This is a genomic window from Taklimakanibacter deserti (assembly GCA_003574785.1).
Window position 1 is genome coordinate 340,243 of record QORU01000001.1, and the last position, 110,275, is coordinate 450,517.

117 protein-coding genes, 1 tRNA gene and 3 pseudogenes (2 of these 121 running past the window's edge) are annotated in these 110,275 nt (G+C 61.9%); 61 read left to right on the top strand and 60 right to left on the bottom strand.

The annotated features are described in order from the left end of the window. Window positions 1–1,158 carry the 3' portion of a DUF455 family protein gene (locus DS839_RS01555; RefSeq protein WP_119268513.1) on the top strand. The gene continues 201 nt to the left of window position 1, outside the view, so 1,158 of the gene's 1,359 nt are visible here — the last part of the coding sequence; its start codon lies off the left edge, out of view; it ends in the stop codon at window positions 1,156–1,158. Window positions 1,159–1,299: 141 nt separating this feature from the next. Here the strand turns inward: DS839_RS01555 and DS839_RS01560 are convergent, their stop codons facing one another. Then, the gene (locus DS839_RS01560; protein WP_119268514.1) at window positions 1,300–1,773 is read right to left on the bottom strand and encodes an Lrp/AsnC family transcriptional regulator; all 474 of its coding nucleotides are present in this window, start codon (window positions 1,771–1,773) and stop codon (window positions 1,300–1,302) included. A gap of 107 nt (window positions 1,774–1,880) precedes the next feature. Between DS839_RS01560 and DS839_RS01565 the strand changes: the two genes are divergently transcribed. Then, window positions 1,881–3,050, top strand: a complete 1,170-nt coding sequence (locus tag DS839_RS01565; protein WP_119268515.1) for an MFS transporter — start codon at window positions 1,881–1,883, stop codon at window positions 3,048–3,050. A 65-nt stretch (window positions 3,051–3,115) separates the two neighbouring features. Here DS839_RS01565 and cyoD read toward each other — a convergent pair whose 3' ends face one another. Genes cyoD through DS839_RS01585 form a run of 4 tightly spaced genes read right to left on the bottom strand, consistent with a single transcriptional unit; the run spans window position 3,116 to window position 6,875 of the window. Continuing rightward, entirely contained in the window at window positions 3,116–3,505 is a 390-nt protein-coding gene (gene cyoD / locus DS839_RS01570; protein WP_119268516.1) for a cytochrome o ubiquinol oxidase subunit IV, read from the bottom strand. Beyond that, window positions 3,502–4,098 (bottom strand): cytochrome (ubi)quinol oxidase subunit III, encoded by a 597-nt coding sequence (locus DS839_RS01575; protein WP_119268517.1) that lies wholly within the window; start codon window positions 4,096–4,098, stop codon window positions 3,502–3,504. Before DS839_RS01575 ends, cyoD begins: the two co-directional genes overlap by 4 nt. Next, window positions 4,095–6,056 carry a cytochrome o ubiquinol oxidase subunit I gene (gene cyoB / locus DS839_RS01580; protein WP_119268518.1) on the bottom strand — a complete coding sequence of 654 codons (1,962 nt, stop codon included), beginning with the start codon at window positions 6,054–6,056 and terminating at the stop codon, window positions 4,095–4,097. Before cyoB ends, DS839_RS01575 begins: the two co-directional genes overlap by 4 nt. 24 nt (window positions 6,057–6,080) lie before the next feature. Further along, a complete protein-coding gene (locus tag DS839_RS01585; RefSeq protein WP_119268519.1) occupies window positions 6,081–6,875 on the bottom strand; it encodes a cytochrome ubiquinol oxidase subunit II in 795 nt (264 codons plus the stop codon). Between the two features lie 624 nt (window positions 6,876–7,499). Between DS839_RS01585 and DS839_RS01590 the strand changes: the two genes are divergently transcribed. Next, window positions 7,500–7,904 (top strand): hypothetical protein, encoded by a 405-nt coding sequence (locus DS839_RS01590; protein ID WP_119268838.1) that lies wholly within the window; start codon window positions 7,500–7,502, stop codon window positions 7,902–7,904. On the opposite strand, the pseudogene DS839_RS01595 reads toward DS839_RS01590, so the two are convergent. Together DS839_RS01595 and DS839_RS36225 are read right to left on the bottom strand one after the other, a co-directional pair. Next, a pseudogene (locus DS839_RS01595) lies at window positions 7,898–8,142 on the bottom strand (VOC family protein). The gene DS839_RS01590 and the pseudogene DS839_RS01595 overlap by 7 nt on opposite strands. Before the next feature lie 15 nt (window positions 8,143–8,157). Next, on the bottom strand, window positions 8,158–8,655 hold the full coding sequence (locus tag DS839_RS36225) for a hypothetical protein (protein WP_162918221.1): 498 nt from the start codon (window positions 8,653–8,655) through the stop codon (window positions 8,158–8,160). Between the two features lie 418 nt (window positions 8,656–9,073). On the opposite strand from DS839_RS36225, the gene DS839_RS36230 reads away from it, so the two are divergent. Further along, complete coding sequence (locus DS839_RS36230; RefSeq protein WP_162918222.1) at window positions 9,074–9,334, top strand: hypothetical protein; 261 nt, start codon at window positions 9,074–9,076, stop codon at window positions 9,332–9,334. 8 nt (window positions 9,335–9,342) lie between these two features. Here the strand turns inward: DS839_RS36230 and DS839_RS36235 are convergent, their stop codons facing one another. The 8 genes from DS839_RS36235 to DS839_RS01640 all read right to left on the bottom strand — a co-directional run bounded on the left by DS839_RS36235 (window position 9,343) and on the right by DS839_RS01640 (window position 17,860). Further along, entirely contained in the window at window positions 9,343–9,537 is a 195-nt protein-coding gene (locus tag DS839_RS36235; RefSeq protein ID WP_162918223.1) for a hypothetical protein, read from the bottom strand. A gap of 159 nt (window positions 9,538–9,696) precedes the next feature. After that, window positions 9,697–10,587: a metallophosphoesterase gene (locus tag DS839_RS01610; protein WP_119268521.1), complete on the bottom strand. Its 891-nt coding sequence runs from the start codon at window positions 10,585–10,587 to the stop codon at window positions 9,697–9,699. An 11-nt stretch (window positions 10,588–10,598) separates the two neighbouring features. Further along, window positions 10,599–11,381, bottom strand: coding sequence for a carnitinyl-CoA dehydratase (locus DS839_RS01615; protein ID WP_119268522.1), 783 nt, complete (start codon window positions 11,379–11,381; stop codon window positions 10,599–10,601). A gap of 3 nt (window positions 11,382–11,384) precedes the next feature. Beyond that, the gene (locus DS839_RS01620) at window positions 11,385–13,436 is read right to left on the bottom strand and encodes an acetate--CoA ligase family protein (RefSeq protein ID WP_119268523.1); all 2,052 of its coding nucleotides are present in this window, start codon (window positions 13,434–13,436) and stop codon (window positions 11,385–11,387) included. Between the two features lie 12 nt (window positions 13,437–13,448). Further along, window positions 13,449–14,612 carry an acyl-CoA dehydrogenase family protein gene (locus tag DS839_RS01625; protein ID WP_119268524.1) on the bottom strand — a complete coding sequence of 388 codons (1,164 nt, stop codon included), beginning with the start codon at window positions 14,610–14,612 and terminating at the stop codon, window positions 13,449–13,451. A gap of 2 nt (window positions 14,613–14,614) precedes the next feature. Then, window positions 14,615–15,385: an SDR family oxidoreductase gene (locus DS839_RS01630; protein ID WP_368911041.1), complete on the bottom strand. Its 771-nt coding sequence runs from the start codon at window positions 15,383–15,385 to the stop codon at window positions 14,615–14,617. 20 nt (window positions 15,386–15,405) lie between these two features. Next, window positions 15,406–16,950 carry a 3-hydroxyacyl-CoA dehydrogenase NAD-binding domain-containing protein gene (locus DS839_RS01635; RefSeq protein WP_119268525.1) on the bottom strand — a complete coding sequence of 515 codons (1,545 nt, stop codon included), beginning with the start codon at window positions 16,948–16,950 and terminating at the stop codon, window positions 15,406–15,408. 19 nt (window positions 16,951–16,969) lie between these two features. Continuing rightward, a complete protein-coding gene (locus DS839_RS01640) occupies window positions 16,970–17,860 on the bottom strand; it encodes a beta-keto acid cleavage family enzyme (protein ID WP_119268526.1) in 891 nt (296 codons plus the stop codon). Window positions 17,861–17,958: 98 nt separating this feature from the next. On the opposite strand from DS839_RS01640, the gene DS839_RS01645 reads away from it, so the two are divergent. Then, the gene (locus DS839_RS01645) at window positions 17,959–18,900 is read left to right on the top strand and encodes a GlxA family transcriptional regulator (RefSeq protein ID WP_119268527.1); all 942 of its coding nucleotides are present in this window, start codon (window positions 17,959–17,961) and stop codon (window positions 18,898–18,900) included. Window positions 18,901–18,937: 37 nt separating this feature from the next. Here the strand turns inward: DS839_RS01645 and DS839_RS01650 are convergent, their stop codons facing one another. The 3 genes from DS839_RS01650 to DS839_RS01660 all read right to left on the bottom strand — a co-directional run bounded on the left by DS839_RS01650 (window position 18,938) and on the right by DS839_RS01660 (window position 20,470). Then, window positions 18,938–19,546 (bottom strand): DUF2585 domain-containing protein, encoded by a 609-nt coding sequence (locus DS839_RS01650; RefSeq protein WP_438816484.1) that lies wholly within the window; start codon window positions 19,544–19,546, stop codon window positions 18,938–18,940. Between the two features lie 91 nt (window positions 19,547–19,637). Continuing rightward, on the bottom strand, window positions 19,638–19,889 hold the full coding sequence (locus DS839_RS01655; protein WP_119268529.1) for a hypothetical protein: 252 nt from the start codon (window positions 19,887–19,889) through the stop codon (window positions 19,638–19,640). A gap of 143 nt (window positions 19,890–20,032) precedes the next feature. Further along, the gene (locus DS839_RS01660) at window positions 20,033–20,470 is read right to left on the bottom strand and encodes a DUF4864 domain-containing protein (RefSeq protein ID WP_119268530.1); all 438 of its coding nucleotides are present in this window, start codon (window positions 20,468–20,470) and stop codon (window positions 20,033–20,035) included. A gap of 224 nt (window positions 20,471–20,694) precedes the next feature. On the opposite strand from DS839_RS01660, the gene DS839_RS01665 reads away from it, so the two are divergent. The 17 genes from DS839_RS01665 (at window position 20,695) to DS839_RS01745 (ending at window position 39,302) form a co-directional block, all read left to right on the top strand. Further along, window positions 20,695–21,159 carry a (2Fe-2S)-binding protein gene (locus DS839_RS01665; protein WP_119268531.1) on the top strand — a complete coding sequence of 155 codons (465 nt, stop codon included), beginning with the start codon at window positions 20,695–20,697 and terminating at the stop codon, window positions 21,157–21,159. A gap of 26 nt (window positions 21,160–21,185) precedes the next feature. Further along, complete coding sequence (locus tag DS839_RS01670; protein WP_119268532.1) at window positions 21,186–23,549, top strand: xanthine dehydrogenase family protein molybdopterin-binding subunit; 2,364 nt, start codon at window positions 21,186–21,188, stop codon at window positions 23,547–23,549. Between the two features lie 12 nt (window positions 23,550–23,561). Continuing rightward, entirely contained in the window at window positions 23,562–24,356 is a 795-nt protein-coding gene (locus DS839_RS01675; protein WP_119268533.1) for an FAD binding domain-containing protein, read from the top strand. Window positions 24,357–24,477: 121 nt separating this feature from the next. Next, entirely contained in the window at window positions 24,478–25,272 is a 795-nt protein-coding gene (locus tag DS839_RS01680) for a hypothetical protein (protein ID WP_119268534.1), read from the top strand. An 18-nt stretch (window positions 25,273–25,290) separates the two neighbouring features. Continuing rightward, window positions 25,291–26,229 (top strand): AAA family ATPase, encoded by a 939-nt coding sequence (locus DS839_RS01685; RefSeq protein WP_119268535.1) that lies wholly within the window; start codon window positions 25,291–25,293, stop codon window positions 26,227–26,229. Continuing rightward, window positions 26,229–27,467 (top strand): vWA domain-containing protein, encoded by a 1,239-nt coding sequence (locus DS839_RS01690; RefSeq protein WP_119268536.1) that lies wholly within the window; start codon window positions 26,229–26,231, stop codon window positions 27,465–27,467. Before DS839_RS01685 ends, DS839_RS01690 begins: the two co-directional genes overlap by 1 nt. Window positions 27,468–27,477: 10 nt before the next feature. Further along, the gene (locus DS839_RS01695; RefSeq protein WP_119268537.1) at window positions 27,478–27,804 is read left to right on the top strand and encodes an XdhC family protein; all 327 of its coding nucleotides are present in this window, start codon (window positions 27,478–27,480) and stop codon (window positions 27,802–27,804) included. After that, window positions 27,801–28,481, top strand: a complete 681-nt coding sequence (locus DS839_RS01700) for an XdhC family protein (RefSeq protein WP_119268538.1) — start codon at window positions 27,801–27,803, stop codon at window positions 28,479–28,481. Before DS839_RS01695 ends, DS839_RS01700 begins: the two co-directional genes overlap by 4 nt. Before the next feature lies 1 nt (window position 28,482). Then, a complete protein-coding gene (locus tag DS839_RS01705; RefSeq protein ID WP_119268539.1) occupies window positions 28,483–30,096 on the top strand; it encodes an NTP transferase domain-containing protein in 1,614 nt (537 codons plus the stop codon). Between the two features lie 16 nt (window positions 30,097–30,112). Next, on the top strand, window positions 30,113–31,291 hold the full coding sequence (locus tag DS839_RS01710) for a M24 family metallopeptidase (protein ID WP_119268540.1): 1,179 nt from the start codon (window positions 30,113–30,115) through the stop codon (window positions 31,289–31,291). Continuing rightward, a complete protein-coding gene (locus DS839_RS01715; protein ID WP_368911044.1) occupies window positions 31,278–32,477 on the top strand; it encodes a M20 metallopeptidase family protein in 1,200 nt (399 codons plus the stop codon). Before DS839_RS01710 ends, DS839_RS01715 begins: the two co-directional genes overlap by 14 nt. A gap of 146 nt (window positions 32,478–32,623) precedes the next feature. After that, window positions 32,624–34,204: an ABC transporter substrate-binding protein gene (locus DS839_RS01720; protein ID WP_119268541.1), complete on the top strand. Its 1,581-nt coding sequence runs from the start codon at window positions 32,624–32,626 to the stop codon at window positions 34,202–34,204. Window positions 34,205–34,206: 2 nt separating this feature from the next. Continuing rightward, the gene (locus DS839_RS01725; protein WP_119268542.1) at window positions 34,207–35,142 is read left to right on the top strand and encodes an ABC transporter permease; all 936 of its coding nucleotides are present in this window, start codon (window positions 34,207–34,209) and stop codon (window positions 35,140–35,142) included. Between the two features lie 2 nt (window positions 35,143–35,144). After that, window positions 35,145–36,035: an ABC transporter permease gene (locus DS839_RS01730; protein WP_119268543.1), complete on the top strand. Its 891-nt coding sequence runs from the start codon at window positions 35,145–35,147 to the stop codon at window positions 36,033–36,035. After that, entirely contained in the window at window positions 36,032–37,039 is a 1,008-nt protein-coding gene (locus DS839_RS01735) for an ABC transporter ATP-binding protein (RefSeq protein ID WP_119268544.1), read from the top strand. The genes DS839_RS01730 and DS839_RS01735 overlap by 4 nt, the downstream gene beginning before the upstream one ends. Continuing rightward, entirely contained in the window at window positions 37,029–38,045 is a 1,017-nt protein-coding gene (locus DS839_RS01740; RefSeq protein WP_119268545.1) for an ABC transporter ATP-binding protein, read from the top strand. The genes DS839_RS01735 and DS839_RS01740 overlap by 11 nt, the downstream gene beginning before the upstream one ends. A gap of 33 nt (window positions 38,046–38,078) precedes the next feature. Then, a complete protein-coding gene (locus tag DS839_RS01745) occupies window positions 38,079–39,302 on the top strand; it encodes an aminotransferase class V-fold PLP-dependent enzyme (protein ID WP_162918224.1) in 1,224 nt (407 codons plus the stop codon). On the opposite strand, the gene DS839_RS01750 is transcribed toward DS839_RS01745, so the two are convergent. Together DS839_RS01750 and hutC are read right to left on the bottom strand one after the other, a co-directional pair. Then, window positions 39,299–40,435, bottom strand: coding sequence for a M24 family metallopeptidase (locus DS839_RS01750; protein WP_119268547.1), 1,137 nt, complete (start codon window positions 40,433–40,435; stop codon window positions 39,299–39,301). The genes DS839_RS01745 and DS839_RS01750 overlap by 4 nt on opposite strands. Further along, window positions 40,432–41,199 carry a histidine utilization transcriptional repressor HutC gene (hutC, locus tag DS839_RS01755; RefSeq protein ID WP_119268548.1) on the bottom strand — a complete coding sequence of 256 codons (768 nt, stop codon included), beginning with the start codon at window positions 41,197–41,199 and terminating at the stop codon, window positions 40,432–40,434. Before hutC ends, DS839_RS01750 begins: the two co-directional genes overlap by 4 nt. Window positions 41,200–41,350: 151 nt before the next feature. Here hutC and DS839_RS01760 point away from each other — a divergent pair, with 151 nt between their 5' ends. Then, a complete protein-coding gene (locus DS839_RS01760; RefSeq protein ID WP_119268549.1) occupies window positions 41,351–41,812 on the top strand; it encodes a nuclear transport factor 2 family protein in 462 nt (153 codons plus the stop codon). Between the two features lie 7 nt (window positions 41,813–41,819). Next, window positions 41,820–42,419, top strand: a complete 600-nt coding sequence (locus tag DS839_RS01765) for a TetR/AcrR family transcriptional regulator (RefSeq protein ID WP_119268550.1) — start codon at window positions 41,820–41,822, stop codon at window positions 42,417–42,419. Here DS839_RS01765 and DS839_RS01770 read toward each other — a convergent pair. After that, the gene (locus tag DS839_RS01770) at window positions 42,393–42,854 is read right to left on the bottom strand and encodes a MarR family winged helix-turn-helix transcriptional regulator (RefSeq protein WP_119268551.1); all 462 of its coding nucleotides are present in this window, start codon (window positions 42,852–42,854) and stop codon (window positions 42,393–42,395) included. The genes DS839_RS01765 and DS839_RS01770 overlap by 27 nt on opposite strands. A 60-nt stretch (window positions 42,855–42,914) precedes the next feature. Here DS839_RS01770 and DS839_RS01775 point away from each other — a divergent pair, with 60 nt between their 5' ends. Then, a complete protein-coding gene (locus DS839_RS01775) occupies window positions 42,915–43,394 on the top strand; it encodes a cupin domain-containing protein (RefSeq protein WP_119268552.1) in 480 nt (159 codons plus the stop codon). A gap of 118 nt (window positions 43,395–43,512) precedes the next feature. On the opposite strand, the gene DS839_RS01780 is transcribed toward DS839_RS01775, so the two are convergent. From DS839_RS01780 to DS839_RS01815, 8 genes are read right to left on the bottom strand one after another with little or no spacing between them, the layout of a single operon-like run. Further along, entirely contained in the window at window positions 43,513–43,923 is a 411-nt protein-coding gene (locus DS839_RS01780; protein WP_119268553.1) for a RidA family protein, read from the bottom strand. 27 nt (window positions 43,924–43,950) lie between these two features. After that, complete coding sequence (locus tag DS839_RS01785; RefSeq protein ID WP_119268554.1) at window positions 43,951–44,694, bottom strand: MBL fold metallo-hydrolase; 744 nt, start codon at window positions 44,692–44,694, stop codon at window positions 43,951–43,953. Between the two features lie 33 nt (window positions 44,695–44,727). After that, the gene (locus DS839_RS01790) at window positions 44,728–46,155 is read right to left on the bottom strand and encodes an NAD-dependent succinate-semialdehyde dehydrogenase (RefSeq protein ID WP_119268555.1); all 1,428 of its coding nucleotides are present in this window, start codon (window positions 46,153–46,155) and stop codon (window positions 44,728–44,730) included. 41 nt (window positions 46,156–46,196) lie between these two features. Continuing rightward, the gene (locus DS839_RS01795) at window positions 46,197–47,831 is read right to left on the bottom strand and encodes a GMC family oxidoreductase (RefSeq protein ID WP_119268556.1); all 1,635 of its coding nucleotides are present in this window, start codon (window positions 47,829–47,831) and stop codon (window positions 46,197–46,199) included. Window positions 47,832–47,882: 51 nt separating this feature from the next. Then, complete coding sequence (locus tag DS839_RS01800; protein WP_162918225.1) at window positions 47,883–49,010, bottom strand: ABC transporter ATP-binding protein; 1,128 nt, start codon at window positions 49,008–49,010, stop codon at window positions 47,883–47,885. Window positions 49,011–49,021: 11 nt separating this feature from the next. After that, window positions 49,022–49,849: an ABC transporter permease gene (locus DS839_RS01805; RefSeq protein WP_162918226.1), complete on the bottom strand. Its 828-nt coding sequence runs from the start codon at window positions 49,847–49,849 to the stop codon at window positions 49,022–49,024. After that, window positions 49,846–50,700, bottom strand: a complete 855-nt coding sequence (locus tag DS839_RS01810) for an ABC transporter permease (protein ID WP_162918227.1) — start codon at window positions 50,698–50,700, stop codon at window positions 49,846–49,848. The genes DS839_RS01805 and DS839_RS01810 overlap by 4 nt, the downstream gene beginning before the upstream one ends. 31 nt (window positions 50,701–50,731) lie before the next feature. Beyond that, the gene (locus tag DS839_RS01815) at window positions 50,732–51,775 is read right to left on the bottom strand and encodes an ABC transporter substrate-binding protein (RefSeq protein ID WP_119268560.1); all 1,044 of its coding nucleotides are present in this window, start codon (window positions 51,773–51,775) and stop codon (window positions 50,732–50,734) included. A 470-nt stretch (window positions 51,776–52,245) separates the two neighbouring features. Between DS839_RS01815 and DS839_RS01820 the strand changes: the two genes are divergently transcribed. The 5 genes from DS839_RS01820 (at window position 52,246) to DS839_RS01840 (ending at window position 57,274) form a co-directional block, all read left to right on the top strand. After that, a complete protein-coding gene (locus tag DS839_RS01820; RefSeq protein WP_119268561.1) occupies window positions 52,246–52,995 on the top strand; it encodes a FadR/GntR family transcriptional regulator in 750 nt (249 codons plus the stop codon). An 87-nt stretch (window positions 52,996–53,082) separates the two neighbouring features. Next, complete coding sequence (locus DS839_RS01825; protein ID WP_119268562.1) at window positions 53,083–54,324, top strand: pyridoxal-phosphate dependent enzyme; 1,242 nt, start codon at window positions 53,083–53,085, stop codon at window positions 54,322–54,324. A gap of 38 nt (window positions 54,325–54,362) precedes the next feature. After that, the gene (locus tag DS839_RS01830) at window positions 54,363–55,565 is read left to right on the top strand and encodes a M24 family metallopeptidase (protein ID WP_119268563.1); all 1,203 of its coding nucleotides are present in this window, start codon (window positions 54,363–54,365) and stop codon (window positions 55,563–55,565) included. After that, entirely contained in the window at window positions 55,558–56,844 is a 1,287-nt protein-coding gene (locus DS839_RS01835; RefSeq protein WP_162918228.1) for a M20 family metallo-hydrolase, read from the top strand. The genes DS839_RS01830 and DS839_RS01835 overlap by 8 nt, the downstream gene beginning before the upstream one ends. Window positions 56,845–56,878: 34 nt before the next feature. Further along, window positions 56,879–57,274 (top strand): RidA family protein, encoded by a 396-nt coding sequence (locus DS839_RS01840; protein WP_119268565.1) that lies wholly within the window; start codon window positions 56,879–56,881, stop codon window positions 57,272–57,274. 39 nt (window positions 57,275–57,313) lie between these two features. Here DS839_RS01840 and radC read toward each other — a convergent pair whose 3' ends face one another. Both radC and map read right to left on the bottom strand, forming a co-directional pair. Continuing rightward, window positions 57,314–58,012 (bottom strand): RadC family protein, encoded by a 699-nt coding sequence (gene radC / locus DS839_RS01845; RefSeq protein ID WP_119268841.1) that lies wholly within the window; start codon window positions 58,010–58,012, stop codon window positions 57,314–57,316. 190 nt (window positions 58,013–58,202) lie between these two features. After that, window positions 58,203–59,030, bottom strand: a complete 828-nt coding sequence (map, locus tag DS839_RS01850) for a type I methionyl aminopeptidase (protein WP_119268566.1) — start codon at window positions 59,028–59,030, stop codon at window positions 58,203–58,205. 106 nt (window positions 59,031–59,136) lie between these two features. Between map and DS839_RS36845 the strand changes: the two are divergent. After that, window positions 59,137–59,457 (top strand): annotated as a pseudogene (locus tag DS839_RS36845) (ArsR/SmtB family transcription factor); the annotation flags it as partial. A 72-nt stretch (window positions 59,458–59,529) separates the two neighbouring features. After that, a pseudogene (locus DS839_RS36850) lies at window positions 59,530–59,940 on the top strand (SRPBCC domain-containing protein); the annotation flags it as partial. Between the two features lie 3 nt (window positions 59,941–59,943). Here the strand turns inward: DS839_RS36850 and DS839_RS01860 are convergent. The 5 genes from DS839_RS01860 to DS839_RS01880 are packed head-to-tail and all read right to left on the bottom strand — an operon-like array spanning window position 59,944 to window position 65,085. Further along, window positions 59,944–61,452 carry a sugar ABC transporter ATP-binding protein gene (locus tag DS839_RS01860; protein WP_119268568.1) on the bottom strand — a complete coding sequence of 503 codons (1,509 nt, stop codon included), beginning with the start codon at window positions 61,450–61,452 and terminating at the stop codon, window positions 59,944–59,946. After that, window positions 61,449–62,510: a substrate-binding domain-containing protein gene (locus DS839_RS01865; RefSeq protein ID WP_119268569.1), complete on the bottom strand. Its 1,062-nt coding sequence runs from the start codon at window positions 62,508–62,510 to the stop codon at window positions 61,449–61,451. The genes DS839_RS01860 and DS839_RS01865 overlap by 4 nt, the downstream gene beginning before the upstream one ends. A gap of 30 nt (window positions 62,511–62,540) precedes the next feature. Continuing rightward, the gene (locus DS839_RS01870) at window positions 62,541–63,509 is read right to left on the bottom strand and encodes an ABC transporter permease (RefSeq protein ID WP_119268570.1); all 969 of its coding nucleotides are present in this window, start codon (window positions 63,507–63,509) and stop codon (window positions 62,541–62,543) included. Then, window positions 63,506–64,441, bottom strand: a complete 936-nt coding sequence (locus DS839_RS01875; protein ID WP_162918229.1) for an ABC transporter permease — start codon at window positions 64,439–64,441, stop codon at window positions 63,506–63,508. The genes DS839_RS01870 and DS839_RS01875 overlap by 4 nt, the downstream gene beginning before the upstream one ends. A gap of 2 nt (window positions 64,442–64,443) precedes the next feature. Then, window positions 64,444–65,085 (bottom strand): cysteine hydrolase family protein, encoded by a 642-nt coding sequence (locus DS839_RS01880; protein ID WP_162918230.1) that lies wholly within the window; start codon window positions 65,083–65,085, stop codon window positions 64,444–64,446. A 139-nt stretch (window positions 65,086–65,224) separates the two neighbouring features. Here DS839_RS01880 and DS839_RS01885 point away from each other — a divergent pair, with 139 nt between their 5' ends. The 5 genes from DS839_RS01885 to DS839_RS01905 all read left to right on the top strand — a co-directional run bounded on the left by DS839_RS01885 (window position 65,225) and on the right by DS839_RS01905 (window position 69,678). Then, a complete protein-coding gene (locus tag DS839_RS01885; RefSeq protein ID WP_368911046.1) occupies window positions 65,225–65,866 on the top strand; it encodes a TetR/AcrR family transcriptional regulator in 642 nt (213 codons plus the stop codon). Between the two features lie 88 nt (window positions 65,867–65,954). Next, window positions 65,955–67,004 (top strand): NAD-dependent epimerase/dehydratase family protein, encoded by a 1,050-nt coding sequence (locus DS839_RS01890; protein WP_119268574.1) that lies wholly within the window; start codon window positions 65,955–65,957, stop codon window positions 67,002–67,004. Beyond that, window positions 66,991–67,815 (top strand): GNAT family N-acetyltransferase, encoded by an 825-nt coding sequence (locus DS839_RS01895; RefSeq protein WP_119268575.1) that lies wholly within the window; start codon window positions 66,991–66,993, stop codon window positions 67,813–67,815. Before DS839_RS01890 ends, DS839_RS01895 begins: the two co-directional genes overlap by 14 nt. A gap of 11 nt (window positions 67,816–67,826) precedes the next feature. Further along, window positions 67,827–68,873, top strand: a complete 1,047-nt coding sequence (locus tag DS839_RS01900) for a dihydrodipicolinate synthase family protein (RefSeq protein ID WP_119268576.1) — start codon at window positions 67,827–67,829, stop codon at window positions 68,871–68,873. A gap of 43 nt (window positions 68,874–68,916) precedes the next feature. After that, complete coding sequence (locus DS839_RS01905; protein WP_119268577.1) at window positions 68,917–69,678, top strand: competence/damage-inducible protein A; 762 nt, start codon at window positions 68,917–68,919, stop codon at window positions 69,676–69,678. Here DS839_RS01905 and DS839_RS01910 read toward each other — a convergent pair. Then, window positions 69,644–70,708: a glycosyltransferase family 4 protein gene (locus DS839_RS01910; RefSeq protein WP_119268578.1), complete on the bottom strand. Its 1,065-nt coding sequence runs from the start codon at window positions 70,706–70,708 to the stop codon at window positions 69,644–69,646. The genes DS839_RS01905 and DS839_RS01910 overlap by 35 nt on opposite strands. Beyond that, a complete protein-coding gene (locus tag DS839_RS01915) occupies window positions 70,665–71,486 on the bottom strand; it encodes a UDP-2,3-diacylglucosamine diphosphatase (RefSeq protein WP_119268579.1) in 822 nt (273 codons plus the stop codon). The genes DS839_RS01910 and DS839_RS01915 overlap by 44 nt, the downstream gene beginning before the upstream one ends. Window positions 71,487–71,627: 141 nt before the next feature. On the opposite strand from DS839_RS01915, the gene gpt reads away from it, so the two are divergent. Then, a complete protein-coding gene (gpt, locus tag DS839_RS01920) occupies window positions 71,628–72,125 on the top strand; it encodes a xanthine phosphoribosyltransferase (protein ID WP_119268580.1) in 498 nt (165 codons plus the stop codon). 9 nt (window positions 72,126–72,134) lie between these two features. Here gpt and DS839_RS01925 read toward each other — a convergent pair whose 3' ends face one another. From DS839_RS01925 to DS839_RS01940, 4 genes are all read right to left on the bottom strand, one after another. Then, the gene (locus tag DS839_RS01925) at window positions 72,135–72,815 is read right to left on the bottom strand and encodes an ROK family protein (RefSeq protein WP_119268581.1); all 681 of its coding nucleotides are present in this window, start codon (window positions 72,813–72,815) and stop codon (window positions 72,135–72,137) included. Further along, window positions 72,805–74,202, bottom strand: a complete 1,398-nt coding sequence (gene zwf, locus DS839_RS01930) for a glucose-6-phosphate dehydrogenase (protein WP_119268582.1) — start codon at window positions 74,200–74,202, stop codon at window positions 72,805–72,807. The genes DS839_RS01925 and zwf overlap by 11 nt, the downstream gene beginning before the upstream one ends. Window positions 74,203–74,221: 19 nt before the next feature. Then, the gene (locus DS839_RS01935) at window positions 74,222–76,630 is read right to left on the bottom strand and encodes a glucan 1,4-alpha-glucosidase (protein ID WP_119268583.1); all 2,409 of its coding nucleotides are present in this window, start codon (window positions 76,628–76,630) and stop codon (window positions 74,222–74,224) included. A 281-nt stretch (window positions 76,631–76,911) separates the two neighbouring features. Next, a complete protein-coding gene (locus tag DS839_RS01940; RefSeq protein ID WP_119268584.1) occupies window positions 76,912–77,433 on the bottom strand; it encodes a hypothetical protein in 522 nt (173 codons plus the stop codon). A gap of 309 nt (window positions 77,434–77,742) precedes the next feature. On the opposite strand from DS839_RS01940, the gene DS839_RS01945 reads away from it, so the two are divergent. From DS839_RS01945 to DS839_RS01970, 5 genes are all read left to right on the top strand, one after another. After that, window positions 77,743–78,441: a hypothetical protein gene (locus DS839_RS01945; protein WP_162918231.1), complete on the top strand. Its 699-nt coding sequence runs from the start codon at window positions 77,743–77,745 to the stop codon at window positions 78,439–78,441. 13 nt (window positions 78,442–78,454) lie between these two features. Further along, the gene (locus DS839_RS01950) at window positions 78,455–78,646 is read left to right on the top strand and encodes a hypothetical protein (protein ID WP_119268586.1); all 192 of its coding nucleotides are present in this window, start codon (window positions 78,455–78,457) and stop codon (window positions 78,644–78,646) included. A 9-nt stretch (window positions 78,647–78,655) separates the two neighbouring features. Continuing rightward, window positions 78,656–79,366 (top strand): TIGR02391 family protein, encoded by a 711-nt coding sequence (locus DS839_RS01955; protein ID WP_119268587.1) that lies wholly within the window; start codon window positions 78,656–78,658, stop codon window positions 79,364–79,366. A gap of 76 nt (window positions 79,367–79,442) precedes the next feature. Next, window positions 79,443–80,339 (top strand): hypothetical protein, encoded by an 897-nt coding sequence (locus DS839_RS01960; RefSeq protein ID WP_119268588.1) that lies wholly within the window; start codon window positions 79,443–79,445, stop codon window positions 80,337–80,339. Between the two features lie 829 nt (window positions 80,340–81,168). Next, window positions 81,169–81,441, top strand: coding sequence for a site-specific integrase (locus DS839_RS01970; RefSeq protein ID WP_119268590.1), 273 nt, complete (start codon window positions 81,169–81,171; stop codon window positions 81,439–81,441). Between the two features lie 70 nt (window positions 81,442–81,511). Here the strand turns inward: DS839_RS01970 and DS839_RS01975 are convergent. Both DS839_RS01975 and DS839_RS01980 read right to left on the bottom strand, forming a co-directional pair. Then, window positions 81,512–81,597, bottom strand: a tRNA-Leu gene (locus tag DS839_RS01975). 57 nt (window positions 81,598–81,654) lie between these two features. Then, window positions 81,655–83,091 (bottom strand): MATE family efflux transporter, encoded by a 1,437-nt coding sequence (locus DS839_RS01980; RefSeq protein ID WP_119268591.1) that lies wholly within the window; start codon window positions 83,089–83,091, stop codon window positions 81,655–81,657. A 152-nt stretch (window positions 83,092–83,243) separates the two neighbouring features. Here DS839_RS01980 and DS839_RS01985 point away from each other — a divergent pair, with 152 nt between their 5' ends. Together DS839_RS01985 and DS839_RS36240 are read left to right on the top strand one after the other, a co-directional pair. Then, on the top strand, window positions 83,244–84,554 hold the full coding sequence (locus tag DS839_RS01985; protein ID WP_119268842.1) for an aspartate aminotransferase family protein: 1,311 nt from the start codon (window positions 83,244–83,246) through the stop codon (window positions 84,552–84,554). After that, complete coding sequence (locus DS839_RS36240) at window positions 84,551–85,024, top strand: HIT family protein (RefSeq protein WP_162918232.1); 474 nt, start codon at window positions 84,551–84,553, stop codon at window positions 85,022–85,024. The genes DS839_RS01985 and DS839_RS36240 overlap by 4 nt, the downstream gene beginning before the upstream one ends. A 215-nt stretch (window positions 85,025–85,239) precedes the next feature. Here the strand turns inward: DS839_RS36240 and DS839_RS01995 are convergent, their stop codons facing one another. Together DS839_RS01995 and DS839_RS02000 are read right to left on the bottom strand one after the other, a co-directional pair. Next, window positions 85,240–85,923 carry a 2OG-Fe(II) oxygenase gene (locus tag DS839_RS01995; protein ID WP_438816490.1) on the bottom strand — a complete coding sequence of 228 codons (684 nt, stop codon included), beginning with the start codon at window positions 85,921–85,923 and terminating at the stop codon, window positions 85,240–85,242. 38 nt (window positions 85,924–85,961) lie between these two features. After that, window positions 85,962–86,531 carry a methylated-DNA--[protein]-cysteine S-methyltransferase gene (locus DS839_RS02000; RefSeq protein WP_119268594.1) on the bottom strand — a complete coding sequence of 190 codons (570 nt, stop codon included), beginning with the start codon at window positions 86,529–86,531 and terminating at the stop codon, window positions 85,962–85,964. Window positions 86,532–86,821: 290 nt separating this feature from the next. On the opposite strand from DS839_RS02000, the gene DS839_RS02005 reads away from it, so the two are divergent. The 3 genes from DS839_RS02005 to DS839_RS02015 all read left to right on the top strand — a co-directional run bounded on the left by DS839_RS02005 (window position 86,822) and on the right by DS839_RS02015 (window position 89,069). After that, entirely contained in the window at window positions 86,822–88,222 is a 1,401-nt protein-coding gene (locus DS839_RS02005; RefSeq protein ID WP_119268595.1) for an aminotransferase, read from the top strand. Between the two features lie 182 nt (window positions 88,223–88,404). Next, entirely contained in the window at window positions 88,405–88,653 is a 249-nt protein-coding gene (locus DS839_RS02010) for a FitA-like ribbon-helix-helix domain-containing protein (protein WP_119268596.1), read from the top strand. Further along, window positions 88,650–89,069 (top strand): type II toxin-antitoxin system VapC family toxin, encoded by a 420-nt coding sequence (locus DS839_RS02015; protein ID WP_119268597.1) that lies wholly within the window; start codon window positions 88,650–88,652, stop codon window positions 89,067–89,069. Before DS839_RS02010 ends, DS839_RS02015 begins: the two co-directional genes overlap by 4 nt. A 43-nt stretch (window positions 89,070–89,112) precedes the next feature. Here DS839_RS02015 and DS839_RS02020 read toward each other — a convergent pair whose 3' ends face one another. Genes DS839_RS02020 through DS839_RS02030 form a run of 3 tightly spaced genes read right to left on the bottom strand, consistent with a single transcriptional unit; the run spans window position 89,113 to window position 91,339 of the window. Next, window positions 89,113–89,649 carry a GNAT family N-acetyltransferase gene (locus DS839_RS02020; RefSeq protein WP_119268598.1) on the bottom strand — a complete coding sequence of 179 codons (537 nt, stop codon included), beginning with the start codon at window positions 89,647–89,649 and terminating at the stop codon, window positions 89,113–89,115. Continuing rightward, a complete protein-coding gene (locus tag DS839_RS02025; protein ID WP_119268599.1) occupies window positions 89,646–90,863 on the bottom strand; it encodes a winged helix-turn-helix domain-containing protein in 1,218 nt (405 codons plus the stop codon). The genes DS839_RS02020 and DS839_RS02025 overlap by 4 nt, the downstream gene beginning before the upstream one ends. Continuing rightward, window positions 90,860–91,339 carry a GNAT family N-acetyltransferase gene (locus DS839_RS02030; protein ID WP_119268600.1) on the bottom strand — a complete coding sequence of 160 codons (480 nt, stop codon included), beginning with the start codon at window positions 91,337–91,339 and terminating at the stop codon, window positions 90,860–90,862. Before DS839_RS02030 ends, DS839_RS02025 begins: the two co-directional genes overlap by 4 nt. 78 nt (window positions 91,340–91,417) lie before the next feature. On the opposite strand from DS839_RS02030, the gene DS839_RS36245 reads away from it, so the two are divergent. Then, entirely contained in the window at window positions 91,418–91,570 is a 153-nt protein-coding gene (locus DS839_RS36245) for a hypothetical protein (RefSeq protein ID WP_162918233.1), read from the top strand. An 8-nt stretch (window positions 91,571–91,578) separates the two neighbouring features. On the opposite strand, the gene DS839_RS02035 is transcribed toward DS839_RS36245, so the two are convergent. Then, entirely contained in the window at window positions 91,579–91,824 is a 246-nt protein-coding gene (locus tag DS839_RS02035) for a zinc-finger domain-containing protein (protein ID WP_119268601.1), read from the bottom strand. Between the two features lie 75 nt (window positions 91,825–91,899). Here DS839_RS02035 and DS839_RS02040 point away from each other — a divergent pair, with 75 nt between their 5' ends. Further along, complete coding sequence (locus tag DS839_RS02040; protein WP_119268602.1) at window positions 91,900–92,652, top strand: alpha/beta fold hydrolase; 753 nt, start codon at window positions 91,900–91,902, stop codon at window positions 92,650–92,652. A gap of 22 nt (window positions 92,653–92,674) precedes the next feature. Here DS839_RS02040 and DS839_RS02045 read toward each other — a convergent pair whose 3' ends face one another. Further along, window positions 92,675–93,469 carry an enoyl-CoA hydratase gene (locus DS839_RS02045; protein WP_119268603.1) on the bottom strand — a complete coding sequence of 265 codons (795 nt, stop codon included), beginning with the start codon at window positions 93,467–93,469 and terminating at the stop codon, window positions 92,675–92,677. Between the two features lie 114 nt (window positions 93,470–93,583). On the opposite strand from DS839_RS02045, the gene cysE reads away from it, so the two are divergent. The 3 genes from cysE (at window position 93,584) to DS839_RS02060 (ending at window position 95,257) form a co-directional block, all read left to right on the top strand. Then, window positions 93,584–94,414, top strand: coding sequence for a serine O-acetyltransferase (gene cysE / locus DS839_RS02050; protein ID WP_119268604.1), 831 nt, complete (start codon window positions 93,584–93,586; stop codon window positions 94,412–94,414). A 67-nt stretch (window positions 94,415–94,481) separates the two neighbouring features. Continuing rightward, on the top strand, window positions 94,482–94,691 hold the full coding sequence (locus DS839_RS02055; RefSeq protein WP_119268605.1) for a DUF3126 family protein: 210 nt from the start codon (window positions 94,482–94,484) through the stop codon (window positions 94,689–94,691). Between the two features lie 29 nt (window positions 94,692–94,720). Further along, window positions 94,721–95,257, top strand: coding sequence for a gamma carbonic anhydrase family protein (locus DS839_RS02060; RefSeq protein ID WP_119268606.1), 537 nt, complete (start codon window positions 94,721–94,723; stop codon window positions 95,255–95,257). Between the two features lie 151 nt (window positions 95,258–95,408). On the opposite strand, the gene DS839_RS02065 is transcribed toward DS839_RS02060, so the two are convergent. The 3 genes from DS839_RS02065 to DS839_RS02075 form a co-directional block, all read right to left on the bottom strand. After that, a complete protein-coding gene (locus tag DS839_RS02065) occupies window positions 95,409–96,053 on the bottom strand; it encodes a transglutaminase-like cysteine peptidase (protein WP_119268607.1) in 645 nt (214 codons plus the stop codon). A 189-nt stretch (window positions 96,054–96,242) separates the two neighbouring features. Then, window positions 96,243–96,842, bottom strand: a complete 600-nt coding sequence (locus DS839_RS02070; RefSeq protein ID WP_162918234.1) for a PilZ domain-containing protein — start codon at window positions 96,840–96,842, stop codon at window positions 96,243–96,245. Window positions 96,843–96,963: 121 nt separating this feature from the next. Beyond that, window positions 96,964–97,578 carry a PAS domain-containing protein gene (locus DS839_RS02075; protein ID WP_119268843.1) on the bottom strand — a complete coding sequence of 205 codons (615 nt, stop codon included), beginning with the start codon at window positions 97,576–97,578 and terminating at the stop codon, window positions 96,964–96,966. A 133-nt stretch (window positions 97,579–97,711) separates the two neighbouring features. Here DS839_RS02075 and DS839_RS02080 point away from each other — a divergent pair, with 133 nt between their 5' ends. Together DS839_RS02080 and DS839_RS02085 are read left to right on the top strand one after the other, a co-directional pair. Continuing rightward, the gene (locus DS839_RS02080; RefSeq protein WP_162918235.1) at window positions 97,712–98,359 is read left to right on the top strand and encodes a rhomboid family intramembrane serine protease; all 648 of its coding nucleotides are present in this window, start codon (window positions 97,712–97,714) and stop codon (window positions 98,357–98,359) included. 40 nt (window positions 98,360–98,399) lie between these two features. Further along, entirely contained in the window at window positions 98,400–98,834 is a 435-nt protein-coding gene (locus tag DS839_RS02085) for a CBS domain-containing protein (protein ID WP_368911053.1), read from the top strand. 47 nt (window positions 98,835–98,881) lie between these two features. Here DS839_RS02085 and DS839_RS02090 read toward each other — a convergent pair whose 3' ends face one another. Genes DS839_RS02090 through folE form a run of 3 tightly spaced genes read right to left on the bottom strand, consistent with a single transcriptional unit; the run spans window position 98,882 to window position 100,771 of the window. After that, window positions 98,882–99,712, bottom strand: coding sequence for a patatin-like phospholipase family protein (locus tag DS839_RS02090; protein ID WP_368911055.1), 831 nt, complete (start codon window positions 99,710–99,712; stop codon window positions 98,882–98,884). Between the two features lie 50 nt (window positions 99,713–99,762). Continuing rightward, window positions 99,763–100,140, bottom strand: coding sequence for a phosphoribosyl-AMP cyclohydrolase (gene hisI / locus DS839_RS02095; protein ID WP_119268612.1), 378 nt, complete (start codon window positions 100,138–100,140; stop codon window positions 99,763–99,765). A gap of 1 nt (window position 100,141) precedes the next feature. Further along, on the bottom strand, window positions 100,142–100,771 hold the full coding sequence (folE, locus tag DS839_RS02100) for a GTP cyclohydrolase I FolE (RefSeq protein WP_119268613.1): 630 nt from the start codon (window positions 100,769–100,771) through the stop codon (window positions 100,142–100,144). 171 nt (window positions 100,772–100,942) lie between these two features. Between folE and DS839_RS02105 the strand changes: the two genes are divergently transcribed. Both DS839_RS02105 and DS839_RS02110 read left to right on the top strand, forming a co-directional pair. Then, the gene (locus DS839_RS02105) at window positions 100,943–101,392 is read left to right on the top strand and encodes an iron-sulfur cluster assembly scaffold protein (protein ID WP_119268614.1); all 450 of its coding nucleotides are present in this window, start codon (window positions 100,943–100,945) and stop codon (window positions 101,390–101,392) included. Window positions 101,393–101,574: 182 nt separating this feature from the next. Beyond that, on the top strand, window positions 101,575–102,300 hold the full coding sequence (locus DS839_RS02110) for an outer membrane protein (RefSeq protein ID WP_162918236.1): 726 nt from the start codon (window positions 101,575–101,577) through the stop codon (window positions 102,298–102,300). Window positions 102,301–102,312: 12 nt separating this feature from the next. On the opposite strand, the gene betC is transcribed toward DS839_RS02110, so the two are convergent. Next, window positions 102,313–103,860 carry a choline-sulfatase gene (gene betC / locus DS839_RS02115; RefSeq protein ID WP_119268616.1) on the bottom strand — a complete coding sequence of 516 codons (1,548 nt, stop codon included), beginning with the start codon at window positions 103,858–103,860 and terminating at the stop codon, window positions 102,313–102,315. A gap of 54 nt (window positions 103,861–103,914) precedes the next feature. Between betC and yidD the strand changes: the two genes are divergently transcribed. Next, window positions 103,915–104,229: a membrane protein insertion efficiency factor YidD gene (gene yidD / locus DS839_RS02120; protein ID WP_119268617.1), complete on the top strand. Its 315-nt coding sequence runs from the start codon at window positions 103,915–103,917 to the stop codon at window positions 104,227–104,229. 98 nt (window positions 104,230–104,327) lie between these two features. On the opposite strand, the gene DS839_RS02125 is transcribed toward yidD, so the two are convergent. Continuing rightward, window positions 104,328–105,038 (bottom strand): outer membrane protein, encoded by a 711-nt coding sequence (locus tag DS839_RS02125; protein ID WP_119268618.1) that lies wholly within the window; start codon window positions 105,036–105,038, stop codon window positions 104,328–104,330. A 197-nt stretch (window positions 105,039–105,235) separates the two neighbouring features. Between DS839_RS02125 and thrS the strand changes: the two genes are divergently transcribed. After that, entirely contained in the window at window positions 105,236–107,203 is a 1,968-nt protein-coding gene (gene thrS, locus DS839_RS02130) for a threonine--tRNA ligase (RefSeq protein WP_119268619.1), read from the top strand. Between the two features lie 66 nt (window positions 107,204–107,269). On the opposite strand, the gene DS839_RS02135 is transcribed toward thrS, so the two are convergent. After that, complete coding sequence (locus DS839_RS02135; protein ID WP_119268620.1) at window positions 107,270–108,196, bottom strand: LysR family transcriptional regulator; 927 nt, start codon at window positions 108,194–108,196, stop codon at window positions 107,270–107,272. 179 nt (window positions 108,197–108,375) lie between these two features. Between DS839_RS02135 and DS839_RS02140 the strand changes: the two genes are divergently transcribed. Continuing rightward, on the top strand, window positions 108,376–109,266 hold the full coding sequence (locus DS839_RS02140) for a DMT family transporter (protein ID WP_119268621.1): 891 nt from the start codon (window positions 108,376–108,378) through the stop codon (window positions 109,264–109,266). A 65-nt stretch (window positions 109,267–109,331) separates the two neighbouring features. Further along, window positions 109,332–110,275 carry the 5' portion of a linear amide C-N hydrolase gene (locus DS839_RS02145; protein ID WP_162918237.1) on the top strand. The gene runs 91 nt beyond the window's last position, so 944 of the gene's 1,035 nt are visible here — the first part of the coding sequence; the start codon lies at window positions 109,332–109,334; its stop codon lies beyond the right edge, outside the window.

The following is a 110,275-nucleotide window of genomic DNA, read 5'->3' on the forward strand; positions in this document are numbered from 1 at the left end:
GAACGTCTCGTCGAGTTGCGCGTCGCCGAGGCACGATTGCCGGATTTCCGCCGGCGCACCGCGCCGGCGCTCAAGCTGCTCGAGAGAGTGACCGATCCCGACCAGTTCCTGGCCGGTCTGTTCCGGGTGGTGAAGCCGGCCCTCATCGCCGACTATCGCCGTCATCTCGAAGCCTGCCCGCCTTTTGTCGATGATCCTTCGAAGCGCTTCCTGAGCCGGGCGCTTGCCGAAGAGGAAGAGCATGTCGGGTCAGGACTGGCGCTCCTCGCCAAGCGCGGCGTGGGCTGGCCCGATTCAGGCGGCATCGAGAGCCAGGTCAGGGCGGGCCTGTGGCGGCTCGAGGACAAGGAGGGCGGCTTCGCGGCGGGTGATTTCGTCGGGCGCACCCCCATCGCCCAGTCGCGGCCCGTCTGGCCGGCCGAGGTCGAGCACCTCGCGGCGGCGGCGCCCATGCCGCATTATCCCGGCACTTTCGCGGGCGACATGCAGCGCGTCGCCCATGATCTCGTCTTCTCGGAGCTCGAAGCGGAGGAGATCTTCGCGCGCTATGTCTATGAATATCCGCAATGTCCTTGGCAGTTTCACCGCGAATCGGCGCGCATCTGCTGGGACGAGGCGCGCCATGTCGAGCTTTTGCTCGACGTACTCGATCGCTATGGCGGCCATGTCGGGCAATTCCCGGCCAAGGCGCCGGGCTTCGAGGAATTCATGAGCCTCTCTTCCCCGGTCGAGCGCATGATCATGGTGAGCGTCATCGCCGAAGGCGAAGTCTCGACCGACACCCAGACGCAGCATCGCGAAGCCTTCCGGCAAATGGGCGATGATCTCTCAGCCATCCTCAAGGATTATGAAATGGCGGACGAGGTGAGCCATGGCCGGTTCGGCGAGCGCTGGGCGAGGCGCCTCGCCCAGCAAATGGGCGCCGACTATGACACGGCCTATGCCCGGGCGAGGGATGCGCTCAATGCCTTCAAGGCGTGCCACCCCGAGGCTGAAGGCTCATCGGAGATCGCCCTGGTGCGGCTTGGCGCCGATGAAGGAGGCTCGAAGCGGCTGGTCAATGCCACGGCGAAAAGGCTGCTCGGCTATTCGGAAGCGGACATTCTGAGGCTGGTCAGCGAAAGCGGCGGGTCGCTCATCGAGGATGAAGCCGTCTGAGCTGGAAAAGCAACGCGGTCCAATCGCCCCCCGATCGGACCGCGCCTCCTGTCGCCACTTTGTACCAACCTTGGTACGGCAGAGGCGTCAAAAGAGTTTCAATCCCGACACGGAAAATCAGGGGATTGCCGAAAGGCCCCGTTAAGATTTGCTCGCAACCTTCGGTTCGGCGAACAGCTCGGTGCGCGGGCCGCGTTCCAGATAGGTGTTGAGCGCGATATAGGAGCGCGTATTGCGGACGCCCGGGATGTCGTAGATCCGCTTCAGGAGCTGCTCCAAAGCCAGCGTGCCCTCGCAGCGCACCTTGAGGAGGATGCAGGTGTCGCCGGCAACGGAATGCAGTTCCTCGATCCGGGGATCATCGGTAATCGCCAGCATTTCCGGGGTCTTGCCCCAGCCGTCGGTCGCGACATGGACGAAGGCGAGGAGGGGGCAGCCGATCGCCTCGCCGTCGATCTCGATGGTGGTGCGGCGGATGGCGCCCTGCGCCTTGAGCTTTTTCACCCGCTCATAGACGGAAGGGGCGGACAGGCCGAGCTTCTGCCCCAGGTCGCGGAAGGCGATGGTGGCATCGTCGGCCAGAATAGCTAACAGCTTTCGGTCGGTGGCATCCATGGAGGTCGTCCTGTTAATGCGGTTCGGTAGTGAAAAATAGGCGATTTCCGAGGTCAGCATAACATGATACGGGTGGATGTATAAATCCCTTATCGGTGTTAGGTGTCATGACAGCGATCCCCAGCGATCAGTCTTTCCAGGGCCATCTCCTGCTTCTGATGTCGGGGATCGCCGCGGTCGGCATCCAGGCGCTGATGCTCTCGCCCTTGATGCCCGATATTGCGCGGGCGCTCGCGGCGGGGCCGGTGGAGGTCGGCATCGCCTCCGGCGCCTATGGCGTAGGCGTGGCGCTCTCGGCCCTTCTGGCAGCGCCGAGGCTCGGCCAATGGCCGAAGCGGCGGGCGATCCAGATCGCCTTCGCCGTGATGGCGGCGGGCCTCATGCTCTGCGCCTCGGCCTTCGACTGGCGGCTTCTGGTCTTCGGTCAGTTCGTCACCGGCCTCGCCGCCGGCGTCATCATTCCCGGCACCTACGCACTGACCGCCGACCTGACGCCGGACCATATGCGCTCGCGCGCCATCGGGCGTGTGATCACCGGCTGGTCGGTGGCGATGGTGGCCGGCATTCCCTTCGCCGCTTTGATCGCCGATCTCCTGAGCTGGCGCGGCACCTTCATCATCGTCGCAGCACTTGCCGCCGTGATGATCTTCGGCATCGGCCTCTTGCCGCGCACTGAAGCCTCGGCGGCGTCGCGCCCGGTGCCCTACGCCCAAGCGCTCGCGGTCAAGGGCATACCCTTGGTGCTCTTCGCCACCTTCGTGAACATGATCGCCTTCTACCAGACCTATACATTCATCGGCGATCATGTGCGCCATGTGCATGACGCCGGCGCCTGGCTCGGCGGCCTCTTCGCCTGTTCCTATGGCATAGGCTTCGGGCTGGCGGTCTTCTTCGACGGCTGGATCGATCGCGTCGGGCCGTCGCGCCTGATGGCGGCCTCGCTCTTCGTCCTCGGCATCAATTACATCCTCTTGCCATTGGCGACATTCAACATCGCCACCGCGATCGCCTATCCGGTGGTCTGGGGCCTCATCCAGCATGTCGGCATGAACACGCTCGTCTCCTATATCGGGGCTGCCCCGCAGGCCGAGCGCTCGACCGCCATGGGGCTCTTCTCCTTCGTCACCTATGTGGCCGTGGGACTGGGCGGCGCCGCCTATGGCAGCGTCTATGCGGCGCATGGCATTTTCGCCAATACCATCGCCGCCACCCTGACCTTGTGGATAGGTGCTGCGGTGGTGTTCCTGCTGATGCCGAAGGTTAAGGCTGCTGCTTAGGGCTTTATCTTTTGTTGCGCATGATCTTTTCGGAAAACCGGTATCCACTTTTCCGGATCATGCGGCTAGCGCTGCATCTGCATGAGCTTGTCCATCGGCACCATGTTGTGGTCGAGATTGGCCATGATCCACAGCGAACCGCCCACCACCAGGAGCACGATCAAAATACCGAAAGCGAGCGCCATCACGTTGTTGGTGTTGTCGGGCCCGGTCGTAATGTGAAGGAAGAAGACCACATGCACGCCCATTTGCGCGATGGCGAGCACGATGATGGCGACGGGAATGCTGGGCAGCCAGAATATGTCGGTGCTGATCACGAAAAACGACGTGGCGGTGAGCAATATGGCAAGGCCTAGGCCCACGCCATAGCCGAGCAGGCGCTGACCGACGCTGCCTTCTTCCTCACCAGGCGGATATTCAGCCGCGCCGTGCGGCTCCTCGATCTCATGGCTCATAGGGCGACCCCCAGAAGATAGACGATGGAGAAAATGGCGACCCAGATGATGTCGAGCGCATGCCAGAACAGCGCAAAGCACAGATTGCGGCGCTGGATGTCGGGGCGGAAGCCCTTGGCCTGAACCTGCGCCATCATCGTCAGCAGCCAGAGAATACCGGCGAAGACGTGAACGCCATGGCATCCGACGAGCGCGTAGAAGGATGACAGGAAGGCGCTCCGCGTCGGGCCCGCGCCGCGCTCGATCATTCCGGCAAATTCCCTGATCTCCAAGGCCAGAAAGGCGAGGCCAAGGACACAAGTGACCGCCATCGCGATCTGGAACCAAAAGCGGCTGCGCTCGCCGGCCGCGATGCTGGCGAGGCCGCAGGTGAAACTCGAGGCGAGCAGAAAAGCGGTCTCAAACGCGACATTCGTCAGGTCGAAAAGTTCGGCGCCCCTGGGGCCGTCCGCCGTCCTGGTCGCCAGCACCGCATGGGCCGCGAACAGGCAGGAGAAGATGACCATGTCGCTCAGGATGAAGAGCCAGAAGCCGAAGCCGGTCCTGATCCGCTTCTGATAGAGCTCGTCATGCGCCAGGGTTGCGGCGGTCATCGGGCGGCTCCCACGGCGCGCGCCACCTCATCCGCCGGGATCACATATCCTTCGTGATCGCGCCAGGCGAAGACGACGAAGGTCGCGAATGCGCCAATGAGGCCGACTATCGCCATCCACCAGATATGCCAGATCATGGCAAAGCCTATGATGGTGGCGAAGAAGGCGCAAACGAAGCCCGTCGGCGAATTGAGCGGCATCTCGATGGGTTCATAGCGCACACCGCCCTTCGCCGCTCCTTCTTCACGTGCCTGTGCCTTCTGGGTCCAAAAGGCATCCGCCCCGGTCACCTGGGGCGGGACCGCAAAGTTGAAGGCAGGCGGCGGCGATGGTGTCGCCCATTCGAGCGACCGGCCGTCCCAGGGATCACCGCTCGTGTCGCGCAATTTCTCCCGCTGACGGATGCTGACGACCAGTTGCGCGATCTGCAGGATGATCCCGATCAGGATGAGACCCGCGCCCACTGCCGCGATCATCAGCCAAGGCCGCCATTCCGCTACTTCATAGTGCTGCATCCGCCGCGTCGCGCCGAGGAGGCCCGCCGCATAGAGCGGCATGAATGCGACATAGAAGCCGACGATCCAGTACCAGAAGGCTGCCTTGCCCAGCCCGTCGTGAAGCTTGAAGCCGAAGGCTTTCGGAAACCAGTACATGTAGCCGGCAAAGGCGCCGAACAGCACGCCGCCGATGATCACATTGTGGAAGTGGGCGACAAGGAAGAGGCTGTTATGCAGCACGAAGTCGACCGGCGGCACGGCCAGCAAAACGCCCGTCATGCCGCCGATGATGAAGGTCACCATGAAGCCGAGGGACCATAGGAGTGGTGCAGTAAACTGGATGCGGCCGCCATACATGGTGAACAGCCAGTTGAATATCTTCACGCCCGTCGGCACGGCGATGATCATGGTGGCGATGCCGAAGATGGCGTTCACATCGGCGCCGGCGCCCATGGTGAAGAAGTGATGCAGCCACACCATGAAAGACAGAAGGCAGATCGACATGGTCGCCGCGACCATGGACCGATAGCCGAACAGGGGCTTGCGCGAAAAAGTGGAGATGACTTCCGAGTAAACGCCGAAGGCCGGAAGGACGAGGATATAGACTTCCGGATGTCCCCACGCCCAGATGAGGTTCATGAACATCATCATGTTGCCGCCGGCATCGTTGGTGAAGAAATGAAAGCCGAGATAGCGGTCGAGGATCAGCATGGCCAGCGTGGCGGTCAGGATCGGGAAGGCGGCAATGATCAGAAGATTGGTGGCAAGCGTCGTCCAGCAGAACATCGGCATCCGCAAGTAAGTCATGCCGCTGGCGCGCATCTTGAGGACGGTGGTGACGAGATTGATGCCGGAGAGGACCGTGCCGACCCCCGAGATCTGCAAGCCCCATAGATAATAGTCGACGCCGACATCGGGCGAGTAGGGGAGCTCCGACAAGGGCGGGTAAGGCAGCCATCCGGTGCGGGCGAATTCGCCGATGACCAGCGACAGGTTGATCAACAGCGCACCGGTCGCGGTGAGCCAGAAGCCGACGGAGTTCAGAGTGGGAAAGGCCACGTCGCGCACGCCGAGCTGCAACGGCACGACAAAATTCATCAGCCCGATCATGAACGGCATCGCGACGAAAAAGATCATGATCGTGCCGTGGGCCGAAAACACCTGATTGAAGTGCTCAGGCGGCAGAAATCCCGGGGCATTGTAGGCGAGCGCCTGCTGCAGGCGCATCATGATCGCATCGCTGAAGCCGCGCAGCAGCATGACCATGGCGAGCAGGATGTACATTATGCCGATCCGCTTGTGGTCGACGCTGGTGATCCACTCGTGCCATAGATAAGGAAAATGGCCGCGGATGACGACCCAGGCGAGAACCGCCAATATGGCCAAGGCCACGATCGCGGACGCGATCATCGGCAGCGGCTGATCGAGCGGGATAGCGGCCCAGGAGAGCTTACCGAACATCGTGGGTTTCCTTGTGCGCTCGCATCAATAGATGGCTTTCCATCCCGGAGCCGGCGGCAGCTTCTGCGTGGCGATCGCATGAAAGATAGTCGGGTCGCCGAGCCGGTAGGTGATCCGAGAGCTGTCCATCGTCGGCACTGTCATGGCCTTGTATGCGTCGGCATTCAGGACAAGCGGGCTGTTGGCGGCCCTTGCCGCCCATGTCGAGAAATCGTCCGGCGAGACCACATCGACATCGAAGACCATGTTGGGAAAGCCGTCGCCGCTGAAATGTGCCGACAGGCCTTGATAATGGCCGGTCTTGTCGGCGCGCAGGTGAAGCTGCGTGGTCATGCCGTTCATCGTATAGATCATGCTGCCGAGCTGCGGGATGAAGAAGGCGTTCAGCACGCTCGACGATGTCAGCTCGAAGCGCAGCGGCGCTCCTTCCGGGATCGTCAGCGTATTGATGGTGGCCACACGCTGGTCCGGATAGATGAATAGCCATCGCCAGTCGAGCGAGACGACCTGGATGGTCAGCTCTTCGCCGGTGCCGGCGACGGGCTTGCGCGGATCGAGGTCGTGCGCGCCGATCCAGGTGACGCCGCCAAGGAGAAAGATCGTCAGCGCTGGGATGGACCACACCACCATCTCGATCCTGCCGGAATATTCCCAGTCGGGGAGATAGCGGGCGCGGCTGTTGGATTGGCGGAACCAGAAAGCAAAGGCGAAGATGGCGATGATCGTCGGCACGACGATGGCCAGCATGATTCCCAGGGAATTCAAAAGAATGATCTTTTGCGCGGCGCCAACGGGCCCTTGCGGGTCAAGGACATTCATCGCCAAACCAAGCTCCCCCTGACTGGGATCGGTCAATACGTCGCCGTCGAGTCGTATCAGAATGACATTGCGGGGCCAATGGGTATCGGAAATGGAAGGTCATGTCTCCTGATGCCAGGACATGACAAAGGGCACCGGCCGAATCCATCACCCAGCAGTCGTGTTCATGCAGATGCCGAAAGTTAATGCCGGGGTTTGATTCGGCCTGACACATGGAGTTCATAGCAACCATCAGGCTTCAATCTCACGCCGACGGGCGTTCCCCAGTTTGCGCAGGATAGTCGCAAGCGGCATACCGTTGATCGATCCAGCGCAAGTGGGACGGCCTTGGTCGTGACAAGCGATGATGTAAATCCCGTTCTTTTTGGGCTCTTCATAGGCACACAAGAGATTCATCACGCAGGGGCCGATTGGCTTCATAAGAACCGTGCGCTTTGGTTCGTCTGCCAGGCTTGACCACGTGCCAAGCACAAGTCCGAATGCCAATGCTGCACCGCAGAGAGCCCATTTCATTGTAGCCAGATTGGCAATCTCGAGCTGAATGGTTTCTGAAGGCGTTCACGTTCATCCGGCATTCAGGCCGGATCGACTATGCAAGCGCCCATCACTGTGGAGGGTTTCGGCATGCTGATCTCTCGTTTCATTCAGGCGGCCTTCCTGACAACCGCGCTCGCGCTCCCGGCTTCCGCGGCGAAGCAGGTCGAATTCGTCCTGCCGTCCGGCAATATCGGCTGCATCTACACGCCGCAAGGCGGTACACCGGTCTATCAGCCGGTCGATGGCGGGCCTGAATTGTCCTGCGACCGGGTCGAGCCCAAATATGTGCGCATCGTGCTCGGGCCCAAGGGCAATGCCAAACTATACAAGAATGTCGGCGATGCCTCCTGCTGCTCGGCCGGGCCCGTGCTCACCTATGGCAAGTTCTGGAAAGCCGGACCGTTCAAATGCAAGGCGACGACGTCGGGCCTCGATTGCCGGCGCGGCAGTCACGGCTTCTTCATGAGCCGGGCGCGCCTCGAGGCCTATTGAAACTGAGACGCATAGACGGCAAGCCTCGCCGCTAAAGTGCCGGTGTGCAATTCGAACAGATGATAGTCCGGGTCGTGGAAATAGAGCGAGCGGCCTTCGATGCGAGAGCGCGACTCCCTTAGAATTGCTTCGCTCCGCTGCGATAGACTTCCTTGCCGCCGAGCACAGTCTCGAACATGCGGCCAGTCCAGGTGAGATCGCGCACGATCAGAGTGATGTGGCTCAATCCCTCGATCATATAGTTGCCTTGAGGTCAATTTGGGTGTTGGATGATGCCATGGCGCGAGGACTTCTTGTTCAAGCTCCAGCGCCACCTATCCGGGGGGCCATCCGAGCGATTTTCGCAATGAACCAGCGGAGAGACTTTTTTGCGCAATGTTTCACGGCTGCGGCGCAGTCGTCCTGACCTTCGGAGGATGCGCTCCCACTTCTGCGCTGAAGCTCGGATTTGTCGAAAATAACGGCAATTCGCGGATGCAACAGAGGAGAACGTGACATGCCAGGACCCGACTTTCCATATGCGGCAGACTACCCATTCGGGACTGATGGGAAACCCGGCCACGACAACGGCCATGACGGAAAACCAGGTGATAACAACAACCCCGCCGGCGGCAATGGCGGAAATGCTCGTCCGGGCAGCAACGGAAATGGCGGCTGGGGCGGCGATGGTGCCATAGGTGGCACGGCGGGCAACGGCGGCAATGGTGCGGGCACGGGCAAAGGCGGCCAGGGCGGAAATGGCGGAAATCAACGGGGCCAGCCTCCTGGGCTCGTTCAGGGTCCTTACCCAGGTGGAAATGGCGGCAAAGGAGGCGAGAAAGGCGGCGACGGTGGCGACGGCGGCAAGGGTGGTGATGGAGACAATGGCCAGAACGGCGGTAATGGCGGCCCAGGCGGCACGGGTGATCCGAATTCAGTAGTCAACAACAAAGCGGGAAAGGGCGGTCGAGGAGGCAATGGAGGCGAAGGCGGCAAGACTCTCAAAGCGCCAAAGATCGTGGCACCTGACGGTGGCGGACCACGCGGTACTGGAGCCGCTGGTCAGTTCACTCCAGGCGGAACGGGTGGCAAGGGCGGTACCGGCGGGAACGGGGGTCCAGGGGCCAGCATCGCCAACCCGACTCCGAACAAGGAGGGCGTAGACGGCGGAGACGGCGGAGCCGGCGGCAATGGCGGCAAAGGCGGCGATGCCGTCAATGGTGCCACTCCGGGCAATGGCGGCAATGCTGGGAACGGCTGGGTCGGCGCTTCAGGTGGACCGGGCGGTATCGGCAATCAAGGCGTCAAAGGAAAGAAAGGCGGCGACGGCGGAAAGGGCGGCAAAGGCGGAGATGCCGGACCACCTGGCGGAGCAGGCGCGGCACCAGGCAACGCCGGCAATGGCGGCAATGGCGGGCCAGGCAATATTGGTGGACAAGGTGGGCCGGTAAATGCGGGCCTAGATGGCAAAAAGGGCGGGGACGGCGGAATAGGCGGCGAGGGTGGTGCAGCGGGAACTCCACTGCCCGGTGGCGGCCTCGGGACAAATGGCAATGGCGGTCAGGGTGGGCAGGGCGGCCCAGGCGGTCAGGGCGGCAAAGGAGATCCGAACAAAGCCGGCAAAAAGGGCGGGGATGGCGGAACTGGCGGCCAAGGTGGCAAGCCCGGTGGACCACCGCCTGCGCAGCGCCCGAATGGCGGACCGGGTGGCCAACCGGGGCAAGGAGGTCCTCCCGGTGCGGGCGGGCCAGGCAACGGCCCCGCCGGCTCCCCCGGTAGCGGTGGCGCAATCGGGCCGGCGTTTTAGACTAGATCACGCGCCGAGCTCGATCAGGTCGATCTCGGGCGGCACACCGAAGCGGACGGGCAGGATGCTGCAGCCAAGCCCGCCCGAGACGATCAGGTGCCGGTCGTCCTCGACGACGTGACCATAAGCGAAGCGGTTGCCATAGGCGGACGGCACGACGGGCGAATAGCCGAAGAGGCGCACCTGGCCGCCATGGGTATGGCCGGCGAGCGTCAAGGCGACACGAGACGGCACCTTCGTGAAGGCGTCGGGCTCATGGATCATCAGAATGACCGGCGCATCGTCCGTCACCCTGGCGAGCGTCGCATCGAGGTCATCGATGCCGGCGAAGCGGCCGCGGCCTTCGATGAACGCGAGCTGGTCGGCAAGCCCCAGGAGCCAGAAATGCTTGTCCTGGTGCACCAGCCTGACCCCGTCATTCTCATAGACGGGAAAGCCGGCGGCCTCGAGCGCGGTGCGATAGAGGCAGGGACCGGCGCGGCGCTTCTGTGCCTGCCGGTCGTCCCACCAGTCGTGATTGCCGAGAATGGCGTGAGCGCCGAGCGGCGCTTTCAGGCGGGCGAGCACCGAAGCTGTGTCCTTAATCGTGACCTTGCGCGTCACCCATCGATGGCCGGCTGCATAGTCGCCGAGCAGCAGGACAAGATCAGGATTGAGCGCATTCGCGGTCTCGACGACGCGCTCGACATGCCTGAGGCTCATATAGGGTTCGCCGACATGGATGTCGGCAAGAGCGGCGATGCGTAGTTTGAAATCGGTGGGCCAGCCAGGCGGGGTCAAGGCATAGCGTTGCACGCGCAAGAGGAAGCCCGGCTCGATGCCGAAGGCATAGCCCGTCACCGCCGCCCCCGACAGGGCAAGGCCGCCCAGCCATTTGAAGAACTTCCGGCGATTCATCTTGTGTCGGGTTACCGCCCCTTCCAGACCGGCTTGCGCTTCTCGGCGAAGGCGCGCGCACCTTCCTTCTGGTCTTCGCTCGAATAGAGCTTGTCGACGGTCGCAAGCTTGCGCTTGGTGACGAGGTCGAAAGCCTGCTGGATCGGAAGATGCGACGTCTCGCGCACCACCTCCTTGATGGCGGCGAAGACAAGCGGCGGGCCCTCGGCCAGCATCGCCGCCACCTCGCGGGCGCGGATCATCAGGTTGGGCTGGGTCACGATCTCGTTCACGATGCCCCATTGCCTGGCTTCGTGGGCATCCATGCGCCGTCCGGTGAAGAGCAAGTCCATGGCGACATGATAGGGAATGCGGCGCGGCAATTTTATGGTCGCCGCGTCGGCGACCGTGCCAGAGTTAATTTCCGGTAATGCGAAGGTGGCGTGATCGGCGGCGATGATGATATCGGCCGCGATCATGATCTCGAAGCCGCCGCCAAAGGCGATGCCGTTGACCGCGGCGATCACCGGCTTGTTGAGGCCGGGCAATTCCTGCAGACCGCCGAAGCCGCCAGGGCCATAATCCGCATCCGGAGCTTCGCCTTCGGCGGCGGCCTTCAGGTCCCAGCCCGGGCAGAAGAACTTCTCGCCGGCGCCGGTGAGGATGGCGACACGCAGATCGGGATCGTCACGGAATTTGGCAAAGGTCTCACCCATGATGCGGCTTGTCGGAGCGTCGATGGCATTGGCCTTGGGCCGGTTGATGGTGACTTCGAGGACCTTGCCACGGCGTTCGACAATGATGGGTGAGCTCATGAACTATTCCTTGCGCATGCGGATGAGAGCATCGACCGCCACGGCGCCTTGACCCGGAGGCAGAACGATGAGGGGATTGACGTCGAGCTCCTCTATAAGGCCGCGATGCGCCTCGGCAAAGGCCGCAATCGCCTCGACCGCCTTGACGACTCCCTCCTGATCGCCGGACTTGCCGCGGAAGCCTTCGACAAGCTTCCACACTTTCAATGATTTGAGCGCGCGCTCGATCTCAGGCCGCGATGTCGGCAGGATCAAGGTTGCCGAATCTTTGAGCAGTTCGGTCAGGATGCCGCCGGCGCCGAGCACGAGGCCCAGCCCGAATTGCGGATCGGCTTTGAGGCCGATGATGAGCTCGGCGATACCGCCCGTCACCATGCGCTCGACGATGACATGATCGGCGAGATGCGCCATGTGCCGGGCGGCGGCCGCGACCTCATCTTTAGTCTTGAGATTGAGCGCGACACCGCCGGCTTCGGTCTTATGCGCGATGGCAGCGGATGACACTTTGAGCGTCACCGGAAAACCAAGGCTCTCGGCGGTTTTTACCGCCTCGCCATGACGGCAGACAATGCCCTCCGGCACGGAAAGGCCATGCGATTTGAGAAGCTGCTTGGCATCATGCTCGGAGAGCGTATGAAGATCGCCGCCGCGCGCTTCCGTCGCGGGCAGGACCGGAGCCTTGTCGCGCCGCGTCCAGTTCCGGCCGATGAAAGCCGCCGCCTCAAAAGCGGTGAGGGCGTCATCGAGACCCATCATCGGGGCGACGCCTGAGCCAGCCAGCTCATCGGCGAGATCGAGCGGCATGCATTCGGGCAGGCTTGCCACCATTGCCGTCCTGGCTTTGGTCGCGCGCGCCGCATTGGCGAGCGACTTCGCGGTGACGAGCCAGGTATCGGGCTTCATCAGTGGGCTGGTCGGAATGTCGAGAATGAGCATCGCCACGTCGAAGCCGCCGGACAGGACGGCGGAAAAAGTGGCGGTGAGCTTGTCCTCCTGGTTCCAGATGAAGGTGTGGTAATCGAGTGGATTGTCGATCGACACATATTCATTGAGGGTCGCTGCGACCTTGGGCTTGGTGCAGCGGTCGAATTCCGGAAAGCGCACGTCTTTCTCGATCGCCATGTCGGCGATGAGCGCCGCCTCGCCGCCCGAGCAGCTCATCGAAACCACGCGGTTGTCTTTGAGCGGGCCGCCATGGTGGAGGAATTTGAGCGTCTCGACAAAAGCCGTCACCGAGGTCATGCGCGCTATGCCATGGCGCTCGAAGAGGGCGTCATAGAGCGTATCGGCGCCGGCCAGCGACGACGTATGGCTCATCGTGACCTTGGCGCCCTGTTCGGACCGCCCGGTCTTGAGCGCGATCACCGGCTTGCGGTTCGTACGCGCGATCTCGGCCGCCTTGGCGAAGGCGGGAATGTCCTTGAGGCCCTCGATATGAAGACCGATTGCGGTGATGCGCTCATCCTCGGAGAGCGCCTCCAGCATCTGGGCGATATCGACATCGGCCTGGTTGCCGATGGCGAAGACGGCGGCGACCGGCAGAGCGCGGCGCGTCATGGTAAAATTGCAGGCGATATTGCCGGACTGGGTGATGATGGCGACGCCGCGCTCCAGGGGTTCGAGGCCGTGCTCGTCGGGCCACAAAGCGGCATGCGCCATGGCATTGACGAAGCCGTAGCAATTGGGACCCATCAGCGGCATTGAGCGTCCGGCCTCGAGAAGCTGGCGTTGCAGGTCCTTGCCGACGTCACCGGTCTCGGAAAAACCAGACGCATAGATGACCGCACCGCCGCAACCGATCTTGTTCAGGTGGCGGACGATGTCGATGGTGAGCTCGCGCTTCACGGCGACGAAAGCGGCATCGGGACTGCCGTCGATCTCTTCGACGGACTTGATGCAGGCGATACCGCCCAGCTTTTCGCGCTTGGGGTGGACGGCCCAGATCTTGCCGGTGAAGCCCAAAGCGAGGGTGCGTTCGATGGCGACCTCGCATTCATGGCCGCCGATGAAGGCGATGGATGTGGGCGAGAGGAAACGGGTGAGGGGCGTGGTCATGGTTTCTCAATTTTATCCGCCGAGCGGCCTGAGCAATGACCGCGAGATGATGTGGCGCTGGATCTCGCTGGTGCCCTCCCAGATGCGCTCGATGCGGGAGTCGCGCCATATGCGCTCCAAGGGCAATTCCTCCATGACGCCCATGCCGCCATGGATCTGGATCGCCTCATCGGCGACCATGGCCAGCATCTCGGTCGCCTTGAGTTTGGCCATGGCCATGTCCATGTCCTCGACCGTGCCCTGGTCGTATTTCCAGGCGGCTTCGAGGGTGAGGAGCCAGGCGGCCTTGAATTCGAGCGCCATGTCGGCGAGCTTGAAGGAAACGCCCTGGAACTTGCCGATCTGCTGACCGAACTGCACCCGGTCGACTGCCCATTGCTTGGCATGATCGAGGGCGCGCTCGGCCCGGCCGATGCAGGTGGCGGCGACCTGGAGGCGCGTGGCGCCGAGCCAGGAATTGGCGACCTCGAAGCCCTTGTGCACCTCGCCCAGGACCGCCGATTTCGGCACGCGGCAGTCGGTGAATTCGAGGATGCAGTTGTTGTAGCCGCGATGCGAGACATTGCGATAGCCGTCGCGCACGACGAAGCCCGGATGCCCCTTGTCGACGAGGAAGGCGGTGATGAGCTTCTTCTTGCCGCGCTGTGTCTCTTCCTCGCCCGAGGCGGCGAAGAGGATGACGAAATCGGCGACATCGGCATGGCTGATGAAATGCTTCACCCCATTGATGATGAAGTCATCGCCCTTCTGGACGGCGGAGCACTTCATGCCGCGCACGTCGGAACCGGCACCAGGCTCCGTCATGGCGAGACAGTCGGCTTTCTCGCCGCGCACCGAGGGAAAGAGATATTTCTCGCGCTGCTCGCCTTCGCAGGCCATCAGGATGTTGGAGGGCCTGGCCACGCAGTTCCAATGCAGCGCATAATTGGCGCGGCCAAGCTCGCGCTCATACATGACCCAGGTCTGGGTATCGAGGCCGGCGCCGCCTGCTTCCGCCGGCATGTTGGCGGCATAGAGTCCGGCTTCGATCGCCTTGGCCTTGAGCTCTTCGTAAAGGTCCTTGCGCAACTCGCCGGTGCGCTCGACCTCGGCTTCATGCGGGAAGAGCTCGTTCTCGACGAAATCGCGCGTCGTCTTGACGATCATGCGCTGCTCTTCGGTAAGGGCGAAATCCATGGCTAGCTTCCTATGTGAAATGTCTCGGAATGGCCGTCGACCGAGATCGCCTGGCCGGTCACCATCTTGGCGGCGGGCGAGGCGAGGAAGAGGCACATATCGGCGATCTCTTCCGGCTTGACGAAGCGCTTGATCGACTGAGCCTGGACGTACTCCTTGTAGACGAGTTCGGGTGACACGCCGCGGCTCTCGGCTTCTGCCTTCATCACCCGATCCATGCGCGGGCCCTCGACGGCGCCCGGGCAAATGGCATTGGCGCGCACATCATAGGGGCCGAGCTCGACGGCGAGCGACTTGGTGAAGCCGATCACCGCCCATTTGGCGGCGGCATAGGGCGTGCGCAGGCCATAGCCGAAAAGGCCGGCGGTCGATGAGATATTGATGATGGACCCCGAGCGCTGGTCCTTCATGATGGGGGCTGCGCGCCTCGCGCACAGGAACTGCGCATCGAGGCAGACGCTCAAGCATTCGCGCCAGTCGTCGAGCTTGAGCTCCTCGACATAGCCGGTCGGCCCCTTGGTGCCGGCATTGTTGACGAGCACGTCGAGACCATCGAGATCGTCCATGGCATCGTCGAACCACTGGTCGATCGCTTCCTCATCCGTCACATCGAGATGGGTGGCGGCGATCTGCGGATATTTCTCGGTTGCCTCGCCGAGCGCCCGCTCATCGACATCGCAAATATGCACCTTGGCGCCCGAGTCGGCGAAGGCCTTGGCGATGACCCAGCCTATGCCTGAGCCACCCGCCGTGATCATGACACGCTGAAGCATTTTGTCCTCCCGGTTGGATATCAGCGCTTCTTCTTTCTCGCTGGTTTCTTCCTTGCGGCCGCCTTCTTGGCGACGGGCTTCTTCTTGTTGTCCTTCTTGGGCACGCCCATCACCCGGCCGAGCTCGGCAGGGGCTTTGAGCTTCTTGTGCGCGGCCCAGACGGCGAACACGGCTTCGAAGATGTCCGCGCGCATGGGAACGACCTTGCCCGCCTTCTGGTCGACATGGAGCTGCATGATCTCGTTGGTGGCGACGAGCTCTTGGGTCTTGCCATGCAGCATGCGGTGGAAGAGATGCACGCGCTTCTCATCGGCACCGACAAGCTGCGTCTCGATGGTGAAGGGTTCGCCCGCCTTCATCTCGCGATAGTAGTTGAGATGGGTCTCGGCGGTGAAGAAGGTGAGGCCCGTGGCGCGATAGGCATCGTCATCGCCGATATAGCGCAAGAAGGCATCGAGGCCGTCGCCGAAAGCCACGAGATAATGAGCATCTTGCATGTGATTGTTGTAGTCGACCCAGGACGTCATGACCGTGCCGTGATGCAGGGCGAGGGGGCCTTCGATCTTGGCGCCCTTCTTCCATCGCTTGAGCGCCTTGAGCCGGCGTTCTTCCTCGCGCGCCAGCACTAGCCCTGCGCCGACTTTGTGCTGCTTGAAGAGATGCATCATGTCGACCAGCACGTCGTTGCGCTTGGCCTCGATCTCGGCGACCGTCAGGCCGCCGGCCTGGGCCTCGCAGCCTTCGACCAAGCGCGTCTCCAATGCGTCGTTCCATTTGGGATAGCGCAGATCCGTCCAGGGCAATTCGAGGCTCGGATCGAACTGCTTGATGAAGGCGCGCATGCCACCGGGGCCGCCCGCCGCGTGATAGGTGAGGAAGGAGCCCATGAAGGCCCAGCGCATGCCGGCCGAATAGACGATCGAGTCGTCGATGTCGGCGGTCGTGCCGATGTCCTTGTCGAGGACATGCAGCGCCTCGCGCCACAGAGCCTCCTGCAGGCGGTCGCAAATATAGCCGTCGATCTCCTTCTTGAGACGCAGCACATGCATGCCTACGCCCTCGAAATATTTGCCGGCGCGGTCCATCGCCTCGGGCGATGTCTTCTCGCCGGGGACGGTCTCGACCAAAGGCAGCAAATAGACCGGATTGAAGGGGTGGGCGATGATCACCCGTTCGGGGTGAGCGCATTCCGATTGCAGCCGGGTCGGCAGGAAGCCCGAGGAGGAGGACGCGATGATGACATCGGGCCGGGCAAAGGAGTCGATCTCCCGGAACAGCCTGATCTTCAATTCCTCGCGTTCGGGCGCCGCCTCATGGATGAAGTCAGCTTTCGATGCCATCTCCTTGAGATCGGTGGTGAAACTGAGCTTGCCCTTCTTCACCTTGGGGGTGTTGAGGAGGCGGATCATCGAGGGCCAGGCGATATCGATGGCGGCCCTGAGCTTGGCTTCGGCGGCGGGCGCCACGTCATAGGCGATGACGTCATAGCCCCGGATGAGCAGACGCGCGGCCCAGCCCGCGCCAATGAGGCCCGTTCCCGCAATGCCGACGGTCTTGATGGACATGGATGTTCTCCCGGACCGTCTAGCGCTTTTTGAGCTTCAGGATGTCGCGAGCCTCATCGGGACTTGCGACCTTGGAGCCGAGAACCTCGATGATCTTGACGGCGCGCTCGGTGAGCGTGCCGTTCGAGGCATAGACGCCCTTCTCGAGATAGAGATTGTCCTCGAGGCCGACGCGAACATGGCCGCCCAAGAGGATCGCCTGGGCCACCATCGGGAACTGGTTGCGGCCGATGCCGAAGGCGGCCCAGACGGCGTTCTTCGGCAATTCGCCGACCTGATAGGCCATGGTCTGGGTGTTGACCGGCGCGCCCCAGGGAATGCCGAGGCAGAGCTGGAAGAGCGGCGGATCTTCGATCAGGCCTTCGGCGACGAGCTGCTTGGCGAACCACAGATTGCCGGAATCGAAGATCTCCATCTCGGGCTTGACGCCATAGGACTGGATGAGCTTCGCCTGCTCGCGCAACTGCGTCGGCGTCTGCACGACGATGGTGTTGCCGTCGCCGAAATTGAGCGTGCCGCAATCGAGCGTGCAGATCTCGGGGCGCAGTTCCTTCACATGGAGAAGGCGTTCAACCGGACCGACGAGATCGGTATTGGCCTCGTTGAACTGGCGCGGCGTCTCGCCCGAGCCGATCTCGACATCGCCGCCCATGCCGGCGGTCAGATTGATGATCACCGTCTTGTTCTTGGCGCGGATGCGCTCGACCACCTCGGCATAGAGCTCGACATTGCGGGCGCCCTTGCCGGTCTTCGGATTGCGCACATGGCAATGGACGACGGCAGCGCCGGCGTCGGCCGCCTCCAGCGCCGCATTGGCGATCTGCTCCGGGGTGACCGGAATGGCCGGATGCTTGCCGACCGTGTCGCCCGCACCGGTCACGGCGCATGTGATGATGACTTTCGGATTCATTCTGTCTGTCCTCCCAGGAAATGTCGGGCGGCAGACTAGGATCGGATTCTCGAAGGTATTTGACTTTTTTCGCCATCTGATTGAGAATTATCGCCAATATGCCCCGCGACATCGCCTTCCTGCTCATCCCGCGCTTTTCCATGATCGCGCTGTTCTCGGCGCTCGAGCCCTTGCGGGTCGCCAACCGCTTTGCCGGCGAGGCCTTTTCCTGGCGCTTCGTGTCGATGGATGGCGAAGCGGTCGCGGCCTCGAACGGCATACCGGTCTCGGTCACCGCCGGCATCGATGCCATCGGGCGGCCCGATGTCGCGATCGCCTGCGCTTCCTATGACCAGGAAGCCGGCATGACGCGCGCCGTCTTCAACGAACTGCGCCGGCTCGCCCGCAACGGCACGCTTCTGGGCGGTGTCGATACCGGCGCCTTCCTGCTCGCGGGCGCAGGGGTGCTCGACGGCCATCGCGCCACCGCCCATTGGGAGACCTTGCCGGCCTTCCGCGAGAGCTATCCCGAGATCGACGTGGCCGAGGCGACCTATGTCATCGACCGCGGTCGCATGACCGCCTCGGGCGGCGCTGCCCCCCTCGACATGATGCTCGACTGGCTGGGCGCCATCGAAAGCGAGAAGCTGGCGCAGAAAGTGGCGGACACGCTCGTCCATACCCGCCATCTCAATCACCCGGGCGAGGCCCGCGTGCCGGCGGGCTCGCGCTACGCCATCGACGATCCGCGTCTCGTCAAGGCCATCAGGCTGATGGAGGAGCATGTGGAAGACAGGCTGACGCTCGAGGACGTGGCGCGGACGGTCGAGATTTCCGGCCGGCAGCTCGAGCGCCTGTTCCACCAGCATCTGCAGATGACGCCGGTCGGCTTCTACCGGCAATTGCGCCTCGAGCGCGCCCATCGTTTGCTCGCCTATTCGCGCCTCACTGTGCGCGACGTGGCGCTCGCCACCGGCTTTTCGACGCTCGCCGAATTCTCCCGCGCCTTCAAGGGACGCTATGGCAGACCCCCCAGCCATGCCAGGCAGCTCGTGTCATGAAGCGCCGGTGAAGAGGCCTGCACATTCGAGACTACGCTCAGCGTGAAGAAAGCGCCGCCTGCCACTCCTTGATGGCGTCGAGAGGCCAGAGCAGCATGATGATGTTGAGGGTGAGATTGTCGCGGATCATGAAGCCGGTGAACAATTCGAAGCCGATCGCCAGCGCCACGGTGACCCAGACCGGAGCCTTCGCGGCGATGAAGAAGCCCACCACCATCGCCAGGATGTCGCAAATCGAATTGAGCACGCTGTCGCCATAGTAGTCGAGCGAGATCGTCGCCTCGCGATAGCGCTCGATGATGAAATCGGTGTTCTCGAAGATCTCCCAGGCGCCCTCGACGAGAATGGCGAGGCACAAGCGCAGACCCAGCGGCCAGCGCCGGCCGATGAGCCACAATAGTCCGTAGAAGATGAAACCGTGGATGAGATGGGAGGGGGTGTACCAGTCGCTGATGTGCTGGGAATTCTCCGAGCTCATCACCACGCCATGCCAGAGCTTTACATAGCCGCATTTGCAAATGGGCTCGCGGCCCATGGCGAGGAGGATGACAGCGCAGGCCACAATCAGGGCCGCCGCTGCGATCCAATAGGTCGTCTGGCGCCCGGACCGGCTAGGGATCGTCATATCCGTCATAACCGGCCCCATACTGCCTGATTCGGCGGCATTCAACCCTGCGGTGTCCGCCTTGGGCGAAAGAATACGGCCGCGTCGCCACGGCCGTTTCATGAGGGCGCAATTACTGGCTTCGCGACGGGAGCGACTTCATGATCCCCTGGCTCGGGGGCTCCGGCTGTGGATTGAGGCCTTTGGCGAGGGCCGGGTTCTCGAACTTGACACCCTGGGCCACCTTGGCGGTCACGATATCGTATTTGGGCACATATTTATGGGCGAGCGTGGGGCTGACGCTCGCTTGAGTGGTCGGCTGCGCCGTTGCCGCCTGGGCCGAGAGACCCAGGGCCAAAGCGGCGATGATCGAAAGTGACTTCATGAACAGAGCTCCGGTTGATGGGTCGGTGTTGTATGCCTCAACGCTGCCCAACATGCCGCGCTCCGGCTGAATCCGGCTTGAAACGCCCATTCATTCCCAATTCAATCTCATGTCAGGATCTTGTCCGGACCGTGGCCAGGACCTCATGCATCCGCCGCCGGGGCCGCGACCAGCTGGCAGCCGACGATCTTCCAGGAGCCGTCCGGCTGGCGCTGCATGGCGTAAAGGGCGGTCCAGGCCTTGCCGTTCACATCGATGATGGTGACGTGCTGGGTCGGCGCCCCGCCCATCTCATTGCCGATTCGGCCGAAGGAATAGGACTGCCGGCGGTAGATCGGCGGATAGCCCTTCTGGACCATGGACATGAATATCTCTGGGGAAGGAAACAGACGTTTGATGGCCGGGGCGGCAAATCCATAGGCCGCGGCTCCGTCATCGGCATTGAAGGCGCTGAGCTGGTCGGTGATGATGCGCTGGAATTCCTGGGCTTCGGCCTCGCTGACGGCCTGCGCGGACAGGGCGCCGGGAAAGGCGAGCAGGGCCAATAGGCCCAAGGCGAAAAGGGTCAGTCTGCGGGTCATGGCGAGCCTCCATCCAGGTCTTACGCACTGCTGACACCGGTGGTTTCAGATACCCATTATCGCACAAAATGCCTGCCGATTCAGTCTAGTGTACTTTGGTCGCTATTGGTTATCGCTTGACCCTTTCGCGGCAGCGCGCAAGGATGCGCGCGGCGAAGATATGTGATCCGCGCCCAATAATGCGCCATGTCTGGGGTCGCGCGATCTCTCGGGAGGAAGCGTCGATGTCTGCGATTTCCATGAAAGTGAACGGAAAAGCTGTGTGCGGGCCGGTCGAACCGCGCACGCTTTTGGTAGAATTCCTGCGCGAGACTCTGGGGCTGACCGGCACGCATGTAGGCTGCGATACCAGCCAGTGCGGCGCCTGTGTCGTGCATGTGAACGGCCGGGCGATCAAGTCCTGCACGGCACTCGCCATCGCCTGCGACGGCGCCGATGTGACGACGGTCGAAGGCCTCGCCAAGAACGGCAAGCTGCATCCGATGCAGGAGGCGTTCCGCGAGCATCATGGGCTGCAATGCGGCTTCTGCACGCCGGGCATGCTGATGGCCGCGGTCGATCTGGTGAAGCGCAAGGGCAAGAAGCTCGACGAAGAGACCATCCGGCATGAGCTCGAAGGCAATATCTGCCGCTGCACCGGCTACCACAATATCGTCAAGGCCATCCAGGCCGGCGCCGAGAACATGTAAGCGCTGAGACGAGGGAGGATCATCATATGAGTGACACCGGAATCGGCGCCCGCGTGAAGCGCAAGGAAGACCACCGTTTCATCACCGGCAAGGGCCAGTATACCGACGACATCAACCTCAAGGACCAGACCTACGCCTATTTCGTGCGCAGCCCCCATGCGCATGCCACGATCAAGTCGATCAAGGTGCCGAAATGGAAGCCGGAAGAGGGCGTCGTCGCCGTCTTCACCGGCGATCATGTGGCCGAGGACAAGATCGGTGGCCTGATTTGCGGCTGGATGATCCATTCCAAGGACGGCTCGCCCATGAAAGCGGGCCCGCATCCGATCCTGGCGCTAGGCAAGGTGCGCTATGTCGGCGATCACGTCGCCGTCGTCATTGCCGAAAGCAAGGAGCAGGCGAAGGCTGCGGCCGCCAAGGTCAATGTGAGCTATGACGTGCTGCCGCATGTCGTCGATGCGGCCAAGGCGACGAAGTCCAAGGCGCAGATCCATGACGTGGCACCCGACAACACCGTCTATGAATGGTCATTGGGCGACAAGGCGGCGACCGAGGCCGCTTTCCAGCGCGCCCATCACGTGACCAAGCTCGATCTCGTCAACAACCGGCTCATCCCCAATGCGATGGAGCCGCGCGCCGCTATCGGCTCATATGATGCCGGCAACGACCATTATACGCTCTATACCACGAGCCAGAATCCGCATGTGGCGCGACTCGTGATCTCGGCCTTCCATGGCATCGCGCCCGAGCACAAATTGCGCGTCATCGCCCCCGATGTCGGCGGCGGCTTCGGCTCTAAGATCTTCATCTATGCCGAGGAAGTCGTCTGCACATGGGCGTCGAAGCGCATCGGCGGGCGGCCGGTGAAATGGACGGCGGAGCGCACCGAAAGCTTCCTCGCCGACGCGCATGGCCGCGATCACGTGACCCATGCCGAGCTCGCGATGGATGAGCAGGGCCACATACTGGGGCTCAAGTGCCACACGATCGCCGGCATGGGCGCCTATCTCTCGACCTTCGCTTCCTGCGTGCCGACCTATCTCTATGCGACGCTGCTCTCCGGCCAATATGCCATCCCCTCGATCTATGCCGAGGTGGACGCGGTCTATACCAATACGGCGCCCGTCGATGCCTATCGCGGCGCCGGCCGGCCGGAAGCGACCTATGTTGTCGAGCGCATCGTCGAGACGGCGGCGCGCGAGATGAAGATCGATCCGGCGGAATTCCGCCGCCGCAACTTCGTAAAATCCTTCCCGCATCAGACGCCGGTCATCATGACCTATGATGCGGGCGACTATGACGCCTCGCTCGAAAAGGCGCTCGAAATTGCCGATTACAAGGGCTTTGGCGAGCGCAAGGCGGCGGCGGCCAAGAAAGGCAAATTGCGCGGCATCGGCTTCGCCAACTACATCGAAGCCTGCGGCATCGCGCCCTCGGCGGCGGTGGGATCGCTCGGCGCCGGCGTCGGCTTGTGGGAATCGGCCGAAGTCCGGGTCAATCCGGTCGGCACGGTCGAGATCCTGACCGGCTCGCACAGCCATGGCCAGGGCCATGAGACGACCTTCGCCCAGCTCGTCTCCGACCGGCTCGGCATCGACATCAACACCGTCTCGATCGTCCATGGCGACACCGACAAGGTGCAGTTCGGCATGGGCACTTATGGCTCGCGCTCTGGTGCGGTCGGCATGACGGCGATCGCTAAGGCGCTCGACAAGGTCGAGGCCAAGGCGAAGAAGGTCGCCGCCCATGTCATGGAAGCGGCCGAAGGCGACATCGAGTTCAAGAATGGCACCTTCTCGGTCAAGGGCACCGACAAGAAGATGGCCTTCGGCGAGGTGGCGCTCGCGGCCTATGTGGCGCACAAATTCCCGACCTCCGAGATCGAGCCGGGCCTCAAGGAAAGCGCCTTCCACGATCCGACCAACTTCACCTTCCCGGCCGGCTGCCATATCTGCGAGGTCGAGATCGACCGCGATACCGGCGTCACCGAGATCGTGAACTGGACGGCGGTCGACGATTTCGGCACCGTCATCAACCCGATGATCGTCGAAGGCCAGGTGCATGGCGGCATCACGCAAGGTGTCGGCCAGGCGCTGACCGAGAACTGCGTCTATGACTCGGATTCGGGCCAGCTCATCACCGGATCCTTCATGGATTACTGCATGCCGCGCGCCACCGATGTGCCGTCCTTCAAGCTCGGCTTCACCGAGACCAAATGCCCGTCCAATCCTCTGGGCATGAAGGGCTGCGGCGAAGCGGGCGCGATCGCGGCACCGGCGGCGGTGATGAATGCCGTCACCGATGCCTTGGGCGTCAAGGACCTGGCGATGCCGGCAAGCCCGCACACGGTCTGGAAGACGCTGCACGCCACGAAGATGGCCGCGGAATAAGGGAGGCGACATATGGAAAACTTCAACTATCACCGGCCGACGAAACCCGCCGACGCCGTCAAGCTGATGAAGAAGGCGAAGGACGGCAAATTCCTGTCGGGCGGCATGACGCTCTTGCCGACGATGAAGCAGGGGCTCGCCGCTCCATCCGACATCATCGATCTCGGCGGCCTCAACAATGTCGGCGTGACCGCGGCCGCCGCCAAGGTGACGGTGAAGGCGGGGACGCCGCATGCCGACGTTGCCGCCGACAAGGGCGTCAAGAAGGCCATACCGGCACTGGCGGCGCTCGCTTCCGGCATCGGCGATCCGCATGTGCGCAATCGCGGCACGATCGGCGGCTCGATCGCCAATAATGATCCGGCGGCGGACTATCCTTCGGCCGTGGTCGGCCTCAATGCCACGGTCATCACGTCTTCGCGCAAGGTCCCGGGCGACAAGTTCTTCACCGGCATGTTCTCGACCGCCCTCAAGGACGACGAGATCGTGACCGCGGTCGAATTCCCGGTGCCGAAGCGGGCGGCCTATGCGAAATTCCCCAATCCGGCGTCGCGCTATGCGATGGTCGGCGTCTTCGTGGCCGAGCTCGCGGATGGCTCGGTGCGCGTGGCGGTGACAGGGGCAGGACCCAAGGTCTTCCGCGTGCCGGAAATGGAGAAGGCGCTGCAGGCGAAATTCTCCGCCGACGCCATTGCCGGCATCTCGGTCAGCGCCAAGGGCCTCAACAGCGACATCCATGCCTCGCCCGAATATCGCGCCCATCTCGTCAATGTGCTGGCGCGGCGCGCGGTGGCGGCGGCGAAGTAGATCTGTTGGATCTGCATCATCTTGGGGCTCGCATGTTCCAGCATGCGGGCCTTTTGTCTTTTTGGCGCATCGGATTGTCCGAAAACCGTTTCACACTTTTCGGTCCGATGCTTGTGCTTGAATGACACCGGCGACACCAAAATCGCATGTCCTCCTGGCGCGCCAGGCGCCGGTGGCGGTGATCTTCTATCGCAAGAGCCGGCTCACCACCTATTGCCTGCATCTCGATTACGAAAGGCGGAAGAACGGCTGCCGCGACCGGCTGAGCAAGGGATCGCGGTTCTATGGGCGGCTCTTTCCCGAACGCTCGGATCTCTCGCCCGACGGCAGCCTCATGATCTATTTCGCCATGCGCGGCAAGCGGACGGCGGGCAAGTCGGATCCATCGACCTGGACGGCCCTGTGCTCGCCCCCCTGGCTCAAGGCGCATCTCTTCTTCCCCAACGGATCGACCTGGGGCGGCGGCGGGGTGTTCCTGCGCGACCGGCGGCTGGTCGTCTTCGATACACCGCCGAAGGATGCCGGACCGGAATATGATGTGTTCCGCCACTACGAGATCCTGCGCGACATCAAATCGCTGCCGGCAGGCGAGAGAGCTATCCTCGAGGCGCGCTTCAGGTCACCGGCCGTTGCGACATTTCCCCAACCATCGGGCGGCCGCGCCAAGCCCGTTCTGGTCAGGACGGCACGGACGCACCGTCTCGGCAGCTATGAGCAATTCGACTATGTCCTGAAAGACGCCGCCGGCTACGATATTGACGGAGCGGAGGAAATCGTGCTGGCGAACTGGGCGGGCTGGGACATATTCGGGCGGCTCCTGGTGGCGGCCGGGCGTCATCTCAATATATATGAAGTGAAGCCGGGCAGGCCCTTGCCCGAACCCGCCAAGAGCCTCGATCTCGAGGCGGTACTCTAGCTAGTCAGGAAGCACCGAATGGATTCAAGCAGCAAGAAGAACGGCCTCCCGCCCTCGATCGATGCCGTGGCCGAGCTCCTGAAGTCGCAAGGCTATATTGCCGACCGGGCGCTCTCGACCGTCGTCTTCCTCGCCCTCAAGATGGCCCGGCCCCTGTTCCTCGAAGGCGAGGCGGGCGTGGGCAAGACCGAGATCGCCAAGGTGCTGGCGGAAGCGCTCGGCCGCAGACTCATACGCTTGCAATGCTACGAAGGGCTCGACGTCAATGCGGCGGTCTATGAATGGAATTATTCCGCCCAGATGATCGAGATCCGCCTCGCGGAAGCTTCGGGCGAGCTCGACCGCGAGCGCTTGGGGCACGACATCTTCTCGGAGCGCTTCCTCACCAAGCGGCCCTTGCTGCAGGCGCTTGAGGCGCCGAAGGGATTGGCGCCGGTGCTCCTCATCGATGAGCTCGACCGCACCGATGAAGCCTTCGAGGCCTTCCTGCTCGAGGTGCTGTCGGACTTCCAGGTAACGATCCCCGAGCTCGGCACGATCTCGGCGGTTGAGCCGCCGATCGTCGTCATCACGTCGAACCGCACGCGCGAGGTGCATGACGCGCTGAAGCGGCGCTGCCTCTATCACTGGGTCGGCTATCCCGATGCCGAGCGCGAGATCGCCATCATCAAGGCGCGGCGCCCCGACGCGCCGGCGGCGCTGGCGCGGGAAGTGGTGAGCTTCGTCCAGGCGCTGCGGCAAGGCGAGCTCTATAAATCGCCTGGCGTCGCTGAGACGCTCGACTGGGTCTCGGCCTTGCACGAGCTCGACGCCGTCTCGCTCGATCCGCAGACGGTCAACGACACGCTGGGCGTGCTGCTCAAATATCAGGACGATATCGTGCGCATGGAAGGCTCGGAGGCCAAGCGCATCCTCGACCAGATCAAGGCCGAGATCGCCACCATGTCGAGGGTGTGATGGACCGGCCTTCGCTCGCGCCGGGACAGGGAGCACCGTCGGGCCGGCTGGCGCTCAATATCATGCATTTCGCCCGCGTGCTGCGCGAGGCGGGCCTGCCGGTCGGTCCCGGCCATGTGATCGATGCGCTCGATGCGGCGCAAGCCGGTGCCTTGCGATCGCGCGAGGACTTCTATTGGACATTGCATTCGGTCTTCGTCAAACGGCGCGAGCACAAGGAAATCTTCGACCAGGCCTTCCACGTCTTCTGGAAGAAGCCGAAAATGCTGGAGCAGCTCATGCAGCTGATGTTCCAGCAGATCACCCGGCCCGCCGACGAGAAGGCGAAGCAAGCGGGCTTCCGGCGCCTGGCGGAAGCGATGTTCGACAAGGTGGAAAGCCAGAGCCGGCGCGAGGAGAAGCCGGACTCGCTCGAATTCGACGCGACATTCTCGCATTCGGACATGGAAGTCCTGCGCCGGAAGGATTTCGAGCAGATGACGGTGGCCGAGCAGGCGCGGGCGCGCCAAGCCATTGCGCGGCTCAATGTCCATCGCCTTGAAATACCGACGCGGCGCTTCCGGCCGTCGCATGCGGGCGAGCGCATCGACCTCAGGCGCACGCTCAAGGGATCGCTCAGGGCCGGCGGCCATCTCATCGACCTCGCCCGGCGCGAACGGCAATGGCGCGAGCCGCCGCTCGTCGTGCTTTGCGACATATCGGGCTCGTGCTCGAATTACAGCCGCATGTTCCTGCATTTCCTGCATGGGCTGATGAACGACCGCGAGCGCGTCTCGGTGTTTCTCTTCGGCACAAGGCTCACCAATATTTCGCGCGAGCTGAAGCGGCGGGACGTCGACGAAGCCATGGCGCGCGTGTCATCGGCGGTCAAGGACTGGTCGGGCGGCACGCGCATCGGGGCTGCGCTCAAGGAGTTCAACTACAAATGGGCGAGGCGGGTGCTGACGCAAGGCGCCCATGTGCTCATCATGACCGACGGGCTCGACCGCGAGGATGTCGCCTTGCTCACCACCGAAATGGCGCGCCTCAAACGGTCGGCCCGGCGCATCGTGTGGCTCAACCCGCTGCTGCGCTATAAGGGGTTCGAGGCGCGGGCCGCTGGAATTCGCGCCATGATGCCTTATATCGATGAGTTCAGGCCGGTTCATTCGCTGGAGAGCCTCAGCGACCTGGCGGCCGCGCTTGCGGCTCCGAGGCGTCAAGAGCATGATCCGAAACAATGGCTCAAGGCCGGTTAGGAGATTCACCATGGCAGGTTCCGACGCATCCGTACTCGATCAGGCGGCGCAATGGCTCAAGGATGGGCGGCAAGTGGCGCTGGCGACCGTCATCGAAACCTGGGGCTCCGCGCCCCAGCCGGTCGGCAGCCAGCTTGCCATTGACGCTGACGGCAATTTTATCGGCTCGGTGTCGGGCGGCTGTGTCGAAGGTGCCGTCGTGACCGAGGCGATCGATGTCCTGGAGACAGGCAAGCCCAAAGTGCTGGCCTTTGGCGTTGCGGACGAGACCGCCTGGAAAGTCGGCCTCGCTTGCGGCGGCAAGATCAGGGTCTATGTGGAACCGCTTGCCGCATGAAGGCTGAAATCTTCGCCGAGATCATGAATGCACGCGCCCAGCGCAAGCCGGTGGCGCTGGTGACGGCGCTCGACAGTGGCAAGCAACGGGTCGTGGCGCGCGATCATGCCGCCGACGACATACTCGCCCAGGTGCTGGACGAGGCCTTCCGCTTCGACCGCAGCGGCGTGCACAAGGTGCCGGAAGGCGAGTTCTTCGTCCATATCTACAATCCGCCCTTGCGGCTCTTCGTCATCGGAGCCGTCCATATCGCGCAATCCGTGATCCCGATCGCCAAGGCGGCGGGCTATGACATCGTGGTCATCGATCCGCGTGGCGCCTTCGCGACGGGCGAGCGCTTTCCCGACATCGCGCTCCATGCCGAATGGCCGGACGAGATCCTGCCCAAGCTCGGGCTGGACCAGCGCTCGGCGCTGCTGGCACTCACCCATGATCCGAAGATCGATGATCCCTCGCTCAATCTCGCTCTCAAATCGAAAGTCTTCTATATCGGGGCGCTCGGTTCGAAGAAGACGCAAGGTGCCCGCAGGCAGCGCCTGACGGAACTGGGCTTCGGCGAGAAGGACATTGCCCGCATCCATGGCCCCATCGGCATCGATATCGGCGCGCAGGGGGCGCCCGAGATCGCCATATCGATCATGGCCGAGCTGACGCGCGTGCTCCGGTTGGGAAGCTGAGATGAAATTCGGCGAGATCGCGGTCGGAGCGGCCGAGGGCGCGATCCTGGCGCATTCGGTGAAGCACAAGAGCGGCATGTTCAAGAAGGGCCGCAGGCTGTCGGCCGCCGATATCGCATTGCTCGAGGAGAGCGAGGTCGCCCGCATCTTCGCGGCGCAATTGTCCGAAGACGACGTGCCCGAGGACCGCGCGGCGGAAATCGTGGCGAAAGCCATTGCCGGCGAAGGCACGGTGTTGCAGGCGCCGTTCACCGGTCGCGCCAATCTGCATGCCAAGGGCCGTGGGCTCGTCGTCATCGACCAGGACCGGGTCAAAACCTTCAACCGGGTGCATGAAAGCCTGACGCTCGCGACCGCAGGTCCGTTCGAGATCGTCGAGGACCGGCAAATGGTGGCGACGGTGAAGGTCATCCCCTTCGCGGTGCCGCGCGAGGTGCTGGAGGAAGGCCTTTCCGTCATCGGTGCCGATCCGCTCATCCGGGTGGAGAATTTCAAGCACCGCAAGGCGGGTCTCATCATCACCAGGCTGCCGCAGACCAAGCCGTCGCTCATCGCCAAATCCGAGGATGCGATCCGGGAGCGCATCGCCGATCTCGAAGGCGAGCTCATCGAGACGCTTGTCGTCGACCACGCCGTCAAGCCTGTCAGCGACGCCGTTTCACGTCTCCACGCCAAGGGTCTCAATCCGATCCTGATCTTCGGCGCTTCGGCCATCGTCGATCGCGGCGACGTCATCCCGGCCGCGGTCGAAGCGGCCCAGGGCGAAGTGATGCATCTCGGGATGCCGGTCGATCCCGGCAATCTGATGATGTTCGGAAGGCTCGAAGGGGCTTCGGTGATCGGCGTGCCGACTTGTGCCCGCTCGCCCAAGCTCAACGGCTTCGACTGGGTGCTCGCCCGCATCATGGCGGGGCTTCATGTCTCGGGCCAGGACATCATGGATATGGGAGCAGGGGGACTGCTCAAGGAGATCCCCTCGCGGCCGACGCCGCGCGAAGGCGAGGACGCGAAACCGCAACGCGCACCCAAGATCGCCGGCGTCCTGCTGGCGGCCGGCAAGTCGACGCGCATGGGATCGAATAAGCTTCTCACGCCTATCTCAGGCAAGCCGATGATCCGCGTATCGGCGGAAGCTTTGCTCGCGTCCTCGGCGGGGCCGGTGCTGGTGGTGACGGGGCATGAGCGCGAGCATGTCGAAGCGGCGCTCGCGGGGCTCGCTGTCCGGTTCATCGACAATCCGGCCTATGCCACAGGCCTTGCGAGCTCGCTCAAGACCGGGCTTGCGGCTCTGCCCAAGGATACGGACGGCGTGGTGGTCGCCCTGGGCGATATGCCGCTCGTCGCCGGGCGCCATGTCAACCGGCTCATCGCCGCCTTCAATCCGGCCGAGCGCCGCACCATCATCGTGCCGGTCCATGGCGGCGAGCGCGGCAATCCGGTGCTGTGGGGGCGCGAGCATTTCCAGGAAATGCTGAGCCTCGAGGGCGATCGCGGCGCCAAGAGCCTCATGGACAAGCATGAGGACCAGATCACCGAGATCGCCATGCGCTCCGATGCGGTGCTCGCCGATTTCGACACGCCGGAAGCGCTCGCCCGGCTCAAGCCCAATCCATAACAGGAAGAAGACGGACATGATCGAACTGCCTTTCGCGCGCGCGGAATATGAGCAACGTCTGAAGAAGATCCGGGCCGAGATGCAAAGGCGTGGGCTCGATCTCCTGATCGTCAATGACGTCGCCAACCAGCACTACATCACCGCCTATGACGGCTGGTCCTTCTATACGCCGCAAGTCGTGCTGGTGCCGATCGAGGATGCAGAGCCGGTGTGGATCGGGCGCGCCATGGATGCGGCGGGCGGGTTGCTGACCGCCTGGATGCGCCCTGAGAATGTCGTCGGCTTTCCCGAGGACCATGTGCAGCGTGCCGACAAGCATCCGATGGATTGGATCGCGCAATGGATCGTCCAGAAGGGCTGGGGCAACCGGCGCATCGGCATCGAGCTCGAAGCCTATTACTTCTCGCCCAAGGCCCATGCGCGATTGGTCGCGGGCCTTCCCAATGCCAAGTTCCACGATGCCGATCTCCTGGTGAACTGGATCCGCGCCGTCAAATCGCCGGCCGAGATCGACTATCTGCGCAAGGCATCGCTGCTGGCCCAGGCGGCGGTCAGCAAAGCCTATGAGGTCATCGCACCCGATGTGCGCGAATGCGACGCCATCGCCCAGATCCAGGGGGCACAAGTGGCGGGTGCGAAGGATTTCGCCGGCGATATCACGGCGCTGCCGCCGACGATTCTCGGCGGTGAGAATGCCTCGGCACCCCACATCATGTGGAGCGACCGCCGTTTTGGCAGAGACGAGACGATCGCGCTCGAGCTCGCCGGCGTGTGCCGGCGCTATGCCGCGGGCCTGGCCCGCACGATGCAGCTCGGCAAGACGCCAGGGCAGGTCGCCGATACGGCCAAGGCCGTCCTCGAAGGCATGGAGGCGGTCCTTGCCACCACAAAGCCCGGGATCTTCGCGGAAGAGGTCGAGGCGGCCTGGCGCAAGGTGATCGCGCGTTATGGCCTCAAGAAGGAATCGCGCATCGGCTATTCGATCGGGGTTGCCTATCCGCCCGATTGGGGCGAGCATACGATCAGCCTTCGGCCCGGCGACAAGACCGTGCTCGAGCCCGGCAATGTCGTCCATTGCATCCTCGGCATGTGGATGGAGGGCTGGGGCATCGAGGTGAGTGAGACCATATTGGTGACCGAAAGAGGCAATGAGACGCTGACGAAGTTCCCGAGAGAGATCCATGTCAAATCATGAGCGTCAGGAAATGGAAGCGGACATCCTCGAGCGGATGATCGAGATCCGCCGGCATCTGCATCGCAACCCCGAGCTCTCCAATGCGGAAGAGAAGACGCAAGCCTATCTCAAGAAGGCGCTCGAGAGGGAAGGCATCACCGGCATCAAGGAAGTCGCCGGCTACGGGCTCGCGGTCGACATCGTCGGCAGCAAGGTGAAGTCGAACCGCAAGGTCGCGATCCGCGCCGATATCGACGCGCTGCCGATCATCGAGGAATCGGGCGTCGACTTCGCGTCGACAAATCCCGGTGTCATGCATGCCTGCGGCCATGATGCGCATTCGGCCATGGTCTTCGCCACGGCCGCCCACCTGCATCGGACGCGCGCGAGCTTCGGCGGCACGGTGCGCCTCATCTTCCAGCCGGCCGAGGAAGCCGAGCCCTTGGGCGGCAGGCGTGTGGTCGAGGAGGGGCTCCTCGATGATGTCGACGGCGCCATCGGCATCCATGTCGATCCCTATACGCCCTCAGGCAAGATCGCCGTCGGCAGCGGACCCTATACGCTCGCTTCCGACATCTTCGATGCGGTCGTCACCGGCACTTCCGCCCACGCGGCGAAGCCGTCGGAAGGGGTCGATGCGATCGTCGCCGCCTGCGCCATGGTCACCGAGATCCAGAAGATCGTGGCGCGCGAGACCGATCCCTATGATCCGCTGGTGGTCTCGATCACCGGCATCGAGGGTGGCGGCGCCTATAATGTCATTGCCGACAAGGTGCATCTCAAGGGCACGATCCGCAGCGGCAGCGAGGCGACGAGGCAGCGAGCGCAACGCCGCCTTGGCGAGATCTTGCGGGGCGTGGCGCTAAGCCACCAGGTGCACGTCGATCTCAAGATCGTGAGAGGCGAGCCGCCGGTGGTGAATGACGCGGAGCTCACCCAGATCGTCAGCGAAAGTGCCGCCGCCTCTTTCGGAGAGACGAATGTGCTCAAGGCGCCAGGCTGGACGGCGGCGGATGATTTCGGCTTCTACAGCGAGAAGCGTCCGTCGGTCTATTTCCGTCTCGGCATCCGCAGCGAAGACAAAGGATCGGTCTATCCGCTCCACCACCCGAAATTCCGCGTCGATGAGGCGGCCCTTCCGGTGGGCGCCGTGACCCTGGTCGCGGCGGCGAAGCGCTTTTTGAGCACCGGCGACCGCGACGGCTAAGCGTCGGTCTTCACGTTTCACTCTCAGGCTTACGGTCATCCCGGCGAGATTTCTCGCCGGGATGATGGATTCTCTATTGCCTAGACAATAAAAATCGCTTACGCTTTATTGTATAGACAATAAGAACAACCTGGAGGGAACCGCCAATGACTGCGTCGCGACGCATATTTCTGAAAGGCATGCTGGCAGCGCCTGCTGCTCTGTCGACTTTTCCGCTCGCTTCCGTTCTGGCCGAGGCCGCCGCCGGCAATGCCCTGACGGTCGCGATCGTGAAGCCGGCCGGCGATCTCAATCCGCATAAATATGCCGGCCTCTGGGGCGTGCAGGATCTCATGTTCGAGCCCTTGATCCGCTATGGCAAGAATGGCGAGATGCTGCCCTGCCTCGCGACCGAATGGAGCCTCGAGGAGGGCGGCAAGCGCTTCCGGCTCAAGCTGCGCCAGGGCGTCACCTTCCAGGACGGGACGCCGTGGAACGCCGAGGCGCTCATGTGGAATCTCGACCGCTGGATCGGCAAGGACGCGCAGAACTGGATGAACAGCTCACGCGCCTACCAGTCCAAGAAGATCATCGACGACCACACGGTCGAGATCGAGTTCAAGGAGCCGGTGCTGGGCCTGCTCTATGAGTTTTCCTTCATCCGGCCGAGCCGCTTCCTCAGCCCCAAATCCGTCGACAAGGACGGCAATTATCAATCACCGGTCGGCACCGGCCCATGGATCCAGGAAAGCTCCGGCAATGACGGCAGCTCGTTCCGCCGCTTCGACAGCTATTGGGGCGAGAAGCCGTCCTTCGAACGGCTCGAGCTCAAGGTCCTCCCCGATTCGCGCAGCCGCATGGCAGCACTCCGGGCGGGCGAGATCGATCTCACCGGCGGCGACTTCCTGGCACCGCTCACCGCCAATGAAGCGATGACGCTCAAGAATGCCGGCATCGACGTGACGGTCGAGACCGGGACGACGACCATCGTGCTCGGCTTCAATCCCGACCGCAACGAGGCGTTGAAGGACGCTCGCGTGCGCAAGGCGATCAATATCGGCTTCGACCGCGCGGCGATTGCGCAAGTGCTGTATCAGGGATTGGCGCAGCCCGCCGGCAATCTCTATGCCGAGACCGTGCCCATGGCCGGCAAGCGCTTCGCCGTCCCGGCACGCGATGTCGAGGCGGCCAAGGCCTTCCTCGATGAAGCGGGCTGGAAGGGCGATGCGATCCGCGAGAAGGACGGTAAGCCGCTCGCCATCGAGATCGTCGCCAGCGAGGAACAGATCGCCGGATCGCGCGCCGTGGCCGAGGTCATGCAGGCGCAGCTGCGCGAGATCGGCATCGATCTCACGATCCGTTCGATCGACCATGCCTCGCGCCATAGCGATATTCCGGCACGCAAATACGACATGGCCTTCTTCCTGACCTTCGGCGCGCCCTATGAGCCCTTCGGCAGCATCGTCGGCCTGTTCCTCTCGACCTATGACAATGGCGTCGACGGCAAGCTCTATGTCGATCCCAAGAACCTGGACCCACTGGTCACAGCGGTCATGCAGGCTTCGGAGGCCAATATCGAGAGCGCGCTGCAGAACATCTATGGCTGGTTGCATGACGAGACAGCCATCGCGCCCTTGCTCTATGTGCCCTCGATGTGGGCGCATTCGCTGCGGGTGAAAGGCTTTGTCCCGCCGGCGACCGAGTATGACCTGCCCTATGAAGGGATCACCTTGAGCGAGCAGGGCTAGTCATGCTCGCTTTGGTCTCGCGCCGGGTCCGCAATTCATTCGTCCTGCTGATCCTGGCGACGCTCCTCTGCTTCACGCTGGTCGTCTCGGCGCCGGGCAATATCGCGGTGCTCATCGCGGAATTGCGCTCGCCCAATGCCAGCTTTGCCGACATCCAGAAGATCGAGGAGGAGCTCGGGCTCAACGACCCCATACCGGTGCGCTATGCCGGCTGGCTCAAGGACGCGCTCACCGGCAATCTCGGCATTTCCTACAAGACCGGTGAAGAGGTGGGGCCGGCGCTGGCGAGCCGCCTCCCGGTGACCGCCATGCTGGTAGCGGGCGGCGCCAGCGTCGCCTTGCTCTTGAGCCTCGTCTTCGGCTTCGCCGGCGCCATGTGGCCCAGGCAATGGCCGGACGTATTGGGGCGCCTTGTCGCCTTGCTCGGCGCCTCGATGCCGTCCTTCTTCGTCGGCGCGCTTCTGATCTATGGGCTCGCTGTCGAATTGCGCTTGGTACCGACCTTCGGCCTTGCCGGGCCCTCGAGCTGGATATTGCCCTGGCTCACCATCGGGCTCCTGCCGGCCGCCGTGCTGAGCCGCGTCGTGAGAGTAGGGCTCGAAGAGGCGATGGCGCGGCCCTTCGCGCTCACCGCCGTCGCCAAGGGCCTCACGCGCCGCGCCATCCTCTTCCGCGATGCGCTGCCCAATATCGCGCCCACATACATCAATGCGCTCGGCGCCCAGACCGGCGTCATGGTGGTGGGCGCCGTCGTGGTCGAGCCGCTCTTCGCCTGGCATGGCGTCGGCGACCTGTTCCTCACCGGCATCCGCTTCCGCGACTTCATGGTCGTGCAGGCCTGTCTCCTGATCTTCATCTCCTTCTTCATCCTGCTCAATCTCATGGTCGATATCGGCATGATCTTCACCGACCCCAAGCTCAGGCGGCAAGGAAGCTGACAATGAAATCCTTGCGCGATCTCCTCTCTTTCATTGCGGGCATGCCGAAGCTCGCGGTCGGCGCGGTCCTGGTCTTCGTCTTCCTCGGCGTCTTTGCCCCGTGGCTGACGCCGCATGATCCCAATGCGCAGAATCTGCTCGCGGTCAATCAGGGTCCGGCCCTTGCCCATTGGCTCGGCACCGATCATCTCGGCCGCGACACGCTGAGCCGCATCATTGCCGCGGCCCGCACCTCGGTCGTCGGCATGAGCCTCGTCCTCATCCTTGCCCTGTCGGTCGGCGTCACCATCGGTACCATCGCCGGCTATCGCCGCGGCTGGGTTGAGGAAGGTCTGATGCGCATCGTCGATGTCGGTCTCGCCATGCCGAGCCTCATCGTGGCGCTCGCCGTCATCGGCATATTCGGCACCGGCTATTGGAACATGATCCTGGCCCTGGCGCTTGCCTGGTGGCCGGGCAGCGCCCGCATCAGCCGCGCCGTCGCCGTCAATGTGATGAACCGGCCGCATATCGAGTCGCTGAAAGTGCTAGGCGCCAGTCCCTGGCGCATCTATTTCCGCCATCTCTTGCCGGCGACGCTGGGCGCCGTCCTCGTCTACGCCACCGCGGACGCAGGTGCGGTGGCGCTCGCCATCGCCACGCTGAGCTTCCTCGGCCTCGGCATCCAGCCGCCGACGCCGGAATGGGGCCAGATGCTGGTCGATGCGCTGCCCTATCTCGAATCCTCGCCGCGCCAGGTCATCCTGCCGGGCCTCGCTCTGACCGGCGTGGTGATCGGCTTCAATCTCTTAGGCGAAGCCGTGGCGCTCAACCGCGTGCCGACGCCGCTGCCGGCGAAGATCCTGCGTCTCAGACAAGCGACGGCAGCCCTCTGGGCGAAGGAGGCCGCATGAGCGCGTCCTCGCCGATCCTTGCCGTCAACGATCTCTCCATCGATCTCTTCACCCTGCATGCCGGCGTGCGTCCGGTCGACAAGGTGAGCTACTCGGTCGCCGCCGGCGAAACACTCGCCATTGTCGGCGAAAGCGGCAGCGGCAAGACGGTGCTCAATTTCTTCCCGCTGGGCCTGATGCCTTTGGGTGTCAGCGTCAGCATCACGGGCTCGATCCGTTTCGACGGCAAGGAACTCGTCGGGGCAGGGGAGGGGCTGCTGCGCAAATTGCGCGGCGGTTCGATCGGCGTGATCTTCCAGGATCCGATGAGCGCTCTCAATCCGGCGCGGACCATTTGCCGGCAGATCGCCGAGGTGGCCGAACTGCATCTCGGCCTGTCCGCCATGCAGGCGGAAGCACGCGCGCTCGATCTCCTCAAGATGGTGCGGATGTCCGATCCCGAGGCACGCCTCAGGCAGTATCCGCATGAATTGTCGGGCGGCTTGCGCCAAAGAGTCATGATCGCGATCGCCATCGCCGCCGAGCCCAAGCTCCTGATCGCGGATGAGCCGACGACGGCGCTCGATGTCACGGTGCAGGCGCAGATCATTTCCCTGCTCAGGGACCTGCAGAAGCGCTTGAACATGGCGATGGTGCTGATCACCCATGACATGGGCGTGGTGGCCGGCATCGCGGCAAGGGTTGCCGTCATGTATGCCGGACGGGTTATGGAATATGGCCCGGCCGCGACCGTGCTGACCGAACCCCGGCATCCCTATACGAGGGGACTCATCGACGCGATCCCGCGCGTCGACGACATGCCGGGCACTCCATTCCGCGGCCTGCCGGGATCGCCACCGGTGCTCAGCGCGCCGATCAAGGGTTGCGCTTTCGCATCCCGCTGCCGCCATGCGGTGGAGACGTGCCAGACGGCAAGGCCGCCGCTCGCGGCGACGAATGACCGGCATGTGCTGGCGGCCTGTCCGGTCGTGAACGGCAACAGCGAGGTGCTCTATGCCGGCTGACACAGCTTTATTGCGGGTGGAGAATCTCGTCACCCGGTTCAAGAGCGTCGAGCGCGGCAAATGGGTCAAGGCGGTCGATGACGTCAGCATCCATCTCAATGCTGGCGAGATCGTCGGGCTTGTGGGCGAATCGGGTTGCGGGAAGTCGACGCTCGGCCGCTCGATCGTCGGCCTGGAGCGGCCGCAAAGCGGACGCGTGCTGCTCGATGGCATCGATCTCGGCACACTCAGCGGAAAACATCTGCGCGAGACCCGGCGCGCCATCCAATATGTTTTCCAGGACCCTTACGCGTCGCTCAACGACCGCCAGACGATCGGCGAGGCGATTGCCGAAGCGCTCGCCATCCACGGCATCGCCGACAGGGAAGAGCAGCGCCGGCGCATCCTGCGCCTCCTCGACCAGGTGGGATTGCCCGCCATGCTGGCCGAGCGCTATCCACGCGAATTGTCGGGCGGTCAGCGCCAGCGCGTCGCCATCGCGCGCTCGCTCGCGGTCGAACCGCGCGTGCTCATCTGCGACGAGCCGGTGAGCGCGCTCGATCTCTCGGTCAGGGCTCAGGTGATGAACCTGTTCCTGAACCTGCAGAAGGAATTAGGCGTCGCCTGCCTGTTCATCGCCCATGATCTCGCTTTGGTGCGCCAGGCGGCGTCGCGCGTCTATGTCATGTATCTCGGCAAGGTCATCGAGGAGGGAAGCTCGCTCGACGTCTATACGCGGCCCGGCCATCCCTATACATCGGCTTTGCTCGCCTCGGTGCCGAGCGCCGATCCCAGGATCGAAGCCACGCGCGAGGCACCGGCGCTCAAGGGCGACATACCGAGCCCGACCAATCCGCCCTCCGGTTGCCGGTTCCGCACCCGCTGCCCGCAGGCCATGGAGATATGCGCGCGAGCTGCGCCCGAGGCCGTTGCGCTATCCGCCGGCCACAGCGCGGCCTGCGTCATCGCCGAACAGATTTACAGAGGCGAAGTGATCGCGAGGCCACGCCTGCGCGAAGCCGTTTGAACTCGATATCGTTGACGACCGGGAGGCTTGATCGTGTTTTCGAAGAATGACATCGCCGAGGCCCGCGCGCTCAAGAATGCGCCGGATGATGAGACTTATTGGAGCACGGTCAGGGCGCTGATGCAGCCCATGTATACCCACACCCAGCTCGTCAATACGCGCCGGGGGGCGGCACCCGTCCAGGTCCGCGAGCGCGTCAAGTCGCTGGTCGATCTGTCGCTCTCTTATGAGCTCGATGAATATGAGCCGTTCCGGGAGCTCAAGGAGAGCGGGTCTTCGATCCGCATCCGCCGGTCGCTTGCCGATTATTTCGGTGCCGGGGCGGATGAGATCGCGCTCACCCGCAATACCATGGAAGGCATCGCCACCATCCTCAACGGCATTCCGCTCAAGGCCGGGGACGAGGTCATTGCCACGAACTTCTGCTATGACTCAAATCTTGCCATCTTGCGCCAGCGCGCCAGGCGCGACGGCATTGTGGTGAAGCTCGCCAACCTGCCTTTTGGCCGCGGCAGCGATGAAGACGTCATCGCGGCCTTCGAAGCGCAGATCAGCGAGCGAACGCGCCTCATCACTTACCCGCATATCGTCGCGCGCACCGGCCAGGTCCTGCCGGCCGTCAAGCTGTCGAACCTGGCGCGCGCCAAAGGCATCTTCCACTTCATCGACGGGGCGCATTCGGCCGGTCATATTTCACTCGGCCTCGGGGAACTCGGCTGCGATGCTTTCGCCACCAGCCTGCATAAATGGATGTTCGGGCCGCGCGGCACGGGCTTCCTCTATGTGAGGCGCGAGCGGATCGCCGACATCTGGCCGCTGTGGGCGAGCTGGTCGAACAAGCCGGTCGATTCTATCGAGAAGTTCGAGGAGGTCGGCACGGTCTTCAAGGCCTTGCCGGCGGCCATTCCCGATGCGCTCGATTTCAATCTCGCGATCGGCCAGGAAGAAAAGTCGGCGCGGTTGCGCTATTTGCGTGAGCGTTGGGTCGCACCGCTGAGCGCCCATGAGAGAGTGAGGATCCTGACCGACATCCAGGCCAAGCCCGGTACCGGCTTCGGCGCCTTCACGGTCGATGGACTGGAGAACAAGGCCTTCACCAAGCTCCTGTTCGACGAGTTCAAGATCCACGTGCTGGCCTTCGAGATGGAGGAGGACCCATCGCTCAAAGGCATCCATGTGTCGCCTAGCCTGTCGAACAGCATCGAAGAAGTCGACCGTTTTGTCGAAGCGGCCTTCACGATCCTCGATCGTGGCTAAGCGGGAATGATATAGGGCTCGCGCGGCAGGCGGGTGAAGTATTCCGCGCCGCGCTCAGTCACGAGCAAGGTGTCTTCGGTCATGACGCCGCCCCAGCCGGGCCGGTAATAGGGCGCCTCGATGCAGAACACCATGCCGGGCTCCAGCGTGACGGCATTCGTTGCGCTGATCGTCGGATATTCATGCGACTCAATGCCGAGGCCATGGCCGACATGGTGGCGGCGGTAATCGGGAAGGCCGGCCTGGCGCACGGCGGCGACGGCGGCGTTGAAGATCGCATCGGTCGAGACGCCGGGCCTCACCAGTCTGCGCCCGGCCTCCTGGCCGGCCGACGTCGCGGCGAAGGCCAGGAGCGCATCGGCGCGAGGCTCGCCGACAAAGGCGGTGCGCGCCGTGTCCGACCAGTAGCCGTCGAGCATGCAGCCGATATCGATGCGGACAATGCCTTGGGCCTGGAGCCGCTTCGCCGTCGGATAGGCGTCGGCAAAGGCGCTCCTTTCGCCGGCGGTGACGACGATGAAGCCGGGCAGGGCGCCTCGAGTGACGATCTCCGACGACATGATCGCGGCGAGCTCTGCCTCGCTCATGCCGGCCTTAGCTTCAGCAAGCGCCCGGGCCAGGGCATCCTCGGTCAGCGCCGATACCTTGCGCATGAGATCGATCTCGAGTGAGTGCTTGATGGCACGCGAGCGGCGGAAGGTGCCAGATCCATCCTGCAGTGCGAGGGTGCCAGGCAGCGCGGAGATTTCCGGCAGGCGATCATAAAACAGATGGCGCTTGCCCGGGGCAAGCCGCACGATGGCGGCGGCGAGCGCCTCGCCATATGTGCCGAACTCGGTGGCGCCGCGCGTCTTGTCGTGCTCACCGAAGAAGAATGTGCCGTAGGTGAAATAATCGGGACCATCACCCATCACCTCCCTGGCTGCCCATAGATCGGCCTTGGGGCCAATGACGATGCTGTGCGTGGAGTCGAAGATCACGGCCATGCGCATGTGCCGGTCCGTGTCGTAACCCATGCTCTTGTAGCCGCTGCAATAGAAGACATGCTCGGGGACGGTGGCGAGGACCATGAGATCCGAGGCGCCGAGGAGATCGACCAGCCGTTTGCGGTTACGGCGCGCGAGCTCGCTCATGGCAGTGAATCGAGCGGATTGAACTCGCCGACAAACTCATTGCGGTCGCCGGGATAGAGGAGCTTGACCCATGTCACGGGCAGCGCGTCGGCCCAGGTGCGGCGGCGCGAGACCAGCAAGGGCGCATGGGGCGGGATCTGCAATTGCCGGGCCTGCTCGGGCGTGGCGGTCTCGGCGGTGATCGAATGGCGCAGGCGCGTACAGGGCAGGCGGGCGAGGAGCCAGATATTCGGCGTCTCCGCCTCGAAATCGGCATGGACGGCATCCGGCGCCGCGTCGAGGTTAATGAATCTCTCCTCGAGGACCTCGGCCTTACCGAAGCCGCGATGGACGGCCTGCACATGCAGGATCGGCGTACCGGGCGGTACTTCCGGCCAGGCGGCGGTCTTGGGGCCGGCAACGAGGCGCGTCGTGCGCAGCACCTGGTAGCTGTATTCCTTGCCCTTCGCCTCGATCTCCTTGCGGATGTCGAGAAATCCGATGACCGCATGCGAGTCCGTCGTCTGGGCGACGAGCGTGCCTTGCTTGCGCCGGCGTTCGAGAAGCCCCGCCTCGGTGAGCTTGGAAAGCGCCTTGTTGACGGTCGCCCGTGTCGTCGAGAACCATTTGAGCAGGGTGTGCTCGGGCGGGATGCGGTGGCCGGGCGGCCAGCGCCCGCTCATGATTTCGCCACGCACGGCGCGCTCGATCTGCTTGTAGATGGGGCCGTTGCCGTCAAGCGCGACCGTCTGATCGGGCTTTTTCTTGGGACGCTTGTTCAGCATTCGAATTTCCGGATCGATGCGCTTTTCGGTTTATTGTCTACACATAAAACACCCCGCGTTCAACGCCAGAATGCAGCGGCGTGGCACGGCTTCTTTACATGATAAACCGATCGGTTTAGTCTGAGACAAATGGTTTAAAAGGAGAGACGTCATGGCGGCACTGGTGCCACCCTTCACGCATGAGACCGCGACCGCCAAGGTGCGCATGGCGGAAGACGGCTGGAACAGCCGCGATCCGCAGCGTGTGGCGCTGGTATATACCGAGGACAGCCGCTGGCGGAACCGCGCCGAATTCCCGGTCGGCAGGCAGGAGATCATCGAATTCCTGACCCGCAAATGGAACAAGGAACTGGACTACCGGCTGATCAAGGAATTGTGGACCTTCGCCGGCAACCGCATCGCGGTGCGCTTCGCCTATGAATGGCATGACGACAGCGGTCATTGGTTCCGCTCCTATGGCAATGAGAATTGGGAGTTCGACGAGGCCGGCCTGATGCAGCGCCGCTTCGCCTCGATCAACGACATGCCGATCACGGAAGCCCAACGGAAATTCCGCTGGCCCTTGGGACGGCGGCCCGACGACCATCCGGGCCTCTCCGATCTCGGCCTCTAGCAATGCCATGACCCGCACCGTCTTCGAAAAGAGCGATGTCGTCCCGCTGGTGGCCGAGGTGTTCCGTGAGCTCGGCTTCGAAGGTGCGTCGATGAACAGCATCACCGAGCGCACCAGACTGTCGAAAGGCAGCCTCTATCATTTCTTTCCCGGCGGGAAGGACGAGATGGCGGCCGAGATCCTGGCCCACGTGCATGACTGGTTCGTCGCCAAGGTCTTCGAACCCTTGGAGAGAGACGAGCCGCGCAGGGCGATCAAATCCATGTGGCAGGCGGTCGACGACTATTTCCGTTCCGGCCGGCGCATCTGCCTCATCGGCGCCTTTGCGCTCGATGAGACGCGCGACCGTTTCGCCCGGCCGATCCGCGCCTATTTCAAGCGCTGGATCGAATCTTTGGAAGATGCGTTGAGGCGCGGCGGCGTCGCCCCGGCAACGGCCAGGACACTGGCGGAAGAAGCGGTGATCGGCATCCAGGGCGCCCTCACGCTTGCGCGTGCGCTCAATGACAAGGCGATATTCGGCCGGACCTTGCGGCAGCTCGAGGAACGTGTGGAGCGGTCGCTCGCTGTCGCACAAAGATCAGCGAACCAAGCGGCTGTCCCATAAGATGCCAAGCAGCCTCTTGAGCTCGGCGAAACGCTTAGGTCCGAGCTCCCGGCTCCATTCGCGCTCGATGTCCGCAAGGATGTCCACCATCTTCCTGAAGGCGGCGCGGCCTCGCTTGGTGAAGCGGACGATCCGCGCACCGCGTTCATCCGGCACGGTGGATCGGGTGACATATCCAAGGCCCTCGAGCGTCTTGAGAAGCTGGTTCATGGCCTGCTTGCTCATGCCGGCGCGCTCGGCAAGGATGCCGGGCCGAACGCCGTCCGGACCGGGATATTGCAGCACGGCCATGTGGGGGAGACTAAGGTCTTCAAAACCGGCGGCCTTGAGATCGTTGATGAGCTTGCGATGAATTGCCTGGGCCGGCACCCTGAGCAAGGCGCCGATCAGGGGCGGCTTGCCGGGCGGGCCTTCCTCGGATTGCGGTATTGACATTCGGCGTAAATTCCATTTACTCTGCGTCGGTAAATTGAATTTACCACATGGGAGGGCGGAATGCCACAGCCAGCGGCGCAAGCCCGCATAAACCCCGCGGACGAGACCATCGGCTCACCTGGGCTCACCGTGCGCTTCCTGCTCACGGGCGGCGAATCGAACGGCAGCATCGCCGCCTTCGAGCTGGTCGTCGCCGCCGCGCAGCGACTGCCGGCGCCGGCGCACAGCCACGATCACTACGAAGAAACCATCTATGGGCTTGAGGGAATCCTGACCTGGACGGTCGACGGAAACCAACTCGATGTGGGGCCCGGCCAGGCTCTATGCATTCCGCGCGGCGCGGTTCATCGCTTCGACAACAATGGCAGCACGGATGCGAAGGTCTTGTGCGTGATCACGCCGGCAGCGATCGGCCCCAACTATTTCCGCGAGGTTTTTGCGCTGCTCACCGCGGCGGCCGGTGGTCCTCCCGATCGCGCCAAGATGTTCGAGATCATGCGCCGGCACGGCCTGACGCCGGTGCTGCCCAAGGGGCCATGAGTTCAAACACAGCGCGCCGTCGGTGAGGATTGTCTCCGGTCGCCGGCTTTGGGCGTGTTCACATCAGCTTGAGGCTTCTGAAGCTTGCATGGCCGTTGCGGCCGATGGATCTGCGGCGCTAAGGCGCCGCCTCGTCTTGGATCACTGCGATCGCTTCTACCTCAATCAAGTATTCCGGGTATGCAAGTGTTTCCACGCCTATGAGCACGTCTGTTGGATGATAGTCTCCAAACACCGCCCGGCGGCCCGGATCAATCATCGCCAGATATTCACGCTTGTAGTTTGCCACATAGATGCCGAGCCTGGTTACGTCCTGTGGCTGCGCACCAGCTGCGCGCAGGGCCAAACTCAAATTTGCGAAAGCCTGGGCCGCTTGTTTCGCCATGTCGCCTTGACCAACAAGCTTGCCGCTCGGGTCTTCCGGGTATTGTCCGGCAATGAACACCATTCGGCTCCCGCGAGCGATTATGACATGGGTATAGTTATTGGGGGCATCTATTCCTTCAGGATTGATGCATAAGTGTGCCAATGTTCTCTCCTCTTTGAAATACCGGGCTCACTCCCGCCGGGTGATAAACTCCTCAACTATCTGCCGATACCGTTTGCCGTCGAAACTGGGATAATGTCCGGCATGACATGTTTGAACAGGCAAGTGGCGTATTCGCTCGCAAGACGCCAAATAGTGATCATGATTTGAGCTGTACCAGCTGGTTCGCCCAATTCCACGAGAGCCGTCATGGACGGCATCGCCGCTGAACAGAATCTGGTCCCGATGATCGTACAGCATGATTGAACCTGGCGAATGCCCAGGCACGTGGATCACCTCGAACGCCCGATCACCGAGATCGACGACATCTCCATCTTCCAGCAGTTTTGTCGGTGCTGCGGGAGCGATCTTATGGTTTTTGATCTCCAGGGGTTCAATAGGAACGGCAATCATCGCCGGCACCGCGTATGGCTCATAGATTGTGTTGGCCCCTGTGGGGTTCGCCAGTACGGAGGCTTCAGCGGAGTGGGCGTAACGACATTCAAATTCGTGATTGCACCCAATGTGATCACAGTGACTGTGGCTCGAAACCGTCACGACATTCCGGCTGACGTCTTCGCCGATAAAGCGGCGCAGGGAAACAAATCCAAACCCTGTGTCGAAAAGCAAATTTCTGTCGCGTCCTCGCACGAACCACATATTGCAACCATGGCCCTCGTCTATGTACGATTCACGGATTTTCCATATGTTTTCATCCACGCGATCCGAGCAGTACCATTCTTGACTTGTGAACTGAGAGAAAAGCCGAAACATAAGAAGCCGCTCCGCGATCAAAAATCTTGTGCCTTAGATTTGCGAGATGAACTTGGTGGACAAATAGGCGTCGATCCCCTCTGTGCCTCCTTCCGACCCGATGCCGGAATCCCTGACGCCGCCAAACGGTGTTTCCGGAAGGCTCAAGCCCAGGTGATTGATCGATACCATCCCGCTTTCGACTGCCATTCCCACGGCGGCTGCCGTCTTTGCCGAGCTTGTATAGGCATAAGCGGCTAGACCGTAGGGAAGCCGATTTGCCTCTTGAATAGCGTCATCGAATGTCCGGAAGGGCCTGACAAAGGCGACAGGCCCGAAAGGCTCCTCATTCATTGCCCTAGCGTCATTCGAGGGGTTCGCAATCACCGTGGGTTCGTAGAAATAGCCGTGGTTGCCTATCCGCTTGCCACCGGTTTTGATCTCACCGCCGGATTTCACCGCATCGGACACAAAAGCATCAATGGCTTCCAAGCGACGTTTGTTTGCCAGCGGACCCATCATTGTGCCGCTGGTCAGTCCATCGCCGACTTGAATAGTCGCTGCCTTCTCGGCCAATCTTTCAACGAATGTTTCGAATATGGATTCCTGGATCAAGAACCGGGTAGGCGAGATGCACACTTGCCCCGCATTCTTGAACTTTGCCGAACTCAAACCATTCACCGCCGCATCGAGATCAGCGTCGGAAAAAACGATCGCCGGCGCGTGTCCCCCAAGCTCCATGGTGGCACGCTTCATATGCAGTCCTGCCAACGAGGCGAGCTGCTTTCCCACGATGGTTGAGCCCGTAAACGAGACCTTTTGAATGAGCGGATGTGAAATCAGATACTGTGAGATTTGCGCCGGGTTGCCAAACACCAGGTTGATCACTCCTGCAGGAATGCCCGCCTCGATGAATGCGCGTAGAAGTTCCGATGGGGAGGCCGGTGTTTCCTCAGGCGCCTTGACGATGATCGAGCATCCAGCCGCCAAGGCCGCAGACATTTTGCAGACGATTTGGATTATGGGGAAATTCCAGGGCGTGAAGGCTGCAACAGGTCCGACCGGCTCACGAACCGTGAACTGATGAATGCCTTCGCCGCGGGAGGGGATAACACGGCCATAGGTGCGCGTTGCCTCCTCAGCGAACCAGTCATTTGTCTCTGCCGCCGTCCAAACTTCGTTGAGAGCTTCATGGAGCGGCTTTCCCTGCTCGATTGAAATCAGCCGGGCGATCTTACCTTCACGTTCACGAAGAAGGGCAGAAGCGCGGAGCATTATCTTCGCTCGTTCGAGCGCAGGTATTTTTCGCCACATCAAGAAGCCGCGATGGGCTGCAGCGACGGCTTCTTCAAGATCGCCCTCACTCGCCTTGGCGACTGTTCCAACCACTTCTTCGCTAGCAGGGTTGATCACCGCAATGGTCTCGCTGGCCGATCCGGGGCGCCAGCTGCCGTCAATGTGTAACAGCGAGTCCTGGTACATTTGAAATCCCTCTGATCAAGCTGGCACGCGATGAGTGTGCATCAAGCATGTGAGATACCCCGTATGAGGTCGGCACCTTTTTCGGCGATCATGAGTGTAGACGCATATGTATTTGCGGATGGCATGGTGGGCATCACAGATGCATCTACGATGCGTAGCCCGGCGAGCCCATGTACCCTGAGCTCCGGATCGACGACCGCTAGTGTATTGCTTCGCGGCCCCATGCTGCAGGCTCCCACGAAGTGATAGCCGGTATTGCCGGTGCGCCGCGCAAAGTCCAACAGCGCTTCATCGCTTTGAACAGGTTTCCCTGGTTCTTCCTCGCTCTCCACGAAAGGAGCAAGTGGTTTTGCCGCCAGGAACGTGCGAGCCAACCGAAGTGCTGTGACTACAACTGTCTGATCTGCAGAAGCCGAGAGGTAGTTTGGTTGAATAGAAGGAGGCACAGTTGGATCAGGCGAGGCGACTGATATGTGCCCAGAGCTTTCAGGCCGGTGCTGACTGAACCCGCATGTCACGGCGGGAAAATCGTCCAGAACGTAGACATGACCTGGCTTGTAGCTGCCAGGCGTAAAAATATATTGGAGATCCGGCCTGTCGACCGAGACGTGCGATTTGCAAAACGCATAAACGACAGATGGACTGAGGGAGAGGATGTTCGGTACGCCCGCCAGCCATTTCAATATCTCAACGCCGAGCCGCCATCCTTTTGCTTGTTGGTTCAGGGAGAGAACATCCTTCTTCATCCGTTGGTTGATGTGAATAAAGTAGTGATCGCGAAAATTCCGACCTACGCCGGGTAGATGATGTCGGGTATCAATGCCGGCTTTTGAGAGCATGGCCCCGTCACCAATGCCGGCGAGCTGCATGATGCGCGTGGTGTTGATCGTGCCGGCGCAGAGGACGACCTCGCGGCGGCAACGCACCAGCGTGCGGAGGGATGGATTGCCGCCCTTCAAGTACGAGACACCTGAGACCCGGCCGTTTTCGACGAGAAGGTCGCACACTTGAGCGAAGGGGAGAATCTCGACGTTTTGACGTTTGAGCGCCGGGTGAAGGAAACCTGTAGCGGCCGAGACCCGAAAACGGCCGTCAATCATGCGCTGGAAGTAGCCCACACCCGCTTGCGCCGCGCCGTTGTAATCCGGATTGCGCGGAATACCGGTGGATTCCACGCTCTCGATAAAGGCTTCACAAAGCTCGTTCTTCCAATTGGGATCACTTACAGTGATATTTCCTTGGCGTCCGTGATAGCGCGCGTCACCAGGACCAATGCGTCGCTCCGATCGACGAAAATAGGGAAGGACGTCCTCGTACCCCCAACCTGAATTGCCCATCCGAGCCCACTCGTCAAAGTCGGCGGCCTGTCCACGGTTGTAAACGAGACCATTGAGCGAGCTCGAGCCTCCGTAAACCCGCCCTTGGGGAAGTGGGATTGCTCTTCCTCCGCTGCCTGGACTTGGCTCGGATTTGAACGGCCAAGTCAAGTGCGGGTTGGTGAGTGTCTTGACATATCCTGCAGGGATATGAAGGAAGATATTGCGATCTGGTCCACCAGCTTCGAGCACAAGAATATTCGACTTGCCATCGGCACTAAGACGATTGACGATCACCGAACCGGCACTGCCGGCACCCACCACGATGTAGTCGAAAATGTCTTCCTGCGTTTTTGCCATTGCATCATTCGTATAATAGTTATTCGGATCAGTCGTGAACGAGCCGATGAATCATTTTGGCAACGGAGTGACAGCGCCGGGTAGGGGAACAACGACTACAGGTCCATCAACGGAAAACTCGTCTGACAAACCGGGCTTATTGGGTAGCTGGACTTGGAAGGGAACATCTCCCTCGAGCGTTACATATGCAACGGATCGCGATCCGAGATAAACCAAGCGCTCAATACGGCCTCTCAGTCCATCGCCCTCGTGATCTTTCGCGGATTGAGTGAGACTCAAATGCTCCGGCCTCGCGAAAACTTGGCATTGCTCGCCCTCGCGAGCGGCCGGATGAGGAATGGTTTCGAGCTTGATCTTCCCCGAAGGCCCACAGTCGAGATACCAAGCCTTGGCCCTGTCATCGTGATGCAGAGTTCCTTCGATCCGATTGCAGCGACCCATGAAGTCGGCGACAAATAACGAAGATGGGCTACTGTAGACCCGCTTTGGTGTGCCGATTTGCTCAACTTTGCCGCCATTCATGATCACGATGCGATCTGACATGGCGAGAGCTTCTTCCTGGTCGTGGGTGACGAGGACCGTGGCAATGCCGAGACGAAGCTGAAGCTCGCGAACTTCTTCCTGCATTCTACCGCGGAGCTTTGCGTCAAGATTGGAGAATGCTTCGTCGAGCAACAACATCGAAGCGCCGCCGGCGAGAACGCGTGCGATAGCGACTCGTTGCTGTTGGCCGCCCGACAACTCATTCGGCCGGCGGTCTTCATAGCCCTCGAGTTTAACGAGACTCAAGGCCCAGCGGACTTTATCCGCGATCACGCTGCTTGTCTCGCGACGCATTCTTGGGCCGAAGCCCACATTCCCTCGGACCGTCATGTGAGGGAAAAGGGCGTAGCTTTGAAATAGCATACCGACGTCGCGCCTGTATGACGGCACTTCGGTTATGTCCTTGCCGCCCAAAATGACCCGACCTTCATCAGGGGCGATAAAACCTGCGATCATTCGGAGCGTGGTCGTTTTCCCGCAACCCGACGGGCCCAGCAGCGAAACGAACTCTCCCGGCCAGACGTCGAGAGAAACATCGTCGACGACATTCATCTGCCCGAAGGACTTGGATATGCCGCGCAATTCCAAGACAGGCTTTTCGTCAACTCGGGCAATTTTTTGGCCGGATTTCTTCATTTCAACAACGCTCATTTGGATACCGACACCACTCGACCGAGTGCTTGCAGGCGATTGATCATCAGCAGAACGCACAGTGTAATCAGAAGAACGCAGGTGGACAGGGCTGCAGCACCTGGGTCGATGTAGTATTCTATGTATGAATATAGCCAGGGAGGAAGCGGGTTCATCTCGCCTGAGAACAAGAAGAACGTCACTGTGAAATTAGAAAATGACGTTAGCCAGGCGAAAATTGCACCGGCCAGCACACCACCTCGAATGCTCGGCAACGTGATGTGGATGAACGTTGCGACCCGATTTGCTCCAAGATTCATCGCCGCGTCTTCCAGGCTCCGATCAAGAGTCTCGAGGCTTGCGGTCACCGTGATAACCACGCACGGCAAAGTGATGATCAAATGCCCAAGCAGCAATCGCAGCCATGTCGGAACGCCGCCAATGGCACTAAACCATAGAACCAAGCCGATGCCGGTCACGATTTGGGGAAAGAGCAGCGGGAGCAGGAAGAGTTGCCGCAATATTTGCGTGCCGGGTACTTTCGCCCGCTGCAGCGCATATGCACCCAGGGTCCCGGCAATGACTGCGCCGACGGTGCTCGCTACACCCAGCCAAAGGCTGGTGAACACGGCGTCCACCAAGCCTGGTTTCATTGCTGGTGCGTTTCGCAGAAGATCCAGCAGCGCACCATACCACTTGAGCGAAAAGCCGTCGGGCGGAATGCGCACGATTTGGCCGCTATTGAACGAGGCAAACACAATCACCGCCAGCGGAGCTTCAAGATAAACGAAGAATCCCGTGACATAGGTCAGAAGGAGCCCATTTCTGGTCAAGCGCAACTTCATGCGACGCGCCTTCCCTTTGAAAGCACCCATCCGTAAATCGCCAGCAGAATGAGAACGAGCCCCACCAGGACAACGGATTGCGCAGAGCCTTGCGGCCAATTGAGTGTCGTAAGCATTGTTTGTTGCATCAGGGTAGTCATGACGCTGACATTGCCCCCACCAAGGACCAGCGGTGCCACAAACGCACTGGCCGAGAGGGCGAACACCAGCAGAGTGCCCGCAATGAGTCCCGGTCGGCTCAGCGGCAAGGTGACATGAAAGAAGGCGCGCGCAGGTGAAGCACCGAGATTCATCGCTGCGTCGTTCAAGGCCGGGTTGATCCTCTCCAAAACCGCCGCCAATGGCAGGATCATGAAGGGGATATTTTCATGGATCATCTCCAGCACCACGGCGAGTTCTGTGTAAATCAACCTTTTCGGCACGGTCCAGACCCCGGCCGCCGTCATCAAGCTATTGACCGGTCCGTTAGGCCCCAAAATCACCATCCAACCATACGCCCGGATGAGGACATCGGTCAGCATAGGGGTAACGAGGAGAAACATGAGCAAGCCCCGATAGCGGCCGGTCCGAGAAATAGCGACCGCAACGGGATAGCCGATGAAAAGGCATGCCACCGTGACCGTCAGGCTAATTCTCAGTGTTGTGATCAGTGCCTTGATCTGCGCAGGATCGGTGAAGATGTAAAAATAGTTCTTCAACGTCCAGGCAGGCACCATCGTCAGCATGGGATCCCAGTCATTGAAACTGTTGCGAACCAACATAAAACAAGCGCCGACTAGCGGTGCGACAACGAGTATCCCTGGAGTAAACAGGGCGAGCGCAAGCCAGTCAGTCTGAAGACGCGTTTTCAATGGCGTGGGATCCCATGTATGGTCGTTAGCGTCAGCTGAAAAAGATCTTGTTCCAGTTTTCCACGATCTCCGGCCGCTTGTTGACCAGTTCGAGACGTGGCACCTGGATAGCCTTCGCAAGCTGTTCGGGGGTATGGACCACGTAAGGTGCGGCGGAATCGGAAACGACCGTCTTTTGATTGGTCGGACCGTACCAAACGTCTGTGGCAAAGCCGGCCTGCGCGTCGGGCGAAAGAGCCTGATTGATGAAGGCGTGGGCCAGATCGCGGTCGCCTTTCGATCCCTTCACGAGCACAGCCGCGCCCGTAATGGCGAAATAGCCCTCCTTCAAGTCTGTGGTCACGCCAATGTCCGAACTGCCGGACATGTATGGCTTGAAATACGTAGGAATATCGACCGCTACGGTTGCCTGACCCGCCTGCAGGACCTGAGCATCGAGCGCTCGGTTTTCGATGAAGGAGAAAATCTGAGGCTTCAGGGCCTTCAATCTCGGCCAGGCGGGATCGAGATTCTCAAGGCTTCCGCCGCCGAGCTGCGCAGCCATGACGGTCAGAAGCAGAGCCTGGGTATCGGTGATCGCGGGCACAAGCACTTTGCCCTGATAGGCAGGGGACCAGAGGTCGTCCCAAGACGCCGGCGCCGGACCCTTCGTATTGTGCAAGATCGTGGTGATGTAGGTCCAGAACCCGATGCCAAATCCGCCATCGAGGATGAAGGCCGGATAGACATCCTTGGCATTCGGCACTTTTGACAGATCGATTTTGTCAAGCAGTCCCTGTCGGTTGAGGGCGAAGACGCCCACGTCGTCAAGGAACGCGACATCGATCTGCGGGTCATTCTTTTGAGCCGTGACCTTGGCGATCGACGCTGAGGTCACGCCTTCTTCAACCACCACCTTGGCGCCGGTTGCCTTCATAAACGGATCGACAATGTATTTTTGGATCGCAAGCCCGTCACTGCCGCCCCAGAATTGGACGCGCAGGGTTTGGCCATCGAAAGAGGCGGCTTGTGCCTTGAAAGTGCCGGCCATCGCAGCAGCGGCGGTAGTCGCGAGAAATGTTCTTCTAGAAACCATAGTTCCCTCCTGTCTTGGGTTCCAGCCCGTTAATAGACATCTGCTTATCAGACAAGTTATGAATTTGTAAAGAGGCAGGGTTGCTATGGCTACGAAATTTCCCCCGGAAGTTCGCGTAAGTCGAACTAAGTCTTTGCGCAGAATTTATATAACTAGTTGTTATAAAATTATATTATGGACTATCGCTCGCCAGAGGCAGGGAACCTCACCGAAGAAGGAGACCGCAGGTCCAACCAACGGTGGTTTCCAATTTCAGAACTTCTCACTTTACATTGTGCCAATATGTCTGATAAGCAGATAACAATTTCACGGCGTTGCTTTTGGTGTTCATTCCATTTGACACGGCGTGACAGCAGCGGTTTCCCCGCTTTAGATTCGCTCGGCGCAGCGCATCTGGGTGGTTTTAACGAGGAGGACTTTCCGTGGGTCGATCAAGGCAATCTGGGCCCTTGCCGGAGGGAGAACGTCACTTGGAAAGCAGTGATGGCGTTGGGCCTCAGCCGACGCGCTTTAAGCCCCCCTCGCGCACGTCAATGAGTCAAAACGTGCTCGATCAAATTTTGACGGAGATTCGAGAAGGTCGGCTCAAGCCAGGGGAGCGACTGCCATCGGAGCGACTGCTGATGGAAGCCTTCTCCGTCGGCCGTTCGACTGTGAGAGAGGCAGTGCGCGGGTTGGTCACTCTCGGACTGGTTACCAACCGCCAAGGTGTGGGAGCGGTTGTGAGCACGCAGGTCTCCAGTCCTTTTGCCTCCATTCGGCGCAGTGTCGATGTCGATCAACTCAACAGGCGGGCTCTACTCGATCTTTTTGACGTTCGAGAAGCGCTTGAAACGAAGGCGGCAGAATTTGCAGCGCGGCGCGCCACGGCTGAAGATCTCGCAGAGCTGCAGCTGCAGCACAAGGCCGTTGAACGCGAGGTGCGAGCTGGCCGGGTCTATTTTCAGCAGAATGCCTTGTTCCACAAGGCTATCGCAACGGCTGCGCATAATCCCGTCTTGGCTGAATCGATCAATCTCGTGGTCGTGCAAGTCCGAGAATATCGAGAAAGGATGATGCGAGAGACGCCGCTAATGCCGCAACGCGACGTGAAGGAGCATCTCGCTATTCTTTCAGCAATAGAACGCCGTGATCCGGACGCAGCACGTGAGGCAATGGCCGCCCACATTCGCAGCTCGGCCCGCGTCATTGAAAGTCACGGCGACCCGGAACGCAGCTAAGAACCACCACTGAACAAGGAGTATTGTCGCGCTCTCACCGGCGAACGACCTTCCTTGAGCATTTTTTGAAACGAGGAAGCAATTGAGATGTTTTCCACAGGCCAAATGGAATGGCGGCTTCGGTGTCAAACTTGCCGCACGGCTTATGTCGTCGGCCCGATGGTGCGCGGCTGCCCGGAATGCGCCACACATGGCAAAATAGGTTTGCTTGAGCTGGTGCGTAACTCTGCGCTCAATTCAGATGGTTTTGCAAAGCGCGTTGGACGAGGGCTCGATCGCTGGCTTGATTTTTTGCCGGTTCAGGACAAAGGCACATTTCTGTCGCTGGGCGCAGGTGGAACGGCATTGATTCCTTCCCGCATCATCGGCAAGCGGCTGGGAATTCCCCACCTCTATTTCAAGCTTGAGCAGCAGAACCCAACAGCGTCGTTCAAGGATCGCTTCGTGGCGATGTCGGCGAACGCGGCTCGGTCATTCGGCTTTCGCAAGATCGTAGTCTCGTCGACGGGAAATCTCGCCATTTCAGTTGCAGCTTATGCCGCGGCCCTCGAAATGGAGAGCATGGTGATCGTGCCGCACGGAACGCCGGCTGGGATTCTGGCGGAGGCGAGTTTCTACAACGCGCGTATTGCCGTTACCGAGCGAGAACTACGCTTTGCTGCACTTGAGACGACTGCGCGACGGGCGGATTGGTTTCCGATTGGCCTGTTCTTGGCAAAACCCGTTCAGAACGCTTTCGGCGTGGAGGGCTATCGCTCATTCGCTTATGAAGTTGTTGAACAGCTCGGAGAAGCCCCCGGTGCGATGCTATTCCCATGCGCGCGAGGAAACGGGCTCTATGGCGCATTCAAGGGCTTCCTGGATTGTCGAGATGCGGGTGTCATAGCAGCTCTTCCTCGACTCGTAGCCACTCAGCCGGAGAGAGCCAACTCCATCGAAGTTTCCCTTGCACGGGGGGCCAACAGCGCCGTTGAATTGCCTCCATTTCAAAGCGCGGCGAAATCTACCTCCGAAACGGTCAGCAGCGATGACGCCTTGGACGCAATCCGAACATCCGCGGGATTTGGCCTATCCGCCAGTGAAGAAGAAATCCACAATGCGGCATCCTCGCTCGCCGAGGAAGGCCTCAACGTTGAAACCAGCTCGGCGCTGCCGGTAGCGTGCTTGCCCAAGCTCTGCAAGGCTGATGGATTTGACCGTGATCGGCCGGTGGTCTGTGTTCTGACGGCTGGCGGACAGCGGTGGATGGTCCAGACCAAGCACGCATTGCCACGGGTATTCGAAGCAGCGACAATTGCCGATTTCGAGAAATTGCTCGACGCAAAGTGAGCACGTGGTGAGTCGGAGAAGCCATAAAGGGATGAGTTATGAGCGCGTTTGACTTTGAAGTCGTCGAATATGAGAACCGTCTTGAAGCGGCTCAAAGGCTTATGCGACGCGACCGTCTCGATGCCATTCTGATTACCAGCGAAGATCACTTCAGGTATTTCACTGGATTTAACAGCCCAACTTGGGTGAACCTGACGAGACCGCGATACGCAGTCTTGCCATTTCAGGGCGAAATCATTCTTATCATTCCGACCAGCAATACCGAGATCGCGTTGCGCACCTCTTGGGTTCGGGACGTTCGCACTTGGATTTCGCCGCAGCCAAATGATGATGGGATTTCCTTGCTTCGCGATGCGATAAGAAGCGTACCCAGCCGTTATGGTCGTGTGGGCGCTGAACTTGGTCCCGAAAGTCGTCTCACCATGCCGGTTGGCGACTTTCTCCGATTAGGGCGGGAAGTAACGACCACCGAATTGGTCGACGGATATCCCTTGCTGCGCGAATTGCTGATGCGGAAGTCAGCGGCTGAAGTGGCAAAAATCCAGGCAATTGGTCAGATTGCGTCTTCTGCCTACGAAACGCTCCCAGATCGGTTGCGGGCCGGAATGAGCATACGCGAGGCATGCACGGCATTCCGCCATGAATTGCTGAAGCGCGGCGCTGAAACCTCTCCTTATGTGATTGGAGTGGCAGAATGCCTTGGTTATCCCTGCATCAACCTGGAACCATCAACCAAAAGGATCTCCGAAGGCGACGTGCTTGTAATCGACACTGGAAGCACGCGACACGGCTACTTCTGTGATTTCAATCGAGAGTACGCATTCGGACCTCTCAATGAGAAGCTCCGGCGGATTTATGAGATCGTATGGAATGCAACGGAGGTCGGCATCAAGGCGACTGAACCTGGGCGCACGATGGGGGACATTTGGCAGCAAATGTCGAATTCGATGCGGCAAGCTTCAGAGGCAATCGGCCTGCCCTTTGAGTCGTTCGAGCTTGGACGCATGGGGCATGGTCTTGGGTTACGCATGTGCGAAACCCCGTCTATCGCGCCTGGCGTGGCTACAGTCGTTGAGCCTGGAATGGTTCTGACGATCGAACCCAGCATGGCCTATCACATCGACGTCGATGGCGAGACCCGCAGATACGTGTCCGTGCATGAAGAAAACATTGCCGTTGGCGCGAATGGGGTGAGTTTGCTGAACCGTCGCGCGCCTCGTGAAATGCCAGTAATTGGGTGAACTGCGTATGTCGAGAAATGCAAATTCGAACTCGCTTCAGATGATGGCGGGCCACGTCGATCAAGACCGGCTCTGGCAACGGCACCTCGACATGGCGAGTATCGGGGCTACTGCGCTGGGCGGCGTACATAGGCTTCCATTTAGCAAAGAGGACGCGGAATCTCGGCGGTTGTTCCTCTCCTGGGCCAGTGCCCGCGGATTTGGAGCAGAAATGGACGATTTTGGAAACATCTTCGTGCGCCGGGACGGGACAGAAAGGACCTTGGACCCGGTCGTCAGCGGTTCTCATAGCGACACCCAACCAAACGGCGGGCGATTCGACGGCATCTACGGGGTGCTGGCGGCATTCGAAGCGCTCGAGGCAATTGACGATGCAGGAATTGCGACACGACGCCCGATCGAAGCCGTGATTTGGACAGCAGAGGAGGCCGATGCTCAATTCGGCGTTGGATGTCTTGGGTCTCAAGCCTACGCGAACCCTTCCAAGTTGCCGAAGCTGATGGAGATCAGAAACAACCGGAACATTCCGGTGAAGCAAGCGCTCGCGGAGTTGATGGAAGACCATCCCCGCGTCGGTCATCGGGCATTCAAATCGCCTATCGCTTACTATGTCGAAGCTCATATCGAGCAGGGTCCGGAACTCGAAGCGCGCGACAAGACCATTGGCATCGTCACCGCGATACAAGGTCACCGAAGCTTCAAGGTCCAAGTGACCGGGGAAGCGGGGCATGCCGGCAACACACCTGAGCGGCTCAGAAAAGACGCGTTGGTTGCCGCGATGCAGATTTTCAGCGAATTGCGGAAGGTCTTCCACGACCCGAGCGATGTCATTCGCTTTACGGTTGGTGAGATGGATGTGGTTCCAAACGCGATGGCGGTTATCCCGGGATCCGCTACATTTACGATCGATTTTCGGCACCCCGAGCCGGAAGCTTTGAAATTGCTGGGTGATAAAATCGCGGTAGTTGCACGCGATAACGCAGGCCCATGTGATGTCAAGGTAAGTGAACTTCGCAACACGAGCCCAGTGGCTTTTAAAGGGATTGTGCCCGAGACGATCTTGAAGGCCGTGGAAAACCTTGACTACTCATATATGTATCTTCCATCAGGAGCAGGGCACGATGCGCGGTATATCGCGGAGATGTGCCCGGCGGGAATGATATTCATCCCCTGTTGGCACGGCGTAAGCCACAACGAAGCAGAGAGTGCCACGCTCTATGATATGACCGCTGGAACTCGCGTTCTTGCGCGCACTCTCGTCGAATTGGCCAATCTGTAGGAATATTGAAACTCGACCGGTAGGAGATCATTTAATGTCGCTCGAACTCATAAACCCAGAAGATCTGCCAATTCCAGAGATGTACACGCAGGTTGTCCTCGCGACGGGATCCAAGCTGGTATTCGTCTCTGGTCAGCAGCCCGAAGACATACACGGCAAGCTCGTTGGGCATGGTGATTTTGCCGCGCAAGCGCGCCTGGCATTCGGCAATCTCGGCCGAGCGCTCAATGCGGCGGGTGCACGGCCTGAGCAAGTTTGCAAGATCACAATCTATATTGTCGATTATAAGCGCGATGAGCACGTTCCGATCATCGAAGAAGCGCAGATTTCGCTGTTTGGAGATCACAAACCGGCGAATGTGGTGGTCGGGGTAGCGATAATGTCTCCAGGCTACCTGATCGAAGTTGACGCAGTCGCGGTGATCGATTGACCATACATTTGCCGCTCGGCGCCCGGCTCCCTTGACCCGTCACATCAGCTTGAGGCTTCGAAAGCTCGCATGGCCGTTGCGGCCGATGATGATGTGGTCGTGGATCTTGATGGAGAGCTTGTCGCCGGCCTCGATCAGGCGGCGGGTCATGTCGATATCGGCGGTCGAGGGTGTGGGATCGCCGGAAGGGTGGTTGTGCACGAGGATGACGGCGCTCGCGGCGAGCTCGAGCGCGCGCTTGATCACTTCCCGCGGATAGACCGGCGTGTGATCGACCGTGCCTTCGCCTTGCACCTCATCGGCGATGAGGCCGTTCTTCTTGTCGAGGAACAGGATGCGGAACTGCTCGCGATCGGCGAAGGCCATCGCGGCGCGGCAATAATCGAGGACGGCGTTCCACGAGGTGAGCAAACTGCGCGGCCTGATCTCGGCCTTGGCGAGGCGCAGGCCCGAAGCATGGACGAGCTTGAGCTCGGTGACGACCGCTTCGCCGATGCCCGACACTTCCTTCAGTCTTTCGGGCGATGCGCTCAGCACCCCGGCGAAGCTGCCGAAACGGGCGATGAGCGCCTTGGCGAGCGGCTTCGTGTCCCGGCGCGGAATGGCGCGGAAGAGGAGGAGCTCGAGAAGCTCGTAATCGGGGAGGGCCTCGGCGCCGCTCGTCCGGAAGCGCTGGCGCAGGCGCTCGCGGTGACCCAGATGATGGGGCTTCCCGAGCTTCTCAGCCTTCGCGGGCATAGCTTCATCGGGACGACCGCCGGCATCGCGCGGCGCAACGCTCCAGGGCAATTCGACGATCTCAGGCCTGGTGCGGCTGCGCCCTATGTCGACCCCAAATTCGTCAAGCGAAGGGGTTGCATCGAAGCTTCTTGCTTTCATGGCGCCTTGGAACATACCATGAACGCACTTCTTCGACAAGAGACGATGGTCAGCTTTGCGCGGTCGGCGGGTAATCGAGCCCCTTGGGCGACAGAGTGAAGATCTCGCAACCTGTTTCGGTGACGCCGATCGTGTGCTCGAACTGGGCCGAGAGCGAGCGGTCGCGCGTGACCGCCGTCCAGCCGTCGCTCAGGATCTTCACATGCGGGCGGCCGAGATTGATCATCGGCTCGATGGTGAAGAACATGCCGGGCTTCAAGGCGACGCCTTCGCCGGCCCGGCCGTAATGCAGGATATTCGGATGGTCGTGGAATTCCCGGCCGAGGCCATGGCCGCAGAAATCGCGCACCACCGAGCAGCGCTCGCTTTCGGCATAGGCCTGGATGGCATGGCCGATATCGCCTGTCTTGTTGCCGGGCTTCACGGCACCAATGCCCCGCATCAGGCTCTCGAAGGTCACTTCCATCAACCGCTCGGCTTTGCGGTTGACCTCGCCCACCCGATACATGCGGCTCGCATCGCCATGCCAGTCCTCGACGATGAGCGTCACGTCGATATTGACGATGTCGCCCTCGCGCAGAGGCTTGTCATTGGGAATGCCGTGGCAGACGACATGGTTGATCGAGGTGCAGATGGACTTGGGAAAGCCGCGATAGTTGAGCGAGGCGGGCACCGCCTTGTTGTCGCGGGAGAATTCGGCGACGACGCGGTCGAGCGCCTCGGTGGTGACGCCGGGGCGGACGAGAGGAACGAGGAGATCGAGCGCCTCGGCCGTCAGTCGGCCGGCCTTGCGCATGGCGGCGAAGCCCTCGGGGCCATGCAGCTTGATCTGGCCGGTGCGGCCCTCGGTGCCGTCTTGCGCTTTCACATAGGTCATGACCGTCTCACATAATGAGGAAAGGGGTCACCGGCAAGTTTTGGCGCTTGACCAGCGTGTTTTGTGCATTATATAGATATCTAGCAATATAGATGGACGGCTATTTATGGCTCAACTGGACCTCGTTTTCGCGGCTTTGGCAGACCCGACAAGGCGGGCGATCCTGGCGCGGCTCGCCCAAGGCGAAGCCACGGTGAATGAGCTCGTGGCGCCATTCGCGCTCAGGCAGCCGACCATCTCGAAACATCTGAAAGTGCTGGAAGGGGCAGGGCTCGTCACCCGCGGGAAGAACGCCCAGTTCCGCCCAGTTCGCCTCAACCCGGCGCCGCTCGCCGGCGCCGCCCAATGGTTCGGCGATTACCGCCGTTTCTGGGAAGAGAGCCTCACCCAGCTCGGCGACTACGCCAAGGAATTGCAACATAAGGAGAGCGTCATGAATATCAGGGAAACCACCGCCGACCGCGAGCTCGTCGTCACCCGCGACTTCGACGTGCCGGCGCGCTTCCTGTTCGAAGCCTACAGCAGACCTGAGCATCTCAAGCGCTGGTTCGGTCCGAAAGGCTACCCGCTCACCATGTGCGACGTTGATTTCCGCATCGGCGGCCGTTACCGCTTCGCCATGACCGGCCCCGATGGCAAGCAGAATACGCCCTTTGGCGGTGAATATCTCGAGATCGTTCCCAACAAGAAGATCGTCTTCGACAACAGCTTCGAGGAGCCCAATCCGAGGAAGATGATCATGACCGTCACTTTCGAGGAAAGGGACGGCAAGACGAAGCTCGTGATGCATACGCTCTTCGAATCCAAGGCGATGCGTGATGAATATGTCGGCGTCGGCATGGAGGAAGGCATCAATTCGGGCTTCGACCAGCTCACCGACGTGGTCGCCGAGCTCAAGCGGAAAGCGTAGATATCAGCCAACGGTCCCGCCGGATGCGGCCAAGAGGATCTTGGCTTCATCGGCGGCCTCGGCCGGCATTTCGGCGACGAAGCGGCGCTGATGCATGACCCCGATGCGGTCGGCTACCGCCAGAAGCTCCTCGATCTCCGACGAGATGACGATGATCGCGACGCCGGTCGAGGCGAGACGGCGCAGCATCTGATGGATCTCGGCCTTGGCGCCGACATCGACGCCGCGCGTCGGCTCATCACAGACCAACATTTTCGGCGCCGTGAGCAGGGCGCGGGCGATCAGCACCTTCTGCTGGTTGCCACCGCTCAGCTTGACGATCGGCGCATCGAGGCTCGCGGCCACCAGCTGCAGGCGCTCGAGCATGTCGCCGGCCCGCTTGCGTTCCTGGCGCGCGTCGCGGAAAGGACCCCGACGCAAAGCGGGAAGAGCCGCGGCCGTCGCGTTGGCGATGATGTCGAGGCCCGAAAAGAGGCCATCGCGCTTGCGGTCCTCGGTGAGATAGACAATGCCATGGCTTATGGCCTCGGCCGGCGATGCGATGTCGAGCCTGCGGCCGTCATGTTCGATCTCGACCGCGGCGGAGTCACGGCGACTGCCGCCGAGCGCCCTTGCGAATGTCGTGCGGCCGGACCCGACCAGGCCGGCGAGGCCGACAATCTCGCCGCCTTGCACGGCAAGCCCGCTCTCTTTTCCGTCGGCATGATAGGTGATGCGGAAGGAGGAGGCGTCCATCGCGCCATCACCACTGCCGGCCATGCGCGTATAGGCGCCGCTGCGGCCGATCATCAATTCGACGAGCTCAGGCAGTGTCAGCCCCTTCACATCACGGGTCGCGACTTTCCGGCCGTCCCTCAGCACGCTGACACGGTCGGCGATTGCCAGCACCTCGCGCAAATGATGCGACACATAGAGCACCAGCATGCCTTGCGATTTGAGACGGCGGATGATGGCGAAGAGATTGTCCTGCTCGGCGAGCGAGAGAACCGCGGTGGGCTCATCCAGAACCAGGATGCGCGCTCTGAGCGACAAGGCGCGCGCGATCTCCACCAGCTGCTGCTCGGCCACGCTCAGGCCGCCGACCTCGGCTTCGGCATTGAGCTTGAGGCTGAAACGGTCGAGCAGGGCTCGCGTATCCGCCAGCAGCCGGTTTCGATCGATGAGGCCGAGGGCGCCCTTGGGCTCGCGCCCGAGAAAGATATTGCGGGCGACCGAAAGCTGCGGGACGAGACTGAACTCCTGATAGACGGTGGCGATGCCCAGATCCTGCGCCGCGGCGGGATCGCCCAAGCGCGCCGCTTTCCCATCAATGAATATCTCGCCGTCGCTGGGCGACTGCGCGCCGGAGATGAGGTTCATGAGCGTCGACTTGCCGGCGCCATTGGCGCCGACAAGAGCGTGAACCTCACCCGCATCGGCGGAGAGGTCCACGCCGGCAAGGGCCACGACACCAGGAAAGCGCTTGGAGAGCCCCTTGACCGTCAGCAGCGGTGCCTGAACCCCGTCCATCATTGCTTCGGCAGGAAATCCGCCGGCAGCTCGCTCGCCCACCAATCATCGGGCGCCTTCTCGTCGAAATATTTGCCGATATCGGCGGGTGCTATGTAGACGGAGGGCACGGCGGTGCCGCGCGTGACGCCGTTGCCTTTCAGTATATCGACGCCGATCTTCACCGCCTCCTGGCCGGCGCGCGTCGGGAAGGTGACGGCGCCACCTTGCTTGTGCTGAGCGACCCATTTCAACCAGCCATTATATTCATCGCCCGGCGACATGATCACTTCGGTGAGGCGCCCAGCCTCGTCGAAGGCCTCGGCGACGCCGATCGACATCTGGCCGGCCGGCGAGAAGACGCCGTCGATTTTCGGGAAGCGCTGCAGAAGGTTCTCGGTGATCTGCTTTGCCTTGGCGCGGTTCCAGTCGCCATATTCGGTGCTGACCAGCTCGACATCGGGGAATTCCTTGAGCACCGTCTGCAGGGCGTCGAGCTGGTCGACGGCCGCCGTCGTGCCGGCGATGGGGAGCATGGCGACGATCTTGCCCTTGCCGCCGAGGTCGGCCATCAGCTGGCGCGCCACCTTCTCGCCGAGCTGCCACTGGCTGATATAGGCATTGGACACGGTGCCTTCATTGTCGGTGAAGCCGCCGCCCGCCTGCACCGTCGGGATGCCGGCCGCGACCGCGCGCTTCAGGACATCGGCAATGGCATTGTCGTCGACCGGCCAATAGATCAAGAGGCTGATATTCTGGCGCAGCAGGTCCTCGATATCGGCGACCTGCTTGGCCGGATTGAAAGCGGCGTCGGTCACGATGACATCGGTGATCTCCGGATGCTTGGAGGCTTCCCAGCGCACGTGCTGAAGCGCGAAGACCACCCAGGAATTGGACAGATAGCCGGCCGACACGCCGATCTTGTAGGGACCGTCCTTCTTGAACTTGGCGGTATCGGCGGCTTGCGCCGCCTTTTCCGTCTGCATCTTGTCAGTTGCCTGGTCGGCGAAGGCAGGTGACCCCAGAAGGCCGAGCGCGGCGAAAGCGCCTAAAGCGAGGAATGGTCGTCGGGCAATCTTCATGTTCGTCTCTCCCTTGTTGTGGTTCTGCTACTATACGGCTCTGGCATTGAGCCCGCCATGAACGGCCGAGGCGAGGATGATGATGACGCCCATCACCACGAGCTGCATGTGGTAGGGCAGGCCGCTGATGTTCACGAGGTTGAAGGCGATGACGAGGACGAGGACGCCCGCCACCGTCCCGGCGATGCCGCCGCGGCCGCCCTCGAATGTGGTGCCACCCAGCACGATGGCGGCCAGCACCTGGAATTCGAGCCCCTGTCCCGAAAGCGTGTTGGAAACGCCCGAGCGTGCGAGCAGGGCAATGCCCGCCAGCGCGCCGAAGAATCCGGAAAGCGCATAAGCGAGCACGATGGTGCGGGCGACCGGGAGACCCGAGAGGCGTGCAGCTGAGCGGTTGCTACCGATCAGATAAAGCCTGCGCCCGAAAAGCGTGGTTTTCTGGAGGATGAGACCCACGGCGGCAAGGCCGAGGAAGGCGAGAGCCAGGACCGGCACCGTGCCGAAGATCCGGTAATTGAAAAACTCGCGGAAGCCGGGCGAGACGATGCCGCGGGCCGTGCCGCCTGAATAGATCTGGGTGAGACCGAGGACCGCGATGCCGGTGCCGAGCGTCAGGATGAAGGGCGAGACGCGCGTGAAGGCGCAGGCCAAGCCGTTGAGCGTGCCGATGAGGATTCCGGCGGCACAGGCGACGATGACGGCCAAGGGAAGATTGCCGGCGTCCCCGTTCATCTGCACGGCGCACAATACCGAGGTGAGCGAGATGACCGCGCCGATGGAGAGATCGACGCCGCCCACGATCATGACGAAGGTGACGCCGATGGCGGCGATGCCGATGGGAGCGACCTGGCGCATGACATTGAAAAGATAGGAAGGCTGCAGGAAAGCCTCCGAAACCAGGATGGCCAGGCCATAGACCAGGATCAGCACGACAAAGATCGCGTAGCGCGCGGCCAGATGCAGGGTCGCGTCAGTGCGATATGCCGACAACGCCGTCATGCTTCGGCCCGCCTTGGCTGGTTGAGGAGGATCGCGATGACGACGATCATCCCCTTGGCGAACATCTGCACGAAGGCCGAAACCTCGAGGAGGTTGAGCACGTTGGAGATGATGGCGAGGGCCACCACGCCGCCGATCGAGCGGACGACGCTGCCGCGGCCGCCGGCGAGAGCGGTGCCGCCGAGAACGACCGCCACGATGGAATCGAGCTCGAGGCCGGTGCCGGCGAGCGGATAGCCGGTCCCCAGGCGGCCGGCGAGGAGGAGGCCGGCGAGGCCGGCGAATGCGCCGGAGATGACGAAGCAGGCGAGGCGCACGGCCCGGATATTCACGCCGGCACGCCTTGCGCTCTCGGCATTGCCGCCCGCGGCGACGAGGTGATAGCCGAAGCGCGTGCGCGTGAAGACAAGCTGGGCGAGGCCCGCCAGGACCAGGAGCAGGAGGGCTGAGACTGGGATGCCGGCAATCTCGCCATTGGCAAGCCACTGCAGAAAAGGCGAGGCGCGTCCGACGCTGCGGTCGGTAATGGTGAAGATGACGCCTTGCAGAATGGACAGCATGCCGAAGGTCAGGATCAGCGGATGCAGATTGAGGCGGTTGACGAGGATGCCGTTGAGGAGGCCGATGGCGGCGCCGAGGACGAGCATCAGGGCCACGACCGCAAGCATCAGCGACGGGTCGCTGCCGAGAATGAGACAGGAAAGCACGACCACGAGGCCAGCGATCATGCCGACGCTCAGATCGATCATGCCGGCGGCGATCACGAAGGTCTGGCCAATGGCGATGATGCCGAGCACGCTCGCCTGGCGCAGGATGTTGGCGAGATTGGCCGGATCGCGGAAGGCCGGTATGGCGATGGCGGCGGCAAGGCCAGCCGCTGCCAGCAGCACCCAGATGCCGACCGTCTCCACATCGAATCGTGCCGATCTCAAGGCTAAAGCCATGACAGCGCCGTGTCGGTATCGGCAACCCAGCCGAATTTCATGGCAAAATTCTTGAGCGTCGCCGCGTGGAGGTCGGGTGCATAGGAGGATACGGCGTCAGCGACGATCGTCGTGCGATAGCCGTGATGGAAGGCTTCGCGAGCCGTCTCCTCGATGCAGATCTGGGTGACGGTGCCGGCCACGAGCAGCGATTTCACGGCCTCAGCCTTGAGGCGCCGGTCGAGATCGGTGCCGTGAAAGGCGCCATAGCCGTATTTGTCGATGACGATCTCGCCGTCCATGGGCTTGAGTTCGTCGATCACGTCACTGCAGTCGCGCGCACCTTGAATATCGGGATAGGTGCGCTGATGGCCCTTCCAGCAGCTTTTGACATCGGGCCAGCATTGCGGCGACCAATGCCACAGAAGGTTCGGCTCCTCGCGGGAGAGGAAGCGCGTGTAGATCACCGGCCTGTCGCAGGTCCGGAAAGCCTCGATGAGGCGCTGGATCGGCCCGATGGTGGCGCGTGAATCGGGTACCTCGAGCGGCGCATCGCGGCGGACAAAGTCGTTCTGCATGTCGATGACGAGGAGCGCTGGATCGCGCAGCCGCTCGCTTGGCGGGACATGTCCTGCGTGGACCGGCGCAGCCAAATCTTCCTCCCCAGTTTCGTTGCGGTCGACATTGAGCCCGATTTTTCGCGGGGACCGACCTTGCCTGCCCAGCATGCGGTAGGTTAAAACGGGAGTCAATCATATCCAACTGTTTGGTTGAAAAATGACGGAAGTACAGATGATCAGCAAGCCGCGCCGCCGCAAGGAGGCGCTCGGCGCCACGTCGCGCGAGACGCTGCTCGAGGCGGCCAAGGCAGCCTTTGCCGCGCGCGGGCTCGAAGGGGCGAGGGTCGATGACATCGCGCAGCGGGCGAAGATCAACAAGCAACTCGTCTACCACTATTTCGGCAGCAAGGATGGGCTCTATACCGCCGTCCTCGAGCAGATCTACCGCGAGATCCGCGAGCGCGAGCAGGAATTGCACCTGGCGAGCTTCCCGGCCGAGGAAGCGATGCGCCGGCTGGTCGAGTTCTCTTTCGATTATTTGGCGCAAAACCCCGAATTCGTTGCGCTTATCGCGGACGAGAACGCCCATGACGGACGCCATCTGCAAGGCGCTTCGCAGGTTGAGGAAATGAACCGGCCGATCATCGACCTGTTGCGTGAGACGCTCGAGCGGGGGACAAGGGAAGGCGTCTTCCGCCGGGGCCTCGATCCCCTCCACATCTATCTGTCGATCGCCGGCATGGCCTTCTTCTACTTCTCCAATGTCCATACGCTGAGCCGGATCTTCAATCGCTCTCTCGGTTCCGCGGCGGCGATCGCCGAGCGGCGCGCTCATATCGTCGACTTTGTGCTGAACGCCATCCGCACAAGGTGACATCGACAACCTCTTGCTTGACAATTCGACTGCTCCCTCCCAAGATCAACTGAATGGTTGATACAAGATTTGGCGTGGGATGGGGCGCATGAACGAGAGCAGGCCGTTGCGAACGAACAAGATTTCCAACGCGATCAAGGATGTCGAAGAACTCGAGGAAATCTTGTCGCGGCCCGATGACGATGTGATCGCCGATCTCGGCCGTCTCGACGGCGACATCCTCGTCCTAGGCGCCAGCGGCAAGATGGGACCGACGCTGGCCCGCATGGCGCGGCGCGCCGCGCCCCACAAGGCCGTCTATGCTGTTGCGCGCTTCTCCGACGCTTCCGCCCAATCCTCCCTCGAGGCGCATGGCATCGAGACAATCAAGGCCGACCTCCTCGATCCCGATGCGATGAAGCGGATGCCCAAGGCGAAGAACGTCGTGCTGATGACGGGCTTCAAGTTCGGCGCGATGCAGGCGCCGGCGCGGACCTGGGCGACGAATACTTTGCTTGCCGCGCAGGTCACGGGCGCGCTCAAGGACTGCCGGCTCGTCGCCTTCTCGACCGGCTGCGTCTATCCCTTCGTGTCGGCGACTGGTGGTGGGGCCACCGAGGATTATCCGCTCACGCCGCCCGGTGAGTATGCCAATAGCTGTGTCGGGCGTGAGCGCATGATCGAATGGCAGAGCGAGCGCAATCATCTGGCCGGCCGGCTGTTTCGCCTGAACTACGCGATCGATCTGCGCTATGGCGTTCTCTATGACGTCGCGGTCAAGGTCCGGGACGGCAAGCCGGTCGACGTCACCACCGGCTATGTCAATGTGATCTGGCAAGGCGATGCCAATGCTATGGCGCTGCGCTCGCTGGCGCAGGCGCTCGACCCGATCGCGCCCCTCAATGTCACCGGGCCCGAGCTCATCCCGGTGCGCTGGCTTGCCCAGTGTTTTGCCGAGCGCCTCGGCAAGAAGCCTGAGATCATCGGTGAAGAAGCGCCGACGGCGTGGCTCAACAATGCCGCCGAGGCCTTCCGGCTCTTCGGCTATCCCAAAGTGCCGTTGCTCCAGATGATCGATTGGACGGCCGACTGGGTGAGCCGCGCCATGCCGAGCCTCACCAAGCCGACGGGCTTCGAGGTTCGCGATGGGGCTTACTGAAGGCGGCGGGATCGGCCAACTCATCGAGCTCGAGGCCGGCGACATCGAAGACGCGGTGAAGCTCAGCGCCGAGGCCGGATGGAATCAGGTCGCCGCCGATTGGGCGATGATGCTCGCCGAGGGCAAGGGTTTCGGCATCAAGGACGAAGGCCGCCTCGTCGCCAGCGGATTGGCGCTGCCTTATCCGCCCGATTTCGGCTGGATCAGCATGGTGCTGGTGACCCGGACGCACCGCCATCGCGGGCTCGCCACCGCGCTGCTCAGGCATCTGATCGCCTATCTCGAGGAGCGCGGCCTCGTGCCCATGCTCGATGCCACATCGCAGGGCCGGACGATCTATCTGCCGCTCGGCTTCCACGATGTCGAACCGATCTCGCGCTGGCGCGGATCGGGCAAGGGAACCGGCGAGCCCTCGGCACGCGAGACCGTCGACATCGATCATGATCATAGGGCCTTCGGCGCCGATCGGTCGGCCATCCTCAAGAATCTCCTGGCGCGCCCGCAGGCTTCGGCACTCGGCACTGGAGAGGGAGCCTTCCTGCTGACGCGCGCCGGGCGCACGGCGACGCAGATCGGGCCGATCGTGGCTGAGACAGCGCGGCAGGCGATCACGCTTCTCGATGAAGCGATCGCCAACATTGCCGGACCGGTGCTCATCGACGTGCCCGACAGAGAGACGGAAATGCGCGAAACGCTCACGCGACATGGTTTTGCCGTCGAACGCGCCTTCATCCGCATGGCGCTCGGGCGAAAGCGAGCGTTCGGCGATCCAACCCAAATGCGCGCCATCGCCGGTCCTGAGCTCGGTTGAGGAAGAGGCACATGAACTGGCAAGAGATTCCCGCCGCACTGCTCGAAGGCTTTCGCGACGGCATGGTCATTCCCGCCCATCCCCTGGCGCTCGACCAGCAGCGCCGGCTCGACCCGCGCCGCCAGAAGGCGCTGACGCGCTATTACATCGATGCCGGCGCCGGCGGGCTCGCGGTCGGGGTGCATACGACGCAGTTTGCGATACGCGAGAACGGCCTCTATCGGCCGGTCCTCGAAATCGCCGCCGAAACGGCGGCCGCCTGGAGCAATCGGCCCGTCATGAAGATCGCAGGCGCCGTCGGCCGCACGGTTCAGGCGCTGGAGGAGGCCCGCACCGCGCGAGCGCTCGGCTATCATGCGGTGCTGCTCGGTCTCGCGGCCCTCAAGGGCGCGAGCGAGGACGAGCTCGTCGAGCATTGCGCGGCGGTCGCCAGGGAAATGCCGGTCATCGGCTTCTATCTGCAGACGGCGGTCGGCGGCATGCCGCTATCGGCACGTTTCTGGGAACGTTTCGCCCGTATAGAGAATGTCATCGGCATCAAGGTGGCGCCCTTCAACCGCTATGCCACGCTCGATGTGATCAAGGGTGTCGCCGCCGCGGGCGCGCTCCGGCGCATCGCGCTCTATACCGGCAATGACGATCACATCGTGCTCGATCTGATCCTGCCGTTCCACAGCGAAGCGGGCGAGGCGCGGTTTTCCGGCGGCCTGCTCGGCCATTGGTGCGTGTGGACCAGACCTGCGGTCGAGCTCCTGGCAAAATGCAAGGCCGCACGGCGCGCGCCGGCCGTCGCCAAGGAGCTGCTGGCCCTCGACAGCGCCGTCACCGATTGCAATGCCGCCTTCTTCGACGCGGCGAATAATTTCCATGGCGTCATCGCCGGCTGCCACGAGGTCTTGCGGCGCCAGGGCCTGCTTGCCGGGCGCTGGTGCATCGACCCAAAGGAGGATCTGAGCCCCGGCCAGGCCGAGGCCATCGACCGGGTCTATCGGCTCTATCCTGAGCTCAATGACGATGCCTTCGTCGCGGCCAATCTGGAGCGCTGGCTCGCCACGTGATTTTTTTGACAGCACGCTTGAGCGATGGCAGAGCTAGTCTGTCATGGCAGATCAATCCCCCACCGCCGCCGTCCTGTTGATCGGAGACGAAATCCTCTCCGGCCGCACCAAGGACAAGAATCTCGGCTTCATCGCCGATTACCTGACCGCTCTCGGCATCGACCTTAAGGAAGCCCGCGTCGTGCCCGATATCGAGGACGAGATCGTCGCTGCCGTGAACGCGCTGCGCCGGCGCTACACCTATGTCTTCACCACCGGCGGCATCGGCCCCACTCATGACGACATCACCGCCGATGCCGTAGCGAAAGCTTTCGGCGTCCCGATCGATCATCACCCGCAAGCGGTCGAGATTCTGCTCGCCCATTTCAAGCAGATCGGGCGCGAGCCGAACGAGGCGCGCCTGCGCATGGCGCGGACACCGGAGGGGGCGAGCCTCATCACCAATCCTGTCTCCAAGGCGCCGGGCTTCCAGATCGGCAATGTGTTCGTCATGGCCGGCATTCCCAAGGTCATGAATGCGATGATGGAGGACGTGGCGCCGAGGCTCGAGCGCGGCAAGCCCGTCATATCGCAGACGATCACCATCGAAGGCGGGGAGGGCGACGTGGCGAAGCCGCTCAAGGACATCCAGGAGCGCTCGCCTCAGGTCATCATCGGGTCCTATCCCTTCGAAAGCCCGCAAGGCTTCGCCACCAACCTGGTCTTGCGCTCGCGCGACCAGGCCGCTTTGGCGACCGCCATGAACGAGGTGCGCCAGATGGCGGCCGAGCTTACCAGGAGCGGAAAGGTGCGAGGCTGGTCCTGACGTCGCCCGCAGGCTCGGCGGATGACCGGCCGATCGGCACCAGCGAGTCGGCGAAGATCTGTGCGGTACGCTCCCAGGTGAAGCGCTGGCTTCCCTGATGGACCTTGTCGCGATCGAGGGTCAGCGCGCGCAGGATGGCGAGCTTCAGATGCTTGTCGAGCGCGCCGGTGACGCCGTCCTGAACCACATCGATCGGGCTCGGCACGTCGAAAGCGGCAACCGGCGTGCCTGAGGCCATGGCTTCGAGCATGACCAGGCCGAAAGTGTCGGTGAGGCTTGGAAAGACGAAGACATCGGCCGACGCCATCATGCGGGCAAGCTCCTCGCCGAAGCGGTAGCCGAAGAACACGGCATCGGGAAAGCGCTTTTCGAGCTCGGGCCGCTGCGGTCCGTCGCCGATGACGAGCCTGGTGCCGGGCAAATCGAGGGCGAGGAAGGCCTCGATGTTCTTTTCCGGCGCCAGGCGCCCGACATAGAGCGAGATCGGGCGCGGCAGATCGAGGGCGGTGCGCTCATAGGGGCGGAACAGCGTGTGATCGACGCCGCGCGTCCAGGTTTTGACATTGACGAAGCCGCGCGCTTCGAGGTCATTGGCGATGCTGCGGGTCGGCACCAGGACGGTGCGGCTCGCCCCATGGAATTTGCGCAGCATCGACCAGGAGGCGGCCGCGAGACCGGGCAGGGGCAGGCGCAGCGCCAGATAATCGGCGAAACGCGTGTGAAATCCGCTGGTGAACGGGATGTTATGCCGCCGGCAATGCGCCCGCGCCGCCCAGCCCAAGGGACCTTCGGTCGCGATATAGATCGCATCGGGCGCGATCTTGGTCAGTTCGCGGCCGAGCCCGCGCGATGTGATGAGGGCCAGGGGGATCTCGGGGTAGAACGGAGCCGGCAGCGCCCATCGGCCCTCCGGCGAGATGATCTTCACCTCATGGCCGCCTTTCGCGAGTTCGCCCGCGACGGCGCTCAGCGTACGGACGACGCCGTTAACTTGCGGGTACCAGGCGTCCGTTACGATGACTATCCGCATTGGCATCCTCTAGCAAGGTGTCGCGAAGCTTTGCCCATTCGATGATCTCGAAGCGGCCGTCATGATGCTCGATGAGGGCGGTGCAGCTTTCGACCCAGTCGCCGTCATTCATGTAGTGGATGTCGTCGATCATGCGGTTGTCGGGCGTGTGGATGTGGCCGCAAATCACGCCTTGCGCGCCGCGCTGGCGGGCCTCGCGCACCACCGCGTCCTCGAAATGCGAGATGAATTCGACCGCCTTCTTGACCCGGAATTTGAGATAGGCGGAGAGCGACCAATAGGGCAGGCGGAAGAGGCGGCGGCCACGGTTGACGAGGCCGTTCACCATCATCGAGATCTCATAGGCGCGGTCGCCGAGGCGGGCGAGCCACGGCGCATAGCGCACGATGCCGTCATATTTGTCGCCATGCAGCACCAGATAGCGCTTGCCGTTGGCGGCATGGTGGATGGCATCCTCGAGCACCGCGACCCGGCCCATGCGCAGATTGCGGAAGTCGCGGAACTTGTCGTCGTGATTGCCGGGAATGTAGATGACCTTCGTGCCTTTGCGCGCCTTGCGCAGGATCTTCTGGATCAGGTCGTTATGGAGCTGGTCCCAGAACCAGGCCTTCTCCAGGGCCCAGTTGTCGACGAGGTCGCCGACGATATAGAGCCAGTCGGATTCGGTGACGCGCAGGAAATCGAGGAGATATTGAACCTGCGCTCTCCTCGTCCCCATATGGATGTCGGAGATGAAGATGGCGCGGTAGCGGGTCGTCGGTCTCGTGAGTGCGTTCATCGGCCAGGCTGCCTGGTTATGGTGACCTTAGGCCTGACTCCCGTGAAGGTATCATGACAGTGCACGGATAAAGATGACGCGGGAGCGTGCCAATTGCATGGTCCAGGACGAAGCGGCATAACAGCGCTTTCGGAGGATGAGATGGACGAGAAGTGGCAGAAGAGTTTTCCGGTCTCCTGGGATCAGTTCCACCGTGACGCCCGGGCGCTGGCCTGGCGGCTGCATGGCGAGGGGCCGTTCTCGGCCGTGGTGGCGATCACCCGGGGCGGGCTCGTGCCGGCGGCGGTGGTGGCGCGCGAGCTCGGCATCCGGGTCATCGAGACGGTCTGCATCGCCTCCTACGACTATGAGAAGCAGGGCGAGCTCCAGGTGCTGAAGAAGGTCGGTGAGACCATCGCCGGGACCGACGGCGGCAAGCAGGTCCTGATCGTCGATGATCTCGTCGACACCGGCGCCACCGCCCGGGTGGTCCGCGCCATGCTGCCCCATGCGCATTTCGCCACCGTCTATGCGAAGCCCGAGGGGCGACCGCTGGTCGACACCTTCGTCACCGAAGTGAGCCAGGACACCTGGATCTATCTGCCCTGGGACATGGGGCTTGCCTTCACGCCCCCGATCCGCGACGGGGCGAAGGTATGATCATCCAGGTCAGACGTGCAGGCGGCGATCCAGCCACAAAGCAAAGCCGCCCTTGAACGCATTGGCGTTGTCGCCGCGGCGGGCATTGGGCGGCAGGGATTTCAATCTTTCGACATTGCCGCCGCCGATCACGACATAGTCCGGCTCCAGTGCCGCCGTCAGTTGCGCGATGGCGGCAAACACGTGCTTCTCCCACTTCGCATGCCCGCGCTTTTCGAGGCTGGCTTCGCCGAGATAGTCCTCGAAGCTGCGTCCCTTGCGGTAAGGCAGGTGCGCCAGTTCCATGGGCAAGGCGACATGATCGACGATCATGGCAGCGCCGAGGCCGGTGCCCAGTCCCAGAAACAGCATGCGCCCACCCTCATAGCTGCCGATCGCCTGCATCAGCGCATCGTTGATGATGCGGACGGGCTTCCCGAAGCGCTTGGCGAAATCAAAGCCGACCCAGCCCTTGGCCAGATTGTGCGGCTCGGACAGGATGCGGTTGTGGATGACCGGCCCCGGATAGCCCATCGCGATGACATCATAGGTCATGCCCTTGGCGAGTTGCTCCACCGCGTCGGCCATGGCGGATGCATCCATGCCGGGTCCCGACACGGCCCTGCGCTCGTCGCCGCCTGAGCTCTCCATGATCTTGACATGCGAGCCGCCGATATCGATCGCCAGCACGATCCGCGCTTTATCGGTCATGGATGCTTCCTTCACGGTTCGGATCCACCCAGCCGCCGGGCGGCGCGAAATCCTTCATGGCATCGACGGGTCCCCAGGTGCCGGGCGGGTAGGGCTGAGGTCGATCCTTGAGGTCGAGCACGGGATCGACGATCCGCCAGGCGAGCTCGGCTGCGTCCGCCCGGGTAAAGAGCTGGCGCCTGCCGTTCATGGCGTCGCCGATCAGCCGTTCATAGGGCATCATGTCGTCGGTCGTATCGTCGAGCGCGTCCAGCTCGACATCCTCGCCGGTCATGCCTTCACCGGGAGCCTTGCGGCGCGCACCAATGCCGATCATGACCTGCGGGCCGACCCGGAACCGCAGATAGTTGCCGTCGGCGGCCGAAACCTCGTCGAACAGGGCGACAGGCGGCCGGCGGAAGCGCACCACGACCTCGGTGGCCCGCACCGGCAAGAACTTGCCGGCGCGGATATAGAACGGCACATCCTTCCATCGCCAAGTGTCGACGAAGAGGCGGACGGCGGCAAAAGTCTCGACGGTGGATGCAGGCGCGACGCCCGGCTCTTTGTCATAACCCTGGAACTGACCGCGAACCAGGTCCTTCCCGGAAAGCGGACGGATGGATTTGAGGATCTGCACCTTCTCATCGCTCAGGTCCTCGGGCCCGCTGCTGACCGGTGGCTCCATCGCGAGCAGCAGCAGCACGTTGATCAGATGGTTCTGGATCACATCGCGAATGCAGCCGACTTCGTCATAGAATTTGCCGCGCCCGGCAATGCCGAAGTCTTCGGCCATGGTGATCTGCACGCTTTCCACATAGGTGCGGTTCCATACCGGCTCGAGAAAGGCATTGGCGAAGCGGAAATAGATCAGGTTCTGCACCGCCTCCTTGCCGAGGTAATGATCGATGCGGAACACCGCGTCCTCGTCGAACACGGCACGCAGCACGCGGTTCAGCGCCTGCGCCGAGGCGAGATCGCGGCCGAACGGCTTTTCGACCATCAGCCGCGCCTCCTCCGCAATGCCGGCCGCCTTGAGGGCCTGGATCACGGTGCCGAACAGGGAAGGCGGAATGGCGAGATAGTAGAGGGGCCGGTGAGCCGCGCCCAGGGTTTCACGCAGTCGCTCGAAGGTCGCCGCACTCTTGTAGTCGCCGCTCACATAGCGCAGCAGGCCCTTGAGCTTGGCGAAGACAGCCTCATCGATCGTGCCGAACTGCTTGAGGATGCCGTCGCGGGCGCGTGCGGCCAGACGCTCGATATCCCAGTCATCGAGCGCCACGCCGATGATCGGCTCGCTGATATGCCCCCGCCGCACCATCTGATAGAGCGAGGGCAGGATCATCTTGTGCGCCAGGTCGCCGGTTACGCCGAAGACCACAAGGGCGTCGGACCTCTCCTGCATCATCGCAACTCCTGTTTTGGTCTCAAGCCTCTATGATGCGGACCTGGAAGTCGACATTTTCCCAGTGCTCTTTGTCCAGCCACAGGAATGTAAATACCACAGACCGTCCGACCTCCAACCGGGCCGTGTCGAGATCGGCCACATGGGTGTCGAAAGCGGTCGCGCGCGTCGTGAGATCCGACACCTTTGTCCAGCCATCGGTGCTCCAATGCACCATTGCCCGTGCGGCGAGTTCCAGCCGCAGGATCTTGCCGTGCGGGATGGTGGCCAGCCGATTGTCGAAGCGCCAGATGCGCAGCGCAGACGGCGTCCGGCGCTCAACGTAACGCGCGACGGTCTGTGGCGGCATGTCGAAGACAGCGCCATCCGCCAGGGACCGCAAGAGCTTGATGTGCTCGGCATGGGCCCAGACCAGCGGCATGGCGCTGCCCGAGGGGCGGCCGAAGAACAACTCGCGCTGAGGCATGTCCGGGCCGTCCCAGCTCTGCTCGGGCAGCAGCCCCTCAGGCCCGGCCGAGGCCTCGAGCGTCTCAAGCAGGCTTTCAGCGGCCTCGCGGTGCCCGGCCGCCAGCTCGTAATGTGCCCGCTCACCGGCGAGCAACGGCCAGGGGCGTCCCTGGCCGATGCCGTCGAACGGGCTACCGTCCGGATTTTCGCCATAGCCGTCGCCGGTGTAGCGATACCAGAGCGGGCCTTGCGGCAGGTCGGCGCGCAAAGTGCGATCGATGACCTTGATGGTGTCGATGATGCGCGGATCGTCCGGGGCGCGCAGGCCGAACCGCACCAGCGCCAGAGCGTCCGGGCTCACGACATTCCATGTCGGCAGCAGGGACTTGTCGACGACCTGGTTGCGGATGGGTGTCTGCCCCTGGTTGGCCCTCGCCACATCGGTAACGCCGCTGCCGCCGATGCGCACATAATAGCCCCGAACGCCCGCAGCGGCGCAGATGCCGGGGTCGCCGACGAAAGTCCAGTTCTCGATCTGCTCGTTCCAGCAATCGGCGGTTTCCCGCAAATGCCGCGCCGCCGGCTCATCGCCGCGGTCTTCGAGAAGATCGGCGGCGGCCAGCAGGCCCGCAACCTCCACCGCCAGCGTGAACGGACTATAGCCGCCGTCCTCTTCCCAGCGGTCCTGGCTGGTGGCGGGACCGTTGGCGATGATGTAGCCCGCGGCGCGACGGATCATCGGAACGAAGTCGTCGAGGAGCTTGCCCGTCAAATGGTTGTGGCGGTGCAACAGATCGGCCAGCAGGAGAGGAAAGGCGCATTCGTCCATCTGCACGCCGCGCCAATAGGGGCGGCCGTCGAGCCAGAGATTTTGCGCCCAGCGACCTGAAGGGAGTTGCACCTCGCGCAGATATTGCAGGATGGCGAGCGCTCCCTTGTGGTCGCCGGCGGCAAGGAAGCCTCCCGCCGTCTCGACAAGGTCGCGCGGCCAGACGAGGTGGTAGCCGCCCAGGTCGTCATCACCCTTGCTCGCCCCCCAGGGGATGGAGAGGCTCGCGACCACCGCACCCGGCCGATACACCGCGCGATGCGCCGCGAGGACAGAAGTCGAGACACGGTAGGCGTTGCCCTTTTCGCTGGCGCCCCGGCCGAGCGGGCGCAGGCCTTTCTGCCATGCTCGCCAGTTGGCGGAATAGGCCTGAAGCGCAGCGTCGAACCCGTCGCGCAAGCTCGCCAGCACGTGGGCGCCGGCCTCACTCTCCGACTGGCCGAAACCCAAGGCCAGCACCGCCGTATCGGCCGCATCCGAGAAATCGATCTCGCCGGTCAAGGCAATATTGCCGTCATCGGCTCGCTGATATTGGGGATCGATCTCGCCGGCGCGAAGCAATTGCTGATAGCCGTCGGATTGCCCGACAAAGCCCGCCGACCGGGCCTTCCAGGGCAACGAGCACCCGACGGCGAGATAGTGCGAGCGACCCGTGGCAAAGAGCATCGGCGCACCGAGCTGATCGCCGAGCCAGCCTGAATTTTCCATCCCGGCATTGACCAGGTGCGGCGCCACAAGGGCATAGACGCGATAGCCCGATGCGTTGTCTGCAAGCACCGTGAAGGTGATGCGCTGCAGCACGGTTGCCCGGACGGGATCGGAAAGGATGGTCTTCTCGACGCGGTAGCGGCCGTCTCTGGATGTATTGACCACGCGAAACGCCGGCACCCCGTCTTCCAGATGGCTGGTCACGGTCAGGCAATCGCGCTTCTCTTCGGAAAAATATCCGTCGGGCCCGGTGATCAGGAGGCCGAGATCGCGAATGCAGGCACTGTCCACGCGAGGATAGTAGACCTCGTTGAGAATGCCGTGGCTGAGCGTGAACCAAACCGGCGAGGTGACCGAGAGAGCCGTGCCGACGCCGCTCTTGGCGCTCGACGTCCACCGGGCCGGAATGCCGGGCGCGCCCGGCGCAAAATCAAGAAGCTTGGTCACGTCGCCCCCGTTTCATTATCGAGACCTTGCCAAGGCATTCCAGGTGATAACACGTTTGGTTGAGGCCCTCACTATTCCAGATGCTTCACCGTTAAAGCAAACGCGCGTGCCTGCGCGAAGCTGGCACAAATGCCGTCCTGCGCTCGTTCGTCTAATATATTGTTAAATAACGCGAAATTTGGCGTCTGACGGGATTCGAGCCCGTGATTTTTGCCTTCGCAGGGCGGAGCTTGTGGGCCAATCCCCGTCGCGGGGATTCAAGGATGGCGCGAAGGTTTAGATCATTGAGGTTTTGATCGGCCCAAAGCCTTCGTGGCCACTTCAAGCTTAATGATTGTGTTTCCGATATGTGAGATGCGGACATCGACCCCCTCGCGGATAGGTCCGCCATGGGAAGACGTGTTGTTGAATCCGTTTGTTATGACGAAGTCCGAATAGCTGAAGTTCACGTGGTTCACACTGAAGCTCTCCATCGCGTGGCCCCTATGAGGCATGGGTATAAAGTCTGTGACCTTGCCCTTCACCGTTTCGTACTGTCCGGTGGCCAAGGCATATCGAATTGAACGGTATTCGGAAAAAGTCGAGGCAAAAGTAATGGTGGTCCAGCAGATCGCAAAGCCTAGAAAAGCCCGGCTGAAATAAACCCTGGGCCTGCCTTGCAGTCCACCGGGATGAATCGGCTGCATCAAAAGTGGTGCGAAGACGAGCAGCGCACCGACAACGACGAAAATCAGCCCAAATGCTGCAAATGGCCAAGTTCTGTAGCCGGTTTGCGCGGCGTCGAAGACGGTCTCAAACTGCATATCACAACTCTCGCCGTGAGGCGTGATCTATGGTGCCCCCTCCCGGGATCGAACCGGGACGCCTTGTGGGCTCAGGATTTTAAGTCCTGTGCGTCGCGTGGAAATCCGTGAAAATTCAAGCAAACCGGTCCAGTTTGTCACGCTTTGTTCATGCCTGATCAAGCCCAACTCTGCCCGCAACTCTGCCCCAAGAATGCTCCGAGAACGAATTATGGCGAGCGCCTGAGGCCATCAGGTCCAGCCTTGCACCTCATTGGCCTTCTGCCGCAGACTGCAGACCTATGGCGACAGGCAAGCGGGGATGATGCTTTGTTCGGTATGCTGGACTACAGAGCGCACAAGCTCTACTGGCTGCTACGTGTCCCTCTGGTACTTGCCGTCATTGCTCTATCCTTTTTTCTGCTCTTCGCAGCTTTCGCGTATGCTCGGACCTTCAGTTACCCGACAATAGTCCAGTTCGGAATTGCCGTGGCGCTCTTCGAGCTTGGAGCGATTGCGCTGCAGATCGTTATCGCGATCCTATCGTGGGTGCTCCGAAAGATATTCTTCTTCCTGGTGGACGTTGTCCCAGCCGAAGGACGCAACAAGGAAGAGGCTGAGGACGTGCTAGTCCACGGTGACGCGATCCGATACTTCGCGAAGCTCAAATATCAGCCGAGACGCTTCGACGACAATGACGAGGGAATGCTCATCAGGGCGACGAAGAAGTCGCAGGGCTGGATCGTGAGAACCCTCAGGTTCCTGAGTGGTGGTGAGAGTTCAACGCTATTCACATCCACCCCGCGTCAACGAATAGAGGTTATCGTTGACCAAGTACGAATGAGACAGCATGACCGCGCCTCAGTCGCCACCTTTATGGATAATGAGCTTTTGCCATATCTGCGCCAGCAAGGCATATCGCCATCAGTGTTTGAACAGTTCTTAGCGTCGCAATTGGGGCGCTGGCTCGTCTATCGCTACACCGTCCTAATCATGCTCTTCGCAGTTGGCGCACTTTCCCAAACCTGATGTGAGATAGATTATGGCGACCTTCAAAGACATCATCGAGATCAGCGACACGCCGTGGAATCGAGCGGTGGAAGTGACCGTGATCGCACCAGACGGCCCGAACGTGCTGAACGTGCAGGAGTTGGCCGAGAAGGCGTGGCGGATGCCGAATAAGCAGGTCACGGTCGGCGAGGTGACCGTGAAAGTTCGAGCGTTCAGACGGTAAGGGGAAGGCATGACTGAAAGCAAAATCGACAGACAGAAGCTACTGGCAATCTACGGTCGTCTGCGCGGCCTAGACGAGGCATTGAACTCATTGATGCGCGAAAGCGTCATCGACGGTCACTATGCCGATGACTTGACCTCAATCGCTGACCAACTCGGCAAGGTTCTCCACGAGGACATGAGCCATTTTAGAGCGCCGCCAAACTCACAATGGGGTAACGATAGTGAAAGCTATACAAAGGTGAGTCATCTAAAGGGCCGCGTCATTCAAGCGCTGCGGTTTCTGGAGACAGGCTATCATTTGGGTGCCGAAGTCGTCGAGATTGGCACTCTGTACAACGCGATCAGAGACGAGGAATTACGGAGCCGGTGTGCTGACCTGTTATCTGCGCCCGGCAACTTTGACCGAGTCATAAACCAAGCCACGCAAGTTTTGGAAGACAGGATTCGGCGAAAATGGAACCCGGGTTCTTCTCAGACGGGGCCGACACTTGTTCGGGCTGCTGTGCCTCAGACTCCGCAAACCGGTGCGCTAGTCGTGAGCGATAGCGCTGAGGAGCAAGAAGGGATCGGTCATATTGGTGCCGGTCTGATGCTGGCATTTCGCAATCCCACGCACCACCATCTGACCGATAAATTCACAAGGGAGAACGCGCTGAAGGTGTGTGCGTTTGTGGACGAACTATTGCACATGATCGATGCAGCAAAGATTAAAAGCTAGGGCCGAAAGCGGGCATACGGTCGGCAAGGTGGCGGTGAAGGTGCGGGCGTTCAAGCGGTGAGAGGGGAAAAAAGCAATGAGTTGGACTGATTGGCTATGGTCTACAGGCGTCACGTGGCTGAGTTCAACCGGCCTGTCCATGGCTAGTATCCTAGCTGTCCTCTATTTTTTTCGAGACACGCTCGTTGTACCCTTCCTTTCCAAGAGCTTCGACGCGAAGCTCGAAACAAAGCTGGAACGTATCCGTTCAGAGCATAGAAAGAGCGAGGAAGCTTTTAGTGCTGATCTTCGCGCAAAGCAGGCTGAAATTGACTCCCTGCGGGGGGCGGCACTCACCGGCCTGACAAGTCGTCATATCGCCTTGGACAAGAGAAGAATAGAAGCCGTCGAAAAAACCTGGGCTTCTTTCATATCGGCTCGAAGGTTTTCGGGCTTCGCCCACATCATGACCATGATTAAATTTGAGGCTGCGGCTGAAGCAACTGAGCGGGATGATACTGTAAGGGAGAAATTCGAGCGGTTTTTTAAGCCGTTTCAATTGGAGACGTTTGCACAAGATCAGGCTGCCGATAGCGAAATGCCTTTTCTCACGCCGCAGGCTTGGGCTCTGTATAATGCGTACAGAATGATTATTGCCGTCACCATCGTGCAAGCTCATGTGATCCGATTTGGAGTCGGAACTAAAATGATGAAGGAACAGCCCTTTGCTGATGTCGTGATACCGGTCCTGCCGCATCGAAAGGCATTTATCGAAAAGTTCGGCTTTGCCGCTGGTCCCCATCTGCTTTCCGAGATCGAAGGCCTGCTATTGAGTGAGCTTCGCACCATGCTGACCGGGCACGAGTCCGACAAGCAAAGTGCGCTACAAGCACAAGAGCTACTACGTTACACAAGTGCGCTTGGGCCTGCGCCAGTATCCGCCAACTCCATTCCGGAGGGATTTCGACAAGAGCCGCCTGATGCTGGCGTTTGAGTTCAGCCGTCCGAAAGCGTAAGGCTGGGCCTGACGCACTCCTGAAACATCAAGCCAGACCTTATTAGCCTGCACGGCCCTAGGATGAGCCGTGGCGGCCATCTGCCCTGACCCTTTCAGACAGCGCCCCGGAGCCGTGAGGCCGCCACCGCGAGGCTGAGCCAGCGGGCGAAGGCCTATCCCGACCTTATTCGGGGATATTCCAAGGGAGGCTGAGTATTGATAGATAGGGAAAGACAAATCGCCATGCGGGAGGGTGGGTAATGCGATTGGTTCTGATAGGAGTTTTCGCGGCCATCGGAAGCGCTCAATGTTTGGCACAAGAGGAAGTTGGAACTATTGCCGGTGCCGGATGGGTGCCGTGCGCTGAGTTTGCACAGTTGTACCAGCAGAACCCAAAAGACACTGAGACCTATTATTTTGCGTGGGCTCAAGGTTACATGACGGGCTTAAACGACTCTGCAGTGTTCAGCCGGAAGAATCTACGTGGGTGGCGACTTGAACAGCAGAAGCAACACATCAGGGCGTTTTGCGACAAGCATCCTCTGCAAAATGTCGTATTTGCCGTAAGAGATTTGTACAGCGAACTGCCTGCACGGTGAGGTTGGGGCAGTTTTCCTCACCGATGGAGCCCTGGGCCATTGCGCACTGGCGTTGGCGCATAGGGGCTCCAGCCGAACGCAGGCCGCCTTGTCAACTGGAGCCGAAGCTCCTGTCCTTCTGCCGTCGCTGGGAGGCAGCTGACCGCAAGGCTGGCCTTGCCAATGTCATCAGCGGCAAGATGCGCGGCGATTGGGATGGGATACGAACCCGCACCCCTTGGTCCCGAGTGATCCAAGCGGCCGGGCTCCATGCCGACAAGATGGTCGGCGGCAAGCTGCGGCGAAGCAGCGATGTGACGCCGCACACGCTTCGGCACACTTGCGTGACATGGGCGCTATGGGAGGGCAGGGGCGTGTTCAAGGCGGCTGAAATCGCGGGCATGTCTCCTGAGATGGTCCTCGCCACCTACGGCCACCATGAATCAGCCTCGGCCGAATACCAGCGCCAGAAGGCCGTGCGCATGGAAGGTGCACTGAAGCTCGTCGGTGCGAAGAAATAGCTTCCAACTCTGCCCCCAACAGCAAAAGGCTAGGCATCAACAGCTGGGCTTTTCTTTCGAAATATCAAGGTGGTGCCCCCTCCCGGGATCGAACCGGGACGCCTTGTGGGCTCAGGATTTTAAGTCCTGTGCGTCTACCAATTCCGCCAAGGGGGCCTGGGCCGACCTTCTAGCGCGACCTCCCGAAACGGGAAACCGCTTTATGTCAGGGGTTCATAGCATGGGGCGAGGGACGAGGCCGAGCGTCTCGCGCCGCATCCAGCGCGGCACCATCAGCGCGCTCACCGCGGCAAGGCCGGCGGCGAGGCCGATCCACACGCCCGTTCCGCGCAAATCGGTGAACTGCGACAGATAATAGCTGAGCGGCAGGCCGATGCCCCAATAGCCCATGGCGGCATAGAGCATCGGGATGCGCGTGTCATGCAGCCCGCGCAGCATGCCGGCGGCCAGAACCTGCGCGCCATCGAAGATCTGGAAGACCGCCGCGACGATGAGGAACGACGTGGCCAGCGCCAGCACCGGCAGATTGCCGTCCAGGCGGATGTCGAGGAAGAGGCCGATGAGGACGTGCGGAATGGCGAGCATCAGCGTCGCGGTGACGACCATGAAGCCGGTGCCGAGGATGAAGGCGCTCCAGCCCGCCCGCGTGGCGGCCAACGGGTCGCTCGCGCCAAAGGCAAGGCCGACCCGCACCGTCGCCGCCTGGGCCATCCCCAAGGGCGTCATGAAGGCGATGGCCACGACCTGGATGGCGATGGCATGCGCGGCAAGCTCCGCCTCGCCGAGCCAGCCCATGAGGAAAGCGGCGGCATTGAAGGCCGTGGTCTCGAAGGCGATGATCGCGCCGATGGGCAGGCCCAGCGCCCAGATCGCCTTGAAGCGCGACCAGTCGGCCTGCCAGAAGCGGCCCAGCACATGATAGCGGCGGAAGCGCCGGTCGAGCGTGACGACCGCGGCCAACCCCGCGAACATGAGAAAGGTGGTGATGGCGCTGGCAATCCCTGAGCCGGCAATGCCGAGCTCAGGAAACCCCCAATTGCCGAAGATGAGCAGCCAGTTGCCGAGCGCATTGAACGCGATCCCGGCAATGGCGATGATGAAGGCCCATTGCGGGCGCTCCAAGCCTGAGATGAAGAAGCGCAAGACCACGTAACCGAGAAAGGACGGCAGCGCCCACACAAGGGCGCGCAGATAGCGGGCGGCTTCCGCCGTGAGCGCCGGATCCTGGCCAATGGCGATCAGGAATTTGTCGCCATGCCAGAGCAGCAGGATCGCCGGGATCGAGACGGCGACCGCGCTCCACAGGCCCTGGCGCACGATGCGCCTGATCTCGCGCACCTCATGCCGGCGCGCGCCCTTTTCGCGCGCCACCATCGGTGCGACCGCGCTTACGAGGCCGAAGGCGAAGAAGGTGAAGGTGTGATAGAGGTTTACCGCGAGCGAGCTTGCGGCCAGAGCCTGCGCTCCAAGCCGGCCGATGAACAGCACATCGGTGACGATCATCGCGGTCTGGGCCATGTTGGTCAGGACCATGGGCCAGGCGAGTTGCAATGTCGCGACGAAGTTCCCCGTCCAGCTCTGGCCTGCGAAATCTGGGGCCCGACGCGGGAAAGCGTCCGCTATTGCGATTTTGTCCTGGGCCCCCTCCATGATGCGGTCAAACTAGCGGTTTCCGCCCGCCGCCGCTATCGTTGCTTCGGCGCGATGCCGCCATGCAAGGTTGTACGCGGCGCATGGCTGAAACATTGCGCAACCTTGCCGGCTGAGGCATGATTCGGCGCATATATCTGACGGAGTTCGGGATGAATGCGCCTCTGATCGATGACATCGATGCAGCCCTTGCCAAAGCGTCCGAGCGCTTCCTCGCGGCGCGGCCGAAGACGCGGGCGCTGCAGGATGAGGCGAAAACCGTGATGCCGGGCGGCAATACGCGCACAGTGCTCTTCACCGCCCCCATTCCGATCCGCATCGCCAAGGCGGACGGGGCGGTCCTCACCGATGTCGACGGGCATTCCTATGTCGATCTCCTCGGCGAATATTCCGCCGGCCTTTACGGCCATTCGCATCCGCGCATCGCGAGTGCCGTCGGCGATGCCTTGACGATGGGCATCAATATCGGCGCCCATCATGGGCTCGAGGTGCAATTCGCGAAGGCCGTGACCCGGCGCTTCGGCCTCGACCTGGTGCGCTTCACCAATTCCGGCACCGAGGCCAATATGATGGCGCTGGGTGCCGCGCGCAGCTTCACCAAGCGATCGAAGATCCTAGGGATCAGGGGCGGCTATCACGGCGGCACGCTCTATTTCACCCCAGGCGGAATGCCGGTGAACGCGCCCTACGATATCGTGCTGGCGCCCTTCAACGACATCGCCGGCACGCGGAAGCTCATTGCCGAGCATGCGGAAAGTCTCGCCGCAATCATTATCGAGCCGATGATGGGTGGCGCCGGCTGCCTTCCCGCCGATATTGACTACCTCGAGATGCTGCGCGCGGAGAGCGAAGCGCGCGGCATCATCCTCATCTTCGATGAGGTGATGACCTCGAGGCTGGCGCCCCACGGCCTTGCCGCGAAGCTCGGCATCACGCCCGACCTCAAGACGCTCGGCAAATATATCGGCGGCGGCATGTCCTTCGGCGCCTTCGGCGGCAGGCGCGACATCATGGAGCAGTTCGATCCGACCCGGCCGCAATTCCTGCCGCATGCCGGCACCTTCAACAACAACACGCTGACCATGACCGCGGGGTTCGCGGCGCTGAGCGAGATCTTCACGCCGCAAGCCTGCCTCGACCTCAACCGGCGGGGCGATGCCTTGCGCGACAGGCTCAACGATCTCTTCATGCGCTATCAGGTGAAGCTCAAGGCCACCGGCATCGGATCGCTCATCAATCTGCATCCGCTGTCGGGCGAGGTCGGAACGCCCGATGACGTCGGCAAGGCCGATCCGCGCCTGCGCCAGCTTCTCTATCTCGATCTCCTGGAAGAGGGCTATTACGTCGCCGGCCGCGGCTATATGGCCCTGTCGCTGGTGGTGAGCGATGAACATTGCGACGGTTTCTGCGCCGCGATCGAGCGGATCGTCACGGCACGCCGGCATCTCTTCCAGCCCAAATGACGCAAGGCTGCATCATCTGCTCGGGCATCAGGGGCGATGAGGCGCTCAGCCGCACCGAAGTGTGGCGCAACGATCTGTGGCGATTGACCTTGTCGCTCGACGCCGAAGTTCTGGGCTTCGCCTATCTCGAGCCCATCCGGCACATCGCCAACATCGCCGAGCTCGACGGGCCGGAAGCGGCAAGCTTCGGCGCGACCATCGCCAAGGTGAGCCGGGTGCTGAAAGCGGCGACCGCCGCCGAGATCGTCTATGTCTATATCTTCGGCGACGATGTCGCGCATCTGCACGCGCATCTCGCCCCGCATCGCCGAGGCGATGCGCTCAACAGCCAGATGATCAGAGGCGAGATCGTCTCGGAGAAGCAGCCCAACGGGTTCGAGCGTTTCTTCAGCCGCGAATTCCCGGCGCTGCCCGAGGCCGAGCAGCGCCGCATCGCCGAGATCGTGCGGCGTGATCTCGCCGGCCAATAGAAATGCGACAACTCTAACCCGGTTTCCCCCTCTCCCGTTGCGAAGCAATGGGAGAGGGTGCCAGAAGGGCGGGTGAGGGCTCTTTGCCTCAGCAACGATTACTCGTTGAGATCAGAACATGCTGCACGAAAGAGCCCTCATCCGGCCTGTCGGCCACCTTCTCCCACGCTCCGCGCGGGAGAAGGGGAAACTATAACGAGGCATACGCGCACTCGTTACTCGGCATCGTGGAAGATGATGCCGAGCGTGTGGCGCTGGCCGGAGCGCAGGCGGCTCACGCCATGGCGCAGATTGACCCGATAGACGCCGCGCGTGCCCTGGACGGGCCGGTGGTGCACCGGGAAGACCACGCCATCGCCCTGGCGCAAGGGCGGCACCTCGGCGCGCGATTGCATCCGGGGACGCTGCTCGGTCAGGACGAACTCGCCGCCCGAAAAATCCTTGCCCGGCTCCGACAGGAGGATGGCGACCTGGAGCGGAAAGACCAGCGCGCCATAGATGTCCTGATGAAGGCAGTTATAGTCGCCTTCGCCATAGTGCAGGAGGAGCGGGGTCGGGCGGCGCTGGCCGGCCTTGTGGCAGCGCGCGATGAAAGCGGCATGTTCTTCCGGATAGCGTGGCGTCTCGCCCAACGCCTCGTTCCAGCGATTGGCGATCAGGGCCAAGGGCGCATAGAGGGCCTCGCGCAGTGATGCGATCATCGGCGGCAGGGGATAGGCGAAGTATTTGTATTCGCCGCGGCCAAAACCATGCCGGCTCATGACGACGCGGCTGCGGAATTGCTCATCGTCGGGATAGGCCGCGGCGAGCTTGCGGCATTCATCGGCGGTGAGCAGGTTCGCGATGAGGGCGCAGCCATGCTTGTCGAGCTCGGCGCCGAGCGCCGGCCAGTCGCGCATCGCGACGCGCTTCGCCAGGGAGGAGGGAAGGGCGTCGGTCATTGGACGCCCTCCCGCTTGAGCAATGCGCGCTTCCTATGCACACCCCAGCGATAGCCCGAGATCGTGCCGTCCTTGCGCAGGATGCGATGGCAGGGCACCGCAACCGCGATCCTGTTGTTGGCGCAAGCGTCGGCGACTTCCTTCGCGGGACCTTTCTCACCCCCCGTCACGCCAAGCCGCGCGGCAAGCTCGGAATAGCTCAGCGTCTTGCCAGGTGGAATCGCACGCAGGGCCTGCCAGACCGTGATCTCGAAATCGGAGCCCTGGAGATCGAGCGTCAGGTCCACAGGGCTGGCCGGGTCCTCGATCAAGGCGACGACCTTTCCAACCGTATCGGCGAGCCGATCGTTGCCTTCCGAAATCCGGGCTTTCGGGAAATGCCGGATGAGATCGGCAAGGAGCCTGCCCTGATCGCTGCCGAGAAAGATGGCGCTGACGCCTTTTTCAGTGGCGGCAACCAGGACCTGGCCCAGGGATGTCGTGCCGAAAGCAAAAGTCATGGCGGCATCGGGCGCGCCCAGGGGAGAGGGGGTGCTGTGGGTCGTGGCGGACAGGTTTAAGGTCATGACGAATACTCCTCGATGATGCGCTCAATCTGGGCGCCAGGGTCCGTCATATCCACCCGAAAACGGACTCGAGCGGCTCTTTCGCGTATTACTCCGCATACGGATTATATGTCGTCGATGATCGGCGGAAGGCCCACTCTTCCATTGCGTCAAGCCATCCGTCTCGCAGGCGCACAGGAACCCGCTTGTTGACACGTGATGGGCTGGGCTACTGTGGTCAAAGACAGAGGAATGGCCCTTTGTCGCGCTTTAATATTGAATGAACGTTCAGTCAAAACGAGAGGGAAATCATGCTTCATCAGGCTAGCAACCGCTTCAATCCGGACGATCTTTGGCAAAAGGACCGCGATCATTTCCTTCATCCCTACACGCATTTCGACAGTTTCAAGGAGGAGGGATCGCTCGTCCTGGTTGAAGGCGAGGGCTGCTATGTCAAGGACGCCGAAGGCCGGCGCTATTTCGACGGCATCGGCGGCATGTGGTGCGTCAATGCCGGCTATGGCCGCAGGGAGATCGCCGAGACCATGGCCGAGCAGGCGCTCCAGCTCTGCTATACGACGACCTTCGTCGATGTCACCAATGCGCCGGCGGCCGAGCTTGCCGCCAAGCTCGCATCGCTCGCCCCCAAAGGCCTCAATCACGTCGCCTTCGCCACGTCGGGCTCCTGCGGCATCGACACGGCGATCAGGCTTGCCCATTATTATCAGTCGCGGCGCGGCGAGAGCGAGCGCAAATACATCGTCTCGCGCAAGAACTCCTATCACGGCTCGACCTATCTCGGCATGACGGTAGGCCTGCGCGACGGCGACCAGTCGCCGCATTTCCGCTATGTGGGCGATCTCGTGCATCATCTCTCGGCACCCTATCCCTATCGCCGGCCGGACGGCATGAGCCTTGCCGAGTTCAGCGATTTCCTGGTCGATGAGTTCCGCCGCAAGATCGAGACGCTGGGCGCCCGCAACATCGCCGCCTTCATCGCCGAGCCCGCGCAGGCCTCGGGCGGCGTCACCATGCCGCCCCCCAACTACCTGCCGCGCATGCGCAAATTGTGCAGCGAGAACGGCATATTGTTCATCGCCGATGAGGTGGTGACGGCTTTCGGCAGGCTCGGCCACATGTTCGCGTCCGAAGCCGAATTCGGCATCGTGCCCGACATCATCGTGACCGCGAAGGGACTCACCTCGGGCTATATCCCGCTCTCCGCCGTCATCTATTCGGATGACGTGCATGAGGTGATCAGCGCGCCTGATGCCGAGGCTTGGTTCACCCATGGCTATACCTATTCGGGCCATCCGGTCGCCTGCGCGGTGGGACTGAAGAACATCGAGATCATCGAGCGCGAGGATCTTTGCGGCAATGCCGCGCGGGTCGGCGATTATCTCGAGCAGCGCCTGGCCGAACTCGCACCTTTGCCGATCGTCGGCGACGTGCGCGGCCGACGTTTGATGATGTGCGTCGAATATGTCGCCGACAAGAAGACGAAGCAGAAGCTTCCCGATGACGCCCATATTTCCAAGCGCATCTCCAATGAGTGCGAGGCGCATGGCCTCTTGGTCCGGCCGATCGGCCATCTCGACGTGCTGTCGCCGCCGCTCATCATCACCCGAGCCCAAGTCGATTTCATCGTCGACACTTTGGGCGCCGCCATCCGCAAGGTGACGGACGAACTGGTGCGCGAAAAGGTGATCTGACGATCGTGCTTGCGAACGGACAAGCATGGCCTCCCACTGGAAACAGTGGGAGGCCATAGCGAATTTCGATTTTTTCCCGGACATTCATTAAGTAACTATTTGAAATAAAACCGTTATTCCTGTAACCTTGCGCCATTTGATATCATTGATTAATATGCAATCAATGACTAATGAGATCGACCATGGCAAGCATGACAATTCGCGATATCGACGAGAAATTGAAGGCAAAGCTCCGCATTCAAGCCGCGCGGCATGGTCGCTCGATGGAGGATGAGGCGCGCGACATTCTGCGTACGGCATTGTCGCGTGAGCCGGCACAGACGGGCGGGCTTGCCGAAGCGATTCGTGCGCATATAGAACCTTTAGGCGGTGTAGAACTGGAAATTGCACCCCGTCAGGCCATGCGCGAGCCGATAGACTTCGGCAAATGATTATCCTCGACACGAATGTTCTGTCGGAAATGTTGCGGCCCGATCCAGAGCCGCGTGTGAGACAATGGCTCAACGACCAACCGCGTGCCGCGGTATTCACGACGACCATCACGCGCGGAGAAATTTATTATGGCATCCGCGTGTTGCCGGCGGGCAAGCGGCGCGATCGGCTCTGGAATGCGGCAATTAAGATCTTGGATATGGAAATGGCAGGACAGGTTCTGGCCTTCGACAGCCTGGCCGCTGACGAATTTGCGGAGATCAGTGCAACGAAGCGAACATCGGGGCGTCCGATCGCGCAATTCGATGCGCAGATTGCGGGCATTACGCGCTCTCGCGGAGCCCAACTTGCTACCCGCAATGTCAGTGACTTCCACGCGTGCGGCTTCGACGTGATAAATCCTTGGGGCAAGTAGAGACCAAGGCACCCGCGCCCCAGAGCCCGGAACGCGTTCCCCCTCATTCGAGAAGCAGCACGTCTTCCGGTCCATCCTCTTCATCGATCTGCAGGCCGATCTTGCGGGCGCCGAGCTTCCTCGCAAGACCTTGCGATGCTGCATTGTCGGGTGCGACCGAGAAGATGAAATGGCGAGCACCGCGCTCGCGCGCCCAGGCCATAAGGGCGCGCACCGTTTCCTCGGCATAGCCTTGCCGGCGATGATCGGCGAAGATCTCATAGCCGAGTTCGGCGCAGGCGTCGCGCTGCGCCATCTCGTGCCATTGCGGCAGATCGTGGAAATTGACATAGCCCACCGCTTTACGCGTGCCCCGCAGCGCAATGGCGCGGATGGACCACGGAAGATATTGCGGACAATCGGGCAATTGCTTGAGGCGCCGGCGCGCCACCGAGGCGACTTCGTCCCAATCATCCCTCGGCAGCGCGAGATCGAGGAGGCGTGCTGCTTCATCGATGCGCCCCGCTTCCGTGGCTGCAAGCGCGTCCGGCGACAGCAGCCGCAGTACCAGCCGATCGGTCACGATGTCGTCCCGCATCATCCGCGTTTCAGCGCCTGGCGCAAAGGCTTGGCGAGCGAACCCTTCGCCGCCGCCGCGACATCGCCGAGGCCCAGCCAATGGGCCATGCGGCGCAATTCGGGAGCCGCGGCCTCGGCGGTGCGCACCGCATCGATGCCGTCCTCGCCATGCGACGCATTGATCCGCAAGACACCTTCCTGGCGGTCGGCCTTCAGGCAGAAGCGCGCCGTCAGCCTGTCGCCTTCGAGGAAGGGCAGCACATAATAGCCATAGATGCGCTTCTCCTGCGGCGTATAGATCTCGATGCGATAGCGGAAATCGAACAGGCGCTCGGCGCGCGTGCGTTCCCACACCAGGGGATCGAAAGGCGAGAGCAAAGCGTGACCGCCGGCCTTGCGCGGCGCGCCGGTGTCGCGGTGGCGATAGGCCTTGACCGTCCAGCCTTCGACCTTGACCGGCAGCAGAATGCCTTCCTCGATGACCTGCGGCAGGGCTTTCTTGAAGGCATCGACGGGCAGGCGGAAATAATCGCGCAAGTCCGCTTCGCTCGCGACCCCCATGGCCTGGGCGGAAAGATCGATCAGGCGGCGCACCGCCTCGTTTTCGGGAATAGCCGGCGCATTGAGCGTATCGGCTGGAAGCACGCGTTCGGGGAGATCATAGAGGCGCTCGAAGACGCGGCGCGTCGCCGCCGTCACCTCGCCGGTGTGGAAGAGATATTCGAGCGCGATCTTGCCCTTGTTCCAGCCCCACCAATTGCCGGTGCGCCCGCCGGGGTCGGGAAGGTCGCTGACGGCGGTCGGGCCGTTGGCCTTCACAAAGCTACGCACTTCATCGACATAGGCCTTCTGCTCGCGGCCGAATTTTTCCAGGAATTTGTGCTCGCCGGAACCGTCGGCCGCGCGCTCCATCTTCCAGCGCAGCAACGGATAGAAGTCGAGCGGCAGGAGGCTCGCCTCATGCGCCCAATATTCGAAGAAGCGGCGCTTGCGCTTGCCGAAAGTGCGCTGGTCGAGCGTGTCATGGCTGTAGTGACCGGCGCGCGCGAAAACTGGGAGATAATGCGAGCGCACCAGCACATTGACGCTGTCGATCTGCAACAGGTTCATCTTGGCGATGGCGCTTTCGATGCGTGTCCAGTTGGCGGTGCCGTCGCGCTTCGGTCCGGCAAAGCCTTGCGCGACTAATGCCAGGCGGCGCGCCTGGAGATTGGAGAGCGTGTCGCCTTTCGTCATGTGAGGACCTTGCGCATGTCGATCAGGAGATCGTCGAAACCCAAAGCGCGATAGAGCGCATGGGCGCCTTCGTTGCGGGCCAGCACCGTGATGCGCAGGTCATCGCGCCCGGCATCGCGCGCGCGTCTTTCGCAATCAGCGAGCAGCATCCGGCCGATGCCGCGCCGGCGCGCTTGCCCGGCCACCACGAGATCGACGACATAGGCATAGTCGTAAGGGACCTCATCGCCCGTGCCGTCCTCGACGCTCCGGGTGAGGATCACGGCGTAGCCGAGGGTCGCGCCATTCTCCTCGGCGATGAGGATGACGCCTTCATCCTCGGCGCATTTTTTCTTGAGGAGATCGACATACCACTGGCCCATATCGGCGGCGGGCTTCATGCGCTCATAGAGCACCACCTCGCTCGCCTGCAATTCGCGAATCAGCGCGATTATCGCGGCTGCGTCGGATTCCCGATATTCTCTGATCTCGACCATGGGGGGCGGGAAGGTGCCGTTTCGACTGTTTGAAATCAAGCTGGACAATCGCAAGTCCCAATGTCAGTTTGCGGCAGCATGATTTCTCCCCGCATCCTCCTTGCCCTTCTCTGCCTGACGGTGCTTTCAGGCTGCGCCGCCTGTCTGCCGGGGCAGAGCAGGCTCGACAAGGGAATGGTCGATCAAACGGCTGCGGCTGAAGCCGTGCCGGGTTCCGTCACCCAGCGCTGATCGGGAGATCAGGCGGCTTCGTCTTTCCACAGAGCGTCGGCCGGCTTCGATTCCGTCGCGGCAAGCTTCGGATTGTATTTATAAAGTGTCGAGCAATAGGGGCAGACGGTTTCCTGATCATCCCCCATATCGATGAAGATATGTGGATGGTCGTATGGCGGCTTGGCGCCGATGCACATGAATTCCCTGGTGCCGATCTCGATCGCCGGCACGCCGGCGCTGTTCTGGAAATGCGGAGTAGAGCCCGACGCCATGTGATGTTCCTGATTTTTCCTTGTTAGGCCGGGCGAATAGCATATCTTGCCACGTCCCGCCAAGCATGAGGTCAAATGGCCAGTTTCCGCTCCGATATCGTCGATATTTCCTATGACGTTGCAGGCGAGGGACCACCGGTCCTCCTGATCCATGGCTTTGCTTCCAATGCCCGCGTCAATTGGTGGGATACGGGCTGGGTGAAGACCCTCAATGATGCCGGCTATCAGGCCATCACTTTCGACAATCGCGGCCACGGCACGAGCACCAAGCTCTATGACGATGCCGCTTATCCGGCCCCGGAAATGGCGGAAGATGCGCGCCGTCTCCTCGATCATCTCGGAATCCCGCAAGTCCTGGTCATGGGCTATTCGATGGGCGCCCGGATCGCGGCTTTCCTCACCGTAAACCACCCGGAACGGGTGCGAGCCGCCGTCTTCGCCGGCCTGGCCGAGAACATGATCAAGGGTTTTGGCGGATCGGAACCGATAGCCCAGGCCCTCGAGGCCCAGTCGGCGGACACCATCACCGATCCCGGCGCCCGGGTCTTCCGGCTTTTCGCCGAGCAGACCAAGAGCGATCTCAAGGCGCTCGCCGCCTGCATGCGCTCGGAGCGGCAGAAGATCACCCCGGCCGAGCTCCGTGAGATCAGCGTGCCGGTGCTGGTCGTGGCGGGCGAGGCCGACGAGATCGCAGGCCGCGTCCAGCCGCTGGTCGACGCGATCCCGGGGGCCCAGGGCGTGGCGCTGCCGCGGCGCAATCATATGAACGCCGTGGGCGATCGCCAGCATAAGGAAGCGGTGATAAAGTTTTTCAATTCAATCAGTTAAGGTCAGGTCTTGAGATCGTGAATCAGCGGCCGGTGAAGCGCGGCTTGCGCTTCTCGAGGAAAGCGCGCTGTCCCTCGGCATAGTCCTCGCTGGCGAAACAGCGGGCAGCCAGTCGCACGGGATCGTCGGGAACCGGCCGGCCCGCCAGGCTGTCGATTGCCCGTTTGGAGGCCGTGATCGTCAAGGGCGCATTGTCGGCGATTTCGGCGCAAAGGTCGGCGACCTCTTGCGCGAGGCGGTCCGCGGCAACGACCCGATGGATCAATCCCGCCCGCAAAGCCTCTTCCGCCGTGAAACGGCGGGCGGTGAACAGCATCTCCTTGGCGAAAGCGGGCGAAACCGCATGCAGGAGGTCGCTCAGGCCCTCGATCGGATAGGCGAGGCCGAGCCGGGCCGGCGGCAGCGCGAAGACCGCGCTGTCGGCGGCGATGCGCAAATCCGCAGCGAGCGCCAGAGCAAGCCCGCCGCCAATGCAAAAGCCCTGGATCATGGCGATGACGGGTTTGGCCGTGTCGCGCAAGGCGGCGAAAGCCTTGCCGTTCAAGGCTTCATACTCCTTCGCCTGATCGGGATTGGCGCGCCCGACGGAGAATTCGGCGATATCGGCGCCGGCCGCGAAAGCCTCGGCCCCGGAGCCCCTGATCACCAGGACCCGTGTGTCGGGATCTCGATCGAGGGTCGTGATCAGCCCCGGCAAAGCGGCCCACATGTCGCGGTTGAGCGCATTGCGGCGTTCGGGCCGGTCGAGCATGACATGCCCGACGGCTCCCTCGCGCCAGGCCTTCACATGAGGGGTCGGAGAGGCGAGTTCGGTCATAAAAGGCGGCTATCAGAGCCCTGCCGTTAACGCAATGCTGTTGCATTTCAAGGAAAGCTCCCCATTTCCAGGGCGGTAGCGTAGGATGAGCCCTCAAAATGGAGAAAACCCCCGATGGCGCGTCAATCGACACATCCGCAATCCGTGGTCAGCCTCGATCCCGTATGGGAACGCATCCGCGACGAAGCGCAGGAAGCGGCGCGCAAGGATCCGAGCCTCGGCGGCTTCATTTTCGGCGCGGTGCTCAACCAGCCGCGTTTCGAGGACGCCGTGATGCACCGGCTGTCGCAGCGCATGGCCAATGCGCTGCCCGCCGAATTGATCCAGCAGGCCTTCCAGGATGCGCTCGACGCCGATCCCTCGATCGGCGATGCCATGCGCGCCGACATCGTCGCCGTGCATGACCGCGATCCCGCCTGCAATCGCTATCTCGAACCGCTTCTCTATTTCAAAGGCTTCCAGGCCATCCAGACGCATCGCATGGCGCATCAATTGTGGAAGATGGACCGCCGCGATTTTGCCTATTACCTGCAGAGCCGCTCCTCGGTGGTCTACACCGTCGACATCCATCCGGCGGCGCGCATCGGACGCGGCATCTTCATCGATCATGCGCATGGCATCGTGATCGGCGAGACTGCGGTCGTCGAAGACAATGTCTCGTTGATGCAGGAAGTGACGCTCGGCGGCACCGGCAAGGAAACCGGCGACCGTCATCCGAAGATCCGTCATGGCGTCCTCATCGGCTCCGGCGCGAAGATTCTCGGCAATATCGAGATCGGCCATTGCTCCAGGGTCGCAGCGGGCTCGGTCGTTTTGCATGACGTGCCACCCAACCGCACCGTCGCCGGCGTTCCGGCCAAGGTCGTGGGCTATGCCGGCTGCGAGGAGCCGTCACGGGTCATGGACCACCAGCTGAAATCGGACGTGCCGGCGGGATCAGAATAAGGGCTTGTCTTGCCTTTCACGGTCGGGGTAGAGCTTGGGGCCAGTCTCCCAGCTAAGGAATGCCCGCGTGAATCCCGAAGAAATTAAGAAGCTCACCCGATTTTTCCGGGCCAAGTTCCAGCTCGCCAATATCGAGGTCCGCAAGCGTCCGCAAAAGACCGACTCGGCGGAGGTCTATATCGGCGATGAGTTCATCGGCGTGATCTTCCGCGACGATGAGGATGGCGAGCTCTCCTATAATTTCAACATGGCCATCCTCGATTTCGATCTCGAATAAGCGGCGTTCTCCATGGACGAGAGAAGCGCATGACGGTCTATTCGCTCGACGGCGTCCTGCCGGAACTTCCGCCCGAGAACGACTATTGGATCGCGCCCAATGCGATCGTGGTCGGCAAGGTGAAGCTCGATCGCAATGTCGGCATCTGGTTCGGCGCGGTGCTGCGCGGCGACAATGAGCTCATCCATATCGGCGAAGGCAGCAACATCCAGGATGGCTGCGTGCTCCATACCGACATGGGGGCGCCGCTGACGGTCGGGCGCAACTGCACCATCGGCCACCAGGCCATCCTGCATGGCTGCACGATCGGCGACAACACGTTGATCGGCATGGGCTCGACGATCCTCAATCACGCCAAGATCGGGCGCAATTGCCTGATCGGCGCCCATGCGCTGATCCCGGAAGGCAAGGTCATCCCGGACAATTCGCTGGTGATGGGCTCTCCCGGCAAGATCGTGCGGGAAGTGTCGGCGGAAATGGCTGAAGCGCTGACCCGCTCGGCGAAGAACTATGTGAAGAACTGGCGGCGCTTCGCCGCCGGCATGCGCGAGCACTCGCCTGAATAATCTTATCTGCCGGATGGCCGGGTCAGGCCCGGCCACAAGTAAGTCGGAGCCGGCTCAGGGTGGGGCTGAGCCGGCTCCTCTAGACCCGGTCTGGTGGGGGATGGGGAGGGGGACGCCGACCGGGCCGTAGCTCCCAAATGTCATCCGTTTGTTATTTCGCGCTGCCCGCCGAGACGGTGCCATTATGCGCCGGCGCCTTCTTGGTGAGCGACACCCATTGCCGCGGGTCCTCCGCCGACTGACGTTTCAGGAAGGTGTAGCCGGTGTCGTTCCAGCGCATGACGTCGTTGCGGCGATTGTCGAGAACGAAATCGCCCTTGTCGGTGGTGACCGTCAGTACGGCATGTCCTTGCATCTTCTCATCGAGAACGACGGTGATCAGGAGTGCGGCGGACGGGAAGCCCAAACCTTCGAGGTAGCGCTTCTTGAGCAGCAGATAATCCTCGCAGTCGCCGGCATCGGTCGGGAAGGTCCAGTATTCCGGCTTCCCATAGAGCTCGTCATCGCTCACCGGCGCGATCTTGCCGTTCACGAAGGCATTCACCTGATAGACCAGGTTCCAGCGCTCCGGCGTCAGCGCAAGGCGCGTCTTCCTGGCGCCCAGCGCCTGGCACTCTTTCGGCTCGCGCGCGCACATTTCCACATAGCCGATCGGCGGCAGGGCCTTGCCGTAGACGGTCGCAAATTGTTCGGTTGCGGTAACTGCCCGGGCGAAGTCTGCTTCGACGGCTTGCGCCGTGCCGATCATGCAGACCAATCCGAGCGCAACTCCCCCGAGTCTTGCCAAGATAGTCATTGTTTGACGTCCATTCCCCTTATCGTTGGGCGTCAGACTAGCGGCAAGGCTTTGAGATCGCGTTCAGTTTATTCGCGCAACTCTCTGAAAAACAATAACAAATTGGAAAGGCTGCAAATGATGACTATTAACCATCGGGCGCGTCGGCGCGCGCAACGCGCAAAGCGAACGGGCCGGAAGCCCTGCCGTTCAGCGGATCTGGGTCGAAAGCTGAGTGGTGTTGAGCGGCTTGAGGAACTCGATGGCGATGCCAGAGTCCACATAGCGCACGATGCGCCCGCGCATCTTGCCGAGCATGAGATAGGTGCCGAGGCTCGGCATGACGTCGACCTTGACGGCTGCACCCGACAGAGAAATGTCGATGACCTCGCACGGATAGACCCGGCCGTCCGGCAAGGTGATGTAGGACTGGCCGTCGCTCGGCGCGTGGCGGGAGTGGCGGCGCAAGTCGGTGCCGGCCGTCGTGTTCTTGGCCGAGCGGCCGGAAAGCCTCGAAGCGAAGCGTTCTCTGCGCTGACCGGTATGAGAAAAGACGATGCGGAAACCGCCGGGAAGGACTTCGCCGCTCAGGCCTTCCACGCGCCCGATGTCATCGAGATAGGCGACGATCTGCGCGTCCTTTTCCGGCACCGTCGTGGTGATGAAGACGGCGCCGTCCGGCGTCAACTCGCTGACCTGGCAGGGATGCTCGCTCAGATCGGGCAGCATGAAGCGACCGAACATGATCGTCGGTCCCGCCACCCTTTCGGTTGACGAAATATCCTCACCCGTCGCGATTTTTGCCGTCACGGCCGGTATTGCCCCTCGTTCACCGATGCTTTCCTTGAGGTGAGATCGTAGCATCGGCAATCTAGCGAAGGTCTAAAAATAACTGGTTAAGGAAGGGTCAATTCCGGCGCGGACGCCAACGCTAGCTGCGCCCGCCATTAATGATCTGGAAGGCCTGCTGCGAATTTTTTGCGAATGTGTTCGACGCACCGGGCACGGGCTCGGTCCAGATGGTGCGGGCGGCGGAGAGCTCGAAGCCCGTCACCTGGTCATGGCGCGGCCGGCTGACATCCCGGAACGGCATGACGACGCCGAAGACATAGGTTGCGGCGCCGTTGCGGGCGCGCAAAGGGAGGCCGACGAATTCCGCGGCCACATTCAGTCCCAAAGCGGAGTTCAAGCGGAAGCGCAGCACGAAGGGCTGATGCGTATCGATGACGCCGTCGAGGAGGCGTGCCACGGTCTCGCGCTCGAATCTCTCGCCTTGCGCGAGCGCCGGCTTGCCGGTGAGCTCCATGCCCCACAATTCACATACGCGCGTGCCGGCGAGACGCCAGACATAGGCCTTGCCGGGCTTGCGCTCGATCATGAACAGGAAGGGGACGAGGCTGCGGATCTTCCTGAGATCCAGCCAATCGCGCGGCGGCGCCGACATTTCGCCGCGAATCGCCTCCCAATAGCGAAACAGGGCGCGGCTTCCCGGATGGAGCATTTCCTCTGGGGTTGCCGTGGCCTGGATGGTATCAGTGGTCGTCATAAGGCACCGCACTTGTGAGCAGTTGTGTCAAGAGTGGACAATCGAAGGGGAGCGTGCAGCAACCGTGCCAGACCTTAAGGAAAGAAACGGCGGCCAATTCAGCCCGCCGGAGGGACGGTCACGCGGCGGCGCCATGGTTAACGCCCCGCCCGTGGTGCTCGCTGTCATCGCCATCCTCGTCGGCATCCATGCGCTGATCCAGATCGGCGGGCAGGACTGGGAGATCTGGTCGCTTTACGCGTTCGCGCTCATTCCGGCGCGCTTCGACGGCATTGCCCGCATCGCGATGATCGAGGGATCGCAATATTGGAGCGTCATCACTTATGGCTTCCTGCATGACGGCTGGGCGCATGTGCTGTTCAATTCGCTGTGGCTCCTGATCTTCGGCACGCCGGTCGCGCGGCAATTCGGAGCCCTGCGCTTCCTCGCCATCACACTCATATCGACGCTCGGCGGCGCTCTCGCCATGCTCGCCACATTCTGGGGCGCGGACATCATCGTGGTCGGCGCATCGGCTGCCGTGTCCGGGCTTCTCGCCGCCGCCATTCCCGTCATGTTCGGCAGGCCCGGCGCGCCGCTGACCTTCGGCGAGTTCCTGCGCGACCGGCGCGCCCTCATCTTCATGCTCATCTTCCTCGCCATGACGCTGCTCACCGGCGTCCAGGGATTGCCCGGTTTCGCCGATGGCGGACGCATCGCCTGGGAAGCGCATCTCGGGGGCTTCGCTGCGGGTCTCCTCAGCTATTTCGTCATCAGCCGAGAAGGGGTGCAGAGGCGCTGACTTCGTGTTACAATAGCGGCCAGCGAAGAAGGAGGTGTGCATGACCGTTGCGCAAATTCTCACCGCCAAGGGCCGCGCCGTGATCACCGCACAGCCAGGCGACACTGTGCTTGCCGTGGCGCAGACACTCGCCGCCAAGAAAATCGGCGCCGTCGTCATCGTCGATGCGCAGGGGCGCATCGGCGGGATCGTCTCCGAGCGCGATATCGTGCGCGCCGTGGCGCTGGGCGGGCCGAAGGCGCTCGACAAGCCGGTCAGGGAGTTCATGACGGCATCCGTCAGGACGTGCACGCCGCGCGACACCGAGGCCGAGCTCATGTCGCTGATGACCGAGCATCGTGTCCGTCATCTGCCGGTGGTCGACGGCGGCAAGCTCGGCGGCATGATCTCGATCGGCGATGTGGTCAAGAACCGGATCGAGGAGATCGAACGCGAAGCCGAGGAGATGAAGAGCTACATCGCCTCATCGGGCTAGACGGCGCTTCGTCTCGGCAGTGCTACAACAGATCGAAACCGGCGATATCACAGCACCGCGATGGCGCGCTCGATGTCGGGCATGGCGCGGTCGACGGCCTCGCGGCCGGCCGCGATTGCCTTCTCCGCCTTGTCGAATTCGAACAGGCTCATGCCGTTGGTGCGCGGCATGATCGATATGTCGGGCGGATCGCCGGCGAGGCGCGAGCGTGCCAACCGGTCCTGGGTGATGTTGAAGGCGGCGGCGATCACCGAAGTGAGGCTCGGCGCCGACGCACCCTTGTCGCTCGCGGCGATGTCCGGCGGATTCTGGATGGCGATGCCCGCCGCCGTCTCGGGCCCGAGATTGACGGCGATCACCATCCGCGCACCGAGCGCCCGGCAGGCGGCGACGGGCACGGGATTGACGACGCCGCCATCGATGAGCCAGTGGCCGTTGACGCGCACCGGGCGGAACACACCGGGCAGCGCATAAGAAGCTCTGATCGCCGGCGCCAATTCGCCCGAACGCAGCCACAATTCATGTCCGGTGCCGAGCTCGGTCGCGATGCAGATGAAGGGGATTTGGATATCGGAGAAGGTGACGCCGCCGACGACTTCATCGAGAAGGCCGCCCAGCCGTTCACCGGCGATGAGGCCGGAGCCGCGCCAGGAAATGTCGATTAGCGACAGCACGCGCCGGCGCGTCAAACCCAAGGCGAAGTCCTTGAGCGCCGACAACCGGCCGGCGGCGTGAAGTCCGCCGGCAAGCGCGCCGATCGATGAGCCGGTAATCGCCGCAGCGTGGATGCCGTGCTCCTCGAGCCTTTCAATGACGCCAATATGAGCCCAACCGCGCGCCGCCCCCGCACCGAGCGCGAGCCCGATGGCCTTTCTCACCTTCCCATTCATGGCACGACTTTACACCGTGCACGGAAGATCGGGAAATCTCAGATTATTTCAAGCTCGTAACGTTGTGAGCCGCGGCTCACCCGGCGATAAAAGCAGGAATGGCGGCCGGTATGGCAGGCGACACCGCGTCCGCCGAGAGACACCGACAGGAGGACCGCATCCTGGTCGCAGTCGAGCCTGACCTCGACGACCTTCTGCGTGTCGCCGGAGGTCGCTCCCTTGCGCCAGAGCTCGCCGCGCGACCGGCTCCAATAATGGGCCTCGCCGGTCTCGAGCGTCAGCCGCAACGCTTCCGCATTCATGTAAGCGAGCATGACGACGGAACCATCCTTGGCGTCGGTGACGATGGCCGGGATCAGTCCGTTGTCGTCATAGCGCGGCGCGAAGACCGTCGATTCTTCGTCGCCCTTCTGCATGTCAGAGCGAGAAACCGCCCGAAGGCGCGCGCACCAGCTCCATGAAGCGGGCCTGGAGCACCGGATTGGATTTGAACTCGCCGGTGAACTGGGTGGTGATGGTCGCGACATTGCGCTTGTTCACGCCGCGCAGCGACATGCACTGATGCACCGCCTCGATGAGGACGGCGGTGCCCTTGGGCTCGAGCGCCTTGTCGATGGCCTTGGCGATCTGGGCCGTCATGGTCTCCTGGGTCTGGAGCCTCTTGGCATAGATGTCGACGACGCGCGCCAGCTTGGAGATGCCGACCACCGCATGGGAGGGCAGATAGGCGACATGGGCGCGGCCGATGAAGGGGACGATATGGTGCTCGCAATGCGAGTTGAACTCGATGTCGCGCAGCATGACGATGTCGTCATAGCCCTCATCCTCGTCGAAGGTGCGCGACAGGGCCTGCAGCGGGTCTTCGCTGTAGCCTTTGAAGAATTCCTTGTAAGCCTTGACCACCCGCTTGGGCGTATCCACCAGGCCCTGGCGGGTCGGATCGTCACCGGCCCAGGCGATCAGCGTGCGAACGGCCTCCTCGGCCTCCTCCTGGGAGGGGCGCTTGAGGGCGGATTCCCGCGCGAGTTTCTTGACGACAGCATCCATTTCAGGGCTCACTTTGACTTCCGATTTGGCCGTTCCCATATCATGGGCGGGTTTCTGGGGCAAACTTGCCGGACGCCGCTTTGCCCAGCGTTTCCGGCATTCCTGGTTTACGCTTCGGGTCACCCGAAAACCGCGTCGCACTTTTCGGCCCGATGCTTTAGGAATGTGTGCATGATCAACGAAATCTACAATCGCAAGATCCTTGAATTCGCGGCTGATATTCCCCGGCTGCAACGCCTGGACGCACCCGACGCAACGGCAACGGCGATTTCCCGGCTGTGCGGCTCGAAAGTGACGGTCGATGTGAAGATGGCCGGCGGCCAGGTGAGCGACTTCGGCCATGAGGTCAAGGCCTGCGCGCTCGGCCAGGCGTCATCCTCCATCATGGCTCGCCATGTCGTCGGCTCGACGCCGGAAGAGCTGCGACAAGTCCGCGCGCAGATGTATGAGATGCTCAAGGAGGCAGGGCCCGCCCCTTCCGGCAAATGGCAGGACCTCGAAGCCCTGGCGCCGGTGCGCGACTTCAAGGCCCGGCATGCCTCCACACTCCTCACCTTCGATGCCGTCGTCGACGCGGTCAACCAGATCGAAGCGCAGGCCAAGGCCAAGGTCCCGGCCTGACATCGGATGCGGCCCCAAGCGATCGCAGTCTGGGACGGGAGCGCAACAGTGAAAAAGGCGGCAAGAAACTGAAGCTCTCCTGAAGCAGAAAACATTGTCCTCTCCATTACTTGTAGCGATTCGACAGGCATAGCTCGCCGGTCCGGGGATGAAGGTTGCCTTGGTTTCGGATGGGGATATGCATGTTGAAGAGAATCGTGAGTGCCGGCGCCGGTCTTCTGGTTTCACTGTCCGCGGCGCAGGCCGCCGATATCGAGACCTTCACCGCGCATGACTGGAGCGGGCCTTATATCGGCATACAGGCGGGCTATGGTTGGGGAGAATCGGACGCCAATACCGAATTGGACCAATCTGTAGTGGTCTTGGCCGCGAGCCAGCCGATCACCCTCTTTCCGGCCGAAGAGGGGTCGATCGATGCGGAAGGCGTCCTCGGCGGGCTTCATGCCGGCTACAATCTGGAGTCGGGCAATCTCGTCCTCGGCATCGAAGCCGATGCGGAGCTCTCCGACATGGACGGCGACACGGATGTCCTCTTCGAAACGGACGAGCCCTTCGCGAAGCAGGAGAAGGAGTTCGACTGGCTCGCTTCGCTGAGATTACGCGCCGGCTATGCGATGGACCGCGTGCTCATCTATGCGACGGGTGGCGTGGCGCTGGCCGATGTCGACATGTCCTTCAAGCTTCTCGACGGGAGCTTCGATGAGTCCGACACGGAAATCGCCTTCGGCATCACCGTCGGCGGCGGGCTCGAATATGCCCTTACCGACAATCTGACGCTCAGGGCCGAATACCGTTACACCGACCTCGAGGACACGAGCTTCAGCGGGATGGGGAAGGAATTCTGCGCCAAATACAAATATGAGAACGACTTCCACGCGGTGCGCGGCGGTCTGAGCTGGTATTTCTGAAGCCGGGCGTGATCAGCGTTTCCTGTCCGCCAGATCGGGGGCGGGCGGGAAGCGGCTCTTGAGGTCGCGATCGGTCACCGACATGTGGTTGCGGGTATATTGCTCGGAGGCATCGCGCAGCGGCTGAAAATCCCACGGGAAATGCGCGCCACGCCGCAGGGCCTCGAACATCATGAGGCGGGCCTGCTGGCTTTCGAGCACTTCTTGCGTGATGCGCGGAATATCGAAGGCGCTTTCGACTTCGCGGCGGAATGACTGCGCATGGGCGCAGTGCAGGGGATCATCGGCGAGGTTCCGGCGCTCATCCGGATCGGCGGCGAGATCGAAGAGCTGGTCGGGATCGACCGGCGTGTGGATGAATTTCCATTGGCCCCGTCTCAGCATGTAAAGCGGCGCCACGGCTCCTTCCGCCAGATATTCGCCCCAGGCGGTTGCCTCCGCCGTCTCGCTCGCCCCCTTGAGCAAGGGATGGAGGCTCCGGCCGTCGACCTTGCGGGCGAGACGGGCTTTGCCGCCGCTGGCGAGATCGACGAAGGTCGGCAGAATGTCGGTGAGCGTCACCGGCTCGCCGATCCGGCGCGATGCTAAGCGCTGCGGCGCCCAGACGATCAGCGGCACATGGGCCGAGGGCTCGAGGAACGACATCTTGTACCAGAGGCCGCGCTCGCCGAGGAAATCGCCATGGTCCGAGGTGAAGACGATGATCGTATCGTCCAATTGGCCGGTCGCGTCGAGCGCCGCCATGAGCTTGCCGATCAGGTCGTCGACATAGGAGATGTTAGCGTAATAGCCGTGGCGCGCGGCGCGTATGTCCTTCTCGGTCACTACATAATCATCCATCGCCGACATGTCATGGAGGCGACGGCTGTGCGGGTCGAGATCGTTGGGCGTCGTCGTGAAGGAGGGAAGGTCGATGTCCTCGTCGCGATACAGGTTCCAGAACTTTGCCCGTGCCGCATAGGGATCATGCGGGTGAGTGAACGAGACCATCAGACAGAAGGGCGTTCCGGCCTCATAGCGGGCATAGTCATAAATCTTGCGGATGCTGAGAAATGCCGCCTCGTCGTCATATTCGAGCTGATTGGTGATCTCGGCAATGCCCGGCTGCAGCACCGAGGTCATGTTGTGGTACCACCAGTCGATGCGTTCCTGCTTCAGCCGCCAGTCGGGCGTCCAGCCAAAATCCGCCGGATAGATATCGGTGGTCAGGCGCTCCTCGAGGCCGTGAAGCTGATCGGGGCCGACGAAATGCATCTTGCCCGACAGGCAGGTGCGATAGCCTTCGAGCCGCAGATAATGCGCCCAGGTTGGAATGGAGGAGGGGAATTCGGCGGCATTGTCATAGACGCCGGTGCGCGAGGGGAGCAGTCCGTTCATGACCGCCGCGCGCGCGGGGGCACAGAGCGGACTTGGCGTATAGGCGTTCTCGAACACGATGCCTTCCGCCGCCAGACGGTCGAGATGCGGCGTCTTCACCAAAGGGTGGCCATAGGCCCTGAGGTAGCGCGACGCTAGCTGATCGGCCATGATGAACAGGATATTGGGCTTTGCGTCAGGCATGCCTATCTCCGGAGGTCATGGGCGCAACTCTACGCGGCTTGAAGATCAAACCAGATGTGCGAACGTCATGATGAAACGGAAAAGCGACAGAGGGCGGGACCGGTGGGGCTGGTCCTCCTGGGAGTCATCCGCCTTTATCAACTGACGGTCTCCGCGGTCCTCGGCCGGCGTTGCCGCTATCTGCCGACCTGCTCGGACTACGCGGCGGAAGCGATCAGGCGCCATGGTGCCTGGGCCGGTTTCTGGCTCGGCCTTGCGCGCGTTTCACGCTGTCATCCCTGGGGAGGGGAGGGGTTCGACCCGGTTCCCGAGAAATTCCCGCGCGCCGATTGGCGTGCCTGGCGTCATGTTCCTTGGCGGCAAAAATGAAGGCGCCGGCGAAAGGGAACCGGCGCCTCCATACTGCAGGCAGGTAAACAACTTACCAGGAATTACTCGAGTCGACTGTCAGCCGACCTGGTCTTCGCTCAGAAGAGATTGCCGAAGTTGTAGGTCAGGCCGGCCCGGACCAAATGGATGCCTTCGAAGTTGAGATTAACCGTGCCGACATCCAGGTCATATTCTTCGTCGTTGAGGTCGATATAGAGATATTCGAGGCGGGCATGCAGGGCCTCGTTGAAGGCATGCTCGATGCCGCCGCCGATCGTCCAGCCCGACGTCCATTGGGTGTCGTCGATGAAGGGCCGATCCGGATTGTTCGGATCGCCGACCTCGCCGCCAAATGTCGTGCGTACCCAGGCCGCACCGCCGGTGGCATAGAAGAGAGTGTCGTCGTTGAAGATGTAGCCGGCGCGGGCGCGCAGCGTGGCGATGTCCTTGATCTTCATTTCGGTCGCTTCGATCGGATCGTCATTGTCGATCTTGCCGGCCCAGCCCCAGTCGCCTTCGACGCCGAGGAGGAAACCGTCGCCAAGCTCGAAGTTGAAGCCGGCGAGGACGCCGCCGCCCCAGGTCATGCCGCTCATTTCCGGGTCGAAGGCGCATTCGTTCGGGTCGTTGCATTCCGAATCATAGTGGCTCTCGACGCCGACGCCCATAATGAAGCCGCCAATATAGGGGCCGGTCCAGAAGTCGGCCGGCGGCGGTGGCGGCTCATAGTCGGCGGCATTGGCCACGGTCGTGGTCACCGCGGCGAGAGCCGCCGTGCACAGAGTAAGGCGGAGAAGAAATTTAGTCATAAGTCACCCCTGAGTTGCCTTGCAGTTCGGACAGGGATGATGACTTGTTAAGGTTAATGGGAAGTTAGTGACCTGTATTCGTTCTGTTTTCTGATCATCCGTCCACGGTTGACCGAATGGGCCGGCGCTGCCATAAGCGGGCCCGCAACAAATGAAGCTTACCTGCTGCGTATGCAGGAGTGAGCAGGAGTAAGATCATGATCAATCTGACCTTTCCCGACGGCGCGGTGCGCCAGGTGCAAGCGGGACTGAGCGGCGCCCAACTCGCCGCCTCGATTTCCAAATCGCTCGAGAAGAAAGCCGTCGCCCTGATGAAGGACGGGGTCTTGACCGACCTCGCCGATCCGATCACGGCGGATGCAAAGGTGCGAATCATCATCAGGGACGATGCCGAAGCACTCGAGCTCATCCGGCATGATACCGCCCATGTGCTGGCCGAAGCCGTCCAGGAGCTCTTTCCCGGCACCCAGGTCACCATCGGTCCGGTGATCGAGAACGGCTTCTACTATGACTTTTTCCGCAACCAGCCGTTCACGCCTGAAGATTTTCCGGCCATCGAGAAGAAAATGCGGGAAATCATCGCCCGCGACCGCCCATTTTCTAAACGAATCGTTTCACGTGAAGCGGCCAAGGAATTCTTCAAGTCAAGGGGCGAGTTGTTCAAGGTCGAGCTGGTCGATGCGATCCCCGAAGGCCAGGAGATCAAATTCTACGACCAGGGCGGCTGGGTGGATCTCTGCCGCGGCCCCCATATGACCTCGACCGGCAAGATCGGCTCGGCCTTCAAGCTGATGAAGGTGGCGGGCGCCTATTGGCGTGGCGATGCCAAGAATCCGATGCTGACCCGCATCTATGGCACCGCCTGGGCCAATGACAAGGACCTGCAGACCTATCTGACGGCGCTCGAAGAGGCGGAAAAACGCGATCACCGTCGCCTGGGGCGCGAGATGGACCTCTTCCACTTCCAGGAAGAGGGGCCGGGCGTCGTCTTCTGGCATCCCAAGGGCTGGACGCTGTTCCAGGCGCTCATCGCCTATATGCGCCGCAGGCTCCGGGCCGACTATGATGAGGTCAATGCGCCGCAGGTCCTCGACAAGGTCCTGTGGGAGACCTCAGGACATTGGGGCTGGTATCGCGAGAACATGTTCAAGGTGCAGACGGCGGGCGATGATGCCGAGGACCAAAGGGTCTTCGCGCTCAAGCCGATGAACTGCCCCGGGCACATTCAGATCTTCAAGCACGGCCTCAAGTCCTACCGCGATCTGCCCATCAGGCTTGCGGAATTCGGCGCGGTTCATCGCTATGAGCCGTCCGGCGCGCTGCACGGCCTCATGCGCGTCCGGGGTTTTACCCAGGACGATGCGCATGTGTTCTGCACCGAGGACCAGCTCGCCGAGGAGTGCCTCAAGATCAACGACCTCATTCTGTCGGTCTATGCGGATTTCGGTTTCACGGAGTTCGTCGTGAAACTGGCGACCCGGCCGGAGAAGCGCGTGGGCAGCGATGACCTGTGGGATCATGCCGAGGATGTGTTGCGCCGGCTGCTCGACCGGATCGCGGAGGAATCGGGCGGGCGCATCAAGACCGGCATCAATCCGGGCGAGGGCACCTTTTACGGTCCTAAATTCGAATACACCCTGCGCGATGCAATCGGGCGGGATTGGCAATGCGGCACCACCCAGGTCGATTTCAACCTGCCGGAACGCTTCGGCGCCTTCTATGTCGATGCCGACGGGCAGAAGAAGATCCCGGTCATGGTCCACCGCGCCATATGCGGATCGATGGAACGGTTCCTCGGCATCCTGATCGAGAACTTCGCCGGGCACTTCCCGCTGTGGCTGGCGCCGGTGCAGGCGGTCGTCACCACCATCGTCTCCGATGCCGATGACTATGCCAGGAAGGTGGCGGCCGAGCTGACGCGGGCAGGGCTCAGGGTCGAGACCGATCTGCGCAACGAGAAGATCAACTACAAGGTCCGTGAGCACTCGGTGGCGAAGGTCCCGGTCATCCTCGTCGCCGGCAAGCGCGAGATGGAAGAGGGCACGCTCAATGTGCGCCGGCTCGGTTCTCAGGCGCAGCAGTCGCTCAAGCTCGAAGAGGTGATCAAGCAGCTCACCGAGGAAGCGACTCCGCCTGATGTGAAACGTGAAAGAACGGCGGCATAGGTTCTCTCATCGCAAGTGAGCAGGGGCGTTCAACCGCCTCTGCTCACTGCCATTTTTCTTCGATCCTCACGTTTCGGCCGCGACAAAGGCTTCGGCTTCCTCTGGCGCAACGCCAGCTTCCGCCATAATGCGGCGCGCCAGCACGATCGCGGCGGGTCGGGGCTTCCGGGCCGGACGGTCAAGCCAATAGGACACCGGGTTCTTCACGCGATGGGCGTCGACGGCGATGACCCGGTTCTGGTGATGCGAACCCTCGATCATCGGCGGGCGCGCCAGCGCGATGCCAAGACCGTGGGCGGCGGCATCGAGAACGAGATTGTAGTCCTCGAAGCGGCGGTCCTGCGGGCGCGGCCGGTAATCGATATCCCGGCTGGCGAACCAGGCGCGCCAGGCCGAGGCATCGGAATCGTGGATCAGCGGGAATTCCAACAACCTCTCCGGGGCACCTTGACCGATGCGATGAGCCAGCCTCGGCGCGGCGATCGGATAGCACAGCTCCTCGAAGAGCTGCACCGAGATGCGATGGGGGATGCGCCCGCGACCGCAGCGGAAAGCGAGATCGCCGCCTTCGCTCTCGAGGTCGACATGGCGATGTTCCACGCTGAGCTCGATGCGCAAGGGCGGGTCGCCGCCTTCGAAAGCCGCCAGCCGCTGCATCAGCCAAAGGCCGCTGATCGAGGGGATCGAGGTGAGCCGCACCACCGCAGATCCCCGCGCCTCGATCCAGCGGTCCGATCCATCGGCGATGATCGACAAGGCTTCGGTCGTGCGCAGGAACAGGCGCTGGCCTTCCGGCGTCAGGGCGACGCCTCTCGCCTGGCGATCGAAGAGGCGGTGGCCGAACCAGCGCTCGAGCTTGGCGATCTGCCGGCTGATGGCGCCATGGGTGAGGTTCAAGGTTTCCGCCGTGGCGGAGAAGCTGCCGGTGCGCGCCGCCGTGTCGAAAGCACGGATCGTGTCGAGCGGCGGCAGAGGTGTCGGGTTGTGATCCATATTCACAGCTCATACTCGATTGTTTCGTTTGTCAATGAGCTGGATCGCGCCGAAATAGGGGCAAGCAAGGTTTGATGAGTCATGGGCTGCCTCGTCAATCTCTTTAATTTCAGCAGTTTGAGATGGTTTCCTCGCGAGCCGGTTCGGTTTCGTGCGCCATCTCTCCATTGGAGAAAGCCATGGCCAACGCCGCTGCCCAAACCCCTCCCGCGACCCGCGATGTCACGGCCATTTCCGCGGTCGTCATCACCATCCTGATATGGGCTTCGGCTTTCCCGGCGATCCGCGCCGGCCTCCAGGCCTTCGGTCCGGTGGAACTGGGCGCCGCCCGCTTCGCCATCGCCGGCGTGCCGGCGGCCCTTTATCTCCTGGTCACTCGCCCGGGCTGGCCGAGAGGCGGCGAGATCTGGCGCATCCTGATCGGTGGCGTCTTCTTCGTGGCGTTCTACACCGTGTTGCTCAATATCGGCGAACAGACCGTGTCGGCGGGAGCGGCTGCCTTCATCATCAACGTCAATCCGATCATCACCGCCATCTTCGCCATGCTGCTGCTCAACGAGACCTTCAGCGGCAGGGCCTGGCTCGGGACCGCCGTCTCCTTTGCCGGGATCGGGCTCATCGCGCTCGGCGAAGGCGAAGGTTTAAGGATCGACATCGGCGCGCTCTTCATCTTCGGCGCGGCGCTCTGCAACACCATCACCACCATCGCGCAGAAGCCGCTGCTCAAGACTCATCGGCCAGTAACAGTGGCCGCTTGGAACATCGTCATCGGCGCCGCGCTGCTGTCGCCCTTCATTCCGTCGGCGGCGATGCAGGTGCCTCAGGCACCGACCGAGGCGCTCTTCGCCACCATCTATCTGGGCCTCGGTCCGAGCATGATCGCCTATGCCACCTATTCGGTGATGCTGTCGAAATTCCCGGCGAGCCGCGCGTCGAACTTCCTCTACAGCGTGCCGCCCATCTCGACTTTGCTCGGCTTGCTGTGGCTGGGCGAAGTGCCGAGCCTCTTCGCCATCATCGGCGGCATCATGGCGCTCTTGGGTGTGATCATCGTCAATTTGGCAAAATAGGTCACGCGGGCGACGCCCGCCATGTGATATCATCCGGCACGATGATGGTTGCCCGGAGAGGGCCGATGCGGCGTCTCTTGTTTCTCCTCGGCCTCGCGCTCCTGCCCGGTTTGGCGGAAGCCTGCACGACGGTCGCCTTCACCGACCCCGCCCGCGCCGTGCTCGCCTATAATTTCGATTTCCATATCGGGCAGGGCGTGGTCCTCATCAACAAGCGCGGCCTCGACAAGACGTCGGAAACGAAGGGCGATCCGGCCCGCTGGCGGGCGCGCTACGCCTCCATCACCTTCAACATGTTCGGCCGCGATTCCCCGATGACCGGCATGAACGAGGCGGGGCTCGCCGCGAGCCAGATGTGGCTCGACGAGGCGCGCTACGAAGCCGCCGATGGACGGCCGACGATTGGCGTCGTCGAGTGGCTGCAATATGTGCTCGACACCTCGGCCAGCGTCGATGAGGCCCTGGCCAATATAAGCAAGCTGCGCATCGAGAGCAGGATTCCGCTCCACTACAAGCTCATGGATGCATCGGGTCATGCCGCGGTCGTCGAGTTCCTCGACGGCGAAGCGGTGATCCGCAGCGGCGAGGCGCTTCCCCATGCGGCGCTCGCCAACGACACATATGTCCGTTCGCTTGAGTTCGCCGCGGACACTGCCGCCGGCCCGGCGCAAGCGACGGGCAGCGGCTCGCTCGCGCGCTTCACCCGCGCGGCCCTGGCGCAGCGCAGCCTGCGTGACGGGGATCCGATCGCCTTTGCCTTCGCAACCCTCGCCGACGTGGCCCAGCCGCAGCGCACGCAATGGAGCATCGTCTATGACACGGCGCGGCGCACCGTCCATTGGCAGACGCGCGTGAACAAGCTGGCAAGGTCAGCCGGCTTCGCGGGCCTCGATCTCACCTGTGCGGCGCCCACGATGCTCCTCGGCATCGATGAAGGAGCAGGGGATGTCGGCCTAAGGTTCCGGCCCTATCGCAGCGAGGACAATGAAAGGCTCCTGGTCGAGACCGT

Excerpts from the sequence above, each read along its gene's own strand:
- DS839_RS01795 (WP_119268556.1), bottom strand. The coding sequence starts at position 47,831 with ATGGCAAAAACGCAGGAAGACATTTTCGACTACATCGTGGTGGGTGCC.
- DS839_RS01730 (WP_119268543.1), top strand. The coding sequence starts at position 35,145 with ATGAAATCCTTGCGCGATCTCCTCTCTTTCATTGCGGGCATGCCGAAG.
- folE (WP_119268613.1), bottom strand. The coding sequence starts at position 100,771 with ATGGATGCTGTCGTCAAGAAACTCGCGCGGGAATCCGCCCTCAAGCGC.
- DS839_RS01960 (WP_119268588.1), top strand. The coding sequence starts at position 79,443 with ATGAGTTGGACTGATTGGCTATGGTCTACAGGCGTCACGTGGCTGAGT.
- DS839_RS01650 (WP_438816484.1), bottom strand. The coding sequence starts at position 19,546 with ATGGGGCCGGTTATGACGGATATGACGATCCCTAGCCGGTCCGGGCGC.
- DS839_RS01735 (WP_119268544.1), top strand. The coding sequence starts at position 36,032 with ATGAGCGCGTCCTCGCCGATCCTTGCCGTCAACGATCTCTCCATCGAT.
- DS839_RS01565 (WP_119268515.1), top strand. The coding sequence starts at position 1,881 with ATGACAGCGATCCCCAGCGATCAGTCTTTCCAGGGCCATCTCCTGCTT.
- yidD (WP_119268617.1), top strand. The coding sequence starts at position 103,915 with ATGTGCGAACGTCATGATGAAACGGAAAAGCGACAGAGGGCGGGACCG.
- thrS (WP_119268619.1), top strand. The coding sequence starts at position 105,236 with ATGATCAATCTGACCTTTCCCGACGGCGCGGTGCGCCAGGTGCAAGCG.
- DS839_RS01760 (WP_119268549.1), top strand. The coding sequence starts at position 41,351 with ATGGCGGCACTGGTGCCACCCTTCACGCATGAGACCGCGACCGCCAAG.
- DS839_RS01885 (WP_368911046.1), top strand. The coding sequence starts at position 65,225 with ATGATCAGCAAGCCGCGCCGCCGCAAGGAGGCGCTCGGCGCCACGTCG.
- DS839_RS01895 (WP_119268575.1), top strand. The coding sequence starts at position 66,991 with ATGGGGCTTACTGAAGGCGGCGGGATCGGCCAACTCATCGAGCTCGAG.
- DS839_RS01860 (WP_119268568.1), bottom strand. The coding sequence starts at position 61,452 with ATGATGGACGGGGTTCAGGCACCGCTGCTGACGGTCAAGGGGCTCTCC.
- DS839_RS01625 (WP_119268524.1), bottom strand. The coding sequence starts at position 14,612 with ATGGATTTCGCCCTTACCGAAGAGCAGCGCATGATCGTCAAGACGACG.
- DS839_RS01840 (WP_119268565.1), top strand. The coding sequence starts at position 56,879 with ATGTCGCTCGAACTCATAAACCCAGAAGATCTGCCAATTCCAGAGATG.
- DS839_RS02140 (WP_119268621.1), top strand. The coding sequence starts at position 108,376 with ATGGCCAACGCCGCTGCCCAAACCCCTCCCGCGACCCGCGATGTCACG.
- hisI (WP_119268612.1), bottom strand. The coding sequence starts at position 100,140 with ATGCAGAAGGGCGACGAAGAATCGACGGTCTTCGCGCCGCGCTATGAC.
- DS839_RS01950 (WP_119268586.1), top strand. The coding sequence starts at position 78,455 with ATGGCGACCTTCAAAGACATCATCGAGATCAGCGACACGCCGTGGAAT.
- DS839_RS02080 (WP_162918235.1), top strand. The coding sequence starts at position 97,712 with ATGGTTAACGCCCCGCCCGTGGTGCTCGCTGTCATCGCCATCCTCGTC.
- DS839_RS02085 (WP_368911053.1), top strand. The coding sequence starts at position 98,400 with ATGACCGTTGCGCAAATTCTCACCGCCAAGGGCCGCGCCGTGATCACC.
- DS839_RS01925 (WP_119268581.1), bottom strand. The coding sequence starts at position 72,815 with ATGACCGATAAAGCGCGGATCGTGCTGGCGATCGATATCGGCGGCTCG.
- DS839_RS01700 (WP_119268538.1), top strand. The coding sequence starts at position 27,801 with ATGAAGGCTGAAATCTTCGCCGAGATCATGAATGCACGCGCCCAGCGC.
- DS839_RS01695 (WP_119268537.1), top strand. The coding sequence starts at position 27,478 with ATGGCAGGTTCCGACGCATCCGTACTCGATCAGGCGGCGCAATGGCTC.
- DS839_RS02045 (WP_119268603.1), bottom strand. The coding sequence starts at position 93,469 with ATGACCGAACTCGCCTCTCCGACCCCTCATGTGAAGGCCTGGCGCGAG.
- DS839_RS01610 (WP_119268521.1), bottom strand. The coding sequence starts at position 10,587 with ATGAATCGCCGGAAGTTCTTCAAATGGCTGGGCGGCCTTGCCCTGTCG.
- DS839_RS01720 (WP_119268541.1), top strand. The coding sequence starts at position 32,624 with ATGACTGCGTCGCGACGCATATTTCTGAAAGGCATGCTGGCAGCGCCT.
- DS839_RS01815 (WP_119268560.1), bottom strand. The coding sequence starts at position 51,775 with ATGGTTTCTAGAAGAACATTTCTCGCGACTACCGCCGCTGCTGCGATG.
- DS839_RS01980 (WP_119268591.1), bottom strand. The coding sequence starts at position 83,091 with ATGGAGGGGGCCCAGGACAAAATCGCAATAGCGGACGCTTTCCCGCGT.
- DS839_RS02025 (WP_119268599.1), bottom strand. The coding sequence starts at position 90,863 with ATGACGAAAGGCGACACGCTCTCCAATCTCCAGGCGCGCCGCCTGGCA.
- DS839_RS01940 (WP_119268584.1), bottom strand. The coding sequence starts at position 77,433 with ATGCAGTTTGAGACCGTCTTCGACGCCGCGCAAACCGGCTACAGAACT.
- betC (WP_119268616.1), bottom strand. The coding sequence starts at position 103,860 with ATGCCTGACGCAAAGCCCAATATCCTGTTCATCATGGCCGATCAGCTA.
- DS839_RS01635 (WP_119268525.1), bottom strand. The coding sequence starts at position 16,950 with ATGTCCATCAAGACCGTCGGCATTGCGGGAACGGGCCTCATTGGCGCG.
- DS839_RS01725 (WP_119268542.1), top strand. The coding sequence starts at position 34,207 with ATGCTCGCTTTGGTCTCGCGCCGGGTCCGCAATTCATTCGTCCTGCTG.
- DS839_RS02035 (WP_119268601.1), bottom strand. The coding sequence starts at position 91,824 with ATGGCGTCGGGCTCTACTCCGCATTTCCAGAACAGCGCCGGCGTGCCG.
- DS839_RS01870 (WP_119268570.1), bottom strand. The coding sequence starts at position 63,509 with ATGACGGCGTTGTCGGCATATCGCACTGACGCGACCCTGCATCTGGCC.
- DS839_RS01615 (WP_119268522.1), bottom strand. The coding sequence starts at position 11,381 with ATGAGCTCACCCATCATTGTCGAACGCCGTGGCAAGGTCCTCGAAGTC.
- DS839_RS02030 (WP_119268600.1), bottom strand. The coding sequence starts at position 91,339 with ATGGTCGAGATCAGAGAATATCGGGAATCCGACGCAGCCGCGATAATC.
- DS839_RS01710 (WP_119268540.1), top strand. The coding sequence starts at position 30,113 with ATGATCGAACTGCCTTTCGCGCGCGCGGAATATGAGCAACGTCTGAAG.
- DS839_RS02065 (WP_119268607.1), bottom strand. The coding sequence starts at position 96,053 with ATGACTATCTTGGCAAGACTCGGGGGAGTTGCGCTCGGATTGGTCTGC.
- DS839_RS01765 (WP_119268550.1), top strand. The coding sequence starts at position 41,820 with ATGACCCGCACCGTCTTCGAAAAGAGCGATGTCGTCCCGCTGGTGGCC.
- DS839_RS01640 (WP_119268526.1), bottom strand. The coding sequence starts at position 17,860 with ATGAATCCGAAAGTCATCATCACATGCGCCGTGACCGGTGCGGGCGAC.
- DS839_RS01915 (WP_119268579.1), bottom strand. The coding sequence starts at position 71,486 with ATGAACGCACTCACGAGACCGACGACCCGCTACCGCGCCATCTTCATC.
- DS839_RS02020 (WP_119268598.1), bottom strand. The coding sequence starts at position 89,649 with ATGATGCGGGACGACATCGTGACCGATCGGCTGGTACTGCGGCTGCTG.
- DS839_RS01655 (WP_119268529.1), bottom strand. The coding sequence starts at position 19,889 with ATGAAGTCACTTTCGATCATCGCCGCTTTGGCCCTGGGTCTCTCGGCC.
- DS839_RS01680 (WP_119268534.1), top strand. The coding sequence starts at position 24,478 with ATGACACCGGCGACACCAAAATCGCATGTCCTCCTGGCGCGCCAGGCG.
- DS839_RS01715 (WP_368911044.1), top strand. The coding sequence starts at position 31,278 with ATGTCAAATCATGAGCGTCAGGAAATGGAAGCGGACATCCTCGAGCGG.
- DS839_RS02005 (WP_119268595.1), top strand. The coding sequence starts at position 86,822 with ATGCTTCATCAGGCTAGCAACCGCTTCAATCCGGACGATCTTTGGCAA.
- DS839_RS01630 (WP_368911041.1), bottom strand. The coding sequence starts at position 15,385 with ATGCTTCAGCGTGTCATGATCACGGCGGGTGGCTCAGGCATAGGCTGG.
- map (WP_119268566.1), bottom strand. The coding sequence starts at position 59,030 with ATGACCTATGTGAAAGCGCAAGACGGCACCGAGGGCCGCACCGGCCAG.
- DS839_RS01900 (WP_119268576.1), top strand. The coding sequence starts at position 67,827 with ATGAACTGGCAAGAGATTCCCGCCGCACTGCTCGAAGGCTTTCGCGAC.
- DS839_RS02105 (WP_119268614.1), top strand. The coding sequence starts at position 100,943 with ATGATCAACGAAATCTACAATCGCAAGATCCTTGAATTCGCGGCTGAT.
- DS839_RS01865 (WP_119268569.1), bottom strand. The coding sequence starts at position 62,510 with ATGAAGATTGCCCGACGACCATTCCTCGCTTTAGGCGCTTTCGCCGCG.
- DS839_RS01585 (WP_119268519.1), bottom strand. The coding sequence starts at position 6,875 with ATGAATGTCCTTGACCCGCAAGGGCCCGTTGGCGCCGCGCAAAAGATC.
- DS839_RS02110 (WP_162918236.1), top strand. The coding sequence starts at position 101,575 with ATGTTGAAGAGAATCGTGAGTGCCGGCGCCGGTCTTCTGGTTTCACTG.
- DS839_RS01750 (WP_119268547.1), bottom strand. The coding sequence starts at position 40,435 with ATGAGCGAGCTCGCGCGCCGTAACCGCAAACGGCTGGTCGATCTCCTC.
- DS839_RS01705 (WP_119268539.1), top strand. The coding sequence starts at position 28,483 with ATGAAATTCGGCGAGATCGCGGTCGGAGCGGCCGAGGGCGCGATCCTG.
- DS839_RS01985 (WP_119268842.1), top strand. The coding sequence starts at position 83,244 with ATGAATGCGCCTCTGATCGATGACATCGATGCAGCCCTTGCCAAAGCG.
- cyoD (WP_119268516.1), bottom strand. The coding sequence starts at position 3,505 with ATGAGCCATGAGATCGAGGAGCCGCACGGCGCGGCTGAATATCCGCCT.
- DS839_RS02135 (WP_119268620.1), bottom strand. The coding sequence starts at position 108,196 with ATGGATCACAACCCGACACCTCTGCCGCCGCTCGACACGATCCGTGCT.
- DS839_RS01560 (WP_119268514.1), bottom strand. The coding sequence starts at position 1,773 with ATGGATGCCACCGACCGAAAGCTGTTAGCTATTCTGGCCGACGATGCC.
- DS839_RS02060 (WP_119268606.1), top strand. The coding sequence starts at position 94,721 with ATGACGGTCTATTCGCTCGACGGCGTCCTGCCGGAACTTCCGCCCGAG.
- DS839_RS02125 (WP_119268618.1), bottom strand. The coding sequence starts at position 105,038 with ATGACTAAATTTCTTCTCCGCCTTACTCTGTGCACGGCGGCTCTCGCC.
- DS839_RS01955 (WP_119268587.1), top strand. The coding sequence starts at position 78,656 with ATGACTGAAAGCAAAATCGACAGACAGAAGCTACTGGCAATCTACGGT.
- DS839_RS02015 (WP_119268597.1), top strand. The coding sequence starts at position 88,650 with ATGATTATCCTCGACACGAATGTTCTGTCGGAAATGTTGCGGCCCGAT.
- DS839_RS01785 (WP_119268554.1), bottom strand. The coding sequence starts at position 44,694 with ATGTTTCGGCTTTTCTCTCAGTTCACAAGTCAAGAATGGTACTGCTCG.
- DS839_RS01995 (WP_438816490.1), bottom strand. The coding sequence starts at position 85,923 with ATGCGCGACTGGCCGGCGCTCGGCGCCGAGCTCGACAAGCATGGCTGC.
- DS839_RS01830 (WP_119268563.1), top strand. The coding sequence starts at position 54,363 with ATGAGCGCGTTTGACTTTGAAGTCGTCGAATATGAGAACCGTCTTGAA.
- DS839_RS01590 (WP_119268838.1), top strand. The coding sequence starts at position 7,500 with ATGCTGATCTCTCGTTTCATTCAGGCGGCCTTCCTGACAACCGCGCTC.
- DS839_RS02000 (WP_119268594.1), bottom strand. The coding sequence starts at position 86,531 with ATGACCTTAAACCTGTCCGCCACGACCCACAGCACCCCCTCTCCCCTG.
- DS839_RS01665 (WP_119268531.1), top strand. The coding sequence starts at position 20,695 with ATGTCTGCGATTTCCATGAAAGTGAACGGAAAAGCTGTGTGCGGGCCG.
- DS839_RS01685 (WP_119268535.1), top strand. The coding sequence starts at position 25,291 with ATGGATTCAAGCAGCAAGAAGAACGGCCTCCCGCCCTCGATCGATGCC.
- DS839_RS01670 (WP_119268532.1), top strand. The coding sequence starts at position 21,186 with ATGAGTGACACCGGAATCGGCGCCCGCGTGAAGCGCAAGGAAGACCAC.
- DS839_RS01675 (WP_119268533.1), top strand. The coding sequence starts at position 23,562 with ATGGAAAACTTCAACTATCACCGGCCGACGAAACCCGCCGACGCCGTC.
- DS839_RS01825 (WP_119268562.1), top strand. The coding sequence starts at position 53,083 with ATGTTTTCCACAGGCCAAATGGAATGGCGGCTTCGGTGTCAAACTTGC.
- DS839_RS01770 (WP_119268551.1), bottom strand. The coding sequence starts at position 42,854 with ATGTCAATACCGCAATCCGAGGAAGGCCCGCCCGGCAAGCCGCCCCTG.
- DS839_RS01660 (WP_119268530.1), bottom strand. The coding sequence starts at position 20,470 with ATGACCCGCAGACTGACCCTTTTCGCCTTGGGCCTATTGGCCCTGCTC.
- DS839_RS02010 (WP_119268596.1), top strand. The coding sequence starts at position 88,405 with ATGGCAAGCATGACAATTCGCGATATCGACGAGAAATTGAAGGCAAAG.
- hutC (WP_119268548.1), bottom strand. The coding sequence starts at position 41,199 with ATGCTGAACAAGCGTCCCAAGAAAAAGCCCGATCAGACGGTCGCGCTT.
- DS839_RS01775 (WP_119268552.1), top strand. The coding sequence starts at position 42,915 with ATGCCACAGCCAGCGGCGCAAGCCCGCATAAACCCCGCGGACGAGACC.
- DS839_RS01910 (WP_119268578.1), bottom strand. The coding sequence starts at position 70,708 with ATGCGGATAGTCATCGTAACGGACGCCTGGTACCCGCAAGTTAACGGC.
- DS839_RS36240 (WP_162918232.1), top strand. The coding sequence starts at position 84,551 with ATGACGCAAGGCTGCATCATCTGCTCGGGCATCAGGGGCGATGAGGCG.
- cysE (WP_119268604.1), top strand. The coding sequence starts at position 93,584 with ATGGCGCGTCAATCGACACATCCGCAATCCGTGGTCAGCCTCGATCCC.
- cyoB (WP_119268518.1), bottom strand. The coding sequence starts at position 6,056 with ATGTTCGGTAAGCTCTCCTGGGCCGCTATCCCGCTCGATCAGCCGCTG.
- DS839_RS36245 (WP_162918233.1), top strand. The coding sequence starts at position 91,418 with ATGATTTCTCCCCGCATCCTCCTTGCCCTTCTCTGCCTGACGGTGCTT.
- DS839_RS01805 (WP_162918226.1), bottom strand. The coding sequence starts at position 49,849 with ATGAAGTTGCGCTTGACCAGAAATGGGCTCCTTCTGACCTATGTCACG.
- DS839_RS01645 (WP_119268527.1), top strand. The coding sequence starts at position 17,959 with ATGCCCCGCGACATCGCCTTCCTGCTCATCCCGCGCTTTTCCATGATC.
- zwf (WP_119268582.1), bottom strand. The coding sequence starts at position 74,202 with ATGATGCAGGAGAGGTCCGACGCCCTTGTGGTCTTCGGCGTAACCGGC.
- DS839_RS02040 (WP_119268602.1), top strand. The coding sequence starts at position 91,900 with ATGGCCAGTTTCCGCTCCGATATCGTCGATATTTCCTATGACGTTGCA.
- DS839_RS36230 (WP_162918222.1), top strand. The coding sequence starts at position 9,074 with ATGGCGGCAAAGGCGGCGATGCCGTCAATGGTGCCACTCCGGGCAATG.
- DS839_RS01790 (WP_119268555.1), bottom strand. The coding sequence starts at position 46,155 with ATGTACCAGGACTCGCTGTTACACATTGACGGCAGCTGGCGCCCCGGA.
- DS839_RS01905 (WP_119268577.1), top strand. The coding sequence starts at position 68,917 with ATGGCAGATCAATCCCCCACCGCCGCCGTCCTGTTGATCGGAGACGAA.
- DS839_RS01690 (WP_119268536.1), top strand. The coding sequence starts at position 26,229 with ATGGACCGGCCTTCGCTCGCGCCGGGACAGGGAGCACCGTCGGGCCGG.
- gpt (WP_119268580.1), top strand. The coding sequence starts at position 71,628 with ATGGACGAGAAGTGGCAGAAGAGTTTTCCGGTCTCCTGGGATCAGTTC.
- radC (WP_119268841.1), bottom strand. The coding sequence starts at position 58,012 with ATGCCCGCGAAGGCTGAGAAGCTCGGGAAGCCCCATCATCTGGGTCAC.
- DS839_RS01890 (WP_119268574.1), top strand. The coding sequence starts at position 65,955 with ATGAACGAGAGCAGGCCGTTGCGAACGAACAAGATTTCCAACGCGATC.
- DS839_RS01575 (WP_119268517.1), bottom strand. The coding sequence starts at position 4,098 with ATGACCGCCGCAACCCTGGCGCATGACGAGCTCTATCAGAAGCGGATC.
- DS839_RS01800 (WP_162918225.1), bottom strand. The coding sequence starts at position 49,010 with ATGAAGAAATCCGGCCAAAAAATTGCCCGAGTTGACGAAAAGCCTGTC.
- DS839_RS01740 (WP_119268545.1), top strand. The coding sequence starts at position 37,029 with ATGCCGGCTGACACAGCTTTATTGCGGGTGGAGAATCTCGTCACCCGG.
- DS839_RS02075 (WP_119268843.1), bottom strand. The coding sequence starts at position 97,578 with ATGACGACCACTGATACCATCCAGGCCACGGCAACCCCAGAGGAAATG.
- DS839_RS01620 (WP_119268523.1), bottom strand. The coding sequence starts at position 13,436 with ATGACCACGCCCCTCACCCGTTTCCTCTCGCCCACATCCATCGCCTTC.